Source organism: Micromonospora sp. CPCC 205539, assembly GCF_036906815.1.
GTDB lineage: Bacteria > Actinomycetota > Actinomycetes > Mycobacteriales > Micromonosporaceae > Micromonospora.
The window spans coordinates 1-112,894 of sequence record NZ_JBAKHW010000006.1 but is presented as its reverse complement, the minus strand read 5'-3'; the positions used below and the strand labels follow the sequence as shown (position 1 = coordinate 112,894).

Below are 112,894 nucleotides of genomic sequence, written 5' to 3'. Positions count from 1 at the left end.
ACGCCACCGGGTGCACCGCCTGGGCGCGCTGAATCTGGCTTACCGTCACCTCGGACAGGCCCAGGTGGCGTGCCTTGCCCGCCGCCACGACCTCGGCCATCGCACCCCAGGACTCCTCGATGGGCACGTCGGGGTCGACGCGGTGCAACTGGTAGAGGTCGACGTGGTCGGTGCCGAGCCGCCGGAGGCTGGCGTCGATCGCCGCGCGGATGTGTTCCGGACGCCCGTTGTTGCCGATGGTCGGCGAGTTGCCGGGGCCGCCGGTCGGGGAGGTGGCCACCAGGCCGACCTTGGTCGCCAGCACCGCCCGCTCGCGGTGACCGCCGGCCAACGCCCGGCCGACCAGCTCCTCGTTGGTGTACGGCCCGTACACGTCCGAGGTGTCGATCAGGGTGGCGCCCAGGTCCAGGGCCTCCCGGATGACGGCGATCGACGTGTCGTCGTCCCGGGGGCCGGTGATGTCGTATCCGTGGCTCATGCCCATGCACCCGAGGCCGATGACGCCGACCTGGGGGCCTGCACTGCCCAGCGTGGTGGTTCGCATGCGCCCCACGCTACGGCCGAAGGATCGAGGGTCACCGGCCGGATACGCGGTGAAGTGGGTCGACGGCGCGGTGTGCGGCCGGCACCCGCGCAGCGTCACCGCCGAGTAGGGTCCGGGGCGTTGACCGTTGTCTTTGCCGTGTGTCTGAAAGGGAGTCGGGCGTGCCGAGCAAGCTGGTGGTGGGGACCTTCGTGTCATTGGACGGCGTCATGCAGGGCCCCGGTGGCCCGGGCGAGGACGACTCGAACGACTTCCCGCACGGCGGATGGTTGCCGCCGCACGTGGACGAGGGGTTCGGCCAGATCATGGGTGAGATGCTCGACCGCGCGGACGGCATGCTGCTGGGCCGGCGGTCCTATGACATTCTCGCGTCGCACTGGCCCAAGGTGTCCGACGAGGACGGCGGCGCCAAGATCAACAGCATGCCGAAGTACGTCGCGACGCGGAGCCCGATGACCGCCGAGTGGCGCAACACCGAGGTCCTGGTGGGCGATGCCGCCGAGACGATCGCCGCGCTCAAGCAGCGCACCGACGGCGAGATCCTCGTGCAGGGCAGCAGTGACCTGCTCCGTACTCTCCAGCAGGCCGACCTGGTCGACGAGTACCGTCTGCTGATCTTTCCGGTCGTTCTGGGCCAGGGAAAGCGGCTCTTCGCCGAGGGGGCTGCCCCAGCCGGGTTGAAGCTGACCGGGTCGAGCACCACCGACGCGGGCGTCGTCTACGCCACCTATGCGCCGACGGGCCGTCCGTCGTACGGCAGCGTCCTCTTCTGAGCCTTCTGGGCTCAGCGATGAAGGTGGACGATCTCGCGTTCGCCGACGGACGAAGTTAGGGTGGCGCCATGCCGATCGTGCCGAGGGGATACGCGCCCGGACGAAGCGCGCTCACCGGGGCGGGCACCGATTCCGGGCCGCGTCAGGTGAATCTTCCCTCCAGTGGATTGTTGCGCGGGGTGCTCTGGTTCCTGGGCGCCCCGCTGCTGCTGATCGGCCCGTTTCTGGCTTATGCGGCCGTCTTCCTCGCGACCAGCGAAACCACCATGAACCGCTGGATCCTGGGCGTCGCCGGGGTCGGGGTCACGATCTCCTGCGTCAAGCTCGCCAGGCGCGAGTCGCGACTGCACGAACGGGCCCAGCGGGACCTGCGCCGGCTGGAGGCGGCCGGCGTGACCGCCACCGCCGAGATCACCGCGGTGCGGCCCATTTCGTTGGGCGAGGAGAGCGGGACCGAGCTGACCCTGCTGATCAGCGGGCCCGGGTTCGAGCCGTTCGAGTCCACCTCGCGGTGTAAGGACGATTCCGCCCTGACGGTCGGGGCGCGGCTCAACGCCGTGGTCGACCCGACCGACCGGCTGTACGCGATAGTGCCCTGACACCTCCACCAGTCTCGGGTGCACCGCGGACTCGGCGCAGGCATAGCATCGTCGACATGGCAACGAGGCTCGTGCAAATCAACATGAAGGCTCGCAACGACTCCGCGCTGGGCGGCTTCTGGGCGGCGGCGCTCGGCTGGGGAGTCTCCAGCGAGGGACCCGGCGTGACCAACCTCGAACCCGAGGGCTTCGTCTACCCCGACCCCGTCGCTGTCTGCATCGACCTCGTCGTCTATGCGGAACCCAAGACGGTGAAGAACCGCGTGCACGTCGACCTCGCCACCACCTCGGCGGCCCATCAGGCGGAGGTGGTCACGCGCCTGAAGGATCTCGGCGCGACGCCCGCCGACGTCGGCCAGGGCGACGTCCCGTGGACGGTCCTGGCCGATCCGGAGGGCAACGAATTCTGCGTGCTGGAGCCCCGACCGGTCTACCAGGACACCGGACCGATCGCTGCGGTGGTGGTCGACTGTGCAGATCCGCGGGCCATGGCCCGCTTCTGGGGCGAGGCCATGGACTGGACCCTGCACGAGGTGACCGACCACCACGCGGTGCTGCGCTCCACCAAGGGTGTCGGCCCATATCTGGAGTTCATCCGCACACCCGACGCGAAGACCGTGTGGAACCGCGTCCATCTCGACGTGCGCCCGTACCCGGGTGACGACCTGGAGGCCGAGGCCACCAGACTGCGGACTCTCGGCGCCACCGCCGTCGAGCTGGGCCGCGATGTGCCCTGGACGGTCCTCGCCGACCCGGAAGGCAACGAGTTCTGCCTCCTCACCCCAGGCTGACCCTCCCAGTCTGGAGGCGGTTTGTGATCTATCGTGAGCGGAGAGTGCCGGGCCTGCGTCCAGGCGCAACCACCTCATCGGGAGCACGACATGGGCCTCATCCACATTGAGCTGTTCGCAACCCTCGACCTCGTCGCGCAGTCACCGGGCGCGCCCGACGAGGACCCGGCGGATTTCCCGTTCGGCGGCTGGCAGGCACCCCTGTTGGACGAGGTCGCCGGGGCGCAGGTCCTCGCCGCGTACGAGGGCACGGACGCCCTCCTGCTCGGCCGGCGGACGTACGACATCTTCGCCGCCTACTGGCCGCACCAGGAGGGCGGCGAGGACGACGAGATCGCCACGCTCTTCAACAGGGTCCCGAAGTACGTGGCCTCCCGCGGCGGGGCCGACCTCTCGTGGGCCGGTTCCACGCAGCTCGGCCCGGATCTGGCCGGCGCGGTGCGGGAGATTCGTGACCGACACGAGCACGTGAAGGTCGTCGGGAGCCTGAACCTGGTGCAGACGCTCCTGCGCGAGAGGCTCTTCGACCGTCTCGACCTCTGGGTGCACCCGATCGTGCTCGGCGTCGGTAAGAAGGTGTTCGAGGGTGGCGCGGTGCCCACCAACGTGACACTCCTCGAGCCGCCGGTGGCCAGTCCGAAGGGCACCGTCTACCTGCGCTACGGGCTCGTCGACGGCACGCCCGGGACGGGCGACATGAGCGCACCCGATCACGGTGCCGCGCAGGGGTGATCGCGCCCGCGGGTTGCGGTGTTCAGTGAGAAGCGCCACCGGGGCCGCCGACTCCACCGTTCCGGACTCATGAGTCCGGTACGGTGGTCACCATCCGGACTTGCGAGTCCGGATCCAGCCGGCGACGACCAAGGAGTTCCCGAGCCATGACCCAGGTACGGATCAGCGACGCGCTCCGTGCGGTGGCCTTCGAGCAGACGCTCGACGTGAACGAGGCGCTGGACATGTTCTACGCCCCCGACTACACGCACCGCAGCGACGGAGAGACGCTCAACCGGGCCGAGTTCGCCGAAATGGTGGCGCGGACGCGCAGCCAACTCGCCCGGGGCACGGTGACCGTGCTCGACGAGTTGCGCGACGGCACCCGCTACGCCGAGCGGCACGTCTTCGAGATCACCATGGTCGACGGATCCACCGCCAAGCGGGAGATCGCGATCTTCGGCGAGTACGCCGAGGACGGCCGGTTCCGGCACCTCAGCGAGACGGGATTCGACGTCCCCTCAGACGACGCCCGCTGACCGACCTCCACGAACCGACGGAGAAGACCATGCCCCGCCTTGCCGACCCCGACCCCAGTGCCGCCCCGGACGACGTCCGCGACTTCCTCTCCACGCTGCCGCCGGACCCGCTGGTCAAGATGCTGGCCCACTCGGTCGGCACGGTGAAACCGTTCGTCCAGCTCGCGAGGACGCAGTTCACCGCACTGGAGCTGCCCGCCCGCTCGCGGGAGATCGTCATCCTGACCGTGGCCGAGTGGACGGACTGCGAGTTCGAAACGGCCCAGCACGCCCCGATGTCCGAGGAGGCCGGTGTCGACCAGCGCACCCGGGACATCATCAGCGGCCGGGACCTCGACAGCCCGCACCTCTCGCCGTACGACCGCACGCTCATCCGGTTCGCCGCCGAGGTGGTGCAACGACCCCGTGTCGCCGACGACCTCTTCGACCAGGTGCGGCAGTTCCTGACCGAGCGCGAGATCGTCGAGGTGCTCCAGGTGGTCGGCTACTACTGGTCGTTCGGCCGGGTCTGCACCGTGCTGAACGTCGAGCTCACCAAGGTGTACGCCGACGGGCAGGTGTCGGCGCCCGACACCGACCGGGCAGACTGACACCATGCCTGCGCTCGACGGTCTCCAGGCGCCGGACGAGCCGGACGCCTCCCCTCGGCGTCTGGACGCTCGGCGCAACCAGGAGCGGGTCATCGCGGCCGCCCGGGAGCTCTTCACCGAGCAGGGCCTGCAGGTGACCGTGCCGCAGGTGGCGGAGCGGGCCGGCGTGGGCCGGGCCACGGTCTACCGCAGCTACCCCAGCAAGGAAGACCTGATCGTCGCGGTGGCGCGACACCAGTTCCAGGAGTTGGAGCAGCGCACCCGCGCGGCGCTCGACGGCTCCGACGCGTACCAGGAGCTGTGTGCCTTTGTCCCCGACCTGTTCGACCGTCTCGCGCGCGACCGGGTGCTCGCGGACGCCTTCTTCGACGGCCGGCTGGTGCCCGCGGCCCGCATCCTGGATCTGATCGGGCAACTGGTCACCGCGGCGGCGGCGTCCGGGCGGATCCGCCCGGACGCCAGCCAGCTCGACATCCGGATCGTCCTCTGCGGGCCGGTTCGCCAACTGATCGTGCTGGACCAGCGGGACCCGGCGGTGTGGCGTCGGTACGCGGACATGGTGCTGAACGCCTTCCGACCCTGACGTCACCGCAGGATGACGAGTTGCTGGGTCGCTCGGGTCATGGCGACGTAGCGGTCGACCGCTCCCTCGATGCCGTCGCCGAACGCCTCCGGGTGAACGAGGACGACCAGGTCGAATTCGAGCCCCTTCGACAGTTCCGGGGTCAGCGACCGGACGCGGGGTGTCGCCTGGAAGGTGGGGTCGCCGATGACGCAGGCGATCCCGTCGGCATGCGCGGCGAGCCAGGTGTCGAGGACCGAACCCAGATCAACGGCGGATCCGTGTACGACGGGGATGTCGCTGCTGCGGATGGAGGTCGGCACGTTGGCGTCCGGGAGCACGGCCCGGATGACCGGTTCGGCTTCCGCCATGACCTCCGTCGGCGTCCGGTAGTTGATCCGCAGGGAGGCCAGGCTGATCCGGTCGAGCCCGACCCGTTCGAGCCGTTCCTGCCACGTCTCGGTGAAGCCGTGCCGGGCCTGGGCGCGGTCCCCGACGATGGTGAAACTTCCCGACGGGCAGCGCACCAGCAGCATCTGCCACTCGGCGTCGGTCAACTCCTGAGCCTCGTCCACGACGATGTGCGCGAACGGCCCGACGAGCAGGTCCTGACCTTCTGCCGACGGCGGCGCGACCCCGTCGGCGAGGGTGTCCCGCAGGTCCTCCTGGCGCAGCATGGTCATCAGACCCTCGCCGTCGTCGTGGGCGGCCGAGGCGATCAGGTCGTCGACGACCCGGGCCATCTGCTCGCGACCAGCGGAGGCGGCGGCGTCCTGCCGACGCCTGCGCGCGGTGGCCTCCGCGTCCGCGTCGCCGAGCCGCTGCCGGGCGGCGTCCAGCATCGGCAGGTCGGACAGCGTCCACGCCTGGGCGTCCGCGCGCTGCAGCTGGCGGATGTCGTCCGTGCTCAGCCAGGGGGCGCACCTGCGCAGGTAGGCGGGGACCGACCACAGGTCACCGACCAGATCGGGGGCCTCGACCAGCGGCCACGCACGGTTGAGCACCTCGCGTAGTTCCCGGTTGCGTCCCATCGACGCGCGGAACTGGGCCTCCGGCTCGTCGCCGTCGTACCTCTCCAGCAGGATCGTGAGCAGCGCCTCCCAGATCTGCTCGCGCGCCTCGTTGTGCGGTGTGCCCGGGTCCGGTGCCTCGAACGCCTCCGCCCAGTCGCCGGGGCTCAACCGGATGTCGGACCATTCGGTCGCGATCGTCATCGCCTTGGTGGGTGGCTCCTCGTAGAACCGCACGGCTGCCTCGATCGCCGTGACCATGGCCACGGACGACTTCAGCGCGGCCACCTCCGGGACCGTCTCGGCGACCGCCGCTGCGCCCTCGGGCACGAGGTCCCGCAGGGTGCAGGTCTGCACGTCCTCCTCTCCGAGGCTGGGCAGGACGTCGCTGACGTACGCCAGGTAGGGCTGGTGCGGCCCGACGAACAGCACGCCGCCCTGGCGGTGGCCGAGGCGCGGGTCGGAGTAGAGCAGGTACGCGGTGCGGTGCAGGGCGACGACCGTCTTGCCCGTACCCGGACCACCGTCGACGACGAGAGCCCCGCGGGACCCCGCTCGGATGATGGCGTCCTGATCGGCCTGGATGGTGCCGAGCACGTCCCGCATCCGGGCCGACCGGTTGCCGCCGAGGCTGGCGATGAAGGCGGACTGGTCGTCGAGGGCGGCGTGACCGTCGAACCCCTCGGCGGCGAACACCTCGTCCCAGTAGTCGTTGATCCGGCCGCGGGTCCAGCGATACCTGCGGCGACTCGCCAGACCCATCGGGTTGGCGTGGGTCGCGCCGAAGAACGGTTCGGCCGCCGGGGAGCGCCAGTCGAGGAGCAGCCGGTGCCCAGCGCTGTCGGTGAGGCCCCGGCGGCCGACGTACACGGGCTCGGGGCTGTCGGCACTGACCATGCGCCCGATGCACAGGTCCACACCGAAGCGGCGCAGCGCGCGCAGGCGAGCACTCAACCGGCGGATCTCCTGGTCCCGGTCCAGCGCCCGCCGCCCGGTGCCACCGGGCGCCCTGCGCTCGGCCTCGAGGCGGCCGGACAGGTCGGCGGACAGTTCGTCGAGGCTCTCCGCGATGGCCGCGAAATGCCGCTCGTCACCGGCGATCAGCGTCGGATCGGCCTTGGGGGAGAGGTGGTCGGAAAGGGCGAACACACTGGTCGTCAAAGGGCTCATATTCATCAACTCTCCGCAGGTACTGGCCTCGGCCGGCAATTCTGCGGCACCACCGGGGTCTTGCCGCAAGGCCCCCGGTGCGCTATATGTTAGGAGTGGAAGGAGTGATCACTCCTCTTTCCCCCGATCGTCAGTCGGATGTGGCGACCATTCGTTCCGCCATTCGCAGCGAATTCTCGATGGTGTCGAAGCCGCGCGGCAGCATGACGCGCTCGTAGGCGGCGACCGCCTCGACGAGGGGCCTTCCGCTGTCCGCGGCGGCCACCAGCTCGCCAGCCAGCGTCGCAGCGTCCTGCAGCGCGGTGTTCGCGCCGACGCCGCCGGTCGGTGGCATCGTGTGGATGGCGTCGCCGAGCAGCGTGACCGGGCCGGCCTCCCACGCGTCGACGCGTTCGCTGGCCCGGATCGTGATCGGAAAGAACGTCTCGGTGTCGGCGTGTGCGAAGAGCTGCCGGACCGCCGGGTGCCAGTCCACGGTGGCCTGGACGGCGATCTGCCGCAGGTCCTCCGACGGCAGCGCGAAGAGCGTCTCATCGGTCACGCCGAGACGGTCGGGGGTCGCGACGAGGGTGGTCATCAGATAGTCCGAGGCGCCGTCGGGCCGGGAGCGGAACCGTACCGTCGCGAACCCGGCGCCGTACCCCTTGTCGTCGGCGACCCAACAGAAGCCCCGGTCGAAGTCGTCCGGGATGAGGGCGTCGGTGGTCTCGTTGATCGTCATCCGGCCGTAGATGCACCTCAGGCCCACGTCTCGCGTGGTGGCGTGCGGGAGCAGTTGCCGGCGTACCGCCGAACGGACACCGTCGGCTCCGACCAGAAGGTCACCCTCGTCGCTGCCGCCGTCGAGGAACTCCACCCGGACCCGGCCCGAGGCGGTGATCTGGTAGCCGGTCACGGTCCGGTCGAAGCGGACCGAGTCGCCCAAGCCGGCGAGCAACCCCTGCCGCAGGGTGTCCCGATCCACGTGCGTGATCTCGTCGCTGGTGATCGCCGGGAAGGTCTGGGCCATCACCTGCTCCAACCGGTGGGTGTACGCGGCCACCAGGTCACCGTTGACCCCACTGGTGCTGCGGACCCGGTCGAGCACCTGCCGCGGCAGGCAGGTCCGCAGAGCGGCGTTGCCGTTCGGGTCGAGATGGAGGCGGTAGCCCTGGTCGCGGGTCCGGGGCGTGGGGTCCCGCTCGAACACGACGACGTCGTAGCCGCCGTGGCGCAGTGCCTGCGCGAGCGCCAGGCCACCGATGCCGGCGCCGGCGATGAGGATCCGTGCGTGGTCTGACATCTCGGGGTGCCCCTTCCTCGTCGGGGTCGGTACCACCGACCAGGGATCAGAATCAAGCATCGGGTTGTCGTTGTCAAACAAACGTATGATTGCTTTGGTCAGGCGTGCGTATAATCCCTGCGTGCCGTCGTCGAGCCCACGCAGGTCGCCCAAGCCGCAGGAGCGGCAGCGCGACCCGGAGCGCACCCGCCAGCGGATCCTGGACGCTGCGGCGGCCGAATTCAGTGCGCACGGTTACGCCGGCGCCCGGGTTCGGGCGATCGCCGCGCGGGCGGGTGTCAACCAGCAGTTGGTCTCGTACTACTTCGAGGGCAAAGAGGGCCTGTACCAGGCCATGTCGCAGCAGTGGCGGCAGCGGCAGCACGAGCTGACGCCCCCGGGCACGCCGATACCGGAGCAGCTGCGTCGCTACGCTCTGGAGGCCCTGCGCAGCCCGGAGGGCGTCCGCATGTTCGCCTGGAGCGGCCTGCAGTACACCGGCCCGGACGACGACCCCGACCGCGCGTCCCGCGCCGAGTCGCTCGCGGACAGCGTCGACGAGCTTCGCGCGCTACAGCAGGCCGGCGGGCTGCCCGCCGAGGTGGACCCGGCAGCTCTGCTGGTCATGCTGATGGCCGCGGCCATGGCGACCACGACGCTGCCGCACGTCATCGAAGGTGTCTGCGGCACCGACCCGACATCACCCGAACTCGTCGAACACTTCGCCGACCAGGTGGCCGTCCTCGCCCGGCTCGTCGGGCTCGACCGCGCCTGACAAAAATCCAGTGACTCGTCCAGCCTCGCCTGATCACCGTACGTGATAGAACTGCGGTCGGGCGAGCAGACGGGGCGGTCGATCTGGTGCGGAAGAGCAGCGCTGGACGGCTCCTGCGCAAACGCGAGTCATCGCGCCAGGCATCGTCCCTCGAACTCTTCTTCGACCTGACGTTCATCTTCGCCCTGATGCGCCTGTCGAGCCGACTGGTGAGCGACCCTAGTTGGCTCACCGTCGCACAGACCCTGGTGCTGCTCGGTGGCATCTGGTGGATCTGGATCGCCACGGCCTGGTCCACCGACTGGTTCGACCCCAACGAGTCGCTGATCCAACGGCTCGTGGTGGCCGTGATGTTCGTCGGGCTGCTGATGTCCGCCGCGGTGACCCAGGCATTCGGCGCGCACGGCATCTACTTCGCCGGGGGGTACGTCCTCATCCACCTCGGTCGGGCCGCCGTTCTGCTGCCGGCCCTGCGCGGGCATCGCTTGCAGCGGCGCACACTGCTCGTCGCCGTCTGGTTCGCCGTCTCCGCGGTCCCCTGGCTGGTGGGGGCGTTCCTGCCCGCCGGGCCCCGGCTGGTGGCGTGGATCGTGGCGCTGAGCATCGACTTCACGGCCGCCTACCTCGGGTGGCCGGTGCCGACGCTGGGTCGGGTCGCCTACGAGCAACTCCGGGTAGTCGGCGACCACCTGTCCGAGCGCTACGGACAGATCAGTCTCGTCTCGCTGGGTGAGCTCATCCTGGCCACCGGCGCCGCCTACGTCAGTGGACCGTTCGACGTGCCGCGCACCGGCCTCGTCGCGGTGGCCTTCGTCAACGCGGTGGTGCTGTGGCGGATCTACTTCCTGCCGGAGAAGCAGAACTTCGGCAGAGCCATCGACAGCCGTGGCCCCCGGCTGGCGGTCTTCGCCGCGTACACCCAACTGCTCTTCATCGCCGGCGTCGTCTGCATCGCGGTCGGAGACGAGATCTCCATTGGCCGGACAGCGGAGCAGGAGGGGCACGGGTGGGGCGCCGGCTTCTTCATCGCCGGGGCGACGCTCGTCCTCGCCGGCCGAGTCGCGTTCGAGACGGCCAACGGGGCCCGGCCGTGGGGCACGCTGCTCGCGATCATCGTCATTCTCGCGCTGACCCCGGCCCTGCTGCGCCTGCCGCCGGTGGTGGCTCTGGCCGCGACCACCCTGGTGCTGGCCGTGATCGCCTTCACCAGTCCCGGCCGCCGCCAAGCCGCCCGGCAGTGGTGGCAAGAAAAGACCCAGAAACTCCGGGGACGGACGTCGAGCGGAGGAGCGCCAGGTTCGACCACGGGGTGAGGCCGGAGTACGCCGGGCTGACCGAGACCAAGGAGTGGATCGATGACGAAGGTTACGACCGGGGCGACGATGTCGTTGGACGGCTACATCGCGGACTCGTCCCACGGCGGCTTCGAGCACCTCTTCCAGTGGTACGGGGCCGGCGATGTGGAGACGCCCACGGCCAACCCGCAGATGACGTTCCGCACCTCCGCGGCCAGCGCGCAGCACCTGCGCGAACTCACCGAGCGGACCGGAGCACTGGTCGTCGGCCGACGGCTCTTCGACATGACCAAAGGCTGGGGCGGCCGGCATCCGATGGACCTGCCCGTCGTGGTCGTCACGCACAGCGTGCCGGAGGGCTGGGAGGCGGAGGGCGACTCGTTCGTCTTCGTGACCGACGGCATCGAGCGGGCGATCGAGCGGGCCAAGGCCATCGCCGGGGACAAGGAGGTCGGCGTCAACGGCGGCACCATCGCGGCGCAGGTCATCGAGGCCGGCCTGCTCGACGAGGTGCACGTCGACCTCGTCCCGGTCCTGCTCGGTGCCGGTATCCCGCTCTTCGCCGACCTGAAGATCGCGCCGGTGCAGCTGGACGGGCCGTTCCGCGTCGTCGAGGGGACCGGGGTCACCCACCTCGCCTACCGGGTGCGCCCGGCGGCCTGACCGTCTCCGGGGGCCGGCTCGCTCAGGCCGGCCCCCGCGGTTGCAGCGTTCGGGGCACACCTCGGACGGCCTGCTAACGTGGTCCCCGTAAGGTGCAGCGGGTTCCGCCCTGGGGCGTGCCCGTGTCGGGACTTCCGGCCAGCACGACGTCATCCCCAAGCGATGACGTCTCATCTCTCGCTCCTGGAGAGTTGCTGCGCCATGCCCGAAAACAGCACCACAATCCGTTCCGCCCTTCGCTGGTGGATCTTCGCCGTCATCCTGGTCGCGGACATCCTCGACCTGCTCAGCACGACGGTCACCGCCATCGCCGCCCCGTCCGTCGTCCGGGACCTGGACGCCCCGGTCTCGCTGACGCCCTGGCTCGGCTCGACGTACGCCCTCGCGCTCGGCTCGATCCTGGTGGTCGGCGGCCGGATCGGGGACCGGTACGGCTACCGTCGGTCGTTCCTCGTCGGCATCGCCGGATTCGGCGCCGCCTCGCTGCTCTGCGCGCTCGCCTGGGACCCCGCCTCGATCATCGGAGCCCGCCTCCTGCAGGGCGCGTTCGGTGCCCTGCTGATCCCGCAGGGCTTCAGCATCCTGCTCCGCGCCTTCCCGCGTACCGAACTCGGTCGCGTCTTCGGGCTCTTCGGCCCGCTGATGGCCGTCGGCTCGATCAGCGGGCCGGTCGTCGCCGGGCTGCTGATCCAGGCGGACCCGCTCGGCCTCGGCTGGCGCGGTGTCTTCGCCGCGAACCTCGTACTCGCGCTCGTCGTGCTGCTGATCGCGGCCAGGGTGCTGCCGGCGGACCACGAGCGGCGCGCGGTCGCGATCGATCCGCTGGCGGCGCTGCTGCTGATGCTCGGCGTGCTCGGGGTGCTCGGTGGGCTGATCCAGAGCGCCGACGGCGGCTGGACTCCGCTGCCATGTTCAGCGATCGTCGTCGGCGCCGCGCTGCTGGCACTGTTCACCCGGCGCCAGATCCGTGGCGGAAACCCGCTGCTGGCCCCCGCGCTGTTCCGTAACCGGGGCTTCGTGGCCGGCCTGCTGGTCGCGTCGCTCTTCTTCGCGGCCGTTGCGGGTCTGCTCTACGTCACGTCGCTGTACCTGCAGACGGGCCTGCGGCTCGCGCCGCTGTGGACCTCGGAGATCATGGCACCGCTCTCGGTCGGCATCATCATCGCCTCGTTCTCGGCGCGCGGTGCCATCGCCCGGCTGGGCCGTCGCCTGGTCACGGTCGGGCTCACACTGACCGGCGCCGGGGTGCTCGGCCTGCTCGCCAGCACCGGCGCCGGGGCGCCGACCTGGCTGTTCACCGTGCCCCTCTTCGTCTGCGGACTGGGCATGGGTTGCTGCTTCGGCTCGCTCTTCGCGGTCACCCTCGGCGACGTCGACGAGGAGCAGGCCGGCAGTGCCAGCGGCACCCTCAACGCGGTGCAGCAGATCGTCAACGCCGTAGGTTCGGCGGCCGTCTCGACGATCTTCCTCACCGTCGGCGCCCACCACGACGCGCTCTCCGGGCTGCTCGTCACGCTGCTCGGCGTGCTCGGCGTGATCGTCCTCTGCGGACTGTGTCTGCCGCTGCTGCCGCGTACCGCGCTGGCCGACCACCACTGATCCCAGTGGGTCAGCTCCACCGTCCGGCCAGGGCTCGGCGGCTGCCGTCCGCAGCGCGTCGGCCGGCCGGGCGGTGGGGCCGGTCAGCGCCCGGGGAGTCGCGTGAGCAGGACTTATCAGCGCTCCACCGGCCCGCCGCAGACCGGCGGGACACGAACGCGGTGCCCCCAGCGGAACGTGCTCGTGTGGTGAACTGTGGGACATGGAACCAGCCCGATTCCTCGACTGCCTCGCGGACGACGTCGCGCGACTGCGTGCCATCGCACCGACCGGCCTCGACGCGGCGGTGCCGAGCTGCCCCGGCTGGACGGTCGCCGACCTGACCCGGCACGTCGGAGAGGTCTACCTCCACAAGACCCTGGCCATCCGCGAAGGCGCGGAGCCGCAGCCGTGGCCGCCGCCGGAGCTGGCCGACGAGGAGCCGCTGGCGCTGCTCGACCGGACGTACGCCGCGTTGGTGCAGGAGTTGACGACCCGCCGCCCGCAGGACCCGGCCGGCTCCTGGTACGGGCCGGACCCGACCGTCGGCTTCTGGATCCGCCGAATGGCGCAGGAGACCGTCATCCACCGCATCGACGCCGAGCTCGGCGTCGGCGCACCGGTCGCCCCCGTGCCGGCCGACCTCGCCATCGACGGCGTCGACGAGCTGCTCAGGGTGTTCGTGGCGTACTCGGTGGCCGAGTGGGCCGATGCTTTCAGCGGGCACCTGGCCGGCTCGCCGGGCTGGACGCACACCATCCGAACTGATGGCGCCACATGGTCGGTGCGGGCCGGGCCGGGTCTGTTCGACGTGACCGACGGCGCGGCCGACACCACCGACGTGACCGTGGCCGGTCCGCCGACTGCACTGCTGCGGTGGGCGTGGGGCCGGGAGCGGGCCGGTGAGCCGAGCGGCGTCACAGTGGAGGGTCCTGCCGAGGCGGTCACGCAGCTGCGCCGCTGCATCGTGACGGCGACCCAGTGAATTGACCGGTCACCCTGGCGGGCCCGGCGTCCGAGGCGGTATGCTCCGCCGCGATGATCACTTCCTCTCGTACCAGATTGGGGGTCCGATTCGTGCAAGGTGAGTGCTGATGCGCTCCCTCGCCGCGAATGCGGATTCTCGCCTGTCTCTCTGGCGGCGCGTGCGCGAGTTCGCCGTGCCGCCCTCCATGATCGAGTGTGCTACCGCTCGTCGCCAGACCGGCGACTGGGCCGGCGCGTGCGCCGCCGCTCGGGTCGATGTCGACGTCAGCCTGCGTGCCGTAGCGGACCGCCATGGCCGGGAGTTGGCGGCCCAGCTCCGGGTCGATCTCCGTCATCTGGCCCCTGACCTGCTGCGCTGGCATCTGCCGAGGGTGGCACCGGACGGGATGCTGCGGCCCGGCCTGACCGTCTCGCTGGCCCGCTACGGCTCGGCGGACCGGGACGGCGGCGGCACCGTGCACCTGGTGGCCAGCACCCCGCCGGCCTGGGCCGATGCCGGTCAGCGGATCAGCCTGGGAGTGTGGGACCGGTCCCGGTCGGGCGCCGGCGCTTCCCCGCATCCCGACCAACGGTTCCGCCTCGACCTGCACCGCCACCTGTGGGACGCGCGTCGGGCCACCGAGCTGCGGAGTAGGTCGGGGGCGGACCGCGGCCCGGCCAGTGCCGGCCTCGCGGGTCTCCCCGAGACGCTGCGCGCGGCGTTGCGGCAGCGCGGATGCGCGATCGACCGGTGGTCCGCCGAGGCGGCCATCGTGCTGAACGCCGAGGGGCGCGCCGGCGGCAGCGTGGCGGTACGGGTCGGCGGCCGACGTCGGCTGCTCCTGGACGTTCCGGCCGGCGGTGACGGCAGTGCGCCGCTCACCGCGCGGTTGACCAGGGCGATCCCGGGCGGCGGGACGGTGCTGCCCGACGCGGCGACCTGGGTGCTGCCCGACCTGGCGCTGCTCCGCGGCGGTCTGATCGAGGCCGACCAGCTGCACCCGCTGGTCGCCTCGGCACTCGTGCCCGAGTATCCGGTCGCTGCCCGCCCGGCAGCGCCCGACCGGGCCGAGCAGCCGCGCCTGGTGGAGTGCCGGGGCGCCCGACACCGCATCGGCCTGGTCGACGGCGTGCTCGCCGCGCTGGATCACGACCCGGCCGAGGTGCGCCGCGAGGAGCTGCTGGCCGCGCTCACCGGCACGCCGCTGCCCTGTCTGCGGGCGATCGATGAGGCCCATCGACAGCCCGAGTGCCTGCCCGACGTGCGGGCACGCCTGGACCACGGCGACACCGCCGGCGCGCTGGCCACCGTCGAGGCGCTGCTCGGCCCCGACGCGCTCCTGCGCGACGGCACCCTCCGCGACGAACTGGAGACCGCCGCGCTGCGGCGCATCAACCACGGGCTGTTCCGAGCGGGACTGCTCGGCGCCGTGGCCCATCCCGGCGGCCGGGAACGCCGCCGCTCGGGCGCCCGCCGCCAGCACCCGCGCCACACGAAGTCCCGCTGACACCAGCGGCCGCGCGCCGCGTACGACTCCGTCGCACCCATCACGAACCCCAAAGGTGACCAACCATGTCTGCATCCAGCCCTCAGCTCGACGTCGCCGCCGATCTGCTCGCCCTGCTCGGAGCGACCACCACCGAACCCCGCCCCGACATCCAGTTGTCGGCCCTGACCCTGGCCGTGGCCGCCGACCTGCCCGTACTGCTCTGGGGCGAGCCGGGCATCGGTAAGACCGCGGCCCTGACGCACCTGGCCGCGACCCTGGACCTGCCGTTGACGACCGTCGTCGCCAGCGTCCACGAGCCGTCCGACTTCTCCGGCCTGCCGGTCGTCGGCGCCGACCCGGCGACCCAGGGTGTCCCGATGGCCCCACCGGACTGGGCGGTACGCCTGGTGCGAGCCGGCCGTGGGCTGCTGTTCCTCGACGAGTTGTCCACCGCCCCGCCGGCCGTCCAGGCCGCCCTGCTCCGCCTGGTGCTGGAGCGACGGGTCGGCGCGCTGCGGCTGCCACCCGGGGTGCGGATCGTGGCCGCCGCCAACCCACGCTCGTCGGCGGCCGACGGCTGGGAGTTGAGCCCTCCACTGGCCAACCGGTTCGTCCACCTCCAGTGGACCCACGACCACGAGGTCGTCGTACGCGGACTCGGTGGCACCTGGCCCCGCGTGACGCTGCCCCGGCTCGACCCGGAGCAGCTCCCGGCGGCCGTCGCCTTCGCCCGCCGGGCCGTGTGTGGTCTGCTCTCCGGCCGCCCGAAGCTCGTCCACCAACTGCCCAGCAGCGAGACCGGCCGGGGTGGGCCCTGGCCGTCACCCCGGAGCTGGGAGATGGCCCTGCGGCTGATCGCCTTCGCTACCGCGGCCGGCGTCTCCCGCGAGGTGTTGTCGATGCTGGTCCGGGGCACGGTCGGCGACGGTCCGGGGCTGGAGTTGCTGGCCAGCATGGACCGGATGGACCTGCCCGACCCGGAGTCGCTGCTGGCCGATCCGGCGTCGGCGGTGCTGCCCGAGCGGGGTGACCTGCGCCAGGCCGTGTTGGACGCCGTGGTGGAGGCGGTCCGCCATCGTCCGGAGCGGTCCCGTTGGGACGCGGCATGGGCGCTCATGGTCCACGCGGTGGAGACCGGAGCCCCGGATCTGGTGGTGGTCCCCGCGACCACCCTCGCCACGCTGCGCCGGGAGGACTGGGACGTGCCTCCCACGATCGAGCGCCTCGCCGGCGCGGTGTCGCTGTCCCGGCGAGCGGATCGGGCGGCGGTACGGGTCGCGGCCGCCGCGGGTATCGGACGATGACCGCCGCGCACACCGTGCCGCTCGACCTGGACAAGCTCTTCGCCGCACGGCTGCACGCCGCCCGGGCCCGCCCGTACCTGGCCACGGCGTTGTTCGCCCTGCACGTGGTGGCGTCCCGGCAGGTGCCGACGATGGCGGTGGACCAGCACTGGCGGTGCTACGTGTCGCCGCGGTTCGTGGACTGCATCCCGGTGGAGGAACTCGCCGGGGTGTGGGTGCACGAGGTGTCGCACCTGCTGCGCGACCACCACGGGCGGGGTGACCGGGTCGCCAAGGAACGGGGGCTGACCGGCCCGGGGGAGCGGCTGCGGATGAACATCGCCGCCGACTGCGAGATCAACGACGACGTGTTCGGTGACGGGCTGGCCAAGCCCGAGGGCGCCGTCGAGCCGGAGTTGCTGGGGCTCGCCCCCGGGGAGCTGATGGAGGACTACCTGCGTCAGTTCGGGCTCGGGCCGCGTACCCAGGGTCTGGTCTGGTTGGACTGCGGCAGCGGCGCCGACGGGTTGGCGCGAGCGTGGGACCTGGGCTCGGACGGCGCGCACGGCCTCAGCGTGCAGGAACGCGACGCCGTCCGGTTCCGGGTGGCCGAGGGCATCACCGGCCAGCCGGGCACCGTCCCCCAGGGGTGGCGACGGTGGGCGGAGCAGGCGTTCCACCCACCGCAGCCCTGGCGGGAGTTGCTGGGGGCGGCGGTCCGCTCGGCGGCCTCGGCCGGCGGCGTGGGCGAGGACTACACGTACGGCCGGCCGTCCCGGCGCTCGGCCGGCGTGCCCGGTGCGATCCTGCCCAGCCTGCGCCGCCGGCCTCCCCGGGTGTGCGTGATCGTCGACACCTCCGGGTCGGTCAGCGACGCCGAACTGGGCAGCGCGCTGCTGGAGGTCACCGCGATCTCCCGCGCGGTGGGCGGCCGGCGCGACCTGGTGAGCGTGCTGCCGTGCGACGCGGCGGCCCGGATCGTGCACCCGTTGTGCCGCGCCGAGGACATCCCGCTGCTGGGTGGGGGCGGCACGGATCTGCGGGCCGGTTTCACCCGGGCTCTGCGGGCGCGACCCCGACCGGACGTCGTCGTGGTCCTCACCGACGGGCAGACTCCCTGGCCGACCGCCCGGCCGTCGGCCCGGACGGTGGTGGGTCTCTTTCCCCGTCACCGGAGGTCGTATCGCGAGAACGATCCGGACTACCGGCCGGTTGTGCCACCGGCGTGGGCGCGGGTGGTGACCATCGGACCAGCTTAGAATCGATGATGTTCACTGCCAGCGTCGGTGGTGTCGTGGATGGCTACCGCGAAGGGCGGTGCGAAGAATGGGACCCGACGAGCGGGAGCGGCTGTTCGATCAGGCACGGGAGCACTCGACGCGGCAGGACACCTGGGCGGAGGCGGACCGGCTGTGGAGCCGGGTCATCGACGCCTACCGGCAAGCGGTACGCGGCCCGGGCCGGGTGGATCGGCGCGACCAGCAGCAATTGGCCCGGGCGTTGTGGCGGCGCGGGATGCTCCTGTCCGCGCGCGGTCGGGCCGGCGAGGGGATGGCTCCCGGCGGTGAGGCGGTCGCCATCTTCGAACGGGTGCACGACGCGGCGGCGGCCGAGAACGGGGACGTGGCCGGCGCACAACGGGACGAGGCCCTCGCGGAGCTGATCACCGCCCTGGTGGACCTTTCGGAGATCGCGTTCGCCGCCGGCCAGGTCGCGACCCGGATCGAGCTGCTGGAGCGGGCCCTCGCGGTGGGTCTGACCACCGTCGGGTCCCCGCCGTCCGCCGGGCCCCGCACCAGGGAGGCGATGGGCACGGCCTACCACAATCAGGCCACCGCGCTGCTGCACCGGTCCGTCACCCGGCCAGGGTCGGAGGAGAGCATCCGGGAGGCGGCGCTGGCCGCGTCGCGCGCCTGCGAGCTGCGCCAGGCGCTGCTCGATCCCCTGCGTCCCATCAGCCTGTGGGAGATGGCCAACACGTACGGGGTGTACGGGCAGTGCCTGGCGTTGATCGGCGACGTCGAGCGGGCCAACGCGGTGGTGGCGATGGGCAACCGACTGGTGGAGCTGCTGGGGCCGGCCGGCGCCCAGCCCGCCGCGCACCTGGCGATGGCGGCCGAGATGATGGCCCGGGGACGGGCGACGTCGAGCGGTTCTCGTCGCTGGGGGTGGCGGCGCCGCTGAGCGTCGTCAGTGCCCGGCTTGGGCGAGATCCTGGAGGCGGCGGCGTACGCCGGTGACGTCGGGATGCCCGAGGCCGGTCAAGATCATGAGCGCGGCGTTCCAGGTCGACTCGGCGTCCCGGGGCCGGCCGATCGCCAGTTGACTGTCGCCGAGGTGGGTCAGGACCAGCGCCTCGTCGTAACGGTCACCGTCCTCATGGTGCAGCCGTCGTGCCTCCTCGTAACAGCTGATCGCCGTGGCGTGATCGCCCAGGTGGCTGTGGGCGTACCCCAGGGTGTCCAGCGTGGCCGCCTCGCCGTCGCGGTCACCGACCTCGCGCAGGAGCGGGAGGGCCTGCGTACCGGTCGCCAGCGCCGCGGCGTGGTCGCCGACAACGACCTGGTACCAACCGACGCCGCTCAGCGCCCGGGCTCGGAAGCGCGGGTGGTCGGCCTGGGTGTAGAAGTGCAGCGCCTGTTGGGCATGGCCGAGTGCGGCCTCGTGCCGCCCACGTGCGTCGACGATGCGGGCCAGGTTGCTGTGCACGTGGCCACCGCCCACCAGGTCGCCGAGCTGCTCGAAGATGTCGAGCGCCAGTCGGTAGTGGCGTTCGGCCGGCTCGGTGTCGCCGATCCGGGTGTAGACCGCGGCGATACCCAGATGGCTGCGACCCTGGACGGCCAGGTCGGCCTGTCGCTCGGCGACGGTGAGCGCGCCGCGGTGGCCACGCAGCTCGTCGTGCCAATGCCCCTGCAGGTGCGCGAACGGCACGAATGCCCAGGCCAGTGGCGCGACGTACGCGTCGAACCCGTGCTCCACCGCGACGTCCAGCATGCTGAGCAGCACCTCGTGGTCGGCGGTGAACCACAGCAGTGCCGCGCTGCGGCTGGCCGGGGCGGACCAGACCACGCCAGGCCTGCGCGCCGGCGCGTCCACCTCGTCGCGGTGGGGGAGCAGCAGCCGGGCGCCAGCGCCGGCGGTGTGGACGTAGTGGTCGAGAGCTCGGCGCAGCGCCTCGGCCCGGTCCTCGACGTCGTCCTGCGCGTGGGCGAGCTCCGCGGCGTACGCGCGCAGCAGGTCGTGGAACTCGTAGCGGCCCGGCCGGTGCTCCTGGATGAGGTGGTTACGGGCGATCTCGTCCAGCAGGAGGCGGACGCGATCCGGCTCGGCGGCGGCCAGGCTCGCCACCGCGTCGACCGAGATGTCCGGGCCGGGGTGCGTGGCGAGCAGCCGGAAGAGACGGGCGGCAGCGTCGCTGAGATCCCGGTACGACCAGGAGAAGAGGGCGCGCAGGTCGGTGCTCGTGTCGCCGACGGCGAGGGTGTCGAGGGCCGTCGACGGGTCCGCCGCGTCGATCTGGGCGGTCAGCGTCCTGACGGTCGCGTCGGGTTGCGTGGCGAGGCGAGCGGCGACCAGGGCCAGCGCGATGGGCAGGTGCTGGCAGCGGTGGATGAGACGGTCGACGTCGGCGGACTCCGCGTGGATGCGGTGGGCGCCCAGGCGCAGGCCGAGCAGGTCCCGGGCTTCGCCCGAATTCAAGGGCGCAAGCGCGAGGAGGTACGCGGCGTCGCTGACGACGAGGCCGGTCAGGTGACCGCGGCTGGTGATCACCACCCGGCAGGCCGAGTTGCCGGGCAGCAGTGGCCGGACCTGGTCGGTGTTGGCGGCGTTGTCCAGCACGACGAGCATGCGCCGATCCGCCAGCAGGCTGCGGTAGAGGGCGGCCCGGCTGTCCTGATCCGTCGGGATGCGCGAGGCGGTGACGCCCAGCGCGCCGAGGAAGCCGTGCAGGACGTCGATGGGCGCCAGCGGAGGGCTGGTCGGGCCGAAACCGCGCAGGTTGACGTACAACTGCCCGTCGGGGTAACGCCCGGCCGCCGCGTGCGCCCAGCGGACGGCCAGGGTGGTCTTCCCGACCCCGGCCGCACCCACCACGGAGACGACGGGGTTCGGTGCGCTGTCGATCTCCCGGAGTTCGGCGATCCGCCCGGCGAAGCCGACGACCTGGGCGGGCAGTTGCGCCGGTCGTATCTGCGGCGCGGCCTGTCCTGCCTGGTCCCGGGCCGTTTCCGCCCGCGCGGCCCGCTGGAATTCGAGGCGTTCCGCGTCGGACAGCCGCAGCGCGTCGGCGAGCAACCGCACCGTGCTGGCGCGAGGTGAGGCGACCCGGCCAGCTTCTATCTCGCGTAGGTGGCGGACGCTGACGCGGGCATGGGTGGCCAGCTCCTCCTGCGTGATCAGGATCCTGGTGCGGTGGGCGCGTACTACCTCGCCGAACACGTACCTCCTCGCCTTTTCGTCTGCGGGGCGGTGCACCGGGGATCTCGTCACAGCACCAGCCAACCGCCAGTGCTCAGCCTGCCCGCATCGTATCGATGACGGCGAGAATCGGTGTGCCGGGTTTCGGCTGGCTTCCCGTCTCGGATCAAGCCTGACTCGGGCAACCGGTCGCGACCGTGCGGTCAACCGAGGGGCAGCACCGCGACGCGGGTGTGGTGAACGGTCGGGTGTACCACTTCGCTGGCAACGGCTTCCGCGTACTGGCCGTGCGTGAGCGGGGCCGTCGCCTGTTGACGGGTGAGCGGTTCCGCGAGCAACCGGTACCCCTGCCCCTGTGGCGTCCCGAACCCGGCGGGCGGGGCCAGGATCGCCCAGTCGAGTGTCGTATCGGCGAGTGCGGTCAGTTGCCGGGCGTGCGCCTGGGCGAACGGCCTGAGCTCGGGCGGGAACAGGTCCGGCTCGTCCATCACCACGTCGCCCGACTCGAGTCGCAGTGTGGCCGTCAGACCGACGGCGACGAGCCGGCGGCGAGGAGCGTGCCAATTGGCGTCGACACCCGCGACGATCGCGGCGTAGTAGTCGAGGTCGAAACCGTCGAATGAAGGAGGCGGCGCCGAGAACGGTGTGACGGCCAAAACCAGAGCATCGACGGTACGAAGCGTCGCCGCCAACTCCTCGGGACGCTGGGCGTCCCCCTGGGCCACGCGCAAACTCGGATGGCGCGGCAGGTCGTGCCGGGCCGGTTGGCGGATTACGGCGTTGACGTGCAGGCCCCGCTCAAGTAGGGCGGCCGTGACCGCGCGCCCCACGCGGCCGCCGGCACCGAGGACCGCGACCTGTTGTGGAAGGGAGTTGGATGCGTTCGGCATGTCTTCGACCGTAGGTGCCACAGGGGTGGTCACCGCAACGTAACCGCCTACGCTGGATCGGTGACCGAGACCGTTGCGGCGCTGCCGACGTTCGATCCGGCGTGCCCGATGAGTGCGTTCCCGATCCAGATCGGGGGCAAGTGGACCGTGATGATCGTGCTGTGCCTCGACGATGGCCCTCGACGATTCGGAGTCCTGCGCCGCCACCTGCGACCGATCAGCACGAAGGTGCTCGCCGAGACCCTGACCGCAATGGGACGGGACGGTCTGGTGCGACGCTGCCCGGTCGAGGGGGCCGACGACGGGGGCGTGGAGTACGAGTTGACGCCGCTCGGCCGCACCCTGCTCACCGTCATCGAGCAGGCGCGTGAGTGGGCCCGGAACCACGCCGGCGACCTCCTGCGCGCTCGTGCCACGTACGACGAGGCCGTTGCGGCTCCGCCTCATGCTCCATCGGCATGAAGGATCTCGGTAGTCAGATCGCGTACTGGGACAGCGTCGGCGTCACGAAGACGTTCACGCACCCGGTGAATCTCAGCTGGTTGTCCGCAGTGAGCTCAACTGCGCGGATCTTGGACTACGGCTGTGGCTACGGCCGTGTCATGGGCGAGTTGAGCGAGCACGGCTACTCCGAGGTATTCGGCGTGGACCTGTCTCCCGCGCTGATCGAGCGGGGCCGTCAGTCGCGGCCCGACCTGCGCTTCGCGGTCCTGGAGTCCCCGCCAGCCATCGCCTGTGCCCACGCGAGCTTCGATGTCGTCATGCTGTTCGCGGTGCTCACCTGCGTTCCCGACGATGACGCTCAGCGGGCATTGGCGGCTGAGCTGAGCCGTGTCCTGGTGCCCGGTGGGCTGCTCTACGTCAGCGACCTGCTCCTTCAGGACGACACGCGAAACCAGCACCGCTACAGCGCGCACGCCCAGCGGTTCGGCACCCCGTACGGGGTCTTCACCACCGGCGACGGGGCCGTGTGCCGGCACCACCACGTGGCACACCTGCGCAACGTGTTCGCAGGCTTCGACCTGTTGGACGAGACCCGGCTCGAGGTCGCCACGATGAACGGCCACCGGTCGCAGGCGGTGCAGTTGCTGGGCCGCAGGCGGTGACGCTCACCCGCGCGCACGGGCAGCCCACCGACTGGTAACTTAGGGCTCCTAAGTTTTTGGTTAGCACCCGAAAGGTCAGCATGCCACGGCAGGGCTTGACGAGCGAGCGTGTCTCGGCTGCCGCAGCCGAGCTGGCCGACACGGTCGGGTTGGCGCGGTTGACCGTCGCGGCGGTCGCCCGGCACTTCGGGGTCTCGGATGCCGCCCTCTACGTTCACGTGCGCAGTCGCGACGCGTTGATCGAGCAGGTTGCGGTTCGGGCCGCGACGGCGTTCGCCGACAGCCTCGCGCTCGCGGTGGCCGGCCGGGCTGGTCGCGAAGCCCTCGTCGGCTTCGGCGACGCGTGGCGTGCCTTCGCGATCGCGCATCCGGGTCAGTACGTCGCGACTCAGTTGCAGTTGCCGCCCGAGGTCGGCACGGCTTCAGCGGGCCATCTGCGCCTGATCGAGCTGAGCTACGCGATGCTTCGCGGCTACGGGCTCGACGAACCGGAGCTGACCGACGCCATGCGATTCGTGCGCAGCACCCTTCATGGTTTTGCGAGTCTCGAGACTGTCGAGGGCTTCGGGCATCCCCGCGATATCGACGCTTCGTGGAGCAGCATCCTCGACGCGGTGCACACGACGCTGAGCAACTGGCCCAGCAGACCAGTGGAGCGGAAATGAACAGCCACGATCAACACGTCAGGTCGAGCGACGGCACTCGTCTGGTGGTCCGGCGCGTGGGTTCCGGTGACCCCGTCGTCCTCGTGCACGGCTCGGGAGGTGGGCTGCACTCCTGGGCTACGGTCGCCGACCAACTTGCCCAGGACTACGAGCTGTGGCTGCCGGCCAGGCGCGGATACGGTCCCAGCGACGTTCCGCCCGGGATCAAGTCGTTCACGGACGAGGTTGCTGATCTGCTCGCCGTGATCGAGGCGGCGCGGGAGTCCTCTGGTCAGCCCGTACACCTCGTCGGAGCCTCCTACGGAGCGACCCTGTCCTTGCACACCGCAGCGGCAGATCCGCGCGACCTGCGTTCGCTGGCCATCTTCGAGGCCCCGCTCTTCGCGGCCGGGGCGGAGACCGTACCCATGCTCGACCGGTACCGTGCGGCCTTCGAGCGGGGTGACGCCCCGGCGATGGCCGCGGCGTTGAACGAGGTGACGCGGGTCCCCGCAGAGATCGTCGCGGCGTTCGCGGCCGCGGCGGGTGACCGGACGCCCGACCCGGTCGAGGCCCAGCGCTCGGCGCTCGGCTGGCTGCACGATCTCGAAGCGCTCGCCGAGGACAGCACCGACATCGCCCGGTGGGCCTCCATCACCGTGCCGACCCTCCTGATGCAGGGCGCCGACACCTGGGAGCCGATGCCCACCACGATGAATGCTCTCGCAGCGACGATTCCGCAGGCGCGTCGCATCATCTGGCCGGGGCAGTCGCACTTCGCGACGATGACCGCACCGACTCTGGTCGCCGAGACGCTGCGCCAGTTCTTCGCCGAGGTCTCCACCTAGGCGATCGGTGACGGTGCTACCGACGACGGCGGTGGAGTCTCCGGCGTGCACGTGCCCTCCCAGCGCCGTCACCCGCTCCTCCACGGCATCAAGGTGGGCCTGGTAGTCACGGTCCTTCGCGGAGAACAGGCCCACGAGGACCACAGAGCGGACGGCGGCCGCGCGGACAACATTCAACGGTGTCCGAAGAGGATCAGCAGTTCCTTCGGCACCGCGTCTTCTGCGACCTGTTGCTGCCCGGTGGTCGGCGGTGCGTGCTCCGCGCCGACCACGACGGCCCCTGCGCGTGCCGCCTGCGCCGCTGAGGCCGCATGCAGACCGGCGCGTCACCTTAACGCGCACGAAACACCCCCGGTACCAACCCTGGGAACGCTCGTCGGACAGTCCACTCCATCGAGGCGAACGGGGTGACCATGGCCGACAACACCACGAACGCGGCGACGTTCGACGAGGCGGCCGGCCGGCCCGCCAACGGCCGATCGCTGCCCACGCCCCGGCCCGGTCCGGCCGCCGCGCCACCCGGCGACCCGGCGGACCTGGCAACCCTCGGCGTGGAGGAGGAGTTCCACGTCGTCGACCTGCACACCCGGGAGCTGGTGCCCCGGGCCGGGGAGCTGCTCGACCGGCTGCCCGCCGCGTCGTTCACCGCCGAACTGCACCGCAGCGTCGTGGAGACCAACACCGAGGTCTGCCACACCCTGGACGAGATCCGCACCGAGCTGACCCGGCTGCGCCGGCTGGCCGTCCAGGTGGCCGACCGGGCCGGTCTGGGCATCGTCGCCGCGGGCACGGTGCCGCTGCGCGCCGACGGGGACCCCAGCGTCACGCCCACCTCGCGCTACCGACGGATGCTCGACGAGTATCAGATGCTGGCCCGGGAGCAGCTGATCTGCGGTGCGCAGGTGCACGTCGGCGTGTCCGATCGTGATCTGGCGGTGGCGGTCACCCGGCGGGTCCAGCCGTGGCTGCCGGTCCTGCTCGCGCTCTCCACCAGTTCGCCGTACTGGATGGGCCAGGACAGCGGCTACGCCAGCGTCCGTTCGCTGGTCTGGCAGCGCTGGCCCACCGCCGGCGACCCGGGTGAGGTGACCAGCGCGGCTGACCATGAGGCGCTGGTCGCCGAGCTGATCTCCTCCGAGACCATCACCGATCCGGCCATGATCTACTTCGATGTCCGGCCCTCGGCGCACGTGCCCACGGTGGAGCTGCGGATCACCGACGCCAACTCCGACGTCGAGACGATCGTCCTGCTCACCGGCCTGTTCCGGGCGCTCGTCCGCCGTGAGGTCGCCGCTTTGCGTGCCGGGGTGGAGCGCACCGCCGTCCGGCCGCCGGTGTTGCGCGCCGCGGTGTGGCGGGCGGCCCGCTCCGGCCTGGAGGGCGATCTGCTCGACCTGCCCCGCTCGGCGCGGCCGGTGCCGGCCGCCGAGGCGGTCCGGCGCCTGGTGAGCGACCTACGCCCGGTGCTGGAGGCGACCGGCGACTGGGACCAGGTCCGGGAGCTGACGAGGTACGCGCTGGAGCGCGGCAGCGCCGCGGCACGGCAACGGCGGGCGTACGAGCGGCGGGGCCGGTTGGCCGACGTGGTCGACCTGCTGCTCGACGAGACGCGGGGCAGGGTTCGTGGTCCGGTGCCCGGGGCGCCGCCCCCGCCGGCGCTGCCCACGTACTCCGATGTGGGTGACGAGGTCTTCGGCCTCACCGGCCCGGAGCCGGCGTACCGCCCGGTGCTGGCCGCCCTCCGGCAGATGGGCGCCAGCGAGCTGCGCCAACGCGAGCACGACCGCGACGAGGAGCAGCGGGCGCGCGGGGTGACCTTCAGCGTGGCCGGCGAGGCGAGCACCCGACTCTTCCCGGTCGACCTGGTGCCTCGGGTGGTGCCCGCCGCCGACTGGCGGACGCTGCGGACCGGCCTCGTGCAGCGCGCCCGCGCCCTCGACGCGTTCCTGCGCGACGTCTACGCCGACCGGACGGTCGTGGCCGACGGCGTGGTGCCGGCCTGGGTGGTGGAGTCCTCACCCGGGCTGCGCCCGACCGGGGCGCTGATGGGTCGACGGGGCACCCGCGCGCAGGTGTCCGGAACTGATCTCGTCCGCGACCCGGGCGGCGGCTGGTACGTGCTGGAGGACAACCTGCGGGTGCCCTCCGGAATCGGCTACGCGGTGCAGAACCGTCGGCTGACCCAGGCGGTGCTGCCCGAGCTGCCGGTGCCGGCGGACCTGCTGCCTGCCGACGAGACGCCGGCGATGCTGCTCCGGGCATTGGTCGCCGCCGCGCCGGCCGCCGCCGACGAACCCGCCGTGGTGGTGCTCAGCAGTGGCCCGGGTGACCCCGCCTGGTTCGAGCACCGGCTGCTGGCCGACGAGATGGGTGTGCCACTGACCGAGACCAGCGACCTTCTGGTGGTCGACGGTCGCGTCCGGCTGGTCCGCGACGGCCACCCCAGCCAGGTCGACGTGATCTACCTGCGGATGGACGAGGAGGCGCTGCTGCACGCGCCGGGCGCCGACGGGGTGCCGCTGGGCTGGCCGCTGCTCGCCGCGGTGCACGCCGGGCGGCTGACGCTGGCCAACGCGTTGGGCAACGGCGTCGGCGACGACAAGGCGCTCTACGCGTACGTGCCGAGGCTGATCGAGTACTACCTGGGGGAGAAGGCCCTGCTCGGGGACGTGCCGACGTACCTGTGCGGGCTGCCCGAGCAGCGGGCCGACGTGCTGGACCGGCTCGACCAACTGGTGCTCAAGCCGGTCGACGGGTACGGCGGAGACCGGGTGGTGATCGGCCCGCGCGCCGAGGCCGAAGAGCTGGACGCCGTTCGGGACCAGATCCTCGCCGCGCCGCATCGGTGGATCGCGCAGGAGGTGGTCGCGCTCACCACCCATCCGGTCTTCGACGGTACGGCGCTCGCCCCCCGGCACGTCGACCTGCGGGCCTTCGTGTTCCTCGGCGACACGGCCGAGGTCGCGCCGGTGGCGCTGACCCGGGTGGCGCCCGCCGGCAGCATGATCGTCAACTCGTCGCGCGGCGGTGGGTCCAAGGACACCTGGCTGCTCGGCGGGGACGACCAGGTGCCGGCGTAACCGACCCTTGACCCACACGTCATCGGGGCGCAACCGGGCTCGCCAAGCCTGGACCGGTCAGCGGCCCGAGCGTTCCCGAGCCGATGAGAGGTGTGTGCCATGTGCGGTATCGGAGGCGAGTTCCGCCTCGACGGTGCGCCACCCGACCTGGCGGCGGTCGAGCGGATGCTCCCCGTCCTGGCTGCCCGCGGCCCGGACGGCGAGGGGCGGTGGCAGCACGGGCCGGCGGCGCTCGTGCACCGCCGGCTGCGCATCATCGACCTCTCCGAGGCCGGCGCCCAGCCGATGGTGGACCCCGAGCTGGGCCTGGCCCTGGTCTTCAACGGCTGCATCTACAACTACCGGGAGCTGCGCGACGAGCTGACCGCCGCCGGCTACTCTTTCCGGTCCACCTCGGACACCGAGGTGATCCTCAAGGCGTACCACCGGTGGGGGACGGCCTGCGTCGAGCGGTTCTACGGGATGTTCGCCTTCGCCCTGGTCGAGTTGACCACGAACACCCTGGTGCTGGCCCGCGACCGGCTCGGCATCAAACCGCTCTACCTGGCCGAGGGGCCCGGCCGGATCCGCTTCGCCTCGACCCTGCCGGCGCTGCTCGCCGCCGGTGACGTGGACACCGACCTCGACCCGGTGGCGCTGCACCACTACATGAGCTTCCACTCGGTGGTGCCGCCGCCGCGCACCATCCTGGCCGGCGTCCGCAAGCTGCCCCCGGCCACCGTCCGGGTGATCACCGCGGACGGCCGTCAGACCGACACCGTCTACTGGCGGCCGGAATTCAACCGGGCCGCCGTCGCGCCGATGTCCGCCGGCGAGTGGCAGGAGCGGATCATGACCGCGCTGCGCGCAGCGGTACGCCGACGGATGGTCGCCGACGTGCCCGTCGGCGTGCTGCTCTCCGGCGGCATCGACTCCAGCCTGATCGTCGCCCTGCTGGCCGAGCAGGGCCAGACCGGGCTGGCCACCTTCAGCATCGGGTTCGAGGCGGCGGCGGGGGAGAGCGGCGACGAGTTCCACTACTCCGACCTGATGGCGCGGCGCTTCGGCACCGACCACCACCAGATCCGGATCGGCGCGGCCCGGTTCCTGCCGGCCGTGCACGAGGCCATCGCGGCGATGAGCGAGCCGATGGTGAGCCACGACTGCGTCGCGTTCCACCTGCTCTCGGAGGAGGTCTCGCAGCGGATCTCGGTGGTGCAGTCCGGGCAGGGCGCCGACGAGATCTTCGCCGGCTACGACTGGTACCCGCCGATGGCCAACGTCGCCCGGGAGGACGCCGTCGAGGCGTACGCCAGGGTGTTCTTCGACCGTCGTCACGACGCGCTCGCCGGCCACCTGGCGCCCGAGTGGATGCTCGACCACGACGCCAGCCTGGAGTTCGTCACCGCGCACTTCGGCGCGCCCGGCGCGGACACCGCGCTGGACGCGGCGCTGCGCCAGGACAGCCTGGTGATGCTGGTCGACGACCCGGTCAAACGGGTGGACAACATGACGATGGCCTGGGGCCTGGAGGCCCGGGTGCCGTTCCTCGACCACGAGGTGGTCGAGCTGGCCGCGGCCTGCCCGCCCGGGTTGAAGCTGTCGCACGGCGGCAAGGGCGTCTTGAAGGCGGCGAGCCGGGGCATCGTCCCGGACGAGGTGATCGACCGGCCGAAGGGCTACTTCCCGGTGCCCGCCATCCGGCACCTCTCCGGTCCGCTGCTCGACGACGTCCGCGACGCGCTGACCGCGCGGCCGGCCCGCGAGCGTGGCCTGTTCCGTAAGGACTACCTGGAGGAGTTGCTGGACGCGCCCAACGCCCAACGGACCACGCTGGGCTCGAACGCGCTCTGGCAGCTCGGGCTGCTGGAGCTCTGGTTGCAGCGGATCGGGGTTTAGATGACCGTACGGACCGAGGTGTCCCGCGCCCGTCAGGGCCGCCCCGCCCGCCCTCAGCCGGTGCCCCCAGCACTGCCCAGCGGCGAGGACCACTCGCCCGCGCCGTCCCCCGACGGTCGCCGGGTGGCGTACCTCTCCGACGTGGCCGGGACGCCGGGCGTCTGGGTTCGTGACGTCGGCGCGGCCGACGCCGTCCTGCTGCCCACCGGCGACGAGCCGGTGCTGGAGGTGAGCTGGTCCCCGGACGGGCGGTGGCTGGCGTGCGTGACCGCTCCCGGCGGTGCGCCCCGCACCGAACTCTGGCTGCTGCGCCCGGACGGTTCGCAGCGCCGGCAGGTAGCCGGGTTCGGCCGGCGCAGCGCGGCACTGGCCGGTTGGCTGCCCGGCAGCGACCGGCTGGCGGTCACCGAGACCGCCGAGCGGGGGTACGCCATCCTGGTCGACGCGCCCACCGGGCATCGCCAGGTGCTGGCCGAGGACGACCTGCTCACGCTGCTCGACGTGGCCCCCGACGGCCGCGCGGCACTGCTGCGCCGTGGTCCACGCAACGCCCGTTGGCTGGAGTTGCTCGACGTGGCCACCGGCGTCCGGCGGCGGCTGCTGCCAGACACCGGCCGGGGCAGCACCGACCAGGGCTGGTTCGGCCCCGACGGGACGAGCGTGCTGGCGCGTACCGACGCGTTCTCGGAACTGGCCGCGCTGGTCCGGGTCGACCCGTCGGCGCCGCTTCGGCGGCCGGTGCCGGTACCGGCCGGGCTTACCCGGCAGCCGGGGCCCGCGCGGCTTGCCGGGCGGTCGGAGCCGGAGCTGGCGTCGGCGCGGCTTGCGTGGCGGCCGGATGCCGAGCTGGAGCACGTGGCGTTGAGCGCCGACCGGCGCAGCGCCGCGCTGCTGTGGAACACCTACGGCGGTCGCAGCGAGCTGAGCCTGCTCGATCTCACCAGCGGCGTGCAGCGCACCGTGGCGGCCCCGGGGGAGGTGCTCGACGGCGCCGCCTTCGCCGCCGGTGGCGACCTGCTCTGCGTCACCGCGCAGGGGCCGGTGCAACCCCGCGAGATCTGGCTCGTCGACCCGCACTCCGGGGCGCTGCGGCCGCTGCGTCCCGACACCGGAGGTCCACGCTCGACCGGCGGCGGTGTCGCGCCACAACTGGTCGACCTGCGGGCCCGCGACGGGTTGCCGCTGTCCGGTTGGTTGTACCGCCCGTCCGGCCCCGGCCCCTGGCCGACCGCCATCAGTCTGCACGGCGGTCCCGAGGCGCAGGAACGCCCCCGGTACAACCCGCTCTTCCAATCACTCGTCGCGCGGGGCGTCGCGGTGTTCGCGCCGAACGTCCGGGGCTCGTCCGGTTTCGGGCGTTCCTTCGTCGCCGCCGACAACCTCGCCGGCCGGTACGGTGCGATCGCCGACGTGGCGGCGTGCGCCGACTTCCTGGTCGACGCCGGCGTCGCCCGGCCCGGCCAGCTCGGCTGCCTGGGCCGCTCGTACGGCGGATACCTGGTCCTCGCGGTGCTGGTGAACTTCCCCGGCCTGTTCGCCACCGGGGTGGCCGAGTGCGGCATCTCCGACTTCCGCACCTTCTACGCCGGCACCGAGCCGTGGATCGCGGCCGCCGCCGTCAGCAAGTACGGCCACCCGGAGCGCGACGCCGACCTGCTGCGGGACCTCTCACCGATGACCCACCTCGACCGGCTCGACGTGCCGGTGCTGCTCATCCACGGCGCCAACGACACCAACGTGCCGGCCGGGGAGTCGGCGCAGGTGGCGGACGCGTTGGCGGCCCGTTCCGTGCCGTACGGGCACCTGGTGCTGGCCGGTGAGGGGCATGACTTCCTGGCCCGCGGCAACCAGGAGTCGGCCCGTACGGCGACCACCGACTGGCTCACCCGGCACCTCGCCGCGACCGCGACCACCGTCGGCTGAGGCGATATCCTGCGCCGGTGGAGGTCACGGCGGAGGGCGAGCGGCTGGCCGCCGACCTGAGCGGTTGGCTGGCCGAGCTGACCTTCACGGATCTGGACACCGACGAGGTCACCGCTCGGGTGATCGAGTCGGTGGTGCGGTGGGCCGAGGCCCAGGGCTGGCGGGTCTATCGGCGCGCGCCCAGCGTCCTGCCGTTGCCACCGCCCATGGAGCAGCGGCACTCGGTGCTCGACGTGGCGTGCGCCCGCCCTGACGGCCCGCCGGTCGTCGTGGAGGTCGACCACACCGACCGGGCCCGGACGGTGCAGAAGCTACGGGCCGAGGCGGACGCCGGCCGGCTCCCGATCTGGGTGCGCTGGGGCGTCGGCCGCTTCACCACACCACCACCGCCGGTGCGGATGGTGACCTGCGAGGTGACCCGGCGCGCCGGGCCGGCGGGGCGCGGCCGACTGCACAGCCGCACCGGCGACCGCCCCGCGCCCGCACACTCGGTCGGCGGCGGCACGGTCGCCGAGCAGGCGCTGCCGATCCCGCTGACCGACCCGGACGGCTAGGTGCGCTGAAACGCCCCGATGGCTGAGGGCACCGTGACCTGCGGTTTGTCACAAACCGACGGCGCGGATCGACGTTGCTGTCGAAAGCCACCTCGGGAGGGAGCACACCAGATGCGCATCGTCGTTCTCGGCGCCAACGGAGGCACGGGTCGTCGCCTCGTACAGCAGGCGCTGGACGCCGGCCACGACGTACGGGCGGTGACCCGGCAGCCGCACTCGTTCCCGGTCAAGGGTCCCGGCTTGGAGGTGGTGGCCGCCGATGTCACCGTGGACGCGCCGGTGAACGGTGCCGACGTGGTGCTGTCGACGCTCGGAACGCCGTTCACCCGGCAACCGGTGACGCTCTACAGCCGCAGCACCGCGACCGTCCTGGCCGCGATGCGCCGCGAGGGCGTACGGCGACTCGTCGTGGTCAGCTCCAGCGCCACCGAGCCGCACCAGCACGCCGAGGGCGGTTTCCTGCTCAACCGCGTCATCCAGCCGCTGGTGACCGCCACGATCGGCAAGTCCACCTACGACGACATGCGCGGCATGGAGACGCTGGTGCGGGACAGCAGCCTCGACTGGACGATCGTGCGCCCGTCGGGGCTCTTCGACAGCGACACCGTCACCCGCTACCGGCTCCGCGAGGACCGTTCCGATGGCATCTTCACCAGCCGCGCGGACCTGGCGGCCTGTCTGCTGGCCCAGGCCACCGACGCTGCGTGGGTCGGCCGGACGGTGGCGGTCACCACCGCGGAGGGCACGCCGACGCTGTTGGCGATGCTGCGGCAGGAAGCGTTCGGGAAATAAGAGGATGGACGATCAGCAGTGGTTCGCCGAGCAGTTGGCGCAGCACCGCCCGCGTCTGCGGGCCGTCGCCTACCGGCTGTTGGGGTCGCCGACCGAGGTCGATGACGCGCTGCAGGAGGCGTGGCTGCGCACCACGCGGGCCGATCCGGCCGCGATCACCAACCCCGCGGCGTGGCTGACCACGCTGGTCGGCCGGGTCTGCATCGACATGCTGCGGGCCCGGCAGGCGCGCCGCGAGCAATTGAGCGCGACCTGGGAGCCGCTGGTCGGTGAGTACGGGGACCCGGAGGAAGCCAGCCTGCACACCGACGCGGTCGGCATCGCGTTGCTCGTGGTGCTGGACAGCCTCGAGCCCGCCGAGCGGCTCGCCGTGGTGCTGCACGACATGTTCGGTATGCCGTTCGAGCAGGTGGCCGCCGTCGTGGGGCGCACACCGGCGGCCACCCGGCAGTTGGCCACCCGCGCCCGACGGCGACTACGCGAGCACGCCCCGCAGCCCCGGGCCGGCCTGCCCGCGCAGCGGCGTGTCGTCGACGCGTTCCTGGCCGCCGCCCGCGCCGGCGACTTCGACGCCCTGCTGGCCCTGCTGGACCCCGACGTGGTGTTCCGCGCCGACCACGGACGCCGTGCGCGGCTCGCGCCAGCCCTGCTAACCGGCGCCCGCACCGTGGCCGCCCGCGCTGCCGACGTCGGCCCACGGTTCGCGCGCCTCAGCGTTCCCGCGTTGGTCAATGGGGTCGCCGGCGTCGTCGCCCGCGACCGGAGCGGCACGCTCATCGCGGTCGTCGGCTTCACCGTCCGTGGCGATCGCGTCGTCACCATCGACATGATCCTCGACCCGGACAAGCTCCCCTCGGAACCAACGGCGCTCGCACCACCAAGATCATGCGGTGCGGACCGACGGTAGCCTCGGCCCCTATGAGTTGGTTGCCGCGCGATTTCGTCCACCCCGTTCACGTGCCCGTTCCCGACACCGCGCTGCACCTGCGGCCCATCCGCGAGGCGGACACCGCGATCGACTACCCCGCGGTGATGGGCTCCCGGGAGCGCCTGTGGGAAATCTTCGGCCCGGCCTGGGCGTGGCCCAGCGAGACGATGACCTACGAAGAGGACCGCGTCGACCTGCTGCGGCACGAGAAGGAGATCGCCACGCACCGGTCGTTCAACTACGCGCTGCTGGACGAGGACGAAACGGTGCTCCTCGGCTGCGTCTACATCGATCCGCCCGAGCGCACCGGCGCAGATGGCGAGGTCGCCTGGTGGGTGGTGGACGACCTTGTCGGCGGTGAGGCGGAGCGCGCCCTCGACGCGCTGGTGCCGCAGTGGATCGCCGCCGACTGGCCCTTCCAGCAGCCCCGTTACCTGGGCCGCGACATCAGTTGGGCGGACTGGCTCGCGCTACCGCGCGCCTCCTGACACGTCCAGGCGGTGCGTCGGTAGCGGGCGAGGCACTCGGTGGTCCAAGCCGTGTGGCGGTCCCGCAGGTCGGCAGCGGTGAGGTCGGTGCGATCGAGATCGTGGTAGTTGGGCAGCCAGGTCTCGACGGCGCGGTGGGAGTTCGACAGCGCGAACAGGTCCCACAGGGGCATGTCGGGCACGGCCTCGCCCGCTGCCTCCTGGTACGCGCTCAAGAACACGTTCGCCACGATCGGACCGTGCAGCAGAACCAGGTCCAGCCGGCACCAGCTCACGTCGAAGCCCCGCGGTGCTCGTGACGCTCCGGCCCAGTCGACGATGCCGGTGATCGCCCCGCCCTGCCACAGAACGTTGCCCGACCAGTAGTCGTAGTGCGTGAGTACCGATTCCTGACCAGCGAGGCGGTAGCCCTGTGCGGCCACGATCGGCGCGGCGGGGCCCGCGGGACCGAGTTTGGCCGCTGCCAGCATGCCGTCGCGGAGCGCATGGATCTGGGTAACGGGAGCGGCGTGGATGCGGGCCAGGGCGCCTCCCAGTTGAGCTGCCGCGGTTTCCGGGGCGACCGAGGTGATGTCGGCGCGCCCCGGAAGCCGAGTGATCAAGATGGCCGGGTCGCCGAACCGACGTCCGTCGGGGTCGACGTCGACAAGACGCGGCGCCCAACCATCCAGTCCGTCGAGAACGGCCAGCACCTGCGCTTCAAGAGCCGGGGTGTTGTCGCCCGACGGGAAGCGCCGCAGCACCATCTCGACGGCTGGCCGCTCGGTCCTCAACAGATGCGTAGCGGCATGGGTGCCACCGGCGAGTCGCCGCACGGTGCGCGCAATGGCAGCGGGACCGGCGGCCTCGGCGGCCCACACGAGGGCCGCCGGAGGTGGGGGCGAGTCGATCACCACCTCATGCTGCACGACGTGTCCAGGGAGATTGTCAGGCGGGTGGGCCGAGCGCATTACGCGACGAGCAGGAGCACGCTGATCACCAGCATCACCAAGGCTGTGGCCCCGTGGATACCGTAGACGGCCGCCTTGGGTCCGTTGCTACGCAGCACGATCAGAGCGTCGCCGACGGGTATGCCGGTGGCGGCCAGCATGAACCAACCCAGCAGGTGCGGGGTCGCTCCGGCCAGCAGGATGAGGATGAAGAGCCCCGAGGCGATGTCGCGTACGGCCTTGACGGTCAGCCAGGCCTGGAAGGTCCGATCCTCGGTCGGCGTGCCGGGGATGCCGAAGCCGGCTGCGGCCTGCGGCGCCCAGAAGGAGCGCGCTCCGATGAGGATGATGCCGACGCCGATCAGTCCGGCGAGCGCGGTGGCGATGGTGGTGAGCATGGGTTGTTTCCCCTCTGGGTGGCGGCGTCCGCAGGATTCCTAGCGGCGCTAGCAGTGATAGCGAGGATAGCTCTAGTCCTGACAGGATTTCTAGTGCTGCTAGGATGTCGTCATGTCCGCCATCAACGAGCGCCGTGAACGTGAACGCGCCCACCGCCATCAGTTGATCGTCAGAGCGGCGCGCGAGCTCGCGGAGGCCGAAGGGTGGGAGGCGGTGACGACGCGACGGCTCGCCGAACGCGTCGAGTACAGCCAGCCGGTGCTGTACAGCCACTTCAACGGCAAGGACGCGATCGTGAGCGCCGTCGCCCTCGACGGCATCAGCGAACTCGCCGCCCATTTGCGCCACGCACGACAGGCCGCCCCCGAGCCGGCGCATGCTCTGCGCGCCGTCTGCCGCGCCTACCTGGAGTTCGCGACCGAGCGGCCTGCCCTGTACCAGGCCATGTTCGTCCTGCCCACCGACCTGAAGTTCGCCAGCGCCGAGACGCCGCCTCCGCTGCGGGCCGCCTTCGGCGAGTTCGTCAGCTGCTTCCGCCCGGACAACGAGCGACGCGAACTGTTCGCCGAAGTCACCTGGAGCGCGTTGCATGGCATGGCCGTCCTGTCCGACAGTGGCCGTATTCCTCCGGGTGGCCAGGAGGAACGGCTCGACTTTCTCGTCACTCAATTCGCCGACTGACCAGCGGCAAGTCGGGCACGGCCGGCCGTATTCGAATGCCGGTCGACGGGGTGCTCTGCGTACTCGCGTGCCGCGAGCCCATCAGCGCGGCGTTCCCGCTCCGTACCGTCGCCGTACCGCTCGAAGGTGCGGGTTGCTGTCCGGCGTCCTTTGCTCTGCTTCACTCGGCGCAACACTGACGGCACCTTTTCGTTGCGTCCGTTGAAGCAGAGCAAAGGGCAGGCAACGGGACCGGGAACCCCGGACCCAACGGATCGAAGTTCGTCGGCTCTGGTCATAGCGCGTGGTCGATTTACCGGGTAGAAACATGCCAACCCCTGCGTCCCGGCCACATCCCCGGCCGGTGGGGTTAGAGAGCGCTCTCACCGCCCCAGCTGCGCCGGAAGTATCGTCCGGCCAGCGGAGAGGACGACCCGCATGACACACCAACCCCGACGGGTACGCCGGAGAACCGGCCGCACCCTCATCCTCGCCCTGCTGCTGACCACCGCCGTCACGGCGACCAGCACGGCCGCCACCGCCCGACCGCCGGCACACGGCGCGCCGGACTTCGGGCCCAACGTGACCATCTTCGACCCGAGCACGCCGGTCGCCGAGATCCAGCAGACCCTCGACGCCGCGCACGCCCAGCAGGTCGGCAACGAGATGGGCACCGCGCGACACGCCTACCTGTTCAAGCCGGGCACGTACGGCACGGCCGAGCAGCCGTTGCAGGCCAAGGTCGGCTACTACACCGAGGTCTCCGGCCTGGGCGCCTCGCCCACCGACGTGAGCATCAACGGCAAGCTCGAGGTGTACAACCGCTGCCTGGAGGCCGACGGCACCGCCAACTGCCTCGCGCTGGTCAACTTCTGGCGGACCCTGTCCAACCTCTCGCTCACCATCAACGCGGCGGGTCAGGACGGCTGCCGGTCGTCGGCGAACTTCTGGGCGGTGTCGCAGGCGGTCTCCATGCGCCGCCTGAACATCAGCGGCGGAGGGCTGTCGCTGATGGACTACTGCACCGCCGGGCCGCAGTACGCCAGCGGCGGCTTCATCGCCGACTCGCGGCTGCCGGCCACCACCAATGGCTCGCAACAGCAGTGGCTGACCCGCAACAGCGAGGTCGGCAGTTGGTCCAACGCCGTGTGGAACCAGGTGTTCGCCGGAGTCGAGGGCGCGCCGGACGACGCCACCTTCCCCGACCCGCCCTACACCACGCTGGAGACCACCCCGCTCAGCCGGGAGAAGCCGTACCTCTTCGTCGACGGGCAGGGCCGCTACAACGTACGGGTGCCCGCCGCCCAGCGGAACACGCGCGGCGTCTCCTGGGCCGAGGGCAGCACGCCGGGCCGGACCATCCCGATCCGCGACTTCTTCGTCGCCAAGCCGTCCGACCCGGTGCACGTCATCAACAGTCACCTCGCACGCGGCGAGCACCTGCTGCTCACCCCCGGCGTCTACGACATCGCCCGCAGCATCGAGATCCGACGTGCCAACACGGTGGTGCTCGGCATCGGTCACGCCACGCTCACCGCGGTGCGCGGCGCCGTTCCGCTCGACGTCGCCGGTGTGCCCGGTGTGGTCGTCGCGGGCGTCACGATCGACGCCGGCACCGTCGAGTCACCGGTCCTGCTGCGGGTGGGTCGTGAGCATGGCCGCAACGTCAGCAACCCGGGCAACCCGACCACGCTGTCCGACGTCTACTTCCGCGTCGGTGGGCCGCACATCGGCAAGGCGGACACGGCGTTGCAGGTCAACAGCGACAACGTGCTCATCGACCACACCTGGGTGTGGCGCGGTGACCACGGCGTCGAGGGCTTCACCGAGGGCGTCAACGGTGACACGGACCGCTGGCGTACCAACACCGGTCGCTACGGCGCCGTCATCAACGGTGACCACGTGACAGCCACCGGCCTGTTCGTCGAGCACTTCCAGCGCTACAACACGGTCTGGAGCGGCGAACACGGCACCACGATCCTCTACCAGAACGAGCTGCCGTACGACCCGCCGACGCAGGCCGACTGGATGCACGGCGACGTCGAGGGTTGGGCCGGCTACAAGGTCGGCGACCGGGTGCGGCACCACACCCTGTACGGCGGCGGGGTCTACGTCTTCAACCAGAACACCCCGTCGATCCACACGGAGAACGGCTTCGAGGTCCCGGTCACCCCGGGCGTCCGGCTGCACCACATCATGACCGTCAACCTCAGCGCCGGCACGATCGACCACGTCGTCAACGGGGTCGGCGATCCGGCCGACACGACGCGGGTCGGCCAGCCGGTCTACATCACGCAGTACCCGCTGCCGTAGGCAGCTCGGCGCGTACCGGAAGGGGGGCCGGAGCCCGGGGTGGCTCCGGCCCCGCCGGTCCCACTTGTCCACGGTGGCGGCCGGCCTCAAGGGCAACTAGGTGAAAAGTCCGTTTGGGGGTTGTTTGTTGGGTTATCGTCGTCCGCGGCCGCTCTGGTTGCCGCAGCGGGTCGACGACCCCGTCGTTCCAAGGAGTCTCCACATGGACCTGCCAGACCTCGCCGGTGGTGCTAGGCCGTCGGTGGACCTGACGCCCCGGCGCGTCCTGGTGACCGGCGGCGCCGGCTTCCTCGGTGGCCACGTGGTCGCCCGCCTGATGTTGATGGGCAGTCAGGTTCGGGTGCTCGACAACTTCTCCACCGGCAGCCTCGAGAACCTGGCCGATGCCGTGTCCGGAGGGTTGACCGAGGCGGACGTCCTCGTGGGCGACATCCGTACCCCGGACGGGGTGGAGGTCATCGACGAGTGGCAGCCGGACGTGGTGGTGCATCTCGCCGCCCAGCCCAGCGTCTCCTCCGCCGGCCGCTCGCCGCTGTACGACGCGGACGTGAACGTGTTCGGCACCGTGAACGTGCTCGACGCCTGTGTCCGCAGCGGCGTACGGCTGGTGATCAACGCGGCCAGCAACGCCATCTTCGGCAGCGTCGCGGCCAACGAGCTGCCGATCGCCGAGGACCACTCGATGGCTCCGGTGAGCCCGTTCGGGATCAGCAAGGCCACCGGCGTGCACTATCTCGACTGGTACGCGCGCCACCACGGTCTCGCCTACACCTCGATGGTGTTCAGCAACGTCTACGGACCCCGGCCGGCCGGCATCGATTGCGGCGTGGTGTCCCTGATGGCCAATGGCCTGCTGGACGGGCGGCAGGTGGTCATCTACGACGACGGCGCGCAGACCCGCGACTTCATCTACGTGAGCGACGTCGCCGAGGCGGTGGCCACCGCCAGCCACCACGACGGGGTGGGCATGGTCAACATCGGCTCGGGCCGGCAGACGAGCATCAACGAGGTGTACGCGACCGTCCAGGAGGCCGCCGGCGTCGGGCAGGGCCCCCGCTATGAGCCGCTGCCCTGGCCGGGAGAGGTCCGCAACATGGCCCTGGACACCAGGAAGGCGCGCGACCTGCTCGGATGGCAGCCGAGGATCGGCTTCACCGAGGGCGTCCGCATGACGGTCCGCGACGCCCGCCGCCGTAGGGCCGGTGCGCGAATCCTGCCCCCGTCGCAGAACCTCGATCAGGTGATGAGCGTCCGCTAGCGGCGGTACGCGGCACCCGGCCGCGGGTGCCTCCACCTCTGCCGGCGCGGCGGATTCCGTACCCCATTGGGCTTGAATTCCTATCGGACTGATAGGAATATAGGTGAATGCCGGTCGGTCCGTTCCTCACCTCCCGCCGGGTCGTGGACCTGATGCGGGTCGCCGCCGGGCTCTGTCCCGGCGCGCCGGTCATCGACTGAGCCTGCCCTCCGCTCGTCGAGGCCGCACCACGTGTACGCGTCCCGACCTTCATCCGATCCCGCCGCGGCCGGATCGGTCACCCCCTCCGGAGGTACGCCATGAGCACCGACCCGTCACCGTCCACGCCACCAACCGCCGGGGAGTCCCGGCTCGCCTTCAACGAGGACTGGGTGGCCACCATCGTCGGCCTGGCCCTGCTCGCCCTCGTCCTGCTCGGTGCCATCCCCGCCGGGCTGGTGCCCTGATGGCCACCGACGCGACCCGCACGGGCGACGCCGTGACCCCCACCGACGCGACCCGCACGGGCGACGCCGTGACGCCCGCCGACACCGTGACGCCCGCCGACGAGAGCGCCGCCTCGGCGACAGTGGACCCCGCCGACCCGATCGGTCCCGCCAGCGCGGTGCGTGACGGCGCGTTCTGGGCCTGGACGGCGTTCGGCCTGCTGGTGGTGCTGGGCCTGGCCGCCCTCACCCGCTACCTGGAGCAGAACGTCCCCGACTGGGCCGAGGGCACCGCCCTCGAGGACATCGGAGCGGCTGTCGAATATCCGGTCTACGCGATCCTGCTCGGCCTGCTCGGCAACGTCGCCGTCACGCTGCTCGGGTTGCGCGACCGGATCGCCGCCGCGTTCCGGACCGAGTTCTTCATCAAGACGGGTCTGGTGCTGCTCGGGGCCTCGATCAACCTGGCCGTGATCGCCAGCGCCGCCGGCCCGGCCATCGCCCAGGCGATCCTGCTGATCAGCGGGGTCTTCCTGTTCACCTGGTGGCTGGCCGGGCGCTTCGGGTTGGACGACAAGCTGCGCGCCCTGCTCGCCTCGGCGGTGTCGATCTGCGGGGTGAGCGCCGCGATCGCCGCCGCCGGCGCGGTCCGGGCACGTCGCGAACAGTTGGCCTACACGGCGAGCCTGGTCATCGTCTTCGCGCTGCCGTCCATCTTCATCCTGCCCTGGCTGGCCGACGTGCTCGGCCTGGAGCCCGCGGTGGCCGGCGCCTGGATCGGCGGCAACATCGACACCACCGCCGCGGTCACGGCCGCGGGCGCGTTGGCGGGGGAGGAGGCGCTCCAGATCGCCAGCATCGTCAAGGTCACCCAGAACGCCCTGATGGGTGTGGTCGCGGTGGCTCTTACCGCGTACTTCACCTTGCGTGTGGAGCGGCGGCCCGGCGCGGCCCGACCGGGCCTCGGGGAGCTGTGGCGGCGTTTCCCCAAGTTCGTTCTCGGGTTCATCGCGGCCTCGGTCATCGCGACCTGGTACCTCGACTCGGCGGGCGCGGACGGCAAGGCCACCATCGCCATCGTCAACGACCTGCGCGTCTGGTTCCTCATCCTGGCCTTCGTCAGCATCGGCCTGGAGGTGCGGGTGGCCTCGCTGCGGGAGGCCGGCTGGCGGCCCGTCGCGGTGTTCGCCAGTGCCACCGTGTTCAACCTGGCGTTGGCGCTCGGCCTGGCGTCCCTGCTGTTCCGCGACTTCGCGGTCTGAGCCGGCGAGCGCCCCACCCCCCGAGTCGGCGAGAGGGTGGGGCGCTCGCTTCCTTCCGATCCGTTGACTAATAATTTCATCGATCAGTCGCACTCTTGCGGGGTGGCATTCGCTGCTGCCACGATGACCGTCAATGCCTTCCGTCCCGAAGGAGTGGTCGTCATGGCGGTCTCCCGCCGCAGGTTCGTCACGTCGGTCATGGCGGGGTCCGCCCTCGCCGCCGCCTCCACCACCGAGTTACTCGCTGCCGCCAGCAGCCCAGCCCACGCCGCCAGCCCCCCCGGGGATGTGGTCGGCAAGGTGACCGTCGGCTACCAGGGCTGGTTCAGCGCCCCCGGCGACTCGGCGCCGATTGGCGGCTGGTGGCACTGGAGCCGCGACCGGTTCCAGCCGCCCTCGCCCAGCAACACCACCATCGTGTCCTGGCCGGACACGCGGGAGTACACGCACACGTACCCCACCGCCTATCCCAACCTCGGCAACGGCTCGCCGGCCGTCCTCTTCTCCTCGTACGACCAGCAGACGGTGGACACCCACTTCCGCTGGATGCAGGAGTACGGCTGCGACACCGCCGCCCTGCAGCGGTTCAACCCGACGGGCGACGAGGGCCCGACCCGCGACGCCATGACGCAGAAGGTTCGCTCCGCCGCCGAGCGCTACGGCCGCAAGTTCTACATCATGTACGACGTCACGGACTGGTTGACGATGCAGTCGGACATCAAGGCCGACTGGACGAACAAGATGCTCGCCCACACCGCGTCCAGCGCGTACGCCCGGCAGAACGGCAAGCCGGTCGTCTGCATCTGGGGCTTCGGTTTCAGCGAGCCCAGCCGCCCCTTCGCGCCGGGGCCGTGCCTGGAGGTCGTCAACTGGTTCAAGGCGCAGGGCTGCTACGTCATCGGTGGCGTGCCCACCTGGTGGCGGCAGGGCATCGAGGACTCCCGCCCCGGCTTCCTCGACGTCTACCACGCGTTCAACGCGATCTCGCCGTGGATGGTCTACCGGGCCCGGACCGTGGAGGAGCTCGACTCGTACTACAACAACGTCAACGTCGGGGACATGGCCGACTGTGCGGCGCGTGGCATCGACTACCTGCCCTGCGTGATGCCCGGCGACCTCGCCGGTGGCCACCGTAAGCACGGCGACTTCTACTGGCGGCACATCTACAACATGGTCCGGCTCGGCTCCCAGGGCCTCTACGTGTCCATGTTCGACGAGTACAACGAGGGCAACCAGATCGCCAAGACGTCCGAGACCCAGGCCACGACCCCGGCCGGCGCGAACATCCGGGCCCTGGACGAGGATGGCGTGGCCTGCTCGGCCGACTACTACCTGCGGATCACCGCCGACGGCGGCCGGATGCTCAAGGGGCAGCTCGCCCTCACCTCCGTGCGCCCCACCCAGCCGGTGGTCGGCGGGCAGCCCCCGAACCCCGGCGGCAACCTGGCCGTCGGCCGACCCACCCAGGCGAGCAGCCAGAACGGCCCGTTCCCGGCGTCGAACGCGGTGGACTTCGACGCGAACAGCTACTGGGAGAGCAGCGGCGGTTCGTTCCCGCAGTGGTGGCAGGTCGACCTCGGCGCCAGCTACCGGATCGGTCGGCTCGTGGTGCGACTGCCCGGCGGCTGGGGGGCGCGGACCCAGACCGTCACCGTGCAGGGCAGCGCCGACGGCTCGTCCTTCGCCACCATCGCCGCGGCCGCCGGGTTCACCTTCGACCCGGCGACCGGCAACATCGTCACCCGCACCCTGCCGCCCACCACCACCCGGTACGTCCGGCTCAGCTTCAGCGGCAACACCGGGTGGCCGGCCGCGCAGCTCTCCCAGGTCGAGGTGTACGCGGCCACCGACACGCCGACCGACACCACCCCGCCCAGCGCGCCGACCGGCCTCACGGTGACCGGCAAGTCGGCGACCAGCGTGTCACTGGCCTGGACGGCGTCGACCGACAACGTCGGGGTCAGCGGATACGAGGTGCGCAGCAGCGGCACGGTCGTCACCACCGGCACGGGCACCACGGCGACCGTGGGCGGGCTCACCGCGTCCACCGCGTACACCTTCACGGTGACCGCGCGGGACGCCGCGGGCAACACCTCCGCCGCGTCGAACGCCGTCACGGTCACCACCGACGCCCCGACCAACGCCGACCTCGCCCGAGGTCGACCCACCTCCGAGAGCAGCCACACCCAGAGCTACGGGTCGGGCAACGTGGTCGACGGCGACGCGAACAGCTACTGGGAGAGCGTCAACAACGCCTTCCCGCAGTGGGTCCAGGTCGACCTGGGCGCTTCCCGCACGGTCGGGCGGGTGGTGCTCAAGCTGCCGCCGGCATCGGCCTGGGGCACCCGTACCCAGACCATCGCCGTGCAGGGCAGCACCGACGGGGGCAGCTTCGGCACGCTGGCCGGGGCGGCCGGCCGTACCTTCAACCCGGCCACCGGCAACCAGGTGACCATCACGTTCACCGCCGCGCAGACCCGCTACGTGCGGATCACCGTGACCGGCAACACCGGCTGGCCGGCGGGGCAACTGTCGGGGCTGGAGGTGTACGCGAGCTGACCGCCGAATGGGCGGTCGCCGGAGGACCGGCGGCCGCCCATCCGGAGCGCAGCCCGCGCCCAGTGAGGACATCCTGGACCGTTCGTCAACCCACCCCGCCCTGCCTCGCCCCGCCCTGCCCTGCCCTGCCTCGCCCTGCCCTGCCTCGCCCTGCCCTGCCTCGCCTCGCCCCTGCCTCGTCGATCATGGAGTTGTGGTGGGGTGACAAAGCACTCGTATAGCGTCAATGTGGACATCGCAACTTCATGATCGACGAGAGCGGGGTCGCTTTTCCCGCGATCTTGCACTTGCTGCCTCGACGTAGCGGGCATCCCACACATATCGGCGACCGAAACTGCAAGATCAGCGAGGCGAGGCGAGGCGAGGCGGGGCGGGGCGGCGTGGGGCGGGGCGGGGCGGGGCGGGGCGCGCCCCGGGGTTTGGTCCGCTGCTGGATCATGTGACTAGGTGCACTGGGCGTCCTCGACCATCCTGACCGGATGTCCAGGAGACTCATCGACGTGCTGAGTCTGCGTACCGTCACGATCGACGACTGGCCGTTGTGGCGGGAGACCCGCCTCGCTGCGCTCACCGAGGCACCACACGCGTTCAAGTCTCGGCTCGCCGAATGGCATAGCGGTGGTGAGGAGCGGTGGCGTTCGCGCCTGGAGTTGCCGGGCAGCTACAACGTCGTTGCGTTGCTCGACGAGCATGCCGTTGGCATGGCTGCTGGCGTTCCCGCTGATAACGGCATCAGCGAGCTGAGGTCCGTGTGGGTTGGTCCTGAGGCTCGGGGGCGCGGTGTTGGAGACCGGCTGATAGCGGCCGTCGAAACCTGGGCCCTGCGGTCAGACGCTAGGACGTTGAAGCTCGCGGTGATCCCGGGCAACGAAGCCGCCATCGCCCTCTATCGACGCAATGGTTTCGTCGTCACCGGGCAGCTTGGGAGCGTGTTGTCCGACGGTGTCACCAGGGAACAGGTCATGGAGAAAGCGCTCCGCTGATCGGGACACGACTGGGGGTCCCAAGGCGTCGTCACGACACACCTCGTCGGTAGGTGGGCGTAGCGCGACTGGCAAGATGCCCTCGTCATAGCCGGTCAGCGCCTCGCCCTGATGATCGTCTAGCCGGACCTGTCACCCGATCCTCGTCAGCGTCGCCGGTCCCGGCGCGTTCGCGGCCTCACCCACTGACCGAGATCCGGTGTCAGCCGGCCGGCTCACGCATCCGGCGCAGGTCGTTCGCCGGGTGGATGGTGCGGACGGGGTTGGGCACCGGCCCGCGTCGTTGCCACTCCCTCGGGTAGCCGAGCGAGACCTCCTCGAAGCGCACCCCGTCGTGGAACGTCGTCCGGGGGATGTGCAGGTGCCCGTAGATCATCGTGGCCGCCCCGAACCGCAGGTGCCAGTCCCGGGTCTGGACGGTGCCGCACCACTGCGCGAACTGCGGAAACCACAGCACGTCGGTGGGCTCCCGCACCAGTGGGTAGTGGTTGACGAGCACGGTCGGCAGGGCCGGGTCGCGTTCGGCGAGCCGACGCTCGGTCTCGGTGACCCGGGCGTCACACCACGCCTCCCGGCTCGGGTAGGGATCGGGGTGCAGCAGCATCTCGTCCGTGCACACCACGCCGGCCTCGTACGCCAGGTCCAGCGACTGCTGCTTGGTGCTCGCCTCGGGGACCCGGAACGTGTAGTCGTACCCGACGAAGAGCGGTGCGACGGTGGCCGGGCCGCCGTCGCCGTCCCACACGGGGTACGGGTCCTCCGGGGTGACGACCCCCAGCCGGCGGCACAGCTCGACCAACGCGTCGTAGCGCGCCTCACCACGCAGCTGCACCGGGTCGTCGGGCGGTGTCCACAGCTCGTGGTTTCCCGGCGCCCACACCACTGTCGCGTATCGGCTGCTGAGCTGCCCGAGCGCCCACTCGATGTCCGCGAACAACTCGCCCACGTCGCCGGCGACGAGCAGCCAGTCACCGTCATTGCCCGGATGCAGCTCCTCGACGAACGATCGGTTCTCCGGGTAGCGGATGTGCAGGTCGCTGACGGCCCGCAGCCGGGGCGGAAGGTTCACGCCCCGAGGCTATGCCGCCGTGACTAGCAGAACCAGCCGTCCTGCACCCAGCCGCGTCGATTGATGTGGCCGTAGGCGAACCCGTAGACGTATCCGCCGCTGCGGGGACCTTCGACGAGGAACGTCTGACCCTGGTAGAGGGTGCCCATCCAGGCACCGACGGGCGCGGTGCGGACGAACAGGTCGCTAGCGCACACTGTCTCGCGCTGGCCGATGGTGCCGTTCGCCGCCTGCGCCGGGGCCGGTGCGGCGAGCGTCGCGGTGAGGATCCCGGCCAGCAGGGCGACCGTCGCCCGTGCGCGGGTCACCATGAGTCGTACCCGCCGATGCACTCGATCCGCAGATAGCCCCAGTCGTTCGGACCGAAGTCGAACGAGGCGGCCCACCCGTTGTAGACCGGATGCGCGCCCGGTGTGTGGCCGATCTTGTTGCCGTACTCGAGGGTGCGCTTGAGGCCGGTGGGGCCTCCAGCGGAGTCGTAGTTGGCGTAGAGGCTGGCGCTCTGGCAGACCACGATGGCGTGCCGGGGCACCACCGGGTCAGCGGAGGCCGGTGCGCCGCCGAGAGCGACCGTGGCCGCTCCAATGGTCAGCGCGACGACCCCCGTGTAGATCCGTCGGGGCATGCCCACCTCCCGTACGCCGAAACTTTCCTACCGGCGACCCTAGCAACGGTGTCGATAAATGTCGATGGGATCCACGTCCGTCGCGACGGGCTGGCCCGGCCGGCATATCCCGGGACCGGGCGGGAAACCGCTGACGTCCGACAGCCCAAACCGGAGCAGGAGAAAAACATGCCTTTCATCACCGTGGGGACGGAAAACTCCGCACCCATCGACCTGTACTACGAGGATCATGGTTCCGGTAAGCCGGTCGTGTTGATCGCAGGTTTCCCGTTCAACGGGGCGACCTTCGAGAAGGCGACCAACGCGCTACTCAACGCCGGTTACCGGACGATCACCTACGATCGACGCGGATACGGCAACTCGGCCCAGCCGACGTTCGGGTACGACTACAACACGTTCGCGGCGGACTTGGACGTGTTGATGACCGAACTGAACCTGAATGAGGCGACCCTGGTCGGTCACTCGATGGGCACCGGCGAGGTCGTTCGCTACCTGGCTAACTACGGCTCCCAGCGAGTGAGTCGCGGTGTCCTGCTCAGCCCGCTGCAACCCATGCTGGCCAAGGCGAAGGACAACCCGGAGGGCGTCGACACCAGCCTCTTCAAGGGTTTCCAGGACGCCATCATCAAGGACCGCTACGCCTACCTGACGTCGTTCTGCGACGCGTTCTTCAACCCGGATCAGAACATGGGCAAGCGGGTCAGCGAGGATGCGTACCGGGGGCACTGGCAGATCGGTGCGATGGCTTCGGCGAGGGCCACCCACGACAGCGTGGACGCCTGGCAGGAGGACTTCCGCCCCGACCTGCCGAAGATCGACGTGCCGATCTTGATCATGCAGGGTGACCAGGACCGGGTGCTGCCCTACCCGGTGACCGGTCAACGGCTCGGGCCGATGATGCCGACCGCCAACCTCATCACGCTCAAGGGCGCGCCGCACGGCATCCCGTGGACGCACGCCGACGACGTCAACAAGGCGATCATGGACTTCATGAAGCAACCCGCCAAGGCTCGCGCCTGACCCGTACCGGTATCTGATCGGACGCCAGTGCGGCGACGCCGCCGCCACACTCGACCCGCGCGGGCCTATGGGCCCGCGCGGGCCGCTTTCGCCGGTCAGGGCCGACGGGCCACCACCGCGCCGTTGGCGCCGGGGGCGTCGAACGGCACCGTGCGGACGTCGACGAAGCCGGCGTCGGTGAGCCAGGCGGCGTACTCGGCGCCCGAGTAGTTCTTGCCGCCCTCGGTCTCGACCAGCATGTTCATGCCCATCAGGGCCGCCTCCGGCGGGCCGGTGCGCTCGTCGTTGAGCAGCAGCTCGCAGACGACGACCGCGCCACCGGGTGGCAGCGCCGCGTGGCAGCGGGCCAGCAGCGCCCGGTTCGTCGGCTCGTCCCAGTCGTGCAGGATCATGCTGAGCAGGATGACGTCGTGCCCGCCCGGCAGCGCCGGGTCGGCGAGGAAGTCACCGGCGACCGTGCCGATCCGCTCGCTTAGGCCGGCCTCCGCGATCCGCTCCTGCGCCCGTACGCAGACGTGCGGCAGGTCCAGGACGGTCGCCCGCAGCTCCGGCAGGCGCCGGCAGAACTCGATCGGGAACGCGCCCGCCCCGCCGCCCACGTCGAGCAGGCGACGGTGCGCCGAGAAGTCGTAGGCGTCGGCCAACGCGCTGGCGGTGAAGCTGGACGTGGAGTACATGGCGTCCCAGAACTGCGCAAGCATCTCCGGGTCGGTGGTGTCGAACATCGACTGCTGGGCATGCGGATCCCAGGTCAGCGGCCGGTCGGTGCGCAGCGCCTCGCCGATGCGGTGCCAGGGCAGGTAGGTCCGCAGGTCCGAGTAGCGCACCTGGGCCCCGAAGTAGTACGGACGCCCCTCCACCAGGAACTGCTCGGCCAGTTCGGAGTTGCGGTAGCCGTCGCCGGTCTTCTCCAGCAGGCCGAGCGAGGCGCTCGCGGCCAGCAGCAGATCCGCTGGACGTTCGGCCATCCCGAATTCGGTGGCAGCCTGCTCGACGGTCATCGTCCGGCCGTCGGCGAGCCGGGTGAACAGGCCGATTTCGACGCCGACCGCGAGGGTCTTGAACCCCCAGACGCCGGCCACCAGGCGCATGAGGGGAGTCGGAGTGATCATGCGCAGATGAGATCACAGATGGGAATCGTCCACCATGGAGGCTTAGGCGCGGCGGCGGCTCACCGCCCGTGCGACGAGGCTCACCGCTGTGCTGCCGACCGCCATCCCGACCAGCACCAATATCGCCCCGACGACCCACAGCCCGCTGTTGTCGGTCGACGCGGCCCGCCACGACCAGACCACCGTGAAGGCCACCGTCATCACCGGCGCCACCACCCACGGGCTGAGCCGCGTGCCGGCGAGGGCGGCGAGCAGCGCGAGGGTCAGCACACAGCCGATCACCTGCCACGCCTCGTACGGGCCGCTCGTCGCGCCGGTCTGCGGGTCCACAGTCTGGCGGGTGTCCCGGCCCAGCCACAGCAACCACGCCCCGACCGTGGCCGCCGCCAGGAACAGAACACCGAGCAGTGCGCGCGTACCCCTCGTCGCCGTCATCGGGAGATCATCCCCCGTGCGGTGGGCTTCGGGAATGAGTACCGGTGCCCAGTTATTGGCCGTGGTGGACGAACGGTGCCCACCTGCTCGGCCGGAACGGATCCGTCGCACGCAGCGCGCGGGTCACCGCGTGCAGCGCGTCCGCCGATCGGGACGGGTCGAGCGTGCCGTCGGTGCCGCTGAGGCCGTCGTACAGGCGATCGGTCACCGTGGCCGCGGCGTGGTCGCCGATCGCCCAGAGGGTCGACACGACGTGCCGGAACCCGGCGACCTGAAGGGCGGCGGCCAGGTGACCGGCCTCGTCCGGCAGGTCCGCGCCGCCCCGCCCGGTGTGACAGGCGGACAACACCGCCAGCTGGGCTCCGCTGAGGTCGAGGCGGGCGACGTCGGTCAGGGTCAGTGGCGCGTCGGCGAGGAACAGCGCCGGCTGCCCAGCGGCCGTGGCGTCCCCGTGGCAGGCGAAGTGCGCACTGCTCCGACCGGCCAGCTCCGCCGTCACGCGGGCCCGGGTGGCCGCCGGCCCGGTCAGCACGGTCGCGGCGGGGAACCGCGACCGCAGCAGCTCGGCCTCCCGCGCCGCCGCCGGCAGGTCGGGCAGCCCCGTGACGTACGACGGCCGCTCGGCGCAGGCCACCACGAGCGGGCGGTGCTCGCCGACGACCGCCGGGCGGCGGGCGTACCGCAACGACCGCAGCGTCGCGGTGCTCGAGGACACCACCCGGTCCAGCACCGAACGCCCGGCCGGCGCGTCGTCCGGGTCGTGGTAGCCGGCCGCGTGCAGGGGGGCCAGCGCGAGCGGCCCGGTCGGGCACCACCACAGCCGTGTCACCGACGGCGGGACGGCGGCCAGCACGGGCGCCGCCACCACGTCCCACAACCATTCGAGGTACGCCAACAGCACCTGCTCGCGCGGCCCGGCGGAGAGGCCGCCGACACCGACCCGGGTGACCACGTCGAGGTACCGGCCGGTGCGTTCGTCGGCCTGCGCCGCACTCAGGTCGGGGAGCGGCACGAGCTGAACGCCGCGCGCGGTGAGGATCAGCGCGTCGCAGCGGTACCCGCTGACGTTGACCAGCACCACCGGGCCGTCGGTGGCCACCTCCGCCAGCTCGGCGAACGGCGTGGGTTGCAGGAAGGACGCGAACCCGGGCCGAGCGCGGACCGCGGCGACCAGGTCGTCCCACTCGCGGGCCAGGTCCCGTCGGCGTTGGGCCTGCCCGGGCCCGTCGGACCAGGCCCGCTCGTCGTCCCGCAGCGCGGTCAGCCGCTCGGCGAGAGCCGGATGTGCCGTGGCCAGCGCGGTCACCTCGGAACGGCTGTCCAGCACCTGACCCCACCACAGTGAACGCCCGTGGTCGAGCAACTCCACGGCCCGCTCGGGTAACCCGGCGGAGATGGCGGCCGCGGCGGCGTCCGAGGCGACCGCTCCCCACCGCCGAACGAGTTGCTCACGATCGGCGCCGCCGAGCCCGCGCCACACGGTCCGGTGCAGGTGCTGCACCGCGTCGTCGTACGCCCGCGCGGCGGGGCCCCACTCGCCGCGCCCCTCGCTGGCCAGGGCGGCCCGCAGCCCCGCCAGCAGCACCAGCGCGTCCATCCGCTCGAACGAGCGATCGGCGGCCTCCTCGGCGATCCCGTCCAGAGCGGCGATGCCCTCCTCGGGGCGGCCCAGGTCGGCGAGCACCTGGGCGAGGCCCAGCCGCGCGGTCAGGTGCAGCGGCGAGCGTGGCGGCACCGCGCCCAGCACGCGTTGGTACTCGTCGACCGCGTCGAGCAGGTCGGCGCGGCGCTCGGGCCCTCGGTCGCGCAGGGCCAGGGCGAGGTTGAGCCGGACGGCCGGATCGTCGGCGGTGGCCAGGGCGGCCCGCAGGTGCGTCACCGCCGCGTCGAGGTCGCCCGGGGCCCGGCCGGTTAGGAAGCGCTGTCGTAGCCGGTTGCCCAGGTTGGCGCGTGCTCGGGTGGCGGTCGTCTCGTCGGCCGCTGCGGCCAGCGCGGCCTGCCCGACCTCGATCGCCTCGTCCAGGTCGAAACGCCGGTCGGTGTGCTGGAACCGGTAGACCAGCGCCGTGCCCAGGATCAGCAGGTAACGGGCGTGGCTCGGCTCCGCGGCGGGGGTCAGCTCGATCGCGCGCCGGCAGAGGACGATCGCCTCGTCGAGGTCGGCGCCGCCACGGTCGCGCAGGAACCGGTTGATCAGCGCCGCTGCGAGGTTTACCAGCTCACCGATCACGTGCGTGGGGCTCAGCGCCGGTCGCTCGACGGCCGCCCGCAGCAGGTCGACCGACTCGTCCAGGTCGGCCGCCTCGCCGTACGCCTCGAACCGACGCATCAACGCGGGGCCGAGCGCGATGCCGATCAGCGCCCGGACGGGGTGCCCGGCCGGTAGCCGCGCCAGCAGGGTGTGCCCGTCGTCGCGGATGCGCTCCAACAGGGCCAGGTCGCCGGTGCGCTCGTACTCGCTGAGCAGGTCGGCGAGCGCGGTGCTGTGCCGGGCCAGCTCGGCGAGGTCGTCGCCGGCCTCGGCCGCCGTGCGCTGCGGCCTCGACCCGGGGCCGGCGACGAACGTCAGGCCGGGTGGGAGGTCGACCGGCGGCGGTGGGCCACCCAGCTCGGTCACCTCCGTCAGCGCCTGATGCGCCGACTCGCGGATGGACGGATCGGACGCCTGCGCGGCGACCAGTCGGAGCTGCTGCGCGGCGGTGTCGAGGTCGGCCAGGTCGCCGCTGAGCCGGTAGCGGTCCCGGTGCAGCAGGCCCAGGTTGAACCGCAGCGTCATCGACACCGGGTGCCCCGAGGCGTACAGGTCGAGGGCGTCGCGGATGCTGCGCAGCATCCCGTCGAGCGCCTCGCGGGTGCCCGTGCTCTCGTACGCCAGCCGGCGGACGTCGGTGAGCAGCGCCAGGAACGGACGGCGGTTGGGGTCGTCGACCGCGCACAGTCGGACGGCGCGCTCCACCTCCTCGGTCGCCTCGGCGAGCCGCGACAGGTCGCCCGTGTTGACCGTCCACTGGATCAGCGCGGCGCCGCGAAGCGCGGCCAGGCCCGCCCGATCCGGATGGTCGGCCGGCAGCAGGAGAACACCCTGCTGAAAGATCGCCGCCGCTGCCGCGTGCAGCTCGGGAACGCCGGTCGACAGGCCGAGGTCGTTCAGCTCCCGAGCGGCCAGCAGGGCCTGCTCGACCGGGGGTCGCGCGCCGGTCAGCAGACCGAGCTGCAGCGATCGGGTGGCGAACGCGTGCAGTGCGAACCCGGTGAGGTCGGGTTGCTCGCTCGGCGCCAACCCGGCCAGCTCACGGTAGACCTCGACGCACGCCGCGAGGTCGTCGCGCGAGTCGGTGTGCTCGAACCGCAGGCCGCGCGCCTCGCCGAGCACGAGCAGGGCGGCAGGCCGCTGCGGTGCGTCGGCGGCGCACAGCGCCAGCGCGTGCACGCCCGCCGCCACCGCCTCGTCGAGCTCGGCCACCCGACCCGATTCGTGGTACTGCGCGAGCCGACCCCGGATTTCCCGCAGGGCGAAGCCGACCCGGTCGTCGTTGGCCGCTGGCGGCTGACGTCGCCGGAACACCGGGGTGACCTCCCGTGGGTCGGGTACCACCCAGCGTAGAGGAACCTCGATAGACTTCGGAGCCCACAGAGGACCGGGGAGGCCGCTCAGGTGCAGTCCGACAGTGACGACCTGGCCGCCTGGTGCGCCCTGTTGCCCGCGCTGCGCGAGCAGGCCCGGGCCAGCGGGGTGCTCGACCGGCTCGACCGCGACGCCGAGCGGGTCCGGGCGGGCGCGTCGGCGCACCGGGCGCTGCTCAAGTGGCGGCCCCCGGCCGACGACGCCGAGCAGCGAGGCTGGTCCGACCGGCCGACGGTGGGGCTGGCCGGCCTGCCCGGCATGACCCGGGCCCCGGGAGTCGGTGCGGGGGATTACCGCTGCCCACGCGACCGGTGTGTTCGACACGCCACCCGCGACGACGACGGGCACCCGCCCCGGTGCACGGCCTTCGACCTGCCGATGCGGCCCGCATGATCGGCGTCCTCACCGAGGTGGGCCGACGGATCAGTGGCCGGTGGCTGACCGCGGTGCTGCTGCCGGGCCTGCTGCTGGTCGCCACCGGCGCGGTCGCGAGGGCACTCGGTCACGCTCACGCGGTCGACGTCGACCGGCTCGTCGCGCTGGCCGACGACGCCGGCCGCGACCTGTCGGCCCGACCGGCCCGACTGGTGGTCACCGCCGTGCTCGCTCTCGTCGCGGCGGGGCTGGCCGGCACGGCCGCGCCCGGCATCGGCCGTCTGGTCCAGCGCGGGTGGCTGCGCGAGCGGTTCCTCACCGGCGAGCTGATCACCCGCACCCGGTGGTCGCGGCGCTCCCGGGCGCTCACCGCCGCGAGCCGTGCCGGCGTGCCGGTCGTTGCCGCGTACCTGCCGCAGCGGCCCACCTGGCTGGCCGACCGGGTGCGGCTGCTGCGGGCTCGGGTGCGCGCGCAGTACCACGTGGACGCGGCGCTGGTCTGGCCACGGCTCTGGCTGCTGCTCGGCGAGGACGCCCGCCAGCCGATCACCGACGCGCGGGCCCGGTACGGCGAGGCCGTCGCGCTGGTCGGCTGGGCCGTGCTGTACCTGCTGCTCGGGGTGGGGTGGTGGCCGGCGCTGCTCATCGGGGCCGGCACGCTGCTCACCGCCTGGTGGCGGGCCCGGGAGGCGATGGCCGAGCTGGCCGAGCTGGTCGAGGCCGCGATCGACCTGCGCCTGCGTGACCTGGCCGACGCGCTCGGCCTGCCGGTGGCCGGGCCCGAGCTGACCGCCGCCGAGGGGCGTGCGCTCGACGACCGGCTCGGCAAGGCCGGGCCGGGTTAGGACCGATCCTGGGGAGGCGCGGATGAAGTTTCTACCGTCCCGGCCGAAGCCGCTGCCGGCGGAGCTGGACCGTCGCTCGCGCGCGGCTCTGGCGCTCTTCGACGCCGGCCAGTACGCGCCGGCCGAACGGGCCTGGCGCGCGCACCTGGCCGACTGCGAACGCGAACTCGGCCCGGCCCATCCCGAGACGCTCACCACGCTCGACCGGCTCGGGTCGGCCCTGTTCCGCCAGCGGCGACTCGTCGAGTCGGCCAACCTGCACCGCGAGGCCCACCGGCGGGCGGTCGACGCGTACGGCCGCGGCCACCCGGACACCCTGATGTACGCGTACAACCTCGGGTGTGCGCTCGTGGTGGTCCACCAGTGGGCGGAGGGGTTGCCGGTGCTCCAGGACGTGCTGCGGCGTCAGCGGCGGCGGCTCGGCAAGTTCCACCCGGCCACGCTCACCACCGCGAAGACACTCGGGGCGTCCCTGTTCGTGGCCGGTGACGCCCAGGCCGCCCTGGAGATGCTGGAGACCAGTCATCAGCTGGCGGCGCGGGCCTTCGGCTCGGACGATCCGCTGACCCGCGACATCGCCGACAACCTGGAGGTCGCTCTGCGCAACTCCCGCAGGGTCTGAGCGACCGCACCTAACGCCGCGAGCGGATCTCCTGGAGCATCCAGCCGTTGCCGTCCGGGTCGCTGAACGAGGCGAAGGAGCCCTTGTCGGCGCGGTCCGGGTGCGGGCCGCTCACCCGCTGCTCGTTGCCCGCGTGGTGGAACACCCCACCCGCGTCGTGGAACACGTCGGACACCGTAGCGCCCCGGGTGACCAGGTCCGCGCGGGCCGCCTCGATGTCGGTGACCACGAGCAGGAGGCCCTGCACCGAGCCCGGTTCGGCTGCGGTGATCCCGGTGCCGATGATGATCGAGCACGCGGAGCCGGGCGGGGTCAGCTGCACGACCCGAAAGTCCGGGCCGCCGACGTAGTCGATGTCGAGGCTGAACCCGAGCTGTTCGTAGAACCGCATCGCCCGGTCGACGTCGGTGACCGGCACGACGACCACCTCGAGCTTCAGGTCCATGCTGTGTCCTCGTGGTCGATGTGTCGCATCTGTGCACCCCAGGCCTCACCCTAGGCGGGCGCGGGATCGGGCGGGTTGAGAACAGTGGTCTTCGGGACCCGGCGCCGCCAGTCCGGGCTGGACGCGGGCGAGGAAGTCGCGGACCAGCCCGACCACCTCGTCGAGGTGTGTCTCGAGCAGCCAGTGTCCGCCGTCGAGCAGGTGCAGGTCGGCGTCGGGCAGATCCCGCAGGTACGCACGCGCCGCGCCTGCGGGCATGTAGCCGTCGTGCGGCCCCCAGACGATCAGCGTGGGCGGCCGGTGCGTGCGCAGATACTCTTGTTGTCGGGGGAACCAGGCGACGGTGCTGCCCTGGTCGGCGAGGAGTCGCAACCAGGCGTCGCGCCGCCGTGGGTCCGCGACCAGTGCGCCGGAGAGCCGCCACAGGTCGGGGCTGACCCGGTCGACCAGCCGGTCGGGCAGCTCGCCCAGGAACTCGCGCCGGAAGCCCTCCTCGTTGATCGCGGCGGCGAGTTGCTCCCGACCCTCGGCGGTCGGCACATGCCAGAACCGCTTGAGCGGCTCGTACTTCGGGCCGTGCTGGTCCGGGTAGATGTCGCCGTTCTGAATGACGAGCCCGGCGACCCGCTCCGGCGCGGCCATCGCCAGGCGCAACCCGAACTGGCTGCCGTAGTCCTGAAGGTAGAGCACGTAGCGGGTCAGCCCCAGCACCTCGGTGAACCGCCGGAGCAGCTCGGCGTTCGCGTCGAAGGTGTACGCGAACCGGCCGGGATCGGGCGTGTCGCTGTAGCCGAAGCCGGGGTAGTCGGGCGCGATGCCCCGCCACCGGTCGGCCAGTGCGGGCAGCAGGTGGCGGAACTGGAACGACGACGACGGGTAACCGTGCGGCAGCAGCACCACCGGCGCGTCCGCCGCGCCGGACTCGCGGTAGAAAATCGTGATGCCGTCGACCTCGACGGTCCGGTGCCGCACCGGGTTCTCGTCCATCAACCCTCCGCACCGGTGACGAGCTTCGGCGTACCCCTCGACGGTGCCAGAAGCGGTGGCCGCCGGGTGCGGCATTGCCGCCGAAACCCGGCCGTCGCCCGCCGGTCAGGTGACCGGCGCGGCTCCGGTCGAGTCGCGGACGACCAGCAGGTGCCCGGTTGCACGCCGCCGGGGACGCGCCGAGCGGGGCTTGAGCGCGAGGGTGAGCGCGGTGCGCCCCATCTCGGTCATCGGCAGCCGGACGGTGGTGAGGCTGGGGGCGAGGTCGGCGGCCACCGACACGTCGTCGAAGCCGACGACCGACATCCGGGTGGGCACCGGGACGCGGCGGGCCCGCAGCGTCGACAGCACCCCGATCGCCATCGCGTCATTGAGCGCGACGATCGCGGTCGTCTCCGGGTGCTCGTGCAGGATCTGCTCGGTGGCCGCCCGGCCGCCGCTGCGGGTGAAGTCGCAGTGCACGACGGCGAGGTCGGCCGGGTCGAGCCCGCGCTGTCGCAGGGCCGACGACACGCCGGCGAGCCGGTCGGCGACCGTGGTGAGGCCGGCGCTGCCCGCAGCGACGGCGATCCGGTGGTGGCCGAGGTCCACCAGGTGTTGGGCGAGCGCCCGGCCGCCGGCCTCGTTGTCGGGGAGGACGGCGTCGACGCCGAGGGCGTGCCGGCCGATGGCGGCGACCCGGCCGCCGTGGTCCTGAAACGCCGCTAGCTCGGCCCGGGCCTCGGCCTCCATTCGCGGATCGTCGTACCCGGAGCCGCTGATCAGGATGATGCCGACCCGCTGGGCGATGAGGTGGCGTAGCTGTTGCAGCTCGTACGCGGGGTCGCGCCCGGACTGGCAGATCTGCACGAGCAGCCCCTGTTCGCCGGCGAGCTGGATGACGCCACCGGCGATCTCGGAGAAGTAGGGGTCGTCGACCTGGTGGACGACCAGCCCCACGGTGGAGCTGGCACCGCTGGCGAGGGTGCGGGCGTACGGGTTGGCGACGTAGCCCAGCTCCCGGGCGACCTGCCGGACCCGGTCGGCCACCTCGGCGCTGACCCCCTCCCGGCCGGCGAGGGCCCGGGATGCCGTGGCGAGTGAGACGTTCGCGCGTTGGGCCACGTCCACGAGGCGCAGGCGCTGGCCAGGCCGGGGCATCCACAACTCCTCGAAAACATCCATGTCACCCGATCTATTGCCAGTGACGATGATCGAAGCCTAGGGTACGTAAGCGCTTACGCAAGCGCTTACGTGACCGGCACCGGCGTGCCGCGAAATGAGGTGACCGTGATGGCGAGGGCCAGGAAAGCCACCGTCTCCCTCCTGATGATCGGCGTGCTCACCAGCGCCGGGGCTCCAGCGGCGCAGGCGGGCCGGCCTGGTCCGACCGCTGTCCATCCGGCGCTGCGGGCGCACCTCGTCGCCGCGTACGACTTCGACCACCCGGTGCCCGGCGACCCCGCGCTCGAACGCGACCAGGGCCGCTCCGGCACCGAGATCGAGCTGATCAACGGCGGTGCTGCCATGCGGGTGCCGGACGACGCCTACCGGGGCAGCGGCAACGCGGTGCAGACCCGGCAGGTCGACCCGGCCGTGGCCGGCAACGACGATTGGAAGGCCGGCACCTGGTCGGCCAGCGGGGTCCGCACCCTGCGTGCCTTCAGCGCCACCGCCGGCACCACCGTGATGGGCTGGTTCAAGCTGCAGATGGCCAGTCCGCTGCCCGACTCCACCACCCCCGACCCGACCGACCGGTTCAACGCCATCGGGCTGGCCGGGGTGCTGACCGGCGACTCCGACGGGCACGGCGTCCGGGCCCTGCTGGAGCTGATCGACGTCAACGGCGAGTTGCGCCTCGTCGCGCTCGGCCGACGCCTCGACGGTGGCAACTCGCAGACGTTCGCCGCGAGTCAGGACTGGCGGGCGCTGCTCCCGGCGGGGGAGTGGGTGCACCTCGCCGCCACCTTCGACTTCGGCACCGGCGCCCTGGCCCTCTACCGCAACGGCGAGCCCGTGCCCGGCTTCTACACCCGCACCGACGACCCGTGGCTGGTGTCCGGGCCGGGCCCGCACGTCACCACGGCCTCCGACCCCCGGGGCATCAAGATCGGCGGAAGCTTCCCCCAGGACACGCTGGAGCGGAATCCGTGTGACTGCCGCATGGACGGCCTCATGTTCCTCGACAGCGTGGTCTCCGCGAACGACGTGCGGAGGCAGTACCGCCACCTGGCCCGCTGACCACCCTCGGCACCGTCCCACCGAGAAGGAGACACGCGTGCTCACCCTCCCGCACCGCGCTCGCGGCAGCCGCAGACCCGCGCTGACGGCCGGCCTCACCGCCGCCGTACTGGTCCTGTCCACCCTGTTCGCGACACCCGCCCGGGCCGCCGACGCGGTCTACGACCCGATCCCCGAGATGCCGATCCAGTCCCGGCTCGGGCTGGTCCTCAGCGAGTACGCCAGCTTCCCGCAGTCGTACCCCACCCCGGCGCCCACCGATCAGCGGCTCATGCGTACCGCCCGGATCAACACCATCATGGAGCTGCCCGACGGCTCCGGCCGACGCGCGGTGCCCGACCTCAACGGCAGCCTCTACCTGGTCGAGGGCGGTGTGCCGCACGTCTACCTCGACGTGGCGGCGACGTTCGCGCCGCAGTTCTTCTCCGGTCGCGGCCTCGGCCAGGGCTTCGGGTACGTCGCCTTCCACCCGGAGTTCGGCACCAACGGCCGGTTCTACACCATCCACACCGAGCTGGCGTCGGCCGCGACCACCACACCGGACCACACCCAGCCCAACGCCATCTTCCACGGTGTGATCACCGAGTGGACGGCGACCGACCCGGCCGCCGACACCTTCGCCGGCACCCGGCGGGAGGTCCTGCGGATCGGGTTCGCCGGCCAGGTGCACGGCATCCAGGAAATCAACTTCAACCCGACCGCGAAGCGCCACGACGCCGACTACGGCCTGCTGTACCTCGCGGTCGGCGACGGCGGCCAGGGGGCGCGCAACACCGACCCGCAAAACCTGGGCCTGCCGCACGGCAAGCTGCTGCGGATCGACCCCCGGGGCAGCAACGCGACCAACGGGCGGTACGGCATTCCTGCCACGAACCCGTTCGTCGGCCGGGCCGGCGCGCTGGGCGAGATCTACGCCGTGGGTTTCCGCGACCCGCACCGGTTCAGCTGGGACCGGGCCACCGGCCGGATGTACCTCGGGCACATCGGTGAGCACGCCGTCGAGGCGATCTACGAGGTCCGCGCCGGCGACAACTTCGGCTGGAGTGAGCGGGAGGGTTCCTTCGTCTTCGACAAGACGGCCACCAACCCCTGCGACCGGCTGTACCCGCTGCCCGCCGACGACGACCGCTACGGCTACACCTACCCGGTCGCCGCGTACGACCACGACCCCGCCGCCGGCTGGAACTGCACCGACGACGTCGGTGTGGCGGTGGCCGGTGGTTTCGTCTACCGGGGACGTGCCCTGCCGGCCCTGCGGGGCAAGTACGTCTTCGGCGACCTGGTCGACGGCCGCGTGCTCTACACCGAGGCCAACGAGATGCGCCGAGGCCGAGGGCTGGCCGCGATCCACCAGCTCGCCCTCTTCGACGCCGCGGGCAGCCCGGTCCGGATGCGGGACCTCTCCGGGCCCGGCGCGCCGGGCAACCCCGAGCGCGTCGACCTGCGCTTCGGCACCGACGCCGCCGGCGAGCTGTACGTGGTCGCCAAGGCCAACGGCAAGGTCTGGAAGGTCACCGGCACCCGGGTCTTCGCCAGCGGCGACGTCGGGCACACCACCCTGCGCCGCACCGCGGGGGCAGCGAACTGGGCGCCGGTCACCCCGGCCAAGTGGCAGTTCACCCGCGACGAGGTGATCCTCGCCGAGGCGGGCGAGAGCCGGCCCGGGCCGCGCCGGCCCTTCGAGTACGCCGTGCTGACCGCCGGCCCGACCTGGTCGTCGGTCGAGGTCGAGGCACGGGTACGGCTCGACACACCGGTGGAGGTCACCAACCGCGACGTGATCATCGTCTTCGGCTGGCGCTCGGACACCGAGTTCTACTACGCGCACCTCTCCACCGACAACACGATCTATCCGCACAACGGCATCTTCAAGGTCAACAACGCCGACCGGGAACGCATCGACCACCAGTGGAACGGCCGGTCGCGCGGTGCCAACCCGGCGATCACCGACGCCGACTTCCACCGGGTGCGGGTCGTGCATCTCCCGGCCACCGGCGAGATCGCCGTGTACGTCGACGGCCACAAGGACCCGCTGCTGACCGCGGAAGACACCACCTTCGGCTCGGGACGGGTGGGCTTCGGCTCGTTCGACAACATCGGTCGGGCACGGGGCCTCACCGTCACGGGCACGCCGGCCTGAGGCTCGTCACGGGTGGGGACGGTGGCGTCCGTGCCGCCGTCCCCACCGTTCCTGCTCGAGTCCGGCGTGCCCGGCCCGGCGGCGCCATCCGGTTCCTAGGATCGTTGTCATGCCGCAGATCGTCGAGTTGTTGGCCTCGCCCGTGCACCGCTTCGTGGGCCGGCCCGCCGACGGCCCGGCGCCAGCGCCGCCCGGTGAGCTGGTCGACGTGGTTCAGGTCCGGGCCGGCCTCGGCATCGTCGGCGATCGGTACTTCGGCAAGCCCGCACACCGCGACGCCAGCGTGACGGTCATCGCGCAGGAGTCGCTGCCCGCCGGCATCGGCCTGGCGCAGGTGCGGCGCAACGTCCTCACCACCGGCATCGCGGTGGACGAGCTGATCGGCCGGGTGCTGGTGCTGGACACGGGCGACGGCCCGGTCAGCCTGCGGGTCAACCGGGCGGCCCGCCCGTGCGCGTGGATGGACGTCACCGTCGGCCCGGGGGCGTGGAAGGCGTTACGCACGACGGGTGGCGTCCGCTGCACGCCGCTCAACGACGGCCTCCTGCGCATCGGGCCGGTCGATACCACTGTGACCGGTCGGCCAGGTGGGTGAAGTCGTGGAACCCGTCGGTTAGGCTCGGCCCGCACGGCCTTGGGGAGGGCGCATGGCAGCGGATCCGGTCAGCGGCGAGTTCACCCGCATGTTGGACGCGACGATGCAGGCGTTGGGGGCGCTCAGCCCACCGGCCGCCGATGATGACGGCGCGCCGGCCGAGCCGCCGGCCGGCGAGGCCGCGGACGGTCAGGTCCGCGCCGAAATGGGTACGGACGGTCGGCTGCGATCCCTCTGGGTGGAGCCTCGGCTGATGCGGCTCGGTTCGGAGGAGCTGACCGAGCACATCACCACCGCCGTCAACGCGGCGATCGACGCGATGCGGGGTGCGGCGACACCGCCGCAGGTCGGTGACCTGTCCCAGTTGCGGGAGCAGTTGGCGCAGGTCCGAGACACGGCGGTGCCGCGGATGGGGTCGTTCCTGCAGGCGCTGACCGACGCGCAGGAGCGGATGGCCGGGGGTGATCGGCGATGAGCGGCAACGGCTTCGAGGTGCTGCCGCAGTCGTTACGCGATGCCGGGCAGAGCGTCGGCGACGTGGCCCGCCGGTTCCTCACCGACCTCGACGGCTTCCAGTCGCAGATGGACGGTTACGGCGAGCCGTGGGGCGCCGACGACATCGGCTCGTTGATCGGGGTCGCCTACACCGAGGTCGCCGCGTACGTCTTCGACTGCCTGGGGATCGCGGGGGAGGAGCTCGACTCCGCCGGCGGCGATCTCGGCGGTATGGCCGACGCGTACGACCTGGTCGACGAGGACGGCGCGGGCTCGATGCGCTCGCTGGCCGGCGGGCTGGGGTAGCGCGATGGGTTTGCAGCTGCCGGGTGAGCTGGTCACCGCCCTGAGTTGGATCGGGTACACCTGGCCGGAGGGCGACGAGGAGAAGCTCTTCGAGATGGGTCAGGCGTGGATCGAGTTCGCCGGGCGGGTCGGTGCCACGGCTGGCGAGGCCGACGCCGGTGCGGCCCAGGTGTGGTCGCAGAACATCGGCCCGGCCGTGCAGGCGTTCCAGGGGTGGTGGACCGGTGAGCAGAACGGGCCGCTGGTGCTGCGCGACGGCGCTCAGGCGGCCATCATCCTCGGTGCCGGTCTGATCATCTGCGCGGTCATCGTCCTGGCGTTGAAGATCCAGGTGATCGTGCAGTTGGCCATCCTCGCGTTCGAGGTCGCCCAGGCCATCGTGACCGCGGTGGCCACCTTCGGGGCCTCGCTGGCCGAGATCCCGATCTTCCAGATGATCACCCGGGAGATCGTCGGTCTGCTGATCGACCAGGTCATCGGGCAGTTGCTCGATGCCTAGCAGACCGAGGCGTAGCCGTGACGCGGCCGCCAAGCCGGCCGGCAAGATCGTCCGCAAGGCCGCGGAGAAGCTCGACCCGCCGAAGGTGCGGGTCACCGGGCCGGACCACAGCCTGCCGACGAAGGTGATCCGGGTCCAGCGCAAGGACATCCACGCCACCGCGCAGTTCCGGCGAAAGATGGCGGCACTCAAGAAACTGAGCGACGAGGGCAAGCTGTACAAGGCCACCAACCCGGTCGAGCGGGACACCAACCTCACCGACAGCTTCAAGGAGCGGATCCGGCAGAGGATCTGGGACAAGTACTGGCCGCACGACAAGGACCTGGCCAACCGGCTCAGTGAGCGGCTCAGCAGCTATCACCCGGACCACGTCTGGGAACTCCAGCTCGGCGGGCCGGACACCCTCGACAACATCAAGCTGCTGCATGGTAAAACCAACACGGACATCGGCCTGCACCAGATCTGGCCGCAGATCAGAAGCCTGCCGGACGGCACGCCGATCCGAATAGAGGTGGTGGATTGACCCCCGAGCTGCGCCAGCTCATCGAGGAGCTGCGGGCCGACCTGGCCGAGGACCAGCCGGCCAGCCTCGGGTACGCCCAGTTCGGCGACGGCGCGGCCACCGACGCCGTGCCGGCGGATCTGCCGGCCGACCTACGGGATCTCCTGCTGGTGGTCAACGGGCTCCGCGCCGGGCGGTTCGAGCTGCGGTCCACGTCGACCCTCGCCAGCATCCAGTACTACCTCGACTACGCACCGGAGTTCTCCCGCATCCCCGCGGATCCGTCGGGCTGGCTGGTGATCGGCACCCGCAGCGACGAGCCGATCTTCATGGATCGCGGCACCGGCGCCATCTGGTATTTCCCGCCGACCAACACCGAGTGGGCCATGTCGGACACCTTCGAGGAGATCGCCCCCGACGTCGACTCCTTCGTGCACTACTACCTGCTCGGCCCGGGCTACGCCGAGCTGACCCCCGCCGGCGACCGGTGGCACGCGTTCCTCGACGAGCAGGGCCTGCTCGACGACGAAGACGAGGACGACGACGAGACCGACGAGACCGACACGGAGGCTGGGCGGTGACCGTCACCCGCGAGGAGTTGGTCGCGCTGTGGGGTGAGCGGGGAGTCATCTACTTCCCGGACCAGCGCTTCGACACCGTCCTGGGCCCGCTGGGGCCGGAGACGTTCCCCCCGTACGGCGCGCTGCCGGTCGAGGTGCCGATCCTTTTCACGGTCGACGTGTCGGCCCCCGACGTGCAGCTCTTCTCCACCCTGATGATCGAGGTGGGCGACGGGGGGCCGGGCGCGTACATCGTGCTGGGCAGCTCGCCCGAGGACCCGATGCTGCTGTTCTGCCTGGAGGCGGCGACCGGCGCGGTGCTGCTGCTGGACCTGGAGACGCCCAACCTGGAGACGGTCAACAGCAGCTTCGCGGCGTTCGTGGAGTTCCTCTACCGGTTGGGTCAGCTCATCGCCACCGACCCGGGCGGCCGGGAGCGGGCGGCCCGCGCCGCGCGCATCCGCGTCGACCTGCGGGCGGTCGACCCGGCGGCGTTCGCCGAGCCGGAGTCCTGGTGGAGCCTGGCGCTCGACGAGCTGGAGTCCACGGTCTGAGTCGACCGACCCGCCCGGGCGCTCAGACCGGGCTGATGTGTGCGGCGAGGACTCGCCAGCCGTGCAGGTCGTCGTGGACCCAGGTCCGCGTGTAGCGCAGCCGCGCCGAGAACGGCGCGCCGTCGAACACCCCCGCCACCCTGCCCAGGAAGAACGTCACCCCGGTCGACCCGGCGACGACGAGGTCCAACTCCTCCTCGATCAGCTCCTCGATGACCGAGGTGCGCTCGCGGTGGGCGGTCAGGTCGTCGCCCTTGGTGAACGTGTCGCCGGCCGGGCCGATGGCGATCAGCTGGTCGACGAGCAGCTCGTCGAGGGCATCCACGTCGCCGGCCCGCTGCGCGGCCTGCAGGGTGCGCTCGGCGTCGAGCAACTCCGCCTCGCGTTCGCTGTCCGGCATGGTGCCGCCCTCCCGATCGGGTCTGTCACAGACCCAGTCTGATCCTTACCACCGTCTCCTTGGGCCTGGTCAACACAGCGACCTCGTCGCAGACCTGCTCCACGATCGCCAGCCCTCGACCCCGTACCGCGTCGGCCGCCGGCATGCCGCGGCCGAACGCCCGCGTCGGCCCTCGGTCCACGACGTCGCAGACCAGCTGGTCCGCCTCGGCCCACAGCCGGACGTGACCGCCCCCGGTGGTGTGCTGCAGCGTGTTGGTGGCCAACTCGCTGACGGCCAGCGCCAGCAGCTCCACCCGGTGCGGCGACAGGCCCCGGGCCAGGGCGCGGGTGCTGACGAACGCGCGCAGCGCCCGCAGGTCGTTCGCCACCTGGTACGCCATCGTGTCCGGCATGAGGCAGCAGCACCTCCCCGTAGCGACAGCCGTTGCCGGCACATCATGCCACCCGGCGGTTGGCCCGCCGTCTCGTCCGTTCGGCGGTGATCAAGACCGTCCCGTCCCGTTCCGGAGGGTCCGCTCGGCGGGGAGGCGCGCCGGCTCAGGAGGACGTGTCGAAGACGATGGACTCGCTCAGCTCGCGCCACCGCGCATCCGACGCGGCGAGGCTCTCGGCGGCGGCCGTGGCGCCCGCCACGGCATCGGCGCCGAGCAGCAACCGTGCGGGCGGGTCGTCGACCCCGGTGATCCGGATGATCGCCTGGGCGGCCCGGGCGGGATCGCCCGGCTGGTTGCCGGTGCTCTGGTTCATCCGGTCGACGACCGGCTCGATGACCGGCCGGTACGGCTCACTCATCGGCAGCCTCCGCATCGAGGACCCGGCCCAGTCGGTCCGCAGCGCGCCCGGCTCGACGCTGGTGATCCGGATCCCGAACGCCGCGACCTCCTTGGCGAGCACGGCGGAGAAGCCGACGACGGCCCACTTGGCCGACTGGTACGCGCCCAGACCGGCGCTGGCGACCCGGCTGCCGACGCTGGAGATCTGGATGATGTGCCCGCGCCCCTGCTCCCGCATGATCGGCAGGACGGCCCGGGTCAGGTTGACCGTCCCGAAGAAGTTGGCCTCGATCTGGGCCCGGAAGTCGTCCTCCGCGATGTCCTCGATCGCGGCGACGTCGGCGTACCCGGCGTTGTTGACCAGGACGTCCAGACTCCCGAACGCGTCCACGGCAGTGCGTACGGCGACGCGGGCGGCGGCGGGGTCGGTGACGTCGAGGGCCACCGCGCGGACCTGGTCGCCGTACTGATCGGTCAGGTCGTCGAGCTGCGCCGGCGTACGGGCGGTGGCGACCAACTGGTCCCCACCGGCCAGCACGGCCTCGGCGAGGGCTCGGCCGAGCCCTCGGGAACTGCCGGTGATGAGCCAGACTCGCGACACGTCGTCTCCTCCTGTAGACCCGATCGGCCGGTAGGTCGTTACGGACGGATGTCGAGGGCACCGATCAGGTCGTCACGCAGCGTGAACCGGTACCGCAGCTCGATGGGGCTGCCCGGGAAGCTGCCCGACACCCGCGTGCGGACCAGGTACGAGTCGCCTGCCTGAGCCGTGGCCGCCAGCGGTTCCGCCGTGTACGAGGAGGCGGCCATCGTGCGCTGCCGCCAGGCGCGGATCGAGGCCCGCCCGTCGTACAGCCGGTCCTCGTCCGCGACGCTCGCGGTGTCCGCGAAGCAGGCCACGAACGCGTCCAGGTCATCGTCGTCCATGGCCTGGAAGTACCGGTCGATCACCTCGGGCAGGTCGACCGCCATCTGCTCCTCCTGCGGCGCGGGCCGCCGTCGGGCAGCCGTCGAGTTCCCCGTCCGATTTCACCGTACGAGACGGGTCGGCAGCGCGCGGAGCAACGGGAGAACGGGCATCCGCCCCAGGTCCCGGGTTTGTCGCCGGTGGGCCCGGGTAGCCACGCTTCTCCAAGGAGAAGGGCGGGCGCATGGCCGAGCTGACGTTCGTCGACAAGGTGGCGGCGCGGGCGGGTGTCCCGCCCGGCCAGGCGCGCCCGCTGACCGAGGCGGTCCTGCGGACCCTCACCGAGCGGATCAGCAGCGGGGAGGCGGCCGCGCTGGCCCCCCACTTCGCCGACGAGCTGAGCCCGCTGCTGATCAAGGCCGTCGAGGCGCCCGAGCCGTTCGGGTACGACGAGTTCCTGCGGCGGGTGGCGGACCGCGCCGGGACGGACCGGCCGACCGCCGAGCGGGGCATCCGGGCCGTGCTCCAGACGATGCACCGGGTTGTCGGGCACCGGGAGTTCGAGGACGCGCTCGCCCAACTGCCGGCGGACCTGCGGGCGCTGGCCCAGCCGCTGCCGCACGGCCCCTGACCGGCCGCCGCCGGCCGGTGCTGTTCCGCTGACCGGGTGAGGGGCGCGACCTGACCGGTTGGTCGGGCCACGCCCCCACGTCCGACGTCAGCCGGTTACGCCGCTGCTGACCACCCACTTCTGGTGGGCGCCGCCCGCGTACGTGCCGATCTGGATCTGGGTGCCGTTGGCGGTGGCCCCGCCGGCGGCTTCCAGCACCTTGCCCGACTGCGGATTGCGGATCGACCCGTCGGCCTGCGGTTGCCAGACCTGCGCGCCGGTGCCGTTGCAGGTCCAGAGCTGCACCTTCGTGCCGTTCGCGGTGCCGCCGTTGTCGATGTCCAGGCACTTGCCCAGCACCCGGTACGTGTCGCCGACCCGGGTCCACGTCTGCGCGCCGGTGCCGTTGCAGGTGTAGAGCTGGATCTTCGTGCCGTCGGCGGTGCCGGAGTTGTCGACGTCCAGGCACTTGCCGCCGACGCCGGTGATCGTCCCGCCGGTCGGCGGCGGGGGGCTACCCGGGATGGAGTTCAGCGTGTACCACGCCTCGGTGCTCCAGAGCGACTGGCCGCTGGTGGAGGTGAACGGGCGCGGCGTGCGCAGGTAGACCACCCGACCGGCCTGCCGGCCGGCCACCACGAGGTTGACCTTCTTGCCGTCCGACGAGAGGGTGGCCGAGGTGACGGTCAGCGTCTGCTCGTCGATCTTCGGGCCGCCGTAGCTTGCCGTCGGCTGGTACCGCCACTGCTTGAACGTGTAGTGCGAGGCCAGGTTCGCGGCCGTCTCCGCGGAGACCGGCTGGGTGTACTCCACCTCGAAACCGGTGGTGGTCGCCCGCATGGCCAGCATCTCGAAGGTGGTGGCGGTGTTCGGGGTGAGCTTCTGCAGGCCGTACGACAGCTTGCCGGTCTGGCCCCAGTTGCCGCCCGCGCCGAGCCCGCCGACGTAGATCGCGCCGTCCGGGCCGATGTTGACCTCGGAGACGCCCGCCTCGAGGCCCTGGGTGAGCCGGAACAGGGCGCCCTGGTACTCGCCGTTGACCTTCTCCACGTTCGCCCGCTGCAGGCCACCGTAGGTGACATCGCCGATGACGAACTGACCGGCGTACCGGCCGCTGGTCAGGTAGAGCGGCGTGCTGGGCGAGTTGGCGATCTCGTTCTGCGGCATCCAGAGCACCGGCTGGGTGACCGGGGCGGTGTCGAACGGGCCAGCCGGGTTCATGTAGTGGTTGAAGAACCGGCCCTGCTTGATGTGCACCAGCTTCGACGAGGGCAGCCAGCCGCCCTGGTTGTCGGTGACGAAGATGCCGTTCTCCGGGCCCCAGCCGATGCCGTGCGGGGTCCGCAGACCGCCGGCGACGTAGCTGACCGCCCCGGTGTCCTTGTTGACCTTGAGGGTGGTGCCCCGGTTGGCAGCGGGCTGCGGGTTGGTGGTCGCGCCGCCGGAGTTGATCGACACCGACAGGTTCAGGTAGAAGAAGCCGTCCTGGTAGAGCAGGCCGAATGCGAACTCGTGGAAGTTCCCGCCGTACGGCCAGGTGGCGACGGTGTCGAGGCGGTCAGCCACCTCGTCACCGCTGGTGTCCACCAGCCGGGTCAGCCGCTGCTTCTCGGTCACGTAGACGACCCCGTCGACGATCTTGAGCCCCATCGGCTCCTTGAGGTTGCCGGCGATCTTCTTGGTGGTCACGTTGCCCGGCCCGGTCGTGCCGCCGGTGTTGCCGAGAATCCACACCTCACCGTCCAGGGAGGTGCCGGACTGGTCGCTGCCACCCCAGGTGCAGATGACCAGCCGGCCGTCGGGCAGCCAGTCCATGCCGGTGACCTTCGGCTGGAAGCCGTTGGGCCGCAGGTTGGTCAACGTGTAGCCGGGGTGCACGCTGGTGAGCGGCAGGCCGTCGCCGGGGGAGTCGAAGACGCCCTCGCACTCCTTGCGGCCGGGGGCGGTCACCCGGACCACCCCGGCGTCGGTGCTCAGCGCCGAATTCGGCACGACCACGAAGGACGACGAGCCGGGCGTCTTCCACTCCAGGGTGATCTGCTGACCACCCGCGCGCTCGAAGTGGTCGATGCGCAGCGGGTGCAGCCCTGCGGTCAGCGTGACCGTGCCCTCCTTCGGCGGGGTCGCGCCGTGCAGCCCGTCGTGGTTGATCACCACGGCGTTGTCGATCGACAGCTTGGACCCGTCGTCGCTGCTCAGCCGGAACGCGTAACTGCCGGCCTGGGTGGTGGTGATGTTGCCGAGCACCTGCGAGACGAAGTTGTCCTCGAAGCCGAAGTCCGCCGCGGACGACCAGTTGATCGTGGACATCAGCTTGTCCACGTTCGGGGTCTGCGCGGGCTTGAGCGTACAGATCTCGGAGAGCGGCACCTGCACGTCGAAGACGCGTAGCGTGACGCCCGGTTCCTGCGCGGGGGCGGCGCTGGCCGGGTTGGCCCAGACGCCGCCGGCGAGGACGAGTGCCAACGCACCCAGGACAGGACTGCGGAATCGGCGTAGCAGCCGTGTGCCCATCGTTCCTCCATGAGGGGTAGGAGTGTCCGACGGCCGGCGTGGAGCGGTGGTGGTGGGGCGGCGGCCGCCGGCCCGGCTCCGTAACGTCCTCGACGCCGACGAGTGACGATTCGGAAACACCGGGGTGATGGGCGAGACATTAAGTTGTTTCGATCGGGCTGTCCATGCCTTTGGATCGATGCATCAAAAGTTTCCGATGTCCGTGCGAAAGTTCGCGGGGATACGCGAACAATGCCCGGTGTCTTGGTCGTGCGGGGCCTACCGGCGTCCGCGTTTCGTCGGGCCACCAGCGCGGGTTCCGGGCCGATTGCCGGAGCGCTGAGCCGGGGTACGGGGCGCGCGGGCCGGGGTGCCCGATCGGCGGGCGGGAGTGCCGGCGGCTCGACTCACGGGTCGACGCCGCGCCGCCACCAGCACGATGGCGGCGACCACCACGATGACCAGTGCCGGCACCAGCCAGGGCGGAAGCCCGCCCTCCTTGCGGGTCTGCGAGGCACCGGCCGGCTCGGTCGCCGGGGCGCCGGTCACGGCCCCCGGGACGGGGCTCGCGCCGGCGGCGCCGGGGCTCGCCGACGAGTGGCCCTCGACCAGGGCGAGCAGCGTGGCCGCCGGCCCGTCCGTGGGCGCCGTCCAACCGGCGGGCGCTGCCGTGGTGCGGCCCTGGTAGTCGAAGGTGACGCTGCCGCGTACCGCCTCACCGTCGGAGGCGACGGAGAGGTAACTGGCCGTGTACCGGCCCTTCGCCGGCCAGTGCGCGACGGCCACCATGGCCGGGAAGCCGGTGTGGTACAGCCGCGGCTCGAAGACGCCGTTGACCATGAAGTACTCCTGAACCGGCTTGTCCAGGCGCTTCGGCTCGCCGTACGACCAACCGTTGTCCACCCTGGACCCGCTCGGTCCGGTGACCGTGAAGTGGGCGTTCGAGGCCGGCTTCTCGGTGAAGTACAACCCCACCCGCTCCAGCGGCTCACGCACCACGGTGCCGGTCAACGGAGTGGAGGTCGCCAGTTGGCCGTGCGCCGACGCCGGAGCGGCAGGCAGCAGCAGCGACACCGCCAGCGTCGCGGCCAGCGCCGCCACGGTACGGCTCAGGACGTTACGCGCAGTGACGGGCCTCGATCGCATCCGTTCATGATGGTCATTTCCCCGGCGTGGAACAAGACGTAGAGTTCACCTCCCCGACGATCAACTCGACACCCGCCCCCTCGCGTCGTTCGGAGTTCAGCCGTGCCCGTCCGTCCCCTCGGTGCCCGCCTCCCCGCCGTCCTCGCCACCAGCGTTCTCGCCGCCCTGCTCGCCACCGGTTGCGGGCAGGACGACGACCCCTCCGTGACCCCACCTCCGACCACCGCCGCGCCGACCGCCGCCGCCACCGCGTCGGCGCCGCCGGCCAGCCCCACCCCCAGCGCCGCGGCCAGCACGCCAGCGGTGGACCAGCAGATCACCGTGACGATCACCAAGCGGCAGGTCGCCCCGCCGACCGGGCGGGTCACCGTGGGTAAGGGCGAGCTGGTCCGCATCACGGTCACCTCCGACACGCCCGACGAGCTGCACGTGCACGGGTACGACCTGGGCGTGCGACTGCCGGCGGGCAAGCCCGCGTCGGTCGAGTTCCGCGCCGAGAAGACCGGGCTGTTCGAGGTGGAGACGCACGAGTCCGGGCTGGTGCTGTTCCAGCTCGTCGTCCGCTGACCAGCGCTCCCGCGGTGCTGGCGCACGGCGTCGGTGGCCGGCAGGACCTGCCGATCACCCTGCCGGAACTCGTCGTCGCCGCGGCCCTGACCCTGGTCGTCACCTTCCTCGCGCTGGGCCTGCTCTGGCGCGAGCCACGGCTGGACCGGGATGCCTCCGGCGGCCGGCCGGCGCCCGAGCCGCTGGCCCGACTCGTCGACGCGCCCGCGTTCCGGTGGGTGCTGCGCGGGCTGGGCCTGCTCGCGGCCGGCTGGTTCTGCCTGGGCCTGCTGGCCGGTCCGGACACCCCGGACAATCCGACGGCCGGGGCGCTCTACGTGCTGCTCTGGGTCGGGCTGGTGCCCGCGTCGCTGCTGCTCGGCCCGGTCTGGCGAGCGGTCAACCCGCTGCGTACCGTGCACCTGCTCGCCGCCGTGGCGGTCCGGCGGGACCCGGCGCGCGGCGTCCGCGAGCTGCCGGCCGGTCTCGGGCTCTGGCCGGCTGCCGGCACCCTGTTCTGCTTCGTCTGGCTGGAGCTGGTTGCCCCCGACCGGGCGACCCTGCCGGTCATCACCGCCTGGCTCGCCGGGTACGCCGTGGTCATGCTGGCCGGCGCGGCGGTGTTCGGAGCGGGCTGGTTCGACCGGGCCGACCCGTTCGAGGCGTTCAGCGACCTGGTCGGCCGCCTGGCTCCGGTCGGCCGCGCCGAGGACGGCGTGCTGGTGTGGCGCAATCCGCTCGACGGGATCGCCGGGCTGCGGCCTCGACCCGGGCTGGTCGCCGTGGTGGTCGTGCTGCTCGGCTCGACCATGTTCGACAGTCTCTCCAACGCCCCGGCCTGGCTGCGTTTCGGCCAGGAGAACGGTCTGCCACCGGCGGTGACCGGCAGCGGCGGGCTGATCCTGGTCATCGTCATCGTCGGAGCGGCGTACCTCGCCGCCACCGGTGCCGCGGCCCGGATCGGCCGCGCCGGCTCAGCCGACGACGGCGCGGCCTCGGTCGACCGCGCTGCCTCGGCTCGTCGCCTGCCGGGCGAGATCGCCCACTCGATCGTGCCGATCGCGGTGGGTTATCTCGTGGCGCACTACTACTCGTTGCTGATCCTGGAAGGCCAGCGCACCGTCGCGCTGCTCTCCGACCCCCTGGACACCGGCGCTGACTGGTTCGGCACCGCCGGCTGGCAGCCACACACCGGCCTGGTCACCCCGTCCGGGGTAGCCACCCTCCAGGTCACCGTCATCCTCCTCGGGCACCTGCTCGGCACCCTGCTCGCCCACGACCGCGCACTCCACCTCTTCCCCCGGGGCCGCGCGGTGGCCGGCCAGCTTCCGCTGTTGGCGCTGATGGTCGCGTACACCGTCGCCGGCCTGCTGCTGCTCTACGCCGGCTAGCGCGACCCCGGTCGAGGGCTGTGCGACCCGAGGGCGAGGATGGGGGGCGTGGACTCCGATCTTCAGCGCTACCTCGACGAGCTGGTCGACGCCGCCCGGGACGTGCTCGGTGACGACCTGGTCGGCGCGTACGCGGCCGGCTCGGTGGGGCTCGGTGCCTACCAGCCCGGTCGCAGCGACGTGGACGTCGCACTGGTCAGCGCCGGACCGCTGACCGAGGCCACCAAGCGGGCGCTGGTCCAGCGGTTGCGGCACGAGGCCCTGCCCTGCCCGGCGCGCGGACTGGAACTGGTCGTCTACCAGCGGGCCGTGGCCACCGCCGGCACCCCGGAGCCCGGCTTCGAGGTCGAGCTGAACACCGGCCCCGAGATGTCGTTCCGGCGTACCCTCGACCCGGCCGACCGGCCGGAGGCCGACGGCCGCTTCTGGTACGGGTTGGATCGGAGCATTCTGCACCAGAGTGGACTGCCGCTGTTCGGGCCGCCGGTCGGGGAGGTCTTCGCCGACCTGGCGCCGACCGACCTGCGCCGCCTGCTGATCGAGGCGTTGTCCTGGTGGCTGGCCCTGCCGACGCCACCGGGCGACGAGCCCGCGCCGGGCGCGGAGGATGCGGTGCTCGGTGCCTGCCGTTCCCTGGTCCGCCACCGCGACGGCGTCTGGCTGGCCAAGGTGGCAGCCGGTCAGCGGCTGCTCGACACCGGCGACCGGGCCGACACCGGCGACCGGGCCGACGTGATCCGCCAGGCGGTCGCCGCGCGCCACGGAGGGTCGCCGCCGACGGGTGCGCACGCCCGCGCTTTCCAAGAATGGGTACGCGCCGAAATCGCCGGCCAGCCCGAATAGCGGCCGACGCCCAGACGAGCGACCGGCTTCGCCTAGCGGACCGGGCGGGACTGGAGCGAGGCGAAGAGCAGGTTGAGCCCCTCTGCCATGGTCGGATGGGTGATGATGGCGTCCCGCAGCGCCGTCCACGGCATACCGGCGAGCATCGCCAACTGCACCGAGGTGATCACCTCACCGGCCTCGGCGCCGAGCAGGGCCGCACCGAGGATCTGGTCGGTGCCAGCGTCGACCACCGCCTTCCACATGCCCTCGGTCTGGCGCAGGGTGCGCGCTCGAGGGATCGCGGCGACCGGCAGGTGAGCCACCTGGACGTCGTACCCGGCCCGGCGCGCCTCGGTCTCGGTGAGCCCGACCCGGGCCAGCTCCGGGGTGGTGAAGACGGTGTACGGGATGAGCCGGCCGGTCGTGCTGCGCTGCTCACCCGCCAGATTGGCCCGGATGATCCGGCAATCGTCGAGCGAGGCGTGGGTGAACTGCGGGCTGCCCGCGACGTCCCCGGCCGCCCACGTCCGCTCGGCGCTGGTCCGTAGGTGCTCGTCGACCACCACGAAACCACGGTCACTCAGGCGGACACCGGCGGCGTCCAGGCCGAGCCCTTCGGTGACCGGTGTCCGGCCGGCGGCCACCAGCACCTCGTCCCCGGTCACCAGGCTGCCATCGTCCAGCGTCACCCGGGCCGTGCCGCCGACGGTGCGGTCCACGCGGGCAACCGTCACGCCGACGCGAACGTCGATGCCATCGGCGAGGAGGACCCGCATCAGGGCGTCGCCGACGTCGGGATCCTCCCGGGTGAGCAGCTGGGGGCCACCCTCGATGACCGTGACCGTGCTGCCGAACGAGGCGAACATCTGCGCGAACTCCACCCCGACCGTGCCACCACCGAGCACCACCAGCCGGGCCGGCAGCCGGTCCAGGTGTAGCAGGCTGTCGCTGGTCAGCACCCCGGACTCGGCCATCCCCGGCACGGACGGCAGGTACGGGCGGGTGCCGGTGTTGATCACCACGTCGGCGCCGCGCAGCAGCCGGTCACCGCCGTCGGCCAGCGACACCCGCACGGTCCGGGGACCGACGAACCGTGCCTCACCGATCACGAGGTGCAGACCGGAATCGAGGAACTGCTGCCGGTTGGCGGCCACCATCCCCTCGACCACGTCCTGCTTGTGGGCGCGCAGCAGGTCCAGGTCGACCCGGTGGTCCTCGACCACCAGGCCGAGCTCGGCCGAGCCGCGCAGCAGGCGGGCCGCTCGCGCGCTGGTCACCAGCGCCTTGGTCGGGATGCACGCGACGTTGATGCAGCTACCGCCGATCATGCCGCGTTCGACCATGGCCACCCGTCGACCGGACCGGGCCGCGTCCATGCTCAACGTCTTGCCGGCCTTGCCGCCGCCCACGACGAGCAGGTCGAACTCCTCCGGGCGGTCGGTCACCGGGCGCTCCTCTCGGTCGCCGGGCCAGGCCGGCGGCCGCCGACGGGTGCGCGGCGGCCAGCCCAGCCTGCCAGCTCCGGCGGGGTCACCGACCCGATTCCGCGCAGATCCGCCCCAGCCGTCAGCACCGGACGCCGCTCGGAGGTGCGGAGGGCGGGTGCGACGCCTTTGGAGTTGATGTCCCGGGCGGGTCAGCCGCGCTGGCCCGGTAGATCGCCAAGCGCTGATCGATCGCAGCAGAACGGCCCGGACTCTCGCGTGGGTCCGGGCCGTTTCAGCTCTCCGGTTGACCGACGTACGTTCCGCGCTGCGGCACGTGCGGAGCAGACCATCAGGCACGACGGCCAGTGCCAGACTGCCGGCACGACGGGTGTAGCTCGCTGCGGTGGGCACGGAACCGGCTGGCGACGTACGGAGTGCCCGAGCGTCGTTGAGCGTGCGACCAAGGGCTGACGTTGTACCTGGCTTGCTCCTCCTTCTCCCGGCTGGCCCGAGAGACCAGGCGAAACTATGCCGAGGACACTTGCCTGTTCTTCAACTTCCTGTGGTCGCGCGGTAAGGGCTGGGACCGCGCGACCGCGCTCCAACGGGGCACCGCTTCACGAGCTGCCTACGGCCCTCGACACTCAGGGGCGCATTCGCGTGGGGCACTCGTCGTCCTCTCTAAGTCGAACAACGGCGGGCGCGACACCTGTCGTGCGCGCCTGCCGCATTGTGGCCTTTCAGCCCCGCGGTGCGACCCGGATGCGGTTCCCGTCAGGATCGGCTGCGAGGAAGGTCAGCCCGAACCCCGCATCATGAGGCTCCTGCAGGATCGTGACCCCCTTGGACTGCCACTGCTTGAAGATCGCGTTGACCTCGTCGGGTCCACCGCCGCCGATGGCCAGGCAAACCTCACTGGTACGCGGGACGTCCGGCGACAGATCCTCGAACTGGCCCGACCACACAGCGAGGTCAGCGCCCGGCCCGAGGTCAAAGGTGATGTATCCCGAAGTCTCGAACGAGGGGCTCATGTCAAGGAGGTCGCCGTAGAAACGAGCTGCGGCGGGAGCGTCGTTCACATAGACGATGGACACGACGGATCTGGTCATGGTTGTTCCTCTTCGGTGGTCGTAGGTACGCATCCACCAGCCTGGCCGAAATATGCGCCGTATCGTGGCGCAATTTCTGGAAGTCTTGGTGCGTGACCCCGGACCGCTTCTTCACACTGATGCTGCTGCTCGAATCGAGGGATGGCGCGACCACCCAGGAACTTGCCTCGGCGCTCGGGGTTTCCCTCCGAACCATCACCCGGGACCTGAACTGGCTCCGCGACGCCGGTCTGCCGGTGACCGCACACCGGGGCCGCCTCGGCGGCGTGACCATGCTGCCCAGGTCCGGGCTCGACCTCACGCGACTCACGCCTGGCGAGCGTGATCACCTCTCGCTCGTCGGGCTGGATGAGAAGCAACGCGCGGAGCTCAGCGCATCGGCCGAAAGCCGACGCGCGCTCGCCAAGCTCGCCGCGACACAGTCACGTCGAGTTCACGAGCTCCTGCCGCTCACCGACGTCGTGCACGTGGACAGCCGTCCCTGGCACCAGACACGAGCTTCCGGCCCGACTCCGGCTTCGCTGATCGGCGCAGTGCGGCGAGGTCGCCAGCTACGGATTGAGTACGACAGCCCACGCGAGTCATGCCCACGTGACCTGGTCGTGGATCCCTACGGACTGCTCGCCAAGGCCGGCATCTGGTACCTCGTTGCCGACTGTGCCCGAGTGCCACGGATGTACCGACTCGAACGGATCACCATGTGGAAAGAAGTCGGCCAGCCACGACGGCTCCGCGAGAACCAAACCCTGGCCACCGTCGCTGCAGCGCTCATTGATCAATGGGCACACAACCACGCGGTAGAGGTCAGCGCCACCATCGACCAGACCCAGATCGAGCGAGCGCAACGGATCTTTGGCCTACAACTCGTCCGGGACCATGAAGAATCCGCCACCGGCCACAAGGTAACAATCCGCTTCCTGCATCTGGAGGACGTGCGAGCATTGCTGCCGTTCGGGAACGCCATCACGGTGCACGGCCCCGCCGAAGCCAGGGCTCACCTCCGCGCCCTCGCCACCAACCTTGCCCACCACTACGCGCCGTCACCAACGTCCTGAACAGCGACACCTAGTTGTCCTCCTCGCGCTGTCGGCTGAGCAGGAGGGCAAGGGTGCCCCCTGACCGCTCGTCATCGACGGCGCTGAAGCAGTAGCGCACGCCAGAACCCGTCGGCAAGCTCGATCGGCCGGATCGCCGCGCAACACGCTGGGACTTGACAGGGAACGTCTCTGCCCACGAGGCGGCTGCACGTACACGATGAGGGCTGAGCGCCGCGGGTGCCGCGGTCACCCGAAGCCCCACCAGGCGACCCGGCCCGGGCCGGGCCAGCGGTTGGGGGTCAGCTGCGGACGGTGCCGTTCTCGGAGACCGGCTGACCGAACGCCAGGAACGGAACGGGCGTCGGGTCGGCGGAGCGAGCGGGCTGCAGCACCGGGGGCAGGTCGGTGTCGTCGGTCAGGCCTCCCGCAGGGACCGAACGGTCGTCGGACGGAGCCGGGCCCTGCGCGGGGGCCGACGTGTCGGCGGCCGGAAGGCCATCGCTGGGCCGGTCCACACCGGGCCGGTCAGTGTCAGGTCGGTCGATTTTGATCAGGTCGACGCCGGACCGGTCGGCGTTGGACCGAGTGCCCACCATCGGATACTCGGCGGTCTCCGGACCGCCGGCGGCGGCGGCCATCACGGCGGCAGCGGCCAGGTCGGCCACCCGCTTGGCCTCTCGCTGCACCCGGGCACGAACGTCCTTGGCGTGCCGCTCGGCTAGATCCCCGGCACGCCGGGCCTCATCGAGCCGTGCGCTCTCGGCGGTGAGGTCTCGACGAACCTCGGTCAACCGCTGCTGCATCCGGGACAGCTCGTTCTCCAGGCTCTCGCCCTCCTGGCGGATCTCGGCGAGCTGCTGGCTGGCGGTCTCCAGCTCGGAGTGCAGTTGGGTCGACTCCTGCTGGCGCTCCTCGATCTCCTCCTGCAGAGCGGCGAGCTGCTCCTGGTGGCTGGCGGCCTGCTCGTCGGCCCGGTTGCGCAGCTCGGTCACGTGCTGCTGCGCCTCGGCCAGCAGCGCGGCGATCTGCTGCTCGGTCTCACCACGCTGCTCGTCGAGCATCTGCTCGGCGGCTGCCCGCTGCTCGGCGATCTCCTGCTCGGTGGCGGCCCGGCGCTCGTTGACCTCGCGTTCCACCCCAGCCTGCCACTGGGCCATCTCTTGCTGGGCCTTGGACCGCGCGGCCTGGAGCTCCTGCTGGATCTGGGTGCGGGCGGACTTCATCAGCGCGTCGGCGGCGACCCGGGTCTGGTTGAGCTGCTGCGCGCTCTGCTCGGTGATGCGCTTCGCCTCGTGCTGCGCGCGATCGTGCGCGGCTTCACCGTCGGCGCGAATCTGCTCGGCATGCTCGCGGATCGCGGTCAGCTCGGCCTCGGCCATGTTGCGCCGCTCCTCGTGCGCCTGCTCCTGCTCCGCGCGTCGGGAAGCCAGCTCCTCCGCCAGGTCCTGGCGTGCCTGCGCGGCCCGCTCACGGGTGTCGTGCAGAATCCGCTCGGACTCGGTCCGCAGCTCGTTCGCCCGGTCGATGGCCGAGTCGGTGATCAGGGCAGCCTGCTTCTCGGCGAGGGCCATGATTTCGCCGACCATCGGGCCCAGATCGTGGAACGAGGCGCGGTCCACCTGAGCCGGCTGCTCCCGCGCCTCGGCCAGTTCGGTACGCAGGCGCTGCACCTCGCCGGTCAGCTCACGGACCCGGACGGCCGACTGCCCGTGCTCCTTGCTCAGCATCTGCAGCTGACCGTCGAGCTCCTCCAAATGCCGGTCGACCTGGCGTTTGTCGTAGCCGCGCAGGGCGAGCTCGAAGCTCGGCCGCGACGCCGCATCGTCGCGTGCTGCGTGCGGCTCAGCGCCGATGGACATGCACCATCCTCCGTACGAATATCGGGGCGCTTGGGTCGGCGGTCGACCGCCCCGGGCCGTGAGTGTGGCGCAACGCTACCGCCGAGCCAGCGCCGAGCCTAGGCCCTCACACCGCAGCCCACGCAATCCCCCGCCCCGGCGTCTCGCCAGGTCGGGGGAGAGGCCGCGCCGGCCGGTCGCGAGGTGCGCGACCGGCCGGCTTGCCTGGGGTACGGAGTCAGTTCGTCACGGACTGGTTGTAGTCCTTGATGGGGGTTGCCAGCGCCTTTTCCTGCTGCTCCAGTGCGGTGCGCGGGTCGGTGCCGCTGAGCACCGCCGCCTGCATGGCCTGCTCGGCGGCCTTACGCGCCTGCGGCATCGCACCGAGCAGGCAGCCCTGGGTGGCCTTGCTCAGCGGAGTGTTCTGGAGCTGGGTGATCGCGGTCTGGAACTGCGGCCGCTGGGCCACCCACTGCTTGTCGACCTCGGTCTCCAGGGCGCCCTTGCTGATCGGGAAGTACCCGGTCGAGGTGTGCCAGGTGGCCTGCGAGTCCTTGTCGGACAGGAACTTGACGAACTCCCAGGAAGCGCGCTTGTGCGCGTCGTCCTTGCCCTTGCCGACGACCCAGAGCGAGGCGCCGCCGATGATCGGACCGCCCGCGTCGGTAGCGTTGATCTTCGGGTAGTTGCCGGTGGCGATTTCGAACTTGCCCTCGGAGCTCTTCAGGAAGCCGCCCAGCGAGCCGGTCGACTCCAGCGTCATCGCCACCGTGCCGGCGGTGAACGCGTTGTCCGCGGTGGTGGTGTTGCTGTCCAGCTTGGGCGCCAGGCCCTCGTCCACCATCTTCTTCCACCAGGCGAGCAGCTTGACGTGGTCGTCGGTGGCCAGCTTGACGGTGGTGCCCCGGCCGTCGCGGCCGTTGCCCTGGTCGCAGTACTCCTGGTTGCCGGAGGCGGTCCACTGCTCCAGGAACCAGCCGTAGAGCGCGGCACCGAACCCGTACTGGGTGACCCGGCCGTTGGCGTCCTTGACGGTCAACTTGCGGGCCGCCGCAGTGATCTCGTCGAGCGTCTTCGGCGGGTTCGCCGGGTCGAGGCCGGCCTTGGTGAACGCCGTCTTGTTCAGATAGAGCAGCGGCATCGAGGTGTTGAACGGCATCGAGTTCAGCTTGTTGTCGACCGAGTAGTAACCAGCGATGTTCGGCTGGATGTCCGAGGTCGTGGTCTTGTCGACGTCCACGAACGACTGCACCGGCACGGTCGACTTCGAGTCGATCATGAAGCGGGTACCGATGTCGTACACCTGCACCACGTCCGGCGCCTGGCCGCTGTTCAGCGCGGCCTTGTACGCGGACAGCGTGTCGTCGTACGTGTTCTTGAACTGGAGGTCGACCTTCACGCGACCCTTGTTCTTCGCGTTGAACTGGTCGGTGAGCTGCTTGAGCGCTTCGCCGTTCTTGCCGGTCATCGCGTGCCAGAAGCCGATCGACACCTCACCCTTGCCGTCCAGCGCGCTGGCCGCCGGGGCGTCCGTGCCGGTGGTGGCGTCGCTGCTGTTCGCCGTGGCCGAACCGCAGGCCGCAGCGGTGGCCGTGAGAGCGGCGAGCGAGAGCCCGACCGCCACTCGGCGCAAAGTGGTACGCACTGTTTCCTCCTACTACTGGGGTGAGGGAACTACTTGACCGCGCCGGCCGTGAAGCCCCGGACGAGCCAGCGCTGGCCGAAGATGACCAGCAGCAGCGTCGGCACCAACGTGATGGTGATGCCGGCCAGGAGGACGGCGGGACTGCCGCCCTCGTTGTCCTTGAGGGCGAAGACCGCGGTCTGCAGGGTGTTCAGGGAGTTGTTGCTGGACGAGATGATCAAGGGCCAGAAGTACATGTTCCAGCCCTGCAGGAACGACCAGACGGAGATGCCGATCAGCGCCGGCCGGCTCGCCGGCAACAGGATGGTGACCAGGAACCGCAGGTGGCCGCAGCCGTCGATGACGGCGGCCTCGCGCAACTCCCGGGGGAACTGGGCGAACGCCTGCCGCAGCATGAACACGCCGAAGCCGCTGGCCAGGAAGGGCAGCACCAGGCTGAGTCGGTTGTCGTTGATGCCCAGCGACCGGACGAACAGCGCGTTCGGCACCACGATCGACTCGTACGGCACCATGATCGTGGCCAGGAACAGCCAGAAGATCGGCCGGCGTAGCGGGCTGCGCAGGAAGACCAGGGCGTACGCGGCCAGGCACGAGGTGACCAGGTGCCCGAGCATCACGCTCAGCCCGACGAAGAGGGAGTTCAGGAAGGCCGGCGCCAGCGGCACGACCGGCTGCCGCCAGGCGGCCCGGTAGTTCTCCAGGGTCCAGTGCCCGCCGAAGAGTTGGGGCGGCTCGTGCAGCAGCGCGTTCGACGGCAGGAACCCGCCGAGCACGGTGAGCAGTACGGGGAAGAGCAGGACCACCGCGGCGCCGCCGAGCCAGAGGTAGGTCAGGACGGTCGGTACCGGACCGGGTCGGTTCACGCTCCTGCTCACCGGTAGTGCACCCGCCTCTCGAGGACGCCGAACTGCACCACGGCGATCAGTACGCCGATCACCAGCAGCACCAGGCCCTGCGCGCTGGCCAGCCCGAAGTTGCTGTTGTTGTTGTGGAACGCGTTGTCGAAGATGGAATAGACCAGCGTGCGAGTGTGCCCGTTCGGGCCGCCGTCGGTCATGATCTGCACCTGGCCGAGCGCCTGGAGCGCGGCGAGCGTGGTGGTCACCACGGCGAAGAACAGGCTCGGCGAGATCATCGGCAGCACGATGCTCACGAACTGCCGGGGGCCGGTGGCGCCGTCCATCCGGGCCGCTTCCAACACCTCCTCGTCGACGCCGGCCAGGCCGGCGGCGAGCACGAGCAGGTTGAAGCCGGAGACCATCCACACGGTGACCCCGACGACGGTGGCCATCGCCCAGCCCGGCTCGGTGGTCCAGTTCGGCTCGGGAATGCCGAGCAGGCTGAGTGCCCAGTTCACCGGCGACACGCCGGGGTTCAGCATGATCAGCCAGACCACGCTGGCCGCCGAGACCGAGTACGCGAACGGCAGGGCGAAGGCGGTGCGGAAGATCCGCATGCCCGGCAGGCGCTGGGTCATCGGCGCGGCGAGTGCGAGCGGCAGGAGCACGCCGGGCACCACGACCAGCACGGTGAAGAGCAGCGTCTGCCAGAGCACCGTGCCGAACTCCGGCGTGAACAGCTCGTGGAAGTGCGCCAGCCCCACCGACCGGGTCGGGTTGCCGAGGATGTCGTTGCCCCGGGTGGCCAGGTACACCGCCTGGAACAGCGGGAAGATCACGAAGACGCCCAGGCCGGCCAGGCCGGGTAGGACGAAGAGTAGGCCGAGTGCCGTCTCGCGGGCCCGCGCCGGGGCGGCGCTCCGGCCGGGTGGCCGGTCGGTACGCCCGACGGCGGGTCGCGCCGCGAGCAGAGTCGGAGCTGTCACGCCGGCCAGACTGCACAGCCCGCGCGTCCGAGGATGGTCGATCAGGTGGCGATGAGCTGTCGTGGCAATGACATTGCGTTACTCGGCGTCAGCCTCGCGCAGTGCGCCATCGGCATCCGCAGATCGGCCGCTGAGCTGGGAGTGACGACCCGGGCCGCAGCGGCGGCGATGACCCGCGCCGCTGGCGGCGGTCGCGCAGCGTCACCTCGCGCGGGGGAGTGCGGTGGTGCGACGCCGGGCGAGCAGCACCGCGTCGTGCAGGGTGATCTCCCGGCCCTCCGGGTCGGTGCCGGGCCGGGGGCGGGCCTCGGCGGCCAGCACCTCCCAGCGGGCCGGGTCGAGCGACTCGGCCACCTCCTCGCCGGTGTACATCATGTCCGGCAGGTGCATCCGGCGCGCTGACGTCCACAAATCGGACGGGTGGTGTCCGACGATCAGCAGGACGCCGCCCGGAGCCACCGCGGCGGCCAGCCGGGCGAACAGTTCCCGGCGCGGCACCGGGGGCAGATGCATGAACTGCGCGGACACCAGGTCGTACGCCTTCTCGGCTGGCGGCGTCTCGCGCAGGTCGGCGTGCGTCCACTCGATCCGCTCGGCGACGCCGGCGGTTGCGGCGTGCTCGGCGGCCCGGCCCAGCGCGGTGGTGGCGATGTCCACCGCCGTCACCTCCCAGCCGCGTTCGGCCAGCCAGATCGCGTCGGCGCCCTCGCCGCTGCCCACGTCCAGCGCCCGGCCCGGCTTGAGGTCGGCGGCCTCGGTGACCAGTTGCGGGTTCGGCCGGCCGCTCCACACCGCCGGCTTGGACCGGTAACGCTCCTCCCACGCCGGCTCCTCGAAGGCCGTGGCGAGCGTCTGCCGGTACGCGCTCAATGCGACCTCGGTGTCCTCGGCGATCAGATCGGCGTTGATCGCGGCCCCGGCGTTGAGGCCCGCCGCCGCGGCCGAGATCACCTGGCTGCGGATGTCGGCCGCGTTGCCGGCCACCCAGACACCCGGGACGGTCGTCGCCCCGGCGGCGTCGGTCGGGATCTGGGCGCCGATCACGTGGCCGCCCATCGTCACCTCTTCCGGAGCGAGGCCGAGCGCTGTCAGCGCGCTGGCGCGGGGCACGACCCGGGTCGCGACGACCACCGCGTCCAGCGCCACCACCCGGCCCGAGGCGAGGCGGACGCCGGTCAGCGCGTCCCCGCTCACCTCCAGCTGCGTCACCGGGCCCGGCACCACGGCGATGCCCCGGGCGGCGAGCCGCTCGGCCGTCGCTTCGTCCGGCGCCGGGGCGTCGTGCAGCAGGAGCAGCACGTCCGCGCTCCACTGCCGCCACATCTCCGCCTGGTGTACGGCCAGCGGCCCGGTGGCCAGCACACCGATCCGCCGGTCCCGCACCTCCCAGCCGTGGCAGTACGGGCAGTGCAGCAACTCCCGACCCCACCGCTCGGCCAGGCCGGGAACGTCGGGCAACTCGTCGGTCACGCCCGTGGCCACCAGCAGCCGTCGGGCCCGCACGCCCTCGCCCTCGTCGAGGGTGAGCCGGAAACCGTCGCCGTCCCGGGTGATCGCGTCCACCCGGCCGGCCCGGAACTGCCCGCCGTAGCCGCTCACCTCGGCGCGGCCGGCCGCCAGCAACTCGGCCGGCGGCGTGCCGTCACGGGTCAGGTAGTTGTGCACGTGCCCGGCCGGGGCGTTGCGCGGCTCGCCGGAGTCGATCACCAGCACCGACCGCCGCGCCCGGCTCAGGGCCAGCGCCCCGCTCAGCCCGGCGGCGCCGCCGCCGACCACTACCACGTCGTACGTCTCGTTCATCGTTGTTTCCTCCGCTCGTCGCAGCGCCCACCATCCGCCGGGACCGACCAGGCGGCAACTATCCTTGCCGTTATGGCAAACGACGAGAGTGTGGCACTGGCCACCGTCGGCCCCCGGTTGCGTGCGTTGCGGCACCAGCGCGGCACCACCTTGGCCCAGCTCGCCGAGCTGACCGGCATCTCGGTGAGCACCCTGTCCCGGCTGGAATCCGGCGGCCGGCGTCCCACCCTGGAGCTGCTGCTCGCGCTCTCCCGCGCCTACCAGGTGCCTCTGGACGAGCTGGTGGACGCACCGGCCACCGGCGATCCCCGGGTACGCCCCAAGCCCATCATGCGCAACGGGGTGACCTTCCTGCCGCTGACCCGCCGACCGGGCGGCCTGCAGGCGTTCAAGCAGATCCTGCCGCCGAACACGCCCACCGGGGAGACCCAGCAGACCCACGAGGGGTACGAGTGGCTGTACGTGCTCTCCGGCCGGCTGCGCCTTCTGCTCGGCGACCACGACCTGACGCTGGCCCCGGGCGAGGTGGCCGAGTTCGACACCCGCATCCCGCACCGGGTGGTCAACCCGGGCCCGGGGACCACCGAGATCCTCACCCTCTTCGGGCCGCAGGGGGAGCGGCTGCACGTCCGCGCCCGTCCCACCGCGCCGGTGGGTTGATCGGAGCGTTCGGCTTCGGGTTGGAGGTGCGGTCTCAGCCGAGGCCGAGGTTGTGCTGCTCGAGGGCGGCTTGGAGGATTCCGAGCGCCTTCGGTCCCATTCCGTGGAGCTTGGCCAGGTCCCCCCGAGGGACGCCAGCGAGTTGGCGCAGAGTGGTGTAGCCGGCGCCGTGCAGGGCGCGAGTCGCGGGCACACCGATCTTCGGAAGCGTGTCCAGGGACGAGGTCATCCGCGGATGCTAACCGGCCGATGCCGGTACGCCGGGTGACCTCGTCCGCTTTTCGGGGCAGGATCGGCTCTGGCAAAACGCGAGAAAGGATCTGGGGCGATGGGGAAGACGCACGAGCACATCACCGGCCGCCTGCGCGAATTCATCGAGGCGCAGCCGATGTTCTTCACGGCGACCGCGCCCCTTGCCGCGGACGGCACGGTCAACCTCTCGCCCAAGGGGCTCACCGGGTCGTTGGCGGTCCTGGACGAGGTGACCGTCGCTTACCTCGACTTCGCCGGCAGCAACGCGGAAACCATCGCCCACCTCCGGGAGAACGGCCGGATCACCCTCATGTGGTGCGCCTTCCAGGGGCCGCCGAACATCGTGCGCGTACACGGGCGCGGTGAGCCGGTCTTCCGGGACGACCCACGGTGGGCGGGCCTGATCGCACACTTCCCGACAATCGACACGAGCCAGCACGGGCTGCGCGCGATCATCGTGGTCCACGCCGAGCTGATCAGGGACACCTGTGGCTACGCCGTACCCCTCATGTCGTACGACGAGGAGCGCGACCTGCACGCGCGGCGCTTCGCGCGGGAGGACGACCAGTCGCTGAGCGACTACTTCGCTGGCAAGGACCACGTCGCCACCAGCATCGACGGGCTCCCCGGCCTGCCCCTGCCGCTGCCCGCGACGCCCCAGCGCGCACGATGATCGCCTGGGTGGTCACATCGCCATGTCGACCGTGGTGAGGTGGCCCTTGCCGATGGCGTGCACCAAGGATTGACCACCGGCAACTACCCGGTCGACGCGTGCCCGCAGCCGCAGGCGCGCAGAGATGCCGCCATTTCGGTCGACTCCGATGAGTTGGTTGCCCGCACGGCCGACCAACACACCTCCGGGGACGGCGACACCGGCAGCGGTGGCACCGGACGGAAGGCGTGCCACCTCCGCGCGGGCGCCGCTGTCGAGATCGATCATCGTGACGCCGATGTCGGTGCTGAGCCACAGGGTCCGGTCGGTGAGAAACGGTGGTACCGGTGGCAGGTCACGGTCATGCCGCCAGAGGATCTCCACGCCGCTGACGGGGTGCAGGGCCATGACGGTACGGCTGCCGCTGAGGAAGACGACGACGCCGTCCGCGCCGACGCTGTAGGCGCTGCCGGAGTCGGGGAAGTGCACCGGCTCCGGCAGCGACCACTGCCCCCTGGTGTCGCCGGTCCGGGCGTCCAACAGGAGCAGTGCCGCTTGTCGGGCACTCGCGAGGAGAATCGAGTCGGCGTCGACGCCCCGATCCGGGTGCAACCGCAATGGCAATGGCCATGCCAAGCTGCTGCCCGGCGGAGCCCCCGGCAGCTCACCCGGGATGCGCTCGCCGGTCGCCAGATCCACCCGTGTCAACGGACGATAACCCCGCCACCCGCCAACGAAGACGACCGATCCACTGACACTGACGTAGTGGTGCAACCACAGACCTGGCACCGACCACGCACGCTGCCCACTGCCCAGGTCGACGCAGTGCAGCACACCCCGCTGACTCAGATAGAGGCAGCGCTCTCCCGCGATGACGGTCGTGCCCCAGCAGTCCTCGACGCGTGTCTCCCACAACGGAGCCCCGCTCTGCGGGTCCAGCCGCACCAGACGCGTGTGCCGCTCGGCCACGACAAGCGCACCGGACGCCGCCGCCAACGCTCGCTCGCTCGAACGGAGGTGCAGTGGCCGGGACCACAGCACCCTCGACGGTTGATCCATGAGCCCAGTGTCACGCACAGGACCAACCGGGCGCGTTGCGCGGGTGGCTCTCCGATTCGATCAGGAATCAAGAAGCGCCCGGTTGTCGTCGGGCCTAGCCTTTTCCCTGGTGGCCGGCAGCGTGCCGAGCCTCGCACAAGCCGGCAGCACGCCGAGTTTCGCACAGCGAGAGGGAGCCCGAGAATGCCCGCGAAGACCTCCACGACCGAGTCCGACGGCTTCAGCGCCGAGGAGCGCGCCGCGATGAAGGAGCGCGCCGCCGAGCTGCGCGCCGAGGGCAAGAAAGGCGCCAAGCAGGCCGACGGGCTGCAAGCGGTCCTCGACCGGATCGCGCAGATGGCACCGGACGACCGCGCACTGGCCGAGCGCGTGCACGTGGCGGTGAGCGCTGCCGCCCCGGAGCTGTCCCCGAAGACCTGGTACGGGATGCCCGCCTACGCGAACGCCGACGGGAAGATCGTCGTCTTCTTCCAGGACTCCGGCAAGTTCAACTACCGGTACTCGACCCTGGGCTTCCAGGACGCGGCCACCCTCGACGACGGTGACCTGTGGCCGGTGGCGTACGCGCTGCAGAAGTGGAGCCCCGCGGTCGAGAAGAAGGTCATCGAGCTGGTGAAGGCCGCGGTCTCCTGACCCGGCCATCGATCGCCGGGGCGCGGCGCAGGCTCGTGCGTGGTGCGGCCGCGGGCCCGGTCACCCGTTGTGGACGGTCCCGATCGGGCTGATGTCGATCGCTGGCTTGGTCGCGACGTAGTGGATGCCCGTGGCCCGGATCCCATCGGCGTTGATGGCCGCCTGTTCGTCGGCTTCGCTGACGGGGTGCAGGTCGGGGAAGAAGTACGGTGCGTGGGTGAGCAGCCTGGTGTGGAAGCGGGTCTGCAGCGCCTGGCTGATCGCGTCGCCACGGTGCAGGCCCTCTCGCCCGGCCCAGCCTTCCAGGTAGTCGTGCCAGGGTTGCCCGGAGGTGAGCCACCGCTCGTGGTGGCTGTGCAGCCAGCCGCGCTCGCCGTTGTCGGGCAGCCGGTCGAAGCTCCAGCGCGCGGTCGCCTCGTCGAACCTCTCGTAGGCCCACTCGACGACGATGAGTACGCCGCCCGGCGTGAGCGCGGAGGCGGCCCGATCCAGGACCTCGTCCAGGTCGGTGACGTGGTGCAGCGAGGTACAGGCGACGATCACGTCGACCGGCTCGCTCAGCTGGTGCTTCTCGAATTCCGTCTGGTGGTATCCGGGTCCGGTTGGTGCCACTGGGTCCACGCCCACGGCGTCGAAGCCGTGCTCCCGCATGGCCGGGACGAAGCCACCTTCCGGGCCGCATCCGATCTCCAGGAGGCGGGCTGGTGCCGATGGCAGGTGGGCGCGCACGAACGGCCAGCGGGCATCGAGCCAACGCCGCGTGGCGGTTGTCGTGTCGATCATCGTTTCGGTCCTTCCATAACAACGCGCGTGGCGCCGAACGTCTCGACCAGGCCGGTGGCTTCGACGGCGAGGTGGCGGGAACGGGTCATCGGGTCCAGCCATCCTCGGCGACCAGCTCGCCCTGTTCCGCGGTGACATCGCGGGCGACAGCGAAGGCGGCGGCGGCCTCTGGCAGGTGCGGCGCGCCGGCCAGGGCCGCGCTGAGGATCTCCGGCGAGTCCCACCGCCACATGTCCACCCAGGTCCGCTCGTCGACGCGGATCAGCCTGGTCTCGGTCGGGCCGCCGTACTGCGCCCTGATCGCCGCGATGAGCTGGCCGCGCCGTTCCAGCACGAGGTCGGCGTCTGCGGTGTCGGCGGTGAACCGGGTGGTCCGGATGAGAGACATTCGCTGTACTCCTTCTATAGAGTTGGTTTTTAGAGCTGGGCTCTAGTGTTACAGTGCGGTCATGCCACTGGTCAAGAGCACCGGCAAAAAGGGCGAGAAGTCCCGGCAGACTCGGCGGCGCATCCTGCAGGCTGCGTACGAGCTGTTCGTCGATCAGGGCTACGGGGCCACCACGCTCCAGGGCGTCGCGGAGCGGGCCGGTGTCGCCGTGCAGACCATCTACTTCGCCTTCGGCAACAAGCCGTCGCTGCTCAAGGAGTTGGTTGACGTCACCATCGCCGGTGACGACGAGCCGATTCCGACGATGCAGCGGGCCTGGTTCCGAGACGCTCTGGCGGCTGACACCGCCGAGGCGCAGTTGCGGGCACATGTGGGCGGCACCTGCGAGGTGCTCCAGCGGGTGGCACCGATCATGGATGTCCTGCGTGCTGCCGGAGCACAGGATCCAAGCCTGGCCGGGATGTGGCAGCAGGACACCGATCCGCGCCTCGAAGTCCAAAACGCAGCCGCGCGCAGCCTCATCGCCAAGCCCGGCGCCAAGGCAGACCTGACCGTCGAACATGCCGCCGACCTGCTCTACGGCCTGCTGAGCCCGCAGCTGTACCTGCTGTTCATCCGCGACCGAGGCTGGACCCCGGACCGCTGGGAGCGGTGGGTACATGACACCCTGCACGCGCAGCTATGCCGCTAGCCCCGTGTTCCGCACGTGAGGATGGTTGGGTGGGCGTGGTGTCTTGATCGTGACGGCGGTGGGGCGTAACACCGTCCGCGCTGCCGGTGGTCGCTGATTTCGGTCGCCGTCTGCGGCTACGTGAGATCGTCGATGCGGCGTATCCGATGCGTGAGGTGTCGACGTCCTCGCTCACGCACGGGCAGGTGATCGAGGTGCTGGTCGGGAACCGGTTGACCTCGCCGGTCCCGGGGTGCTCACGCGGCCGGGGCGACCGTCGCGTCGAGCCGACCCGAGCGCCGCAGCGCCGCGGCCACGAACCCGGTGCTCTTCAGCTCCTCGACGACGTCGCGCAGGAACCAGACGGTCTGCGGCTGCCGGGCCCGGGCCGTGCCCACGGCCTGCTGGATCTGCATGAAGCGCTCGTCGATGAGCCGGATGTCGGGGTTGGCGGCGGCGTAGGCGGTCATCGGCTGCCGGATGCCGGCGGCCACCTCCAGGCCGTGCGCGCGGAACTCCTCGACGCCCTCCTCGCCGCGGACGACCTCGGCGTGCCGCAGGGTGCGCGAGAGGCGCAGGTCGTATGCGGATCCCCGCTTCACGCCGATGCGCACGCCGGGCCGGTCGACGTCGTTCGGTGTGGTGATGGGCGAGTCCACCGGGACGGCGTACACGGCCTCGATGACGACGTACGGGGCGGTGAACGCGACCTCGGATTCGCGGGCCGGTTCGACGGCCAGGAAGCAGATATCAGCCTGGCCCGCCGTCATCGCCTCCAGCGACTTGCGCGCGGCGTCGAAGCAGATGAGCTCGACGGGAACGCCCAGGCGTACGCCGATCTCCCGTGCGATCTCCACCGCCACCCCGCTCGGCGCGGTCGCCGTGCCCTGCGCCAGCACCGGGTTGCCGAGGTTGATGGACGCCCGCAGCACGCCGGTCGGGGCCAGGTCCTGCGTGATGGCAGCGGTCGCGATCATGACCGCAGCCTAGATCACGAGGCGGAGTGGACCAACGATGAGGAGGTCGAGTAGTCGGGCCTGCAATGGTGCGGGTTGTGGGATGACCGGCGGGTCCTGGCCGTGGCCGGGGATGAGTCGTAGCCGGTCGAGGTCGTCTCGTGCCCGGTCCAGTCCGCAGGACCGCCACGTCGCGGCGAAGCCTAGTTCGCCGACGACACGGGCCGCGGGGGTCGCGCTGGCTGCGAAGCCGGTGCGACCCCCGCGATCATCGCGCGTTAGGCGCGTGTCCTGCGCTGTCGGACGACCAGCAGCAGCGTGGTCCCGACCAGTAGGGCCAGCACACCGGCGCTCATCCACTTCAGCGGGAACGACTCACCGGTCACCGGCAGCTTGCCCTTCACCAGGATGGTGATGGTGGACTCCGGTGACACCGGCGCCGGGCCGGCCGGCGGGGTGCCGGTCACGGTCGCGGCGTTGCGGACCGAGCCGTTGTGGTAGTCGGCCTTGCTGACGGCGTAGGTCGCCGTACAGGTGATGGTGGCGCCCGCGGCGAGGGTGACGGACCCGTTGGGCGTCCGGTCCGGGCCGCAGGTGATCGGGCCGAGGTTGGCCGACGACGCCGGTGCGGTCAGGGTGTCGGTGACCGTCACGCTGGTGAGCGCCACCTGTCCGGTGTTGGTGACCAGGAACTGGAAGGGCACCTGTTGCCCGGGACGGCTGATCTTGTCGGTGCTGCTGGACTTCACCACCGTGATCGCCGCGCCCCGGGTGGCGGTCACCTCGGCGGTGGCCGGTCCGGAGCGTACCGGGCCTGGCGGTTGCTGCCCGGGGATGGTCGGCGGCGTGCCGGCCGCTACGGCCGTGTTGGTGATCCGGCCGGCCTCGATGTCGGCCGCGGTGACCGTGTACGTCGACGTGCAGGTGGTGCTCGCCCCGAGCGCCAGGGTGACGCTGCCGTTGGCCACCGGCGGGGTGCCGCAGGTGATGGCCCCGGGCGTTCCGGTGCCGGAGAACTCCGTCTCGTCGACGGTCACCGCGTTCAGCGGGGTGTTGCCGGTGTTGCTCACCACGAACTGGTAGGTGATGACGTCACCGGTCGCGGACACCGTGGTCGGCGTGACCGACTTGGTGATGCCGATCGCTGGATGCAGGATCGGAATGTCCAGCGGGGACGGCGGGGACACCGGCGGCGTACCGAACGGCGGTGTACCGGTCGCCGTGGCCACGTTGTTCAGCGACGCGCCGGTGAAGTCCGATTCGGTCACCGTGTAGATCGTGCGGCACTGGATGGACGCGCCCGGCGCCAGGGTCACCTGGCCGTTCGGAATGTTCTGCGGGCCGCAGGTGATCGGGCCGAGCACGCCGCGCTCGGACGGTGGCAGCACGGTGTCGTTGACGGTCACCTCGGTGAGCGTGAAGCCGCCGGTGTTGACCACCAGGAAGGTGTACGGCACCTGCTGGCCGACGCTGGTGATCGCCACCGTCGTCGACGACTTGATGACGTCGATGTCGGCGGTGAGCCCCTGCTCCGGGATGGTCACGGTCGATGGTGGGGAGTCGACCGGCGTGCCGCCGCCTGGCGGGGTGCCGTGAGCGGTGGCGACGTCGGTGACCCCGTTGTTGTCCAGGTCCGCCTGGGTCACCGTGTAGGTCGCCGTGCAGGCGGTCTGCGCGCCGGGCCCGAGGACGGTGGCGGCGCAGGTGATCGGGCCGAGGTTGGCGTTCGACGACGGCGGTGTCTGCACGTCGGTGACGTTGACGTTCGTCAGGGTGAGCCCGCCGGTGTTGATCACGTGGAACTGGTACGGCACCTGCTGACCGACCATGGTGATCGCGACCGTCTCCGTGGTCTTGACCACCGTGATCGCGGCGATCAGCCCTCCCTCGGGGATGGTGAGAGTCGAGGGTGGTGAGGTGACCGGTGTGCCGCCCCCGGGCGGGGTGCCCTGGGCGGTGGCGGTGTCGGTGACCTCGTCGTTGTCCAGGTCGGCCTGGGTGACGGTGTAGGTGGCGGTGCAGGTGGTGGATGCGCCCGGTGCGAGCGTGGTGACCGGGCAGGTGATCGGGCCGAGGTTGGCGTTCGAGGACGGCGGGGTCTGCACGTCGGTGACGTTGACGTTGCTCAGCGTGGTGCCGCCGGTGTTGACGACCAGGAACCGGTAGGGCACCTGCTGACCCACCGAGTTGATGACCGGGGAGATCGACGACTTCACCACCGAGATCGAGGGCGTGACGTCGGCCGCGGGGATGACCAGGGTCGACGGTGTCGAGTCGATCGGGGTGTCACTGTTCGGCGGGGTGCCGTGCGCGGTGGCGGTGTCGGTGACCTCGTCGTTGTCCAGGTCGGCCTGGGTGACGGTGTAGGTGGCGGTGCAGGTGGTGGACGCACCCGGTGCCAGGGTCGTCTGTGGGCAGGTGATCGGGCCGAGGTTGGCGTTGGACGACGGCGGCGCCTGTACGTCGGTGACGTTGACGTTGCTCAGCGTGGTGCCGCCGGTGTTGACGACCAGGAAGCGATAGGGCACCTGCTGGCCCACGGTGGCGAACGCCGGGGTGGTGGACGACTTCACCACCGAGATGGCCGGGACGACCTCACCGCCCGGGATCGTCAACGTCGCCGGCGGCGACTGCACGGGCGGCCGACCGCCGGGAGGGGTGCCCTGCGCGGTCGCGCTGTCGTTCAGCGAGCCGAAGTCCAGGTCGGCCTGGGTGACGGTGTACGTGGCGGTGCAGGCGGTGTTCGCACCCGGCGCGAGCGTGGTCGTCGCGCAGGTGATCGGGCCGAGGTTGGTGTTGGACGACGGCGGGGTCTGCACGTCGGTGACGGTCACGCCGGTGAGGGTGAATCCGCCGGTGTTCACCACGTGGAACGAGTACGGCACCTGCTGCCCGACCGTGCTGATCGCCGTGGTGGTGGAGGTCTTCACGATGTCGATCGAGGCGACCAGGCCGGACTCCGGGATGGTCAGTGTCGACGGCGGTGAGTCGATCGGTCCGCCACCGCCGGGCGGGGTGCCGTGGGCGGTGGCGGTGTCGGTGACCCCGTCGTTGTCCAGGTCGGCCTGGGTGACCGTGTAGGTCGCGGTACAGGACGTCTGCGCGCCCGGCGCGAGGACGGTGGCGGCGCAGGTGATCGGCCCGAGGTTCGCGTTCGACGACGGGGGTGCCTGCACATCGGTGACGTTGACGCTGGTCAGGGTGCGGCCGCCGGTGTTGACCACGTGGAACAGGTAGGGCACCTGCTGCCCGACCGTGGTGATCGAAGCGGTGGTGGAGGCCTTCGTCACCGCGATCGAGGCGATCAGCCCCGCCTGGGGAATGGTCAGCGTCGAGGGCGGCGAGGTGACCGGTGTGCCGCCGCCGGGCGGGGTGCCGGTGGCGGTCGCCGTGTCGGTGACCCCGTCGTTGTCCAGGTCGGCCTGGGTGACGGTGTAGGTGGCGGTGCAGACGGTGCTCGCGCCCGGTGCCAGGGTGGTCTGTGGGCAGGTGATCGGCCCGAGGTTCGCGTTCGAGGAGGGCGGGGCCTGCACGTCGGTGATGCCGACGTTGGTCAGGGTCAGGCTGCCGGTGTTGACGACCAGGTACCGGTACGGCACCTGCTGCCCGACCACCGTGATGGCTCCGTTGGTGGACGACTTCACCACCGTGATGGCGGCCGTGAGTCCCGCCGCGGGAATGGTCAGCGTGGCCGGATTGGAGGTGACCGGCGTGCCACCGGGTGGGGTGCCCTGGACGGTGGCCGTGTTCGTGACCCCGTTGTTGTCCAGGTCGGCCTGCGTGACGGTGTAGGTGGCGGTGCACGCCGTTCGCCCGCCGGGCGCGAGGGTGGTGGCGGCGCAGGTGATCGGGCCGAGGTTGGCGTTCGACGACGGCGGGGCCTGGGTGTCGGTGACCGTGATGTTCGTCAGCGGGACGCCGCCGGTGTTGACGACGTGGAACGAGTACGGCACCTGCTGACCGACGGTGGTGATCGCCGTCGTGGTCGACGACTTGATCAGGGAGATGCCGGCCGGGGTCGCCCCTTCACAAGCGAGCGTGGTGCTGAACGGGAAGTAGTGGATCTCACCGCCCTGGTGGTCCAGCGTACGGGTGATCACACTGCCCTCGGTGTTGCTGGCCGAGAGGTCCGCGAGGCTCGCGTTCGGGGCGTAGATGGTGCCCTCGACGGTGGCGGAGTTGGCCGTCAGGGTGAGGGCGGTCGCGGTCGGGAAGTTGATCAGCACGTACTGCGCCTGCTGGCCGCCGATGCCGGAGAAGTTCGGGACGTTCCAGGCAAAGGTGTTGCCGATGCCACTGGTGTCCACGTTGATCAGCAGCGGTGTGCTGGCCGTGGGCTGGCTGGCGAAGGTCAGCGTCTGGATGTTGTTCAGGTCGGTCGCGCTGAGGTTCAGCACGTTGGTCACGCCGGGGGTGAGCGTCACCACGGCGTTGCTGCCGGCCGGGATCGGCCGGGGCAGTACGTCGCCGTTGGGCGTCCGCAGCACCACCGTGTTGTTGCAGGTGGACAGGCCGGCGGTGGTGTCGCGGAAGGAGGCGAAGGCAGCGCCGAAGTTGATCGGCGAGGCGGGCCCGACGCTGGCCACCGGTTGCCGGGTTGTCAGCTCGACCCGGGGTGCGGCGTCGTAGTTGTCCGCGGGCAGGATCCGGGTGTTCACCTGGGCGCCGTTGTTGTCGGTGTTACGGACGAAGGTGCCGGTCAGGTCGCCGATCTTGGCGTAGCCGTTGGAGAGCACCTGGAGGCGGGAGCCGGGGACGCTGCCGGCGAAGTTCACCCGGCCACCCACGACCAGGGCGGTCGGGTTGGCGTCGCCCGGGACCACGAAGGAGCCGGCGGTGTTGCCCGCCAACTGGTAGTTGCCGAAGCTGAGGTCACCGCCGACGGCCATCGTGCCCTCGTTCTCGTTGGTGATGACGTTGGCATTGCCCTCGGTCATCACCCCGAAGCTCTGCGCGGGGGCGACCGGGTTGATGGGCCCGATCGCATCGCCGACCGCGGCCAGCACCCGGTCCGGCAGTGGGGGCGCGGCGGGTGCCGGCGCCAGTAGCCCGTTGACCGCCAGCACGCCGCCGACGGCGACCAGCGCCGCCGACCGTGGCCGGCGATTGATCCACGCAAAGATCCTCATCACGCCCCCGTGAGTGTCAGTTGTGCCAGGGGAGCGTAACGAGGCAATTATATGGTTGTGGGTATTTTGTCCGAATAGTCAGGTTTAGCGGGGAGAGGCGATCGGCGGCGTCGACGACCCGAAGGTGGTCAGGAACCGGTCCCGGAACGTGTCCATCGGCCAGACCGGCGCCTGCGGACCGGGCCGCAGGCCCTCCTGCCAGCCCCAACCCGCCGCCCTGTCCAGCACCGCCGGGTCGCGCGCGACGATGGTGATCGGCACGTCCCGGCTGGCACCCTCCCCGGTGACCACCGGGGCGGGCTGGTGATCGCCGAGGAACACCACCACCAGATCATCGTCCCCGTAGGTCTGCACGTAGGAGATCAGCGTCTCCAGCGAGTACCCGATGGCCTGCCGGTACCCGGTCCGGGCACGCCCGGCGTCCCGGTCGTCGCCGTCCCCGACGTCCCTGCCCCGCGCCGCGGCACCGTGGTAGATCGAGCCGTCACCCACCTGGTCCCAGCCGATCATCTTCGGCACCGCCGTCCACGGTGAGTGGCTGGACACCAGCGGAATCTCCACCATCAGCGGCCGATCGGCGCCGGCCCGGACCTGCCGCTGGAAGAACGACAACGTGTACTGGTCGGGCATCGGGGCGTAACTGAACGACGGCCCCCGATAGTCGAGCGCCGCCGCGTCGTAGTAGCGGTCGTGGGCGAAGAACCCCTTCTCCGGCCACGGCTGGGTGGCCGCCGGCAGCACCCCGACGGTCTGCCAGCCGGCCCGACGGAAGGCGCCGTTGAGGGTGAGCCGGTCACTGGCCAGCAGGCTGCGGTGCCGCTGCTCGTTGTCCGTCCACAGACCGGACAGCAGGGTGTCGTGCGCGAGCCAACTGCCGCCGCCGAACGTCGGGGAGGTGAGGAAGCCGCTGCGGGCGCCGTACCCGGCCGCACGCAGCCGCTGGGTCCCGGCGTCCAGCACCGCGTTGACCTGCGGCGCCAACTCCGGGTCCTCCACCGCGCTGCGGCCGTAGCTCTCCACGAACGCGAGGATGACGTCCTTGCCCCGCAGACCGGTCAGGAGTTGGTCACCCGGGGTGTCGCGGAACGGGTCGACGCCGATCTGCGCGGTGAACGCCTCCCGGTCGCGCAGCCGCGCGTCCACCTGGCCGGCGTGCGCGCCGACCAGCGCGGTGACGCCCGCGTCGGCCACCGGCACGCCCGGGGCGACCCGCACCCCGATGACCGCGCAGGCCACCCAGGCGACGGTCAGCGCGGCCACCGATCGGGTCGCCACCCGCTCGTGACGGACCAGCAGCGAGGCCAGCCGCCGCAGCGCCAGCGTCAGCACCAGCAGCAGCGCGCCGACCAGCAGCAGGACGCCCACCACGGCACCGATCGCCCCGGCCCGGCCCGCCGAATCCCGGACGAAGCCGAACGCGTCGTCCAGCAGCAGCCAGTCCAGCACCAGGTCGAACGGCCGGTCGAGCGCCGCCCGGAAGCCCAGGTCGGCGAGCTTCACGATGGCCAGCAGCCCGAGCAGCGGCCCGACCACGGCCACCACCATTCGCCGCGGCCGCGCCGGCAGAGCCAGCAGCAGCGCGGCGACGAGCAGCCCCTCCAGCGGGATGCGCAGGAACGCGCCGGGCGTGAGCAGGCCGAGCCGGTCCGGACCGACCAGGACAGCGAACACCAGCAGGACGGCCAGGGCGCTGCCCACCCACCCCACGACCCGCCGCGCGCGGCCGCCCGTCGCCGCCGACACCTTGGGGGTACGCGGGGACGGGTCGTGCTCCGCTACGCGCTCCCGGCCGGCGAGCCGGCGTACCCGCGCGGAAAGGGTCATCACAGCCTCCAGTCGGAGTGAAGGCTAATGGCCGAGCGGGCCGACATCGCGCGGGCGGCAGCGGGCACCGGCAGCAGGCGCGGCACGGCGACGGGAGGACGCCCGGCCACCGGGCGGTGTCGCCACAGCCAGGCCACGTCCCGGCCGAACGACTCGAGCAGCAGCGCCAGCGCCACCGCCAGCACCACCGTGGTCCACGGCGGCGGCAACACCCGCGCGGCGGCCACCGCCAGCAGGACTCCCTGCGCGGCGGCCACCACCTTGCGCCAGTACCGCGGCGGGAGTGACCCGTGCAGCCAGGGCAGGACCGCGCTCGCCGCGACGAAGGCGTACCGCATCGCGCCGATGGCCAGCACCCACCCGCCGGTCGCCGGCGCGACGTGCACGCTCAGCACCAGGATGAGGAACGCGTCGACCTCCATGTCGAAGCGCGCGCCCAGCGCGCTGACCGTGCCGGTGCGCCGTGCCACCTGGCCGTCCACTGCGTCCAGCAGCAACGCCACCGCGCTCACCGCGACCAGCAACCCCACCGGCGCGGGTTGGCCGACCGAGTCCACCACCATCGCGGTGACCGCACCGACCAGGACGGCCCGGGCCAGCGTCACCCGGTCGGCGGGGCCCAGCCGGGGCGCGTTGGCCTGGTGCAGGCCCCGACTCAACACGAGGCAGGTGACCACCGCGTAGCCGACCCCGGCCAGCCAACCGGAAAGGCCCAGGCCGACGGTGGCGGCCAGCCCCGCCAGTACGAGCAGTTGCGCGCTCAGCCCGATGACCGGACCACTTCGAACCGTGGGCACCGTACCTCCGTGTCTATGATCGACGACCCCGACAGGAAACACGGAAAACAAGGCCGTTCGGTTCGGCCGGGACCAAAGGTGAGGTGCACGAGGGTGATCCGCGAGGCGTACGCCTGCTGGGTGCGTGAGCCCGGCGCGGCGGAGATCCGGCCGGTGGAGCTACCCGCCCCGGGCCCCGACGAGGTGCTGGTCCGAGCCCGTTACTCCGGGGTCAGCCGCGGCACGGAGACGTTGGTCTTCGCTGGCCGGGTGCCCGTCGACCAGCACGCCGCGATGCGCGCGCCCTTTCAGGAGGGCGACTTCCCCGGTCCGGTCAAGTACGGCTACCTGAGCGTCGGCGTGGTCGAGCAGGGCCCGTCGGAGCTGCTCGGGCGCACGGTGTTCTGCCTGCACCCGCACCAGAGCGCGTACGTCGTGCCCGCCACCGCCGTGGTGCCGGTGCCGGACGGGGTGCCGCCCGCGCGGGCGGTGCTCGCCGGCACGGTGGAGACCGCGGTCAACGCGCTGTGGGACGCCGCGCCGCTGGTCGGTGACCGGGTGACCGTGGTCGGCGCCGGCATGGTGGGCTGCTGCGTCGCCGCGCTGCTCGCCCGCTTCCCCGGCGTACACGTGGAGTTGGTCGACACCGACGCGCGCCGCGCCGGGGTGGCCGGCGCGCTCGGCGTCGAGTTCGCCCGCCCGGCCGACGCGGCCGGCGACCGCGACCTGGTCGTGCACGCCAGCGCCACCGCCGCCGGGCTGCAACGCTCGCTGGACCTGCTCGCACCGGAGGGCACGGTGATCGAGCTGAGCTGGTACGGCGACCGCCCGGTGCAGGTGTCACTGGGCGGTGCGTTCCACTCCGGCCGGTTGAGCGTCCGCAGCAGCCAGGTCGGCATGGTCGCGCCCGCCCGGCGAGGCCGGCGCAGCTACACCGATCGGCTGGCGCTCGCCCTGGACCTGCTCGACGATCCCGCCTTCGACGCGCTGATCACCGGCGCGTCCCGGTTCGCGGACCTGCCCGACGTGCTCGCACGACTGACCGCGGGCGACCTGCCCGCGCTCTGCCACCTGATTACCTACGACGGGGAGTGAACCGTGTTCAGCGTGACCGTTCGGGATCACATGATGATCGCCCACAGTTTCCGGGGCGAGGTGTTCGGCCCGGCCCAGCGTCTGCACGGGGCGACCTTCGTGGTGGACGCGACGTTCCGCCGCGCTGACCTGGACGCCGACGGCATCGTGGTCGACATCGGCCTGGCCACCGAGCAGCTGCGGGCCGTACTCGCCCAGTTGACCTATCGCAACCTCGACGACGAGGCGGCGTTCGCGGGGGTGAACACCACCACCGAGGTGCTGGCCCGTACCGTCGCCGACCGGCTGGCCGAGCGGGTGCACGCCGGCGACCTGGGGGCCGGGGCGCGCGAGCTGGCCGGCATCACCGTCACCCTGCACGAGTCGCACGTCGCCTGGGCCAGCTACGAGCGGTCGCTGTGATCGCGGCGGGCTGGGCGACACCGGTCGACCGGCCCGGAACACCCGGTGGCGTGGTGCACGTCGTCCTGCCCGGCGACATCGACGACCCGGCCACGCCCAGCGGCGGCAACAGCTACGACCGGCGGATCTGTCGAGGGCTCGGCGAGCGGGGCTGGTCGGTGCACGAGCATCCGGTGCCCGGCGGCTGGCCGCACCCCGAGCCGGCCGCCCGGGCGGCCCTGGCCCGGCTGCTCGCCGACGCCCCGGACGGCGCCGTCGTGCTGCTCGACGGGCTCATCGCGTCGACGGTCGGGGACCTGCTGGCCCCGCACGCCCGTCGGCTGCGCCTGGTGATCCTGGTGCACCTGCCGCTCGACGACGAGGCCGAGGCCCGCGCGCTGGCCACCGCCCGGATCGTCGTCACCACCAGCGAGTGGACCCGCCGCCGGCTGCTGGCCCGCCACCCGCTGCTCACCGACCGGGTACGCGCCGCGCCGCCAGGGGTGACGCCCGCGCCACCGGTGTCCGGCTCTCCCGCCGGCTCCCGGCTGCTCTGCGTCGCGGCGGTGACCCGGCACAAGGGACACGACGTGCTGATCGACGCACTGTCCACGCTGGGCGGGCTGCCCTGGACACTGGTCTGCGCCGGCACGCTGACCCGCGAACCGGAGCTGGTGCAGCGGCTGCGCGAGCAGCTCGCCGCGGCGCGTCTCGCCGACCGGGTCCGGCTGGCCGGCCCGCTGACCGGCGCGTCCCTGGACGCCGCGTACGCCACCGCCGACCTGCTCGTGCTGCCCTCGCGCGGAGAGACGTACGGCATGGTCGTCACCGAGGCACTGGCCCGCGGCCTGCCGGTGCTCGGCACCGAGGTCGGCGGCGTGCCCGAGGCGCTCGGCCGAGCCCCCGAGGGCGACCGGCCGGGGCTGCTCGTGCCGCCGGAGGACCCGGCCGCGCTGGCCGACGCTCTGCGCGACTGGCTGGGCGACGACGCGCTGCGCGCCCGGCTGCGGCACGCCGCCCTCGCCCGGCGGGCCACCCTGACCGACTGGCCGGTGACCGCCGCGCTGCTGAGCGCCGCGCTCGAGGAGGTGACGGCATGACCGTCGAGGAGACCCTGCCGTTCGCCGACTGGCTGCGGCTGCGTGAACCCGCCGACACGGCCGCCCGCGCCGAGGACCTGCTGGACGCGGTGCGTCCCCGGCTGGCCGGCGACGCCCCGATCCTGATCCACGACCTGGGCAGCGGCACCGGCTCGATGAGCCGCTGGCTGGCCGCCCGGCTGCCCGGCCCGCAGCACTGGGTGCTGCACGACCGGGACGCCGACCTGCTGAGCCGAGCCGCCGAGGCGATGGTCGGGGTGACCGCCGCCGACGGCGCTCCGGTCACCGTGCGTACCCGGCAGGGCGACCTCACCCGGCTGACCGTGGCAGACCTGGCCGACGGCGCGCTGGTCACCGCGTCCGCCCTACTCGACATGCTGACCGGCGAAGAGATCGAGCGGGTGGTGGCCGCCTGCGCGGACGCCGGCTGCCCTGCCCTGTTCGCGATCTCGGTGACCGGACGGGTCCGGCTCACCCCGGCAGACCCGCTGGACGAGGCGGTCGAGGCCGCCTTCAACGACCACCAGCGGCGTACCGTCGATGGTCGTCGGCTGCTCGGCCCAGACGCCGTCGCGGCCACCGCCGCCGCGTTCGCCCGGCGGGGCATCGCGGTCCTGCAACGGTCCACCCCGTGGCGGCTCGGCCCGGAGCAGGCCGAGCTGGCCGCCGAATGGTTCCGTGGCTGGTTGGGCGCGGCCTGCGAGCAGCGCCCCGACCTGGCCGGCCCGGCGCAGGCGTACGCCCAGCGCAGGTTGGCCGACGCGGCGGCCGGACGGCTCGACGTGCTCGTCGACCACCGGGACCTGCTCGCCGGCATTTGAACCTCTCGCGTCTCCACTGCGTGCACTAGGGCAAGTGGACGATCTTCAGGGAGGACCGGCGCCGATGTTCTGGGCCTGGGCACGAGTGGTCGGCGGGGTCGGTCTGCTCGCCGCCCTGCTGTGGCAGGTCGGGGGCGGTCCGTTCCTGACCGGGGTACGCCTGATCGACGCGCCGGCGCTGGTCGCGGCACTACTCATCGGTGTGGTGACCACGGTCTGCGCGGCGTGGCGGTGGAGCCTCGTCGCCGGTGGCCTGGGCGTACGGCTGCCACTGGCGACCGCGGTGGCGCACTGCTACCGGGCCGTGTTCCTCAACGCCACCCTGCCCGGTGGGGTGCTCGGCGACGTACACCGGGCGGTGCGCCACGGCCGGGACGCCGGCGACGTCAGCCGGGGCATCCGCGCCGTGGTCTGGGAGCGCACCGCCGGCCAGGTCGTCCTGGTCATCGTCGGGCTGGTGGTCCTCGCCGCGTTCCCGTCCCCGGTGCGGCCGTACCTGCCGACCGCCGCCGCCCTGCTGGCCGTCGGAGGGCTGGCCGTCGTGCTGCTCGCGCGGGTCCTGCCGCGCACCGGCCGGTCCCGCTGGGCGGGCGCCCTGCGTACCGCCGTGGCCGACGTCCGGGCCGGGTTGCTGGCCCGGCGGACCTGGCTCGGCGTACTGCTCGCCTCCGCCGTGATGGTCGCCGGTCACCTGGCCACCTTCCTGGTGGCGGCCCGCACCGCCGGCTCGGACGCCTCGCTGGCCCGGCTGCTGCCCCTGACCCTGCTCGCCCTGCTCGCCATGGGATTGCCCCTGAACGTCGCCGGTTTCGGGCCACGGGAAGGGGTGGCCGCCTGGGCGTTCGGCGCGGCCGGACTCAGTGCCGCCGAGGGCGTCGCCACCGCCACCGTCTACGGCGCGCTGGTGCTGGCGGCCAGCCTGCCCGGCGCCGCCGTGCTGCTCGCCCGAAGGGCGCGCACTCCCGGTCGGGAAGCCGCCTCCAGTGGCGGTTGTTGATCCGTGGTGAGACGGTACGTGTCATCGCGCGTCGGTGACGCCGCACAAAGGAGTCCGATGTCCGAAGCACTTCCGGTCGCCACGGTCCGTACGCAGGTCACGGTGCCGCTGGCGTTTCCCGACGGGTACGCCACGACCGCACGGGTGTTCTCGTTCAAGGGCCTGGTGGACGGCCGGGAACACCTCGCCCTCGGCCTCGGTGACTGGGCCAGCGCGCTGGACCGGCTCGCCGCGGGCGGTGCGGCGCCACTGGTCCGCCCGCACAGCGAGTGCCTGACCGGCGACGTGTTCGGCAGCCAGCGCTGCGACTGCGGGCCGCAGTTGCGCGAGGCGGTGCAGCGGATCGCCGAGACCGGTGGTTTCCTGCTCTACCTGCGCCAGGAGGGTCGCGGCATCGGCCTGTACGCCAAGCTCGACGCGTACGCCCTGCAGGACGCCGGGCTGGACACCTACCAGGCCAACGTCGCGCTCGGCCGGGGCGAGGACGAGCGGGACTACACCGTCGCCGCGCAGATGCTGGCCACGCTGGGTGTGCCGCGAATCCGGCTGCTCAGCAGCAACCCGGACAAGGCCGAGCAGTTGACCCGGCTGGGCGTGGCGGTCGCCGAGCAGGTGCCCACCGGCGTCTTCCTCTCCGCGGCCAACGCCGACTATCTCGCGGCGAAGGCGGCGAAGGCGGCTTCGTCGGCCCCCGACCTGCCTGTGAACCGGTGAACCACGGGCCGGCGCCGACGCGGCCGTACGTGCTGCTGAGCTGCGCGACCTCGATCGACGGGTACATCGACGACGCCTCCGAGCAGCGGCTGCTGCTCTCCAACGCGGACGACCTGGACCGGGTCGACGCGGTCCGGGCCAGTTGCGACGCGATCCTGGTCGGTGCCGGCACCGTCCGACGCGACGATCCCCGGCTGCTGGTGCGCTCGGCCGTGCGGCGGGCCGAGCGGGTGGCGTGCGGCCGGCCCTCCTCGCCCACGAAGGTCACGCTGACGGCCCGGGGCGACCTCGACCCGACCGCGCGGTTCTTCACGGCCGGTGACCCGTCCCGGATCGTCTACTGCGCCACGGGCGCGGTGGAGAAGACCCGGGAACGGCTGGACCGGCTGGCCATCATCGTGGACGCGGGCGAGCCCGTCGACCCCGAATGGCTGCTGGCCGACCTGGCCGGCCGGGGCGTCGAGCGGCTGATGGTGGAGGGCGGTGGGACGGTGCACGCCCAGTTCCTCACGGCCGGCCTGGCCGACGAACTGCACCTGGTGGTCGCCCCGTTCTTCGTGGGGGACGGTCGAGCACCTCGGTTCGTGGGGGAGGGCCGCTTTCCCTGGCATCCCGGCCGCCGAGCCCGGTTGGCCGAGGCCCGACAGATCGGCGACGTGGTCCTCCTCCGCTACGCCCTCAGCAACCGCTGCCCCACAGCCCCCGCCGGTTCTGCCGGCCCCGCCGGTTCTGCGGCCCCCGCCGGCTCCGCCGGTTGATCATGAGGTTGACGGGGGATTCGATCTCCATCGGGCCCGTTAACCTCATGATCATCGCTGGATGGCGAGCGGTGGGCGGCGGCGGGCGAGATGGACGGTGATGTCGGCGGCGACCTCGACCGTCTCCGGCAGCACCTGCCTGATCCGGCGGTAGACCTGCTCCTGCTCCTCGGCCGGCAATTCGAGATAGGCCGAGATGGTCGAGAGTTGACCAACGAAATCGGAAGCACTCACCACCATGCGCCGCTCGATCACGGACTGCTGAACATCGGCGAACCACTCGGACCGCTGGAGCTCCGTACCCGGCCACTGCATGTCCTGTGCCGGAGGCGTCCCGTCCGGGGACGGAATCTCGTCGCTCTCGAGGAACGGCGCCCGAGCCGTGCGGACCGCCTCCTCCACCAGCGGGTCGGCCAGCCGGATCGGTCCACCGAACGAGGCGAACACGCCACCTGGCTCCAGCAGCGTGGCCATGCGCGACCACCGCCCGTCCGGGTTGGTCCAGTGCAACGCCGCTGCCGCGTAGACCAGCCCGAAGGTCTCACCCGGGCCCAGGTCCTCGAAGGCGGCTTGAACGGTCGTGACGGTCGCCGGCACGTGCTGACGCAGCTCGGCGAGCATCGCCCCGTCCGGCTCGGTCGCGGTGACCGTGATGCCCCGCTCGGCGAACGGGCGGGTCGCCTTGCCTGTCCCGGCGCCAATCTCGAGGGCGGTCCGAATCGGCTCACCCGCGTACGCCCGCACCAGGTCGCAGAGCTCGGCGGGATACCCCGGCCGGAAGCGTTCGTACGCTTGGGCCCTCGCTCCGAAGCTCAGCGCGCGACCAGACATGCCGGCATCCTCGCATGTTCACTGGCCTCGACTAACGAGCCGGACACTTCACCCAGGTGACAAGCTCGCCACCCACACCGTCATGGTCGGGCTCGACTCGTACGACTGCGAACTCGATGCGTTGCCCCGTTGTCAGCGGTGCAAGACATTCCGGTTGGCCGTCATCGTGCCAGGAGCGCTGCGCGTCGCGCCATCGGCGCGGCGTGTGGTAGCCGTTGCCGGGGGCGGAGCCATCGGCGTGAACAGCGAAGGCTGTGCCAGCCGCGTTGACCGCTGTCACGGTGCCGTGCCGCACCGATGGTGCGGCAACGTCGGTCGGTGTCAGCCGGCCTATCCAGAAGCCGGCGAGCCCGATGACCAACAGCCCGCCCGCCCAGAGCCCTACGCGCAAGAGTCGCCGCGTCATCGACATGTGTGCAAGGTACTGGCCGGGCGACACTTGAGCCGGCCGGTGATGAGGTGTGATCACTCCGGCCGGTGGGTGTGACCAGGTGGTACCCCGGTCCGTGTCGGCGTCGGCAATGAGTCAAGACTGTGGGGCATGGAGTTCCTGTGCTTCCACCGTGACCGGTCCGACTCTGTCGCCCTGCGCGACGAGTTGAGAGAGGATCACTGGTCCTACATGGACCGGTACGCGACAGCGATGATCGCCCGCGGGCCAGCTCTCGCCGACGACGGTGAGACGCCCACGGGCAGTCTGCACATCGTCGACCTGCCCAGCTCCGCCGCCGCCCGCGCGTTCGCATTCGACGAGCCCAACTACCAGGCCGGCGCGTATCGCGACGTGCTGCTCCGGCGTTGGCGCAACATGCTCGGACGCAGCATGTGGGACTTTCCCGGCGGCCCGACCGGCGGTAACCGTTACCTGGTGCTGGCCCTCGGCGCGGGGCAAGCCGCCGATCTGGCCGTGCCGCCCGGTTCGGATCAGCTGATCGCGTACGGGCCGCTGCTGTCGGACGACGGCGCTGCCTGGCTCGGTACCGCGATGCTGGTCCAGGCGCCGGATCCGGACAGGGCTCGCGCCATCCTGACCTCGGACCGGTACGCCGACATCGAGGTGCACAACTGGCAGTTCGGTGGGCGGCGCTGATAACGGCCTGATCCTCGGTGAGGGCACACTGCAGGCATGGATGGATGGATTCAGGACCTCTGGCTGGTAGCGATCGTCGACGACGTGCCCGATGACGCGGTGAGCCGATGGTGGAACCTGAAAGAAGCGACCCCCCTGGACGACCTCCTGGACGCGGCACCCGGAGTTCGCCTTGGGACCATCCTGACCACGTCCGCGGAACCGGAGCCGGGCAGCCCCACTCGGCGGGTCTTCGACCTGATGTACCTGCGAGGCACCCTCCCGGAGGAGTTCGACCACAACGCCCGCGCGTCGTACGTCCTGCCACTGCTTGACGCCGGCCTCCGCTCGGCATTGCTCGCGGCGTTCGCGCCGCAGCCGGATGATCACCGGCTGGCGGAGGCCGCGCCGGTCAGCGAACTTGCCGAGTTCCTCGACTCCCATGAGGGCGCCCGATTGGCACCTCATCCTCGGACGGAAGCAGTACGCGCTCTGCCCGGAGCTCGGGAACCGAGCGGGTGACGGCGGGCGCGACTCACCTCCGCCGCGCACAGATCGTGCCCGACCAGGACAAGCACGATGGCGGTCTCGGCTTGCGGAGTCGGAAGCCGCGAAATGCCCGGTGCCTAGAATCGGGGCATGATCGCGGACCTGGAGTGTGTGGTGCTGGACTGCTCTCGTCCGGCGGAACTCGCCGACTTCTACCAGGCTCTCCTTGGCGGTGCGGTCAATCAGCGGGATCAGCGATGGACGCTCAGCGACAGTTGGGCAACCCTGCACACGCCGTCCGGCCTGGTTCTGGCCTTCCAGCGGGTGGCGGACTACCGGCCGCCGCTCTGGCCTGATCCGGCCCGACCCCAGCAGTTTCACCTGGATTTCGGCGTCAACGACCTGGACCGCGCCGAAGAGCAGGTGTTGACCCATGGCGCGACGGTATTGGACGACGGAGCAGGTGGGCGCAGTTGGCGTATCTATGCCGACCCAGCGGGACATCCGTTCTGTCTGGTCCGCCATTCACGTAGCCGAGCCCAGAGCGGCGCCTCGCTGTAGGGATTTCGCAGCGGACACAACCGGAACCAGGCCCCGCGTAACGTGAAGCCTGTGCGCAGGTCTCTGGGTTTCGGCTGGTCGATCGAGCTGCCCGGCCTGTGGACGCCAAAGCGCGACAGCCGAGACGCGACTACCTGGCACGCGCCAGGCCGGATGATGCGCGTTGCCCCTGGACACGAATGGCGGTGCACCGACGGGGCTGGCATCATCGCCCTGCTCGATGCCGAACTGCCCCCCAACCCGACCGGCAAGGTAGGGGAGGGCGGTGGGGGTGGGGTCGGCCATCGTGCCGCCTGGCTCTACCAGCACGAGTCCACCGTCTATGGCTTCAACTTCGTCGACACGACGTACGTGGAGACGGTCTTCACCAGCACCAGCACCACGGACCTTGGTTGGGCCGTTCGGGCCTGGCGTTCGGTGACCCGCGAGGTTGGCAACAGACCCTTGAATGGGGTTCATCCGGGTCACGGAACCGCACGTCAACGATCTGGTGTCGGCCAACTTCCCCTGGTAGCGCAACCTGGGCGGGCAGACATCGATAGCACCAGCCTGGGGCCGGAAGTGAACCGTGCTCGGAAGGCTCAGTCAGGCAATTATGCTGCAGGCATGTTCCGTGAGGTCCGGCCTGGTGACTTCGACCAGATCATCCGCCTCTACCGGCAACTGCACCCCGGCGATCCGGTCCTGGAGGACGAATCCGATGCAGCGGCCTTCCAGCAGATCCTGGATTCTCCATTGTTGCAGCTCTTCGTGCTCGAGCTGGATGGAGTTGTCGTCGCCACGACGTATCTCAACGTGATTCCCAACATCACCCGATCGGCTTCGCCCTACGCCGTCATCGAGAACGTCGTCGTCGACGAATCGCGGCGAGGCGCGGGTCTGGGTAAGCGGATCATGGCTGGCACGCTCCAAGCCGCTTGGGATGCGGGCTGCTACAAGGCGATGCTGATGACGGGTTCGCGCAAGCCGGCAACCCACGCCTTCTACAAGGCCTGCGGGTTCTCCGCCGACGACAAGACGGCGTACGTGGCTCGTCCGGACGTGGTGTAGGACGAGGATGGCCTGCGCGGATCGTCGTCGCGCGAATGACCGGCACTTCATAACGTGATCCGAATATCACGGATTGAGATCGTCACGCCGATTATCGAAATGGTTGCCAGTACGCAAGTGTTCGGTATGGAAATGTAATTCCAGTGCGACGCTTGACGCTATCCGAAGTGCAGTTGTCCACATAGGATACTGCGCGGACCTGTGCACGGGTTCGAGCAATGCATCCTTGTACGTTCACTTTGGAGGCGTCACGTGGCCTGGTTTATCAACCAGTCGCTTCTCATTGTCCTGGCAGCATTTCTGTTGGGCTTGCTCGTCGGTTGGCTTTTTTGGGGTACCCGGAAATCGTCACCACAGACCTCCGCTGCCCGGCCGGCCGAGGGCGCGGGGATGAGCGCCGCGACGACGCCGACTCCGCACGCCGCGCCGCGCCGCTCGTACCGGCTGGCGGGCACGCGCATCGGCCGGCGAGCCGCTGAAGGCCACAGTGTCCAGCCGGCAGTCAAGGGTGGCGGCGATCAAGCAACCGTGAGCCGCAGACCGCACCGGGTGACCAAGACCGCCGCCAAGGCGGCCGTGAAGGTGGAGCACGCCGCCAGGAAGGCCGACATCGCTGTCACGCCCATCCAGTCGGCCACAACCAAGGCCGAGCCCGTCGTCACGAAGTCCGAGCCCGTCGTCACGAAGTCCGAGCCCGTCGCGGTGGAGGCCACGCCCATCACGACGGGCGCCGAGTCCGTCGAGACCCGCCACGACGAGCTGGAGCGCATTGAGGGAATCGGCCCGAAGATGGCCGACGCGCTCCGCGCCGCCGGCATCCACACCTTCGGTCAGCTCGCCGAGGCCGACGACGACACCCGCCGCGCGGCCATCGAGAAGGCCGGTCTCACCTTCGCCCCCAGCCTCGTCACCTGGGGCCGCCAGGCACAACTGCTCGCCGATGGCGACGAAGAGGGCTTCGCCGAACTCACCGAGCTGCTGGTGGCCGGCCGGGACACGGGGCGGGCCTGATGCCGAACACGCCGCAGCAGCAGAGCAAGCAGCAGAGCAAGCCGCAGAATAAGCCGCAGAACGAGCCGCGGAGGAAGACCACCAAGCGCCGCCTCGTCGGGCTGATCGTCGCCGTCCTGGGTCTGACCGTCCTCATGGCGGCACAGCAACTGCCCAACCGGCACCGGATGGAGGCCGACCTGACCCAGCGCTCGACGCGGGCGCTGCACGCCGCCGGCCTCTCCGACGTGCAGGTCAGCTTCACCGGGCGCGACGGGAAGCTGACGGCGGCGTCGCCTGCCGAGGCTGAGCAGGCACTCGACGTCGTGCGGCCGCTGGAAGGCGTACGGGCCGCCGAGGCCGAGGTGCCGGCCGTGGCGGAGACCGCTGCGTCCGTACCCCCGTCGGTGTTGGTGGCCCTGGGCCCTGGCACGACTTCCGTCGCGGGCACCGTGCCCACCGAGGATTCCCGGACCGCGCTCGTCGCCGCGGCGGCCGCTCTCGGCGCCGAGAGCGTCGAGGATCATCTGACCGTCGACGGCGGTGTGACCGACACGGCGCTCGCGGGCCTGGCGGACGTGCTGCGGGCGTTCGGCAAGGGCTCCGACGGTACGACGGTGAAACTCGACGACGGCGCGCTGACCCTGACCGGCCGAGTCTCCTCCGAGGCGCACAAGAACGCGGTGCTGACGGCGGGTCGGGCCACCGGCGCCCCGATCGTCGACCAGATCGAGGTTCCGGACGTGCAGCGACAGCTGAGCGAGTTGCCGCAGCTCACGTTCGCCTCCGGTGGCGACTCGCTCACCCCCGCCTCCGAGGCCAGTCTCGTCCGGGCGGCCCGGATGCTCACGGTCAACCCCAGCACCCGGCTGCGCATCGAGGGGCACACCGACGCCACCGGTTCGGCCGAGTCGAACCTCGTCCTCAGCCGCGCCCGGGCCGCGGCGGTGCAAGCCTTTCTGCATCGGCAGGGCGTCGCCGCCGATCGCCTGACCGCCAAGGGGTACGGGGAGACGCGCCCCAAGGTCGCGGAGACCACTGCGGCCAACCGAGCCGAGAACCGGCGGGTGGAGCTGATCGCCAGCAGCGCCACATCGTTGACCGAGTGATCAGCGGGGAGGCACCGCCTGCGTACGATGCGGGGCTGAGTTTCCCTCGTCGCGGCGGAGGTACCGGGTAGATGGCAGGCCAGCACGAGGGCTTCGCCCTCGGTGTCGACCTCGGCACGTCCAACACAGTCGCGGTGCTGCGCTGGCCCGACGGGCGGACGCGTCCGCTGCTGATGGACGGTCAGCCGGTCAGCCCGTCGGCCGTGTACGCCGACCCGGACGGCCGGCTGCACGCCGGGTGGGACGCCCGGCGGCTGGCGCAGGCCGACCCGACCCGGTTCGAGCCGAACCCGAAACGCCGGGTGGACGAGCCGACCGTGCAGCTGGGTGACCGCTCGTACCCTCCGGCCGATCTGCTGGGCGCGGTGCTGGCCGCGGTCGCACGGTCCGCGGTGGGTGCTGTGGGCTTCCTACCCCCGGCCGTTGTCACCTGCCCGGCCGCCTGGGACGAGACCCGGCGGCAGGTGCTCGCCGACGCGCTGTTGCGGGCCGGCTGGCCGCAGGCCGCCGAGCACACCCTCGCCGGGCCGACGCCGCCGGGCACCCGGCTGCTGCGGGAGCCGGTGGCCGCGGCCCGCTACTACACCCAGGTGCTGCACCGGCCGGTGCCGGTCGGTGGCGCCATCGCGGTGTTCGACTTCGGCGGCGGAACGCTCGACGTGGCGGTGCTGCGCAACGACGGCGCCGACCCGTGGGGCGACTCCGGCTTCACCGTGGTCGCCGACGGCGGTCTGCCCGACCTCGGTGGCCTGGACCTCGACGCGGCCCTGGTGCGGCGGGTCGGCGAGTTGCTCGGTGACCAGCACGCCGCGCAGTGGGCCCGGCTGCTCCGGCCGGCTGACGCGGCGCAGCACCGCGACCAGATCCGGCTGTGGGACGAGGTCCGCGGCGCCAAGGAGACCCTGTCCCGCTCCGCCGTGGCGCCCGTCGCCGTGCCCGGGGTGGCCGCCACCGTGCAACTGACCCGGGCGGACGTCGAGCGGGTCGCCCTGCCGCTGCTGCGCCGCGCGGTCGATCGGGCCCGAGAGGTGATCGCTGCCGCCGGCCTCAGCCCCGACCAGCTCAACGGGTTGTTCCTGGTGGGCGGCTCGTCCCGCATCCCGCTGGTGGCCCGGCTGCTGCACGCCGAGCTGGGTGTGGCGCCGACGGTGCTCGACCAGCCGGAGCTGCCGGTGGCCGAGGGGGCGCTGACCGATCTGCCGCTGCGTCGACCGCAGGCCACGCCGGCGTACGCCGGACCACCCGCCGCCCCGGCCGGAGCCCCCGCGCCGCCGGTGCCGACGTCGCCCGCTGGCCCGCCGGCCCCGCCCTCGGCCGGTGCCGCCGTGCCGGTCGAGGCCGGACCGTTCGTGCCGACGCAACCAGGCCCGGGGGCGATCCTGCCGACCGGCCCGGCGGGGCCGGGCTGGCCCGGGTCCCCCGCGTCGACCGTCCCGAGCCCGGCGGGCATGCCGGGCACCCTGGTGGGCGGGTCCGGCGGCACCGCGACGCCGACGCCTGCTCCGGCTGGCGGGCCGCAATGGCGGCGGGCCCGCTGGGTGGTGCTCGCAGCGGTGCTCGCCCTGGCCGGGGTGGTCACCGCGACGACGCTCTACCTGACCCGCGACCGTTACCCGGATCTGGAGTTCGCACTGCGCGAGCTGCGTCCCCGGCCGGCGGCCGGCGCAGAGCGGCCGACGGGCATGTGGACGGCGGTGCTCGACGACCGGGCCTACCTCGGGTACCCGCTGCCGGACGACCGGCTGGAGGTGATCGCCGTCGACGCCGGCACCGGCGCGCAGCTGTGGCGGAAGCCGACCAGCGTCACCGCCAACGACTGGACCGGGCTGATCGCCGTCCCCGGGGCGGTCGCGGTCCTCGCCGACGCCCCGGGCGACAGCACGCCACGTCAACTGGCGATCCTCGACGAGAAGTCGGGCGAGCAGCGCTGGAACCGGGCGATCCTCGGCGACGACGACGTCTACTTCGGCGACGACGTGGCGGTGCTGGTGGACCGCGCCGCCGGCAGACTGGTCGGGCTGCGGCTGAGCGACGGCACCGAGAAGTGGAACAAGGCCAACCCGCGCGACCAGTACGGCGGCAGCCGTACCGTCGTCCGGGCGGTGGGCAGCGACAAGGCGGCGGGTGGACCCGCCTTCCTCAACGGCACGCCCCGCGACCCGTGGACGGGTAAGGGGCGGCGACTGGTGCAGGTTGGGGCGGATCGCTCGGTGCGGCTGCTCGACATGTCCTCCGGCCACCTGGCGCGTCAGTGGGCCAATGTCGCCGACCTCGACGACCTGGTGGTGGCCCACGAGGACCGGCTCTACGTGGCCGCCACCGACGGCGGGTACCAACTGCTGGCGTACGACCTGGGGTCGGACGCGCAACCCCGGGTTCTCTACCGGGCCGGGGACGACGATCGTCGCGCGAAGGAGCTGGTGGCCTGCGGCGAGCGGCGGGCGTGTCTGCTGGAGGCGCCGAACGGCGACGCCGCCAAGACCGAGGTGGTGGCGGCGACCGAAGGCAAGAGCGCCATCCGCTGGCCGGCCCCGGGCGTGACCAAGCTGGTCCCGCTGGGCGAGCAGGTGCTGGCGCAGCGGGACTACCCGGAGCCGTCGGTCACCCTGTTCGACCCCGCCGGAGAGCCGGTGCTGCGCGACCGTGGCGGCGTGGCGGTCCGGCTGGACCAGGGCAACCTGCTGGTCTTCGCCAAGACCCTCAACACGGTCGTCGACAACCGGGTCCTGGCCGGCGTGTGGGCCGAGTCGGGCGAGGTCCACGAGTTGGGCGAGCTGAAGAACGTCCGCAGCGAGACCTGCTCCTGGAACACCCACGTCATCGCCTGCGGCGCGGAGAAGGACTTCGTCCTGTACCGCTTCGCCGAGGAATGACCCCCCGTCAGGCCTTGATGATGTCCGTGCCGTCGACCCGGATCGGGACCTCGGTCAGGCCCGTGGGGGCGGGTCCGCCCAGGCGGGCGCCGTCGTCGACCGCGAAGGTGGACCCGTGCGCGGGGCAGGTGATGACCCCGTCGCGGGGAGCGCCGACGCGTACGCCCTGGTGGGGGCAGGTCGCGTCGTACGCCTTGAAGGTGCCGGCCTGGGGCTGGACGACCAGCAACCCGTTCGCCACCGCGCCGCCACCGACCGGAACGTCACCGGTTTGTGCGAGTACGGCGCCGGCCGCGGCGACCGCCGAACCGGTCGGGGTGTCGCCAGCACCGCAGGCGCTGAGCAGCCCAGCCGCGCCGATCGCGCCCGCCCCGGTCAGCAACGCGCGTCGGCTCAGGCACCAGCGGTTGTCGCGGAGAAACTCCTGCCCGTCGTACACCCTGGTCACCTCTCCGTCGGCGGGCCGGGCCGCCCTCGGCCGGGTGTGGCGCCGGTGGGTCGCCGGGCACCCCGGGCGGGCCCGGTCTT

109 protein-coding genes and 2 pseudogenes (1 of these 111 cut by a window edge) are annotated in these 112,894 nt (G+C 71.5%); 71 read left to right on the top strand and 40 right to left on the bottom strand.

What is annotated here, in order from left to right; all coding sequences use genetic code 11:
* A protein-coding gene (locus tag V6V47_RS07925; RefSeq protein WP_334627413.1) for an aldo/keto reductase crosses the window boundary here: on the bottom strand, positions 1-544 show its 5' portion. It extends 434 nt beyond the left edge of the window; only the first 544 of its 978 coding nucleotides appear in the window; its start codon is at positions 542-544; its stop codon lies off the left edge, out of view.
* A 161-nt stretch (positions 545-705) separates the two neighbouring features.
* Between V6V47_RS07925 and V6V47_RS07920 the strand changes: the two genes are divergently transcribed.
* The 7 genes from V6V47_RS07920 to V6V47_RS07890 all read left to right on the top strand — a co-directional run bounded on the left by V6V47_RS07920 (position 706) and on the right by V6V47_RS07890 (position 5,130).
* The gene (locus tag V6V47_RS07920; RefSeq protein WP_334627412.1) at positions 706-1,317 is read left to right on the top strand and encodes a dihydrofolate reductase family protein; all 612 of its coding nucleotides are present in this window, start codon (positions 706-708) and stop codon (positions 1,315-1,317) included.
* Positions 1,318-1,385: 68 nt separating this feature from the next.
* Positions 1,386-1,916, top strand: a complete 531-nt coding sequence (locus tag V6V47_RS07915; RefSeq protein ID WP_334627411.1) for a hypothetical protein — start codon at positions 1,386-1,388, stop codon at positions 1,914-1,916.
* 56 nt (positions 1,917-1,972) lie between these two features.
* A complete protein-coding gene (locus V6V47_RS07910) occupies positions 1,973-2,707 on the top strand; it encodes a VOC family protein (RefSeq protein WP_334627410.1) in 735 nt (244 codons plus the stop codon).
* Between the two features lie 90 nt (positions 2,708-2,797).
* Positions 2,798-3,439 (top strand): dihydrofolate reductase family protein, encoded by a 642-nt coding sequence (locus V6V47_RS07905; protein ID WP_334627409.1) that lies wholly within the window; start codon positions 2,798-2,800, stop codon positions 3,437-3,439.
* Positions 3,440-3,585: 146 nt separating this feature from the next.
* On the top strand, positions 3,586-3,957 hold the full coding sequence (locus V6V47_RS07900) for a hypothetical protein (RefSeq protein WP_334627408.1): 372 nt from the start codon (positions 3,586-3,588) through the stop codon (positions 3,955-3,957).
* Between the two features lie 29 nt (positions 3,958-3,986).
* Positions 3,987-4,547: a carboxymuconolactone decarboxylase family protein gene (locus V6V47_RS07895; protein ID WP_334627407.1), complete on the top strand. Its 561-nt coding sequence runs from the start codon at positions 3,987-3,989 to the stop codon at positions 4,545-4,547.
* A gap of 4 nt (positions 4,548-4,551) precedes the next feature.
* On the top strand, positions 4,552-5,130 hold the full coding sequence (locus V6V47_RS07890; RefSeq protein WP_334627406.1) for a TetR/AcrR family transcriptional regulator: 579 nt from the start codon (positions 4,552-4,554) through the stop codon (positions 5,128-5,130).
* A gap of 2 nt (positions 5,131-5,132) precedes the next feature.
* Here V6V47_RS07890 and helR read toward each other — a convergent pair whose 3' ends face one another.
* Positions 5,133-7,289, bottom strand: coding sequence for an RNA polymerase recycling motor ATPase HelR (gene helR, locus V6V47_RS07885; RefSeq protein WP_334627405.1), 2,157 nt, complete (start codon positions 7,287-7,289; stop codon positions 5,133-5,135).
* Positions 7,290-7,419: 130 nt separating this feature from the next.
* On the bottom strand, positions 7,420-8,571 hold the full coding sequence (locus V6V47_RS07880) for an FAD-dependent oxidoreductase (protein ID WP_334627404.1): 1,152 nt from the start codon (positions 8,569-8,571) through the stop codon (positions 7,420-7,422).
* A gap of 121 nt (positions 8,572-8,692) precedes the next feature.
* On the opposite strand from V6V47_RS07880, the gene V6V47_RS07875 reads away from it, so the two are divergent.
* From V6V47_RS07875 to V6V47_RS07835, 9 genes are all read left to right on the top strand, one after another.
* Positions 8,693-9,325, top strand: a complete 633-nt coding sequence (locus tag V6V47_RS07875; protein ID WP_334627403.1) for a TetR/AcrR family transcriptional regulator — start codon at positions 8,693-8,695, stop codon at positions 9,323-9,325.
* An 86-nt stretch (positions 9,326-9,411) separates the two neighbouring features.
* The gene (locus V6V47_RS07870; RefSeq protein ID WP_334627402.1) at positions 9,412-10,638 is read left to right on the top strand and encodes a low temperature requirement protein A; all 1,227 of its coding nucleotides are present in this window, start codon (positions 9,412-9,414) and stop codon (positions 10,636-10,638) included.
* Positions 10,639-10,680: 42 nt separating this feature from the next.
* Complete coding sequence (locus tag V6V47_RS07865; protein WP_334627401.1) at positions 10,681-11,283, top strand: dihydrofolate reductase family protein; 603 nt, start codon at positions 10,681-10,683, stop codon at positions 11,281-11,283.
* A 201-nt stretch (positions 11,284-11,484) separates the two neighbouring features.
* On the top strand, positions 11,485-12,882 hold the full coding sequence (locus tag V6V47_RS07860; protein ID WP_334627400.1) for an MFS transporter: 1,398 nt from the start codon (positions 11,485-11,487) through the stop codon (positions 12,880-12,882).
* Between the two features lie 202 nt (positions 12,883-13,084).
* Positions 13,085-13,846, top strand: a complete 762-nt coding sequence (locus tag V6V47_RS07855) for a maleylpyruvate isomerase family mycothiol-dependent enzyme (RefSeq protein WP_334627399.1) — start codon at positions 13,085-13,087, stop codon at positions 13,844-13,846.
* A gap of 109 nt (positions 13,847-13,955) precedes the next feature.
* On the top strand, positions 13,956-15,335 hold the full coding sequence (locus V6V47_RS07850) for a hypothetical protein (protein ID WP_334627398.1): 1,380 nt from the start codon (positions 13,956-13,958) through the stop codon (positions 15,333-15,335).
* A gap of 65 nt (positions 15,336-15,400) precedes the next feature.
* On the top strand, positions 15,401-16,621 hold the full coding sequence (locus V6V47_RS07845) for an AAA family ATPase (protein ID WP_334627397.1): 1,221 nt from the start codon (positions 15,401-15,403) through the stop codon (positions 16,619-16,621).
* Entirely contained in the window at positions 16,618-17,859 is a 1,242-nt protein-coding gene (locus V6V47_RS07840) for a vWA domain-containing protein (protein WP_334627396.1), read from the top strand. Before V6V47_RS07845 ends, V6V47_RS07840 begins: the two co-directional genes overlap by 4 nt.
* A gap of 67 nt (positions 17,860-17,926) precedes the next feature.
* On the top strand, positions 17,927-18,784 hold the full coding sequence (locus V6V47_RS07835; protein ID WP_334627395.1) for a hypothetical protein: 858 nt from the start codon (positions 17,927-17,929) through the stop codon (positions 18,782-18,784).
* A 6-nt stretch (positions 18,785-18,790) separates the two neighbouring features.
* On the opposite strand, the gene V6V47_RS07830 is transcribed toward V6V47_RS07835, so the two are convergent.
* The gene (locus tag V6V47_RS07830) at positions 18,791-21,043 is read right to left on the bottom strand and encodes a helix-turn-helix transcriptional regulator (RefSeq protein ID WP_334627394.1); all 2,253 of its coding nucleotides are present in this window, start codon (positions 21,041-21,043) and stop codon (positions 18,791-18,793) included.
* 182 nt (positions 21,044-21,225) lie between these two features.
* Positions 21,226-21,912 carry an NAD(P)-dependent oxidoreductase gene (locus V6V47_RS07825; protein WP_334627393.1) on the bottom strand — a complete coding sequence of 229 codons (687 nt, stop codon included), beginning with the start codon at positions 21,910-21,912 and terminating at the stop codon, positions 21,226-21,228.
* Positions 21,913-21,972: 60 nt separating this feature from the next.
* Between V6V47_RS07825 and V6V47_RS07820 the strand changes: the two genes are divergently transcribed.
* The 12 genes from V6V47_RS07820 to V6V47_RS07765 all read left to right on the top strand — a co-directional run bounded on the left by V6V47_RS07820 (position 21,973) and on the right by V6V47_RS07765 (position 34,153).
* Positions 21,973-22,374 (top strand): winged helix-turn-helix transcriptional regulator, encoded by a 402-nt coding sequence (locus tag V6V47_RS07820; RefSeq protein WP_334627392.1) that lies wholly within the window; start codon positions 21,973-21,975, stop codon positions 22,372-22,374.
* Positions 22,371-23,018 (top strand): class I SAM-dependent methyltransferase, encoded by a 648-nt coding sequence (locus V6V47_RS07815; protein ID WP_334627391.1) that lies wholly within the window; start codon positions 22,371-22,373, stop codon positions 23,016-23,018. Before V6V47_RS07820 ends, V6V47_RS07815 begins: the two co-directional genes overlap by 4 nt.
* Positions 23,019-23,113: 95 nt before the next feature.
* Positions 23,114-23,683, top strand: coding sequence for a TetR/AcrR family transcriptional regulator (locus V6V47_RS07810; RefSeq protein ID WP_334627390.1), 570 nt, complete (start codon positions 23,114-23,116; stop codon positions 23,681-23,683).
* 56 nt (positions 23,684-23,739) lie between these two features.
* Entirely contained in the window at positions 23,740-24,510 is a 771-nt protein-coding gene (locus V6V47_RS07805; protein ID WP_334627389.1) for an alpha/beta fold hydrolase, read from the top strand.
* A 179-nt stretch (positions 24,511-24,689) separates the two neighbouring features.
* A complete protein-coding gene (locus V6V47_RS07800) occupies positions 24,690-24,815 on the top strand; it encodes a hypothetical protein (RefSeq protein ID WP_334627388.1) in 126 nt (41 codons plus the stop codon).
* Between the two features lie 108 nt (positions 24,816-24,923).
* Positions 24,924-27,590 (top strand): carboxylate--amine ligase/circularly permuted type 2 ATP-grasp protein, encoded by a 2,667-nt coding sequence (locus V6V47_RS07795; protein WP_334627387.1) that lies wholly within the window; start codon positions 24,924-24,926, stop codon positions 27,588-27,590.
* A 99-nt stretch (positions 27,591-27,689) separates the two neighbouring features.
* Complete coding sequence (locus tag V6V47_RS07790; protein ID WP_334627386.1) at positions 27,690-29,468, top strand: N-acetylglutaminylglutamine amidotransferase; 1,779 nt, start codon at positions 27,690-27,692, stop codon at positions 29,466-29,468.
* Positions 29,469-31,391, top strand: coding sequence for a S9 family peptidase (locus V6V47_RS07785; RefSeq protein WP_334627385.1), 1,923 nt, complete (start codon positions 29,469-29,471; stop codon positions 31,389-31,391).
* A 17-nt stretch (positions 31,392-31,408) separates the two neighbouring features.
* On the top strand, positions 31,409-31,945 hold the full coding sequence (locus V6V47_RS07780; protein WP_334627384.1) for a hypothetical protein: 537 nt from the start codon (positions 31,409-31,411) through the stop codon (positions 31,943-31,945).
* 111 nt (positions 31,946-32,056) lie between these two features.
* Positions 32,057-32,737, top strand: a complete 681-nt coding sequence (locus tag V6V47_RS07775) for an NAD(P)-dependent oxidoreductase (RefSeq protein WP_334627383.1) — start codon at positions 32,057-32,059, stop codon at positions 32,735-32,737.
* Positions 32,738-32,741: 4 nt separating this feature from the next.
* Positions 32,742-33,644, top strand: coding sequence for a sigma-70 family RNA polymerase sigma factor (locus tag V6V47_RS07770; protein ID WP_334627382.1), 903 nt, complete (start codon positions 32,742-32,744; stop codon positions 33,642-33,644).
* A gap of 11 nt (positions 33,645-33,655) precedes the next feature.
* On the top strand, positions 33,656-34,153 hold the full coding sequence (locus tag V6V47_RS07765; RefSeq protein ID WP_334627381.1) for a GNAT family N-acetyltransferase: 498 nt from the start codon (positions 33,656-33,658) through the stop codon (positions 34,151-34,153).
* Here V6V47_RS07765 and V6V47_RS07760 read toward each other — a convergent pair.
* Both V6V47_RS07760 and V6V47_RS07755 read right to left on the bottom strand, forming a co-directional pair.
* Positions 34,096-35,061 (bottom strand): phosphotransferase family protein, encoded by a 966-nt coding sequence (locus tag V6V47_RS07760; RefSeq protein WP_334627380.1) that lies wholly within the window; start codon positions 35,059-35,061, stop codon positions 34,096-34,098. The two genes, V6V47_RS07765 and V6V47_RS07760, sit on opposite strands and share 58 nt — an antisense overlap.
* A gap of 41 nt (positions 35,062-35,102) precedes the next feature.
* Entirely contained in the window at positions 35,103-35,480 is a 378-nt protein-coding gene (locus V6V47_RS07755) for a DUF4267 domain-containing protein (RefSeq protein ID WP_334627379.1), read from the bottom strand.
* Positions 35,481-35,592: 112 nt separating this feature from the next.
* Between V6V47_RS07755 and V6V47_RS07750 the strand changes: the two genes are divergently transcribed.
* From V6V47_RS07750 to V6V47_RS07720, 7 genes are all read left to right on the top strand, one after another.
* Entirely contained in the window at positions 35,593-36,162 is a 570-nt protein-coding gene (locus tag V6V47_RS07750) for a TetR/AcrR family transcriptional regulator (RefSeq protein WP_334627378.1), read from the top strand.
* Between the two features lie 417 nt (positions 36,163-36,579).
* Positions 36,580-38,454: an adenylyl cyclase gene (locus V6V47_RS07745; RefSeq protein WP_334627377.1), complete on the top strand. Its 1,875-nt coding sequence runs from the start codon at positions 36,580-36,582 to the stop codon at positions 38,452-38,454.
* 202 nt (positions 38,455-38,656) lie between these two features.
* On the top strand, positions 38,657-39,712 hold the full coding sequence (locus V6V47_RS07740; RefSeq protein WP_334627376.1) for an NAD-dependent epimerase/dehydratase family protein: 1,056 nt from the start codon (positions 38,657-38,659) through the stop codon (positions 39,710-39,712).
* Positions 39,713-40,011: 299 nt separating this feature from the next.
* Positions 40,012-40,158 (top strand): hypothetical protein, encoded by a 147-nt coding sequence (locus V6V47_RS07735; protein ID WP_334627375.1) that lies wholly within the window; start codon positions 40,012-40,014, stop codon positions 40,156-40,158.
* A complete protein-coding gene (locus V6V47_RS07730; RefSeq protein ID WP_334627374.1) occupies positions 40,158-41,399 on the top strand; it encodes a YeiH family protein in 1,242 nt (413 codons plus the stop codon). Before V6V47_RS07735 ends, V6V47_RS07730 begins: the two co-directional genes overlap by 1 nt.
* 162 nt (positions 41,400-41,561) lie before the next feature.
* On the top strand, positions 41,562-43,958 hold the full coding sequence (locus V6V47_RS07725; protein WP_334627373.1) for a galactose-binding domain-containing protein: 2,397 nt from the start codon (positions 41,562-41,564) through the stop codon (positions 43,956-43,958).
* 479 nt (positions 43,959-44,437) lie between these two features.
* On the top strand, positions 44,438-44,941 hold the full coding sequence (locus V6V47_RS07720) for a GNAT family N-acetyltransferase (RefSeq protein WP_334627372.1): 504 nt from the start codon (positions 44,438-44,440) through the stop codon (positions 44,939-44,941).
* Between the two features lie 202 nt (positions 44,942-45,143).
* Here the strand turns inward: V6V47_RS07720 and V6V47_RS07715 are convergent, their stop codons facing one another.
* The 3 genes from V6V47_RS07715 to V6V47_RS07705 are packed head-to-tail and all read right to left on the bottom strand — an operon-like array spanning position 45,144 to position 46,635.
* A complete protein-coding gene (locus V6V47_RS07715; RefSeq protein WP_334627371.1) occupies positions 45,144-46,010 on the bottom strand; it encodes a metallophosphoesterase family protein in 867 nt (288 codons plus the stop codon).
* Positions 46,011-46,033: 23 nt separating this feature from the next.
* Positions 46,034-46,321 (bottom strand): hypothetical protein, encoded by a 288-nt coding sequence (locus V6V47_RS07710; protein WP_334627370.1) that lies wholly within the window; start codon positions 46,319-46,321, stop codon positions 46,034-46,036.
* On the bottom strand, positions 46,315-46,635 hold the full coding sequence (locus V6V47_RS07705) for a hypothetical protein (protein WP_334627369.1): 321 nt from the start codon (positions 46,633-46,635) through the stop codon (positions 46,315-46,317). Before V6V47_RS07705 ends, V6V47_RS07710 begins: the two co-directional genes overlap by 7 nt.
* Positions 46,636-46,803: 168 nt before the next feature.
* On the opposite strand from V6V47_RS07705, the gene V6V47_RS07700 reads away from it, so the two are divergent.
* The gene (locus tag V6V47_RS07700) at positions 46,804-47,655 is read left to right on the top strand and encodes an alpha/beta fold hydrolase (RefSeq protein ID WP_334627368.1); all 852 of its coding nucleotides are present in this window, start codon (positions 46,804-46,806) and stop codon (positions 47,653-47,655) included.
* A gap of 95 nt (positions 47,656-47,750) precedes the next feature.
* On the opposite strand, the gene V6V47_RS07695 is transcribed toward V6V47_RS07700, so the two are convergent.
* From V6V47_RS07695 to V6V47_RS07685, 3 genes are read right to left on the bottom strand one after another with little or no spacing between them, the layout of a single operon-like run.
* Positions 47,751-48,767, bottom strand: a complete 1,017-nt coding sequence (locus V6V47_RS07695; protein WP_334627367.1) for a methyltransferase — start codon at positions 48,765-48,767, stop codon at positions 47,751-47,753.
* A gap of 42 nt (positions 48,768-48,809) precedes the next feature.
* Positions 48,810-49,202: a hypothetical protein gene (locus V6V47_RS07690; protein ID WP_334627366.1), complete on the bottom strand. Its 393-nt coding sequence runs from the start codon at positions 49,200-49,202 to the stop codon at positions 48,810-48,812.
* Positions 49,203-49,254: 52 nt separating this feature from the next.
* Entirely contained in the window at positions 49,255-52,767 is a 3,513-nt protein-coding gene (locus V6V47_RS07685; protein WP_334627365.1) for a CHAT domain-containing protein, read from the bottom strand.
* 90 nt (positions 52,768-52,857) lie between these two features.
* Here V6V47_RS07685 and V6V47_RS07680 point away from each other — a divergent pair, with 90 nt between their 5' ends.
* Genes V6V47_RS07680 through V6V47_RS07670 form a run of 3 tightly spaced genes read left to right on the top strand, consistent with a single transcriptional unit; the run spans position 52,858 to position 54,669 of the window.
* Positions 52,858-53,220, top strand: a complete 363-nt coding sequence (locus V6V47_RS07680; protein ID WP_334627364.1) for a hypothetical protein — start codon at positions 52,858-52,860, stop codon at positions 53,218-53,220.
* Positions 53,217-54,047: a hypothetical protein gene (locus V6V47_RS07675; RefSeq protein ID WP_334627363.1), complete on the top strand. Its 831-nt coding sequence runs from the start codon at positions 53,217-53,219 to the stop codon at positions 54,045-54,047. The genes V6V47_RS07680 and V6V47_RS07675 overlap by 4 nt, the downstream gene beginning before the upstream one ends.
* Before the next feature lie 22 nt (positions 54,048-54,069).
* Complete coding sequence (locus V6V47_RS07670; protein ID WP_334627362.1) at positions 54,070-54,669, top strand: tetratricopeptide repeat protein; 600 nt, start codon at positions 54,070-54,072, stop codon at positions 54,667-54,669.
* 10 nt (positions 54,670-54,679) lie between these two features.
* On the opposite strand, the gene V6V47_RS07665 is transcribed toward V6V47_RS07670, so the two are convergent.
* From V6V47_RS07665 to V6V47_RS07655, 3 genes are all read right to left on the bottom strand, one after another.
* The gene (locus V6V47_RS07665) at positions 54,680-55,114 is read right to left on the bottom strand and encodes a VOC family protein (protein WP_334627361.1); all 435 of its coding nucleotides are present in this window, start codon (positions 55,112-55,114) and stop codon (positions 54,680-54,682) included.
* A 45-nt stretch (positions 55,115-55,159) separates the two neighbouring features.
* Positions 55,160-56,101: an alpha/beta fold hydrolase gene (locus tag V6V47_RS07660; RefSeq protein WP_334627360.1), complete on the bottom strand. Its 942-nt coding sequence runs from the start codon at positions 56,099-56,101 to the stop codon at positions 55,160-55,162.
* Positions 56,102-56,206: 105 nt separating this feature from the next.
* The gene (locus V6V47_RS07655) at positions 56,207-57,265 is read right to left on the bottom strand and encodes a LacI family DNA-binding transcriptional regulator (RefSeq protein ID WP_334627359.1); all 1,059 of its coding nucleotides are present in this window, start codon (positions 57,263-57,265) and stop codon (positions 56,207-56,209) included.
* A 108-nt stretch (positions 57,266-57,373) separates the two neighbouring features.
* On the opposite strand from V6V47_RS07655, the gene V6V47_RS07650 reads away from it, so the two are divergent.
* From V6V47_RS07650 to V6V47_RS07610, 9 genes are all read left to right on the top strand, one after another.
* Positions 57,374-58,321 carry a LamG-like jellyroll fold domain-containing protein gene (locus V6V47_RS07650; protein WP_334627358.1) on the top strand — a complete coding sequence of 316 codons (948 nt, stop codon included), beginning with the start codon at positions 57,374-57,376 and terminating at the stop codon, positions 58,319-58,321.
* Positions 58,322-58,358: 37 nt separating this feature from the next.
* The gene (locus V6V47_RS07645; RefSeq protein ID WP_334627357.1) at positions 58,359-60,461 is read left to right on the top strand and encodes a PQQ-dependent sugar dehydrogenase; all 2,103 of its coding nucleotides are present in this window, start codon (positions 58,359-58,361) and stop codon (positions 60,459-60,461) included.
* Between the two features lie 109 nt (positions 60,462-60,570).
* Complete coding sequence (locus tag V6V47_RS07640) at positions 60,571-61,056, top strand: molybdenum cofactor biosysynthesis protein (protein ID WP_334627356.1); 486 nt, start codon at positions 60,571-60,573, stop codon at positions 61,054-61,056.
* A gap of 52 nt (positions 61,057-61,108) precedes the next feature.
* Positions 61,109-61,531, top strand: a complete 423-nt coding sequence (locus V6V47_RS07635; protein ID WP_334627355.1) for a YbaB/EbfC family nucleoid-associated protein — start codon at positions 61,109-61,111, stop codon at positions 61,529-61,531.
* A complete protein-coding gene (locus V6V47_RS07630) occupies positions 61,528-61,857 on the top strand; it encodes a hypothetical protein (RefSeq protein WP_334627354.1) in 330 nt (109 codons plus the stop codon). Before V6V47_RS07635 ends, V6V47_RS07630 begins: the two co-directional genes overlap by 4 nt.
* Before the next feature lie 4 nt (positions 61,858-61,861).
* Positions 61,862-62,356: a WXG100-like domain-containing protein gene (locus tag V6V47_RS07625; RefSeq protein WP_334627353.1), complete on the top strand. Its 495-nt coding sequence runs from the start codon at positions 61,862-61,864 to the stop codon at positions 62,354-62,356.
* Positions 62,349-62,879: an endonuclease gene (locus V6V47_RS07620; RefSeq protein ID WP_334627352.1), complete on the top strand. Its 531-nt coding sequence runs from the start codon at positions 62,349-62,351 to the stop codon at positions 62,877-62,879. Before V6V47_RS07625 ends, V6V47_RS07620 begins: the two co-directional genes overlap by 8 nt.
* The gene (locus V6V47_RS07615) at positions 62,876-63,439 is read left to right on the top strand and encodes an SUKH-4 family immunity protein (RefSeq protein WP_334627351.1); all 564 of its coding nucleotides are present in this window, start codon (positions 62,876-62,878) and stop codon (positions 63,437-63,439) included. The genes V6V47_RS07620 and V6V47_RS07615 overlap by 4 nt, the downstream gene beginning before the upstream one ends.
* Positions 63,436-63,972 carry an SUKH-4 family immunity protein gene (locus V6V47_RS07610; protein WP_334627350.1) on the top strand — a complete coding sequence of 179 codons (537 nt, stop codon included), beginning with the start codon at positions 63,436-63,438 and terminating at the stop codon, positions 63,970-63,972. The genes V6V47_RS07615 and V6V47_RS07610 overlap by 4 nt, the downstream gene beginning before the upstream one ends.
* A gap of 22 nt (positions 63,973-63,994) precedes the next feature.
* Here the strand turns inward: V6V47_RS07610 and V6V47_RS07605 are convergent, their stop codons facing one another.
* The 4 genes from V6V47_RS07605 to V6V47_RS07590 all read right to left on the bottom strand — a co-directional run bounded on the left by V6V47_RS07605 (position 63,995) and on the right by V6V47_RS07590 (position 66,119).
* Positions 63,995-64,372, bottom strand: coding sequence for a nuclear transport factor 2 family protein (locus V6V47_RS07605; protein ID WP_334627349.1), 378 nt, complete (start codon positions 64,370-64,372; stop codon positions 63,995-63,997).
* Positions 64,373-64,397: 25 nt separating this feature from the next.
* Positions 64,398-64,766 (bottom strand): ATP-binding protein, encoded by a 369-nt coding sequence (locus tag V6V47_RS07600; protein WP_334627348.1) that lies wholly within the window; start codon positions 64,764-64,766, stop codon positions 64,398-64,400.
* A 145-nt stretch (positions 64,767-64,911) separates the two neighbouring features.
* Positions 64,912-65,748, bottom strand: coding sequence for an oxidoreductase (locus V6V47_RS07595; protein WP_334627347.1), 837 nt, complete (start codon positions 65,746-65,748; stop codon positions 64,912-64,914).
* A gap of 38 nt (positions 65,749-65,786) precedes the next feature.
* Entirely contained in the window at positions 65,787-66,119 is a 333-nt protein-coding gene (locus tag V6V47_RS07590; RefSeq protein WP_334627346.1) for a nuclear transport factor 2 family protein, read from the bottom strand.
* 179 nt (positions 66,120-66,298) lie between these two features.
* Here V6V47_RS07590 and V6V47_RS07585 point away from each other — a divergent pair, with 179 nt between their 5' ends.
* The gene (locus V6V47_RS07585; RefSeq protein ID WP_334627345.1) at positions 66,299-66,685 is read left to right on the top strand and encodes a DUF2267 domain-containing protein; all 387 of its coding nucleotides are present in this window, start codon (positions 66,299-66,301) and stop codon (positions 66,683-66,685) included.
* Between the two features lie 87 nt (positions 66,686-66,772).
* On the opposite strand, the gene V6V47_RS07580 is transcribed toward V6V47_RS07585, so the two are convergent.
* Together V6V47_RS07580 and V6V47_RS07575 are read right to left on the bottom strand one after the other, a co-directional pair.
* Positions 66,773-69,178 carry a ricin-type beta-trefoil lectin domain protein gene (locus tag V6V47_RS07580; protein ID WP_334627344.1) on the bottom strand — a complete coding sequence of 802 codons (2,406 nt, stop codon included), beginning with the start codon at positions 69,176-69,178 and terminating at the stop codon, positions 66,773-66,775.
* 258 nt (positions 69,179-69,436) lie between these two features.
* Positions 69,437-70,303 carry a copper resistance CopC family protein gene (locus V6V47_RS07575; protein ID WP_334627343.1) on the bottom strand — a complete coding sequence of 289 codons (867 nt, stop codon included), beginning with the start codon at positions 70,301-70,303 and terminating at the stop codon, positions 69,437-69,439.
* Positions 70,304-70,405: 102 nt separating this feature from the next.
* On the opposite strand from V6V47_RS07575, the gene V6V47_RS07570 reads away from it, so the two are divergent.
* From V6V47_RS07570 to V6V47_RS07560, 3 genes are read left to right on the top strand one after another with little or no spacing between them, the layout of a single operon-like run.
* The gene (locus V6V47_RS07570; RefSeq protein WP_334627342.1) at positions 70,406-70,870 is read left to right on the top strand and encodes a hypothetical protein; all 465 of its coding nucleotides are present in this window, start codon (positions 70,406-70,408) and stop codon (positions 70,868-70,870) included.
* A 14-nt stretch (positions 70,871-70,884) separates the two neighbouring features.
* Entirely contained in the window at positions 70,885-72,240 is a 1,356-nt protein-coding gene (locus tag V6V47_RS07565; protein ID WP_334627341.1) for a hypothetical protein, read from the top strand.
* A 48-nt stretch (positions 72,241-72,288) separates the two neighbouring features.
* Positions 72,289-73,083 (top strand): nucleotidyltransferase domain-containing protein, encoded by a 795-nt coding sequence (locus tag V6V47_RS07560; protein WP_334627340.1) that lies wholly within the window; start codon positions 72,289-72,291, stop codon positions 73,081-73,083.
* A gap of 32 nt (positions 73,084-73,115) precedes the next feature.
* Here the strand turns inward: V6V47_RS07560 and V6V47_RS07555 are convergent, their stop codons facing one another.
* Both V6V47_RS07555 and V6V47_RS07550 read right to left on the bottom strand, forming a co-directional pair.
* Positions 73,116-74,510 (bottom strand): dihydrolipoyl dehydrogenase family protein, encoded by a 1,395-nt coding sequence (locus V6V47_RS07555; RefSeq protein ID WP_334627339.1) that lies wholly within the window; start codon positions 74,508-74,510, stop codon positions 73,116-73,118.
* Positions 74,511-75,232: 722 nt separating this feature from the next.
* Positions 75,233-75,601, bottom strand: coding sequence for a VOC family protein (locus V6V47_RS07550; RefSeq protein ID WP_334627338.1), 369 nt, complete (start codon positions 75,599-75,601; stop codon positions 75,233-75,235).
* A gap of 92 nt (positions 75,602-75,693) precedes the next feature.
* On the opposite strand from V6V47_RS07550, the gene V6V47_RS07545 reads away from it, so the two are divergent.
* The gene (locus V6V47_RS07545; protein ID WP_334627337.1) at positions 75,694-76,656 is read left to right on the top strand and encodes a helix-turn-helix transcriptional regulator; all 963 of its coding nucleotides are present in this window, start codon (positions 75,694-75,696) and stop codon (positions 76,654-76,656) included.
* A 281-nt stretch (positions 76,657-76,937) separates the two neighbouring features.
* On the opposite strand, the gene V6V47_RS07540 is transcribed toward V6V47_RS07545, so the two are convergent.
* The 5 genes from V6V47_RS07540 to V6V47_RS07520 all read right to left on the bottom strand — a co-directional run bounded on the left by V6V47_RS07540 (position 76,938) and on the right by V6V47_RS07520 (position 83,746).
* Entirely contained in the window at positions 76,938-78,497 is a 1,560-nt protein-coding gene (locus tag V6V47_RS07540) for a hypothetical protein (protein ID WP_334627336.1), read from the bottom strand.
* A gap of 217 nt (positions 78,498-78,714) precedes the next feature.
* Positions 78,715-80,121 (bottom strand): ABC transporter substrate-binding protein, encoded by a 1,407-nt coding sequence (locus tag V6V47_RS07535; RefSeq protein ID WP_334627335.1) that lies wholly within the window; start codon positions 80,119-80,121, stop codon positions 78,715-78,717.
* A gap of 29 nt (positions 80,122-80,150) precedes the next feature.
* Positions 80,151-80,996, bottom strand: coding sequence for a carbohydrate ABC transporter permease (locus V6V47_RS07530; protein ID WP_334627334.1), 846 nt, complete (start codon positions 80,994-80,996; stop codon positions 80,151-80,153).
* Positions 80,993-81,946: a carbohydrate ABC transporter permease gene (locus V6V47_RS07525; RefSeq protein ID WP_334627333.1), complete on the bottom strand. Its 954-nt coding sequence runs from the start codon at positions 81,944-81,946 to the stop codon at positions 80,993-80,995. The genes V6V47_RS07530 and V6V47_RS07525 overlap by 4 nt, the downstream gene beginning before the upstream one ends.
* A gap of 201 nt (positions 81,947-82,147) precedes the next feature.
* Positions 82,148-83,746 (bottom strand): FAD-dependent oxidoreductase, encoded by a 1,599-nt coding sequence (locus tag V6V47_RS07520; RefSeq protein ID WP_334627332.1) that lies wholly within the window; start codon positions 83,744-83,746, stop codon positions 82,148-82,150.
* A 72-nt stretch (positions 83,747-83,818) separates the two neighbouring features.
* Between V6V47_RS07520 and V6V47_RS07515 the strand changes: the two genes are divergently transcribed.
* Entirely contained in the window at positions 83,819-84,406 is a 588-nt protein-coding gene (locus tag V6V47_RS07515) for a helix-turn-helix domain-containing protein (protein ID WP_334627331.1), read from the top strand.
* A gap of 34 nt (positions 84,407-84,440) precedes the next feature.
* Here V6V47_RS07515 and V6V47_RS07510 read toward each other — a convergent pair whose 3' ends face one another.
* Entirely contained in the window at positions 84,441-84,635 is a 195-nt protein-coding gene (locus V6V47_RS07510) for a helix-hairpin-helix domain-containing protein (RefSeq protein ID WP_334627330.1), read from the bottom strand.
* A gap of 99 nt (positions 84,636-84,734) precedes the next feature.
* Here V6V47_RS07510 and V6V47_RS07505 point away from each other — a divergent pair, with 99 nt between their 5' ends.
* Positions 84,735-85,331: a pyridoxamine 5'-phosphate oxidase family protein gene (locus V6V47_RS07505; protein WP_334627329.1), complete on the top strand. Its 597-nt coding sequence runs from the start codon at positions 84,735-84,737 to the stop codon at positions 85,329-85,331.
* Between the two features lie 12 nt (positions 85,332-85,343).
* On the opposite strand, the gene V6V47_RS07500 is transcribed toward V6V47_RS07505, so the two are convergent.
* Positions 85,344-86,369 carry an outer membrane protein assembly factor BamB family protein gene (locus tag V6V47_RS07500; protein WP_334627328.1) on the bottom strand — a complete coding sequence of 342 codons (1,026 nt, stop codon included), beginning with the start codon at positions 86,367-86,369 and terminating at the stop codon, positions 85,344-85,346.
* Positions 86,370-86,552: 183 nt separating this feature from the next.
* Here V6V47_RS07500 and V6V47_RS07495 point away from each other — a divergent pair, with 183 nt between their 5' ends.
* On the top strand, positions 86,553-87,002 hold the full coding sequence (locus tag V6V47_RS07495; protein ID WP_334627327.1) for an iron chaperone: 450 nt from the start codon (positions 86,553-86,555) through the stop codon (positions 87,000-87,002).
* A gap of 60 nt (positions 87,003-87,062) precedes the next feature.
* Here V6V47_RS07495 and V6V47_RS07490 read toward each other — a convergent pair whose 3' ends face one another.
* Together V6V47_RS07490 and V6V47_RS07485 are read right to left on the bottom strand one after the other, a co-directional pair.
* Positions 87,063-87,785 (bottom strand): class I SAM-dependent methyltransferase, encoded by a 723-nt coding sequence (locus V6V47_RS07490; RefSeq protein WP_334627326.1) that lies wholly within the window; start codon positions 87,783-87,785, stop codon positions 87,063-87,065.
* Positions 87,786-87,870: 85 nt separating this feature from the next.
* On the bottom strand, positions 87,871-88,173 hold the full coding sequence (locus tag V6V47_RS07485) for a hypothetical protein (protein WP_334627325.1): 303 nt from the start codon (positions 88,171-88,173) through the stop codon (positions 87,871-87,873).
* A gap of 61 nt (positions 88,174-88,234) precedes the next feature.
* Here V6V47_RS07485 and V6V47_RS07480 point away from each other — a divergent pair, with 61 nt between their 5' ends.
* A complete protein-coding gene (locus V6V47_RS07480; RefSeq protein ID WP_334627324.1) occupies positions 88,235-88,864 on the top strand; it encodes a TetR/AcrR family transcriptional regulator in 630 nt (209 codons plus the stop codon).
* Positions 88,865-89,100: 236 nt separating this feature from the next.
* On the opposite strand, the gene V6V47_RS07475 is transcribed toward V6V47_RS07480, so the two are convergent.
* The 4 genes and pseudogenes from V6V47_RS07475 to V6V47_RS07460 form a co-directional block, all read right to left on the bottom strand.
* The gene (locus V6V47_RS07475) at positions 89,101-89,820 is read right to left on the bottom strand and encodes a transporter substrate-binding domain-containing protein (protein ID WP_334627323.1); all 720 of its coding nucleotides are present in this window, start codon (positions 89,818-89,820) and stop codon (positions 89,101-89,103) included.
* Between the two features lie 257 nt (positions 89,821-90,077).
* Positions 90,078-93,446: a DUF7507 domain-containing protein gene (locus V6V47_RS07470; RefSeq protein WP_442934204.1), complete on the bottom strand. Its 3,369-nt coding sequence runs from the start codon at positions 93,444-93,446 to the stop codon at positions 90,078-90,080.
* Positions 93,447-93,509: 63 nt separating this feature from the next.
* Positions 93,510-94,928 (bottom strand): annotated as a pseudogene (locus V6V47_RS07465) (choice-of-anchor A family protein); the annotation flags it as partial.
* 84 nt (positions 94,929-95,012) lie between these two features.
* A pseudogene (locus tag V6V47_RS07460) lies at positions 95,013-97,549 on the bottom strand (CDP-alcohol phosphatidyltransferase family protein).
* A gap of 93 nt (positions 97,550-97,642) precedes the next feature.
* Between V6V47_RS07460 and V6V47_RS07450 the strand changes: the two are divergent.
* The 7 genes from V6V47_RS07450 (at position 97,643) to V6V47_RS07420 (ending at position 103,394) form a co-directional block, all read left to right on the top strand.
* Positions 97,643-98,623, top strand: a complete 981-nt coding sequence (locus tag V6V47_RS07450) for a zinc-dependent alcohol dehydrogenase (RefSeq protein ID WP_334627321.1) — start codon at positions 97,643-97,645, stop codon at positions 98,621-98,623.
* A gap of 3 nt (positions 98,624-98,626) precedes the next feature.
* Complete coding sequence (locus tag V6V47_RS07445) at positions 98,627-99,025, top strand: 6-pyruvoyl trahydropterin synthase family protein (protein WP_334627320.1); 399 nt, start codon at positions 98,627-98,629, stop codon at positions 99,023-99,025.
* A 53-nt stretch (positions 99,026-99,078) separates the two neighbouring features.
* Positions 99,079-100,104, top strand: coding sequence for a glycosyltransferase family 4 protein (locus tag V6V47_RS07440; protein ID WP_334627450.1), 1,026 nt, complete (start codon positions 99,079-99,081; stop codon positions 100,102-100,104).
* Positions 100,101-100,925: a class I SAM-dependent methyltransferase gene (locus V6V47_RS07435; RefSeq protein ID WP_334627319.1), complete on the top strand. Its 825-nt coding sequence runs from the start codon at positions 100,101-100,103 to the stop codon at positions 100,923-100,925. Before V6V47_RS07440 ends, V6V47_RS07435 begins: the two co-directional genes overlap by 4 nt.
* 64 nt (positions 100,926-100,989) lie before the next feature.
* Positions 100,990-101,922 (top strand): lysylphosphatidylglycerol synthase transmembrane domain-containing protein, encoded by a 933-nt coding sequence (locus V6V47_RS07430; protein ID WP_334627449.1) that lies wholly within the window; start codon positions 100,990-100,992, stop codon positions 101,920-101,922.
* A 57-nt stretch (positions 101,923-101,979) separates the two neighbouring features.
* Positions 101,980-102,636: a GTP cyclohydrolase II gene (locus V6V47_RS07425; protein WP_334627318.1), complete on the top strand. Its 657-nt coding sequence runs from the start codon at positions 101,980-101,982 to the stop codon at positions 102,634-102,636.
* Positions 102,633-103,394: a RibD family protein gene (locus V6V47_RS07420; RefSeq protein WP_334627317.1), complete on the top strand. Its 762-nt coding sequence runs from the start codon at positions 102,633-102,635 to the stop codon at positions 103,392-103,394. The genes V6V47_RS07425 and V6V47_RS07420 overlap by 4 nt, the downstream gene beginning before the upstream one ends.
* Before the next feature lie 51 nt (positions 103,395-103,445).
* Here the strand turns inward: V6V47_RS07420 and V6V47_RS07415 are convergent, their stop codons facing one another.
* Positions 103,446-104,225 carry a class I SAM-dependent methyltransferase gene (locus V6V47_RS07415; RefSeq protein WP_334627316.1) on the bottom strand — a complete coding sequence of 260 codons (780 nt, stop codon included), beginning with the start codon at positions 104,223-104,225 and terminating at the stop codon, positions 103,446-103,448.
* Positions 104,226-104,256: 31 nt separating this feature from the next.
* Entirely contained in the window at positions 104,257-104,637 is a 381-nt protein-coding gene (locus tag V6V47_RS07410) for a hypothetical protein (RefSeq protein ID WP_334627315.1), read from the bottom strand.
* 129 nt (positions 104,638-104,766) lie between these two features.
* On the opposite strand from V6V47_RS07410, the gene V6V47_RS07405 reads away from it, so the two are divergent.
* The 7 genes from V6V47_RS07405 (at position 104,767) to V6V47_RS07375 (ending at position 112,366) form a co-directional block, all read left to right on the top strand.
* A complete protein-coding gene (locus tag V6V47_RS07405; protein WP_334627314.1) occupies positions 104,767-105,315 on the top strand; it encodes a YciI family protein in 549 nt (182 codons plus the stop codon).
* Positions 105,316-105,351: 36 nt separating this feature from the next.
* Positions 105,352-105,816: a hypothetical protein gene (locus V6V47_RS07400; protein ID WP_334627313.1), complete on the top strand. Its 465-nt coding sequence runs from the start codon at positions 105,352-105,354 to the stop codon at positions 105,814-105,816.
* 117 nt (positions 105,817-105,933) lie between these two features.
* Complete coding sequence (locus tag V6V47_RS07395) at positions 105,934-106,344, top strand: VOC family protein (protein WP_334627312.1); 411 nt, start codon at positions 105,934-105,936, stop codon at positions 106,342-106,344.
* Positions 106,345-106,395: 51 nt separating this feature from the next.
* Positions 106,396-107,394 carry a GNAT family N-acetyltransferase gene (locus V6V47_RS07390; RefSeq protein WP_334627311.1) on the top strand — a complete coding sequence of 333 codons (999 nt, stop codon included), beginning with the start codon at positions 106,396-106,398 and terminating at the stop codon, positions 107,392-107,394.
* A 252-nt stretch (positions 107,395-107,646) separates the two neighbouring features.
* Positions 107,647-108,405 carry a helix-hairpin-helix domain-containing protein gene (locus V6V47_RS07385; RefSeq protein ID WP_334627310.1) on the top strand — a complete coding sequence of 253 codons (759 nt, stop codon included), beginning with the start codon at positions 107,647-107,649 and terminating at the stop codon, positions 108,403-108,405.
* A complete protein-coding gene (locus V6V47_RS07380) occupies positions 108,405-109,493 on the top strand; it encodes an OmpA family protein (protein WP_334627309.1) in 1,089 nt (362 codons plus the stop codon). Before V6V47_RS07385 ends, V6V47_RS07380 begins: the two co-directional genes overlap by 1 nt.
* 71 nt (positions 109,494-109,564) lie before the next feature.
* The gene (locus V6V47_RS07375) at positions 109,565-112,366 is read left to right on the top strand and encodes an Hsp70 family protein (RefSeq protein ID WP_334627308.1); all 2,802 of its coding nucleotides are present in this window, start codon (positions 109,565-109,567) and stop codon (positions 112,364-112,366) included.
* 7 nt (positions 112,367-112,373) lie between these two features.
* Here V6V47_RS07375 and V6V47_RS07370 read toward each other — a convergent pair.
* Positions 112,374-112,894: Rieske (2Fe-2S) protein (locus V6V47_RS07370; protein ID WP_334627307.1), on the bottom strand; the 521-nt coding region annotated here is incomplete at its 5' end.

Coding starts and splice junctions, on each gene's coding strand:
- V6V47_RS07915 (WP_334627411.1), top strand. CDS start 1,386: ATGCCGATCGTGCCGAGGGGATACGCGCCCGGACGAAGCGCGCTCACC.
- V6V47_RS07910 (WP_334627410.1), top strand. CDS start 1,973: ATGGCAACGAGGCTCGTGCAAATCAACATGAAGGCTCGCAACGACTCC.
- V6V47_RS07905 (WP_334627409.1), top strand. CDS start 2,798: ATGGGCCTCATCCACATTGAGCTGTTCGCAACCCTCGACCTCGTCGCG.
- V6V47_RS07900 (WP_334627408.1), top strand. CDS start 3,586: ATGACCCAGGTACGGATCAGCGACGCGCTCCGTGCGGTGGCCTTCGAG.
- V6V47_RS07895 (WP_334627407.1), top strand. CDS start 3,987: ATGCCCCGCCTTGCCGACCCCGACCCCAGTGCCGCCCCGGACGACGTC.
- V6V47_RS07890 (WP_334627406.1), top strand. CDS start 4,552: ATGCCTGCGCTCGACGGTCTCCAGGCGCCGGACGAGCCGGACGCCTCC.
- helR (WP_334627405.1), bottom strand. CDS start 7,289: ATGAGCCCTTTGACGACCAGTGTGTTCGCCCTTTCCGACCACCTCTCC.
- V6V47_RS07880 (WP_334627404.1), bottom strand. CDS start 8,571: ATGTCAGACCACGCACGGATCCTCATCGCCGGCGCCGGCATCGGTGGC.
- V6V47_RS07865 (WP_334627401.1), top strand. CDS start 10,681: ATGACGAAGGTTACGACCGGGGCGACGATGTCGTTGGACGGCTACATC.
- V6V47_RS07860 (WP_334627400.1), top strand. CDS start 11,485: ATGCCCGAAAACAGCACCACAATCCGTTCCGCCCTTCGCTGGTGGATC.
- V6V47_RS07855 (WP_334627399.1), top strand. CDS start 13,085: ATGGAACCAGCCCGATTCCTCGACTGCCTCGCGGACGACGTCGCGCGA.
- V6V47_RS07850 (WP_334627398.1), top strand. CDS start 13,956: ATGCGCTCCCTCGCCGCGAATGCGGATTCTCGCCTGTCTCTCTGGCGG.
- V6V47_RS07845 (WP_334627397.1), top strand. CDS start 15,401: ATGTCTGCATCCAGCCCTCAGCTCGACGTCGCCGCCGATCTGCTCGCC.
- V6V47_RS07840 (WP_334627396.1), top strand. CDS start 16,618: ATGACCGCCGCGCACACCGTGCCGCTCGACCTGGACAAGCTCTTCGCC.
- V6V47_RS07835 (WP_334627395.1), top strand. CDS start 17,927: ATGGGACCCGACGAGCGGGAGCGGCTGTTCGATCAGGCACGGGAGCAC.
- V6V47_RS07825 (WP_334627393.1), bottom strand. CDS start 21,912: ATGCCGAACGCATCCAACTCCCTTCCACAACAGGTCGCGGTCCTCGGT.
- V6V47_RS07815 (WP_334627391.1), top strand. CDS start 22,371: ATGAAGGATCTCGGTAGTCAGATCGCGTACTGGGACAGCGTCGGCGTC.
- V6V47_RS07795 (WP_334627387.1), top strand. CDS start 24,924: ATGGCCGACAACACCACGAACGCGGCGACGTTCGACGAGGCGGCCGGC.
- V6V47_RS07790 (WP_334627386.1), top strand. CDS start 27,690: ATGTGCGGTATCGGAGGCGAGTTCCGCCTCGACGGTGCGCCACCCGAC.
- V6V47_RS07785 (WP_334627385.1), top strand. CDS start 29,469: ATGACCGTACGGACCGAGGTGTCCCGCGCCCGTCAGGGCCGCCCCGCC.
- V6V47_RS07775 (WP_334627383.1), top strand. CDS start 32,057: ATGCGCATCGTCGTTCTCGGCGCCAACGGAGGCACGGGTCGTCGCCTC.
- V6V47_RS07770 (WP_334627382.1), top strand. CDS start 32,742: ATGGACGATCAGCAGTGGTTCGCCGAGCAGTTGGCGCAGCACCGCCCG.
- V6V47_RS07765 (WP_334627381.1), top strand. CDS start 33,656: ATGAGTTGGTTGCCGCGCGATTTCGTCCACCCCGTTCACGTGCCCGTT.
- V6V47_RS07755 (WP_334627379.1), bottom strand. CDS start 35,480: ATGCTCACCACCATCGCCACCGCGCTCGCCGGACTGATCGGCGTCGGC.
- V6V47_RS07750 (WP_334627378.1), top strand. CDS start 35,593: ATGTCCGCCATCAACGAGCGCCGTGAACGTGAACGCGCCCACCGCCAT.
- V6V47_RS07745 (WP_334627377.1), top strand. CDS start 36,580: ATGACACACCAACCCCGACGGGTACGCCGGAGAACCGGCCGCACCCTC.
- V6V47_RS07740 (WP_334627376.1), top strand. CDS start 38,657: ATGGACCTGCCAGACCTCGCCGGTGGTGCTAGGCCGTCGGTGGACCTG.
- V6V47_RS07735 (WP_334627375.1), top strand. CDS start 40,012: ATGAGCACCGACCCGTCACCGTCCACGCCACCAACCGCCGGGGAGTCC.
- V6V47_RS07730 (WP_334627374.1), top strand. CDS start 40,158: ATGGCCACCGACGCGACCCGCACGGGCGACGCCGTGACCCCCACCGAC.
- V6V47_RS07725 (WP_334627373.1), top strand. CDS start 41,562: ATGGCGGTCTCCCGCCGCAGGTTCGTCACGTCGGTCATGGCGGGGTCC.
- V6V47_RS07720 (WP_334627372.1), top strand. CDS start 44,438: ATGTCCAGGAGACTCATCGACGTGCTGAGTCTGCGTACCGTCACGATC.
- V6V47_RS07710 (WP_334627370.1), bottom strand. CDS start 46,321: ATGGTGACCCGCGCACGGGCGACGGTCGCCCTGCTGGCCGGGATCCTC.
- V6V47_RS07705 (WP_334627369.1), bottom strand. CDS start 46,635: ATGCCCCGACGGATCTACACGGGGGTCGTCGCGCTGACCATTGGAGCG.
- V6V47_RS07700 (WP_334627368.1), top strand. CDS start 46,804: ATGCCTTTCATCACCGTGGGGACGGAAAACTCCGCACCCATCGACCTG.
- V6V47_RS07695 (WP_334627367.1), bottom strand. CDS start 48,767: ATGATCACTCCGACTCCCCTCATGCGCCTGGTGGCCGGCGTCTGGGGG.
- V6V47_RS07690 (WP_334627366.1), bottom strand. CDS start 49,202: ATGACGGCGACGAGGGGTACGCGCGCACTGCTCGGTGTTCTGTTCCTG.
- V6V47_RS07675 (WP_334627363.1), top strand. CDS start 53,217: ATGATCGGCGTCCTCACCGAGGTGGGCCGACGGATCAGTGGCCGGTGG.
- V6V47_RS07670 (WP_334627362.1), top strand. CDS start 54,070: ATGAAGTTTCTACCGTCCCGGCCGAAGCCGCTGCCGGCGGAGCTGGAC.
- V6V47_RS07665 (WP_334627361.1), bottom strand. CDS start 55,114: ATGGACCTGAAGCTCGAGGTGGTCGTCGTGCCGGTCACCGACGTCGAC.
- V6V47_RS07660 (WP_334627360.1), bottom strand. CDS start 56,101: ATGGACGAGAACCCGGTGCGGCACCGGACCGTCGAGGTCGACGGCATC.
- V6V47_RS07655 (WP_334627359.1), bottom strand. CDS start 57,265: ATGGATGTTTTCGAGGAGTTGTGGATGCCCCGGCCTGGCCAGCGCCTG.
- V6V47_RS07650 (WP_334627358.1), top strand. CDS start 57,374: ATGGCGAGGGCCAGGAAAGCCACCGTCTCCCTCCTGATGATCGGCGTG.
- V6V47_RS07640 (WP_334627356.1), top strand. CDS start 60,571: ATGCCGCAGATCGTCGAGTTGTTGGCCTCGCCCGTGCACCGCTTCGTG.
- V6V47_RS07635 (WP_334627355.1), top strand. CDS start 61,109: ATGGCAGCGGATCCGGTCAGCGGCGAGTTCACCCGCATGTTGGACGCG.
- V6V47_RS07630 (WP_334627354.1), top strand. CDS start 61,528: ATGAGCGGCAACGGCTTCGAGGTGCTGCCGCAGTCGTTACGCGATGCC.
- V6V47_RS07625 (WP_334627353.1), top strand. CDS start 61,862: ATGGGTTTGCAGCTGCCGGGTGAGCTGGTCACCGCCCTGAGTTGGATC.
- V6V47_RS07620 (WP_334627352.1), top strand. CDS start 62,349: ATGCCTAGCAGACCGAGGCGTAGCCGTGACGCGGCCGCCAAGCCGGCC.
- V6V47_RS07605 (WP_334627349.1), bottom strand. CDS start 64,372: ATGCCGGACAGCGAACGCGAGGCGGAGTTGCTCGACGCCGAGCGCACC.
- V6V47_RS07600 (WP_334627348.1), bottom strand. CDS start 64,766: ATGCCGGACACGATGGCGTACCAGGTGGCGAACGACCTGCGGGCGCTG.
- V6V47_RS07590 (WP_334627346.1), bottom strand. CDS start 66,119: ATGGCGGTCGACCTGCCCGAGGTGATCGACCGGTACTTCCAGGCCATG.
- V6V47_RS07585 (WP_334627345.1), top strand. CDS start 66,299: ATGGCCGAGCTGACGTTCGTCGACAAGGTGGCGGCGCGGGCGGGTGTC.
- V6V47_RS07580 (WP_334627344.1), bottom strand. CDS start 69,178: ATGGGCACACGGCTGCTACGCCGATTCCGCAGTCCTGTCCTGGGTGCG.
- V6V47_RS07575 (WP_334627343.1), bottom strand. CDS start 70,303: ATGCGATCGAGGCCCGTCACTGCGCGTAACGTCCTGAGCCGTACCGTG.
- V6V47_RS07550 (WP_334627338.1), bottom strand. CDS start 75,601: ATGACCAGATCCGTCGTGTCCATCGTCTATGTGAACGACGCTCCCGCC.
- V6V47_RS07540 (WP_334627336.1), bottom strand. CDS start 78,497: ATGTCCATCGGCGCTGAGCCGCACGCAGCACGCGACGATGCGGCGTCG.
- V6V47_RS07520 (WP_334627332.1), bottom strand. CDS start 83,746: ATGAACGAGACGTACGACGTGGTAGTGGTCGGCGGCGGCGCCGCCGGG.
- V6V47_RS07515 (WP_334627331.1), top strand. CDS start 83,819: ATGGCAAACGACGAGAGTGTGGCACTGGCCACCGTCGGCCCCCGGTTG.
- V6V47_RS07510 (WP_334627330.1), bottom strand. CDS start 84,635: ATGACCTCGTCCCTGGACACGCTTCCGAAGATCGGTGTGCCCGCGACT.
- V6V47_RS07505 (WP_334627329.1), top strand. CDS start 84,735: ATGGGGAAGACGCACGAGCACATCACCGGCCGCCTGCGCGAATTCATC.
- V6V47_RS07500 (WP_334627328.1), bottom strand. CDS start 86,369: ATGGATCAACCGTCGAGGGTGCTGTGGTCCCGGCCACTGCACCTCCGT.
- V6V47_RS07495 (WP_334627327.1), top strand. CDS start 86,553: ATGCCCGCGAAGACCTCCACGACCGAGTCCGACGGCTTCAGCGCCGAG.
- V6V47_RS07490 (WP_334627326.1), bottom strand. CDS start 87,785: ATGATCGACACGACAACCGCCACGCGGCGTTGGCTCGATGCCCGCTGG.
- V6V47_RS07485 (WP_334627325.1), bottom strand. CDS start 88,173: ATGTCTCTCATCCGGACCACCCGGTTCACCGCCGACACCGCAGACGCC.
- V6V47_RS07480 (WP_334627324.1), top strand. CDS start 88,235: ATGCCACTGGTCAAGAGCACCGGCAAAAAGGGCGAGAAGTCCCGGCAG.
- V6V47_RS07475 (WP_334627323.1), bottom strand. CDS start 89,820: ATGATCGCGACCGCTGCCATCACGCAGGACCTGGCCCCGACCGGCGTG.
- V6V47_RS07435 (WP_334627319.1), top strand. CDS start 100,101: ATGACCGTCGAGGAGACCCTGCCGTTCGCCGACTGGCTGCGGCTGCGT.
- V6V47_RS07430 (WP_334627449.1), top strand. CDS start 100,990: ATGTTCTGGGCCTGGGCACGAGTGGTCGGCGGGGTCGGTCTGCTCGCC.
- V6V47_RS07425 (WP_334627318.1), top strand. CDS start 101,980: ATGTCCGAAGCACTTCCGGTCGCCACGGTCCGTACGCAGGTCACGGTG.
- V6V47_RS07415 (WP_334627316.1), bottom strand. CDS start 104,225: ATGTCTGGTCGCGCGCTGAGCTTCGGAGCGAGGGCCCAAGCGTACGAA.
- V6V47_RS07410 (WP_334627315.1), bottom strand. CDS start 104,637: ATGTCGATGACGCGGCGACTCTTGCGCGTAGGGCTCTGGGCGGGCGGG.
- V6V47_RS07405 (WP_334627314.1), top strand. CDS start 104,767: ATGGAGTTCCTGTGCTTCCACCGTGACCGGTCCGACTCTGTCGCCCTG.
- V6V47_RS07400 (WP_334627313.1), top strand. CDS start 105,352: ATGGATGGATGGATTCAGGACCTCTGGCTGGTAGCGATCGTCGACGAC.
- V6V47_RS07395 (WP_334627312.1), top strand. CDS start 105,934: ATGATCGCGGACCTGGAGTGTGTGGTGCTGGACTGCTCTCGTCCGGCG.
- V6V47_RS07380 (WP_334627309.1), top strand. CDS start 108,405: ATGCCGAACACGCCGCAGCAGCAGAGCAAGCAGCAGAGCAAGCCGCAG.
- V6V47_RS07375 (WP_334627308.1), top strand. CDS start 109,565: ATGGCAGGCCAGCACGAGGGCTTCGCCCTCGGTGTCGACCTCGGCACG.